Origin of the sequence: Pseudactinotalea sp. Z1732, assembly GCF_049724975.1 — a bacterium.
GTDB lineage: Bacteria > Actinomycetota > Actinomycetes > Actinomycetales > Beutenbergiaceae > CALKWS01.
Genome location: NZ_JBMPQC010000002.1, coordinates 571,852 through 683,299, shown reverse-complemented (window position 1 = coordinate 683,299; position 111,448 = coordinate 571,852). Strand labels below are relative to the sequence as shown.

At 67.7% G+C, this 111,448-nt stretch carries 115 protein-coding genes and 1 tRNA gene (2 of these 116 running past the window's edge); 51 read left to right on the top strand and 65 right to left on the bottom strand.

Features of this window, described 5'->3' with window-relative positions; genetic code table 11:
• From ACPL7H_RS06965 to ACPL7H_RS06950, 4 genes are all read left to right on the top strand, one after another.
• Positions 1 to 531, top strand: the 3' end of a protein-coding gene (locus tag ACPL7H_RS06965) for a phosphoglycerate kinase (RefSeq protein ID WP_424796288.1). 669 nt of this gene lie to the left of the window's left edge; 531 of the gene's 1,200 nt are visible here — the last part of the coding sequence; its start codon lies off the left edge, out of view; its stop codon occupies positions 529 to 531.
• A gap of 83 nt (positions 532 to 614) precedes the next feature.
• On the top strand, positions 615 to 1,412 hold the full coding sequence (tpiA, locus tag ACPL7H_RS06960; RefSeq protein WP_424796287.1) for a triose-phosphate isomerase: 798 nt from the start codon (positions 615 to 617) through the stop codon (positions 1,410 to 1,412).
• Positions 1,413 to 1,513: 101 nt separating this feature from the next.
• Positions 1,514 to 1,759: a preprotein translocase subunit SecG gene (gene secG, locus ACPL7H_RS06955; RefSeq protein WP_424796286.1), complete on the top strand. Its 246-nt coding sequence runs from the start codon at positions 1,514 to 1,516 to the stop codon at positions 1,757 to 1,759.
• A 10-nt stretch (positions 1,760 to 1,769) separates the two neighbouring features.
• The gene (locus ACPL7H_RS06950) at positions 1,770 to 2,117 is read left to right on the top strand and encodes an RNA polymerase-binding protein RbpA (protein ID WP_424796285.1); all 348 of its coding nucleotides are present in this window, start codon (positions 1,770 to 1,772) and stop codon (positions 2,115 to 2,117) included.
• An 82-nt stretch (positions 2,118 to 2,199) separates the two neighbouring features.
• Here the strand turns inward: ACPL7H_RS06950 and ACPL7H_RS06945 are convergent, their stop codons facing one another.
• From ACPL7H_RS06945 to tkt, 5 genes are read right to left on the bottom strand one after another with little or no spacing between them, the layout of a single operon-like run.
• Complete coding sequence (locus ACPL7H_RS06945) at positions 2,200 to 2,868, bottom strand: O-methyltransferase (protein ID WP_424796284.1); 669 nt, start codon at positions 2,866 to 2,868, stop codon at positions 2,200 to 2,202.
• Complete coding sequence (locus ACPL7H_RS06940) at positions 2,865 to 3,788, bottom strand: glucose-6-phosphate dehydrogenase assembly protein OpcA (RefSeq protein ID WP_424796283.1); 924 nt, start codon at positions 3,786 to 3,788, stop codon at positions 2,865 to 2,867. Before ACPL7H_RS06940 ends, ACPL7H_RS06945 begins: the two co-directional genes overlap by 4 nt.
• The gene (gene zwf / locus ACPL7H_RS06935; RefSeq protein ID WP_424796282.1) at positions 3,785 to 5,329 is read right to left on the bottom strand and encodes a glucose-6-phosphate dehydrogenase; all 1,545 of its coding nucleotides are present in this window, start codon (positions 5,327 to 5,329) and stop codon (positions 3,785 to 3,787) included. Before zwf ends, ACPL7H_RS06940 begins: the two co-directional genes overlap by 4 nt.
• Entirely contained in the window at positions 5,326 to 6,465 is a 1,140-nt protein-coding gene (tal, locus tag ACPL7H_RS06930; protein WP_424796281.1) for a transaldolase, read from the bottom strand. The genes zwf and tal overlap by 4 nt, the downstream gene beginning before the upstream one ends.
• Positions 6,466 to 6,481: 16 nt before the next feature.
• Entirely contained in the window at positions 6,482 to 8,593 is a 2,112-nt protein-coding gene (tkt, locus tag ACPL7H_RS06925; RefSeq protein ID WP_424796280.1) for a transketolase, read from the bottom strand.
• A 376-nt stretch (positions 8,594 to 8,969) separates the two neighbouring features.
• Between tkt and ACPL7H_RS06920 the strand changes: the two genes are divergently transcribed.
• Both ACPL7H_RS06920 and ACPL7H_RS06915 read left to right on the top strand, forming a co-directional pair.
• The gene (locus ACPL7H_RS06920; protein WP_424796279.1) at positions 8,970 to 9,959 is read left to right on the top strand and encodes a heme o synthase; all 990 of its coding nucleotides are present in this window, start codon (positions 8,970 to 8,972) and stop codon (positions 9,957 to 9,959) included.
• A 4-nt stretch (positions 9,960 to 9,963) separates the two neighbouring features.
• A complete protein-coding gene (locus ACPL7H_RS06915; protein WP_424796278.1) occupies positions 9,964 to 10,941 on the top strand; it encodes a site-specific tyrosine recombinase XerD in 978 nt (325 codons plus the stop codon).
• A 118-nt stretch (positions 10,942 to 11,059) separates the two neighbouring features.
• Here the strand turns inward: ACPL7H_RS06915 and ACPL7H_RS06910 are convergent, their stop codons facing one another.
• On the bottom strand, positions 11,060 to 12,277 hold the full coding sequence (locus ACPL7H_RS06910) for a GNAT family N-acetyltransferase (RefSeq protein ID WP_424796277.1): 1,218 nt from the start codon (positions 12,275 to 12,277) through the stop codon (positions 11,060 to 11,062).
• A gap of 96 nt (positions 12,278 to 12,373) precedes the next feature.
• Between ACPL7H_RS06910 and ACPL7H_RS06905 the strand changes: the two genes are divergently transcribed.
• The 8 genes from ACPL7H_RS06905 to der all read left to right on the top strand — a co-directional run bounded on the left by ACPL7H_RS06905 (position 12,374) and on the right by der (position 19,766).
• Positions 12,374 to 13,216: a ParA family protein gene (locus ACPL7H_RS06905; RefSeq protein WP_424785868.1), complete on the top strand. Its 843-nt coding sequence runs from the start codon at positions 12,374 to 12,376 to the stop codon at positions 13,214 to 13,216.
• Positions 13,200 to 14,132 (top strand): segregation and condensation protein A, encoded by a 933-nt coding sequence (locus ACPL7H_RS06900; RefSeq protein WP_424796276.1) that lies wholly within the window; start codon positions 13,200 to 13,202, stop codon positions 14,130 to 14,132. The genes ACPL7H_RS06905 and ACPL7H_RS06900 overlap by 17 nt, the downstream gene beginning before the upstream one ends.
• Positions 14,129 to 14,815 carry an SMC-Scp complex subunit ScpB gene (scpB, locus tag ACPL7H_RS06895; protein WP_424785870.1) on the top strand — a complete coding sequence of 229 codons (687 nt, stop codon included), beginning with the start codon at positions 14,129 to 14,131 and terminating at the stop codon, positions 14,813 to 14,815. Before ACPL7H_RS06900 ends, scpB begins: the two co-directional genes overlap by 4 nt.
• Positions 14,816 to 14,831: 16 nt before the next feature.
• On the top strand, positions 14,832 to 15,578 hold the full coding sequence (locus tag ACPL7H_RS06890) for a pseudouridine synthase (RefSeq protein ID WP_424796275.1): 747 nt from the start codon (positions 14,832 to 14,834) through the stop codon (positions 15,576 to 15,578).
• 36 nt (positions 15,579 to 15,614) lie between these two features.
• Positions 15,615 to 16,739: a prephenate dehydrogenase gene (locus ACPL7H_RS06885; protein WP_424796274.1), complete on the top strand. Its 1,125-nt coding sequence runs from the start codon at positions 15,615 to 15,617 to the stop codon at positions 16,737 to 16,739.
• Positions 16,736 to 17,440: a (d)CMP kinase gene (gene cmk, locus ACPL7H_RS06880; RefSeq protein ID WP_424796273.1), complete on the top strand. Its 705-nt coding sequence runs from the start codon at positions 16,736 to 16,738 to the stop codon at positions 17,438 to 17,440. The genes ACPL7H_RS06885 and cmk overlap by 4 nt, the downstream gene beginning before the upstream one ends.
• On the top strand, positions 17,437 to 18,183 hold the full coding sequence (locus ACPL7H_RS06875; protein ID WP_424796272.1) for a lysophospholipid acyltransferase family protein: 747 nt from the start codon (positions 17,437 to 17,439) through the stop codon (positions 18,181 to 18,183). Before cmk ends, ACPL7H_RS06875 begins: the two co-directional genes overlap by 4 nt.
• Before the next feature lie 83 nt (positions 18,184 to 18,266).
• A complete protein-coding gene (der, locus tag ACPL7H_RS06870; protein WP_424796340.1) occupies positions 18,267 to 19,766 on the top strand; it encodes a ribosome biogenesis GTPase Der in 1,500 nt (499 codons plus the stop codon).
• Positions 19,767 to 19,900: 134 nt separating this feature from the next.
• On the opposite strand, the gene ACPL7H_RS06865 is transcribed toward der, so the two are convergent.
• The 4 genes from ACPL7H_RS06865 to ACPL7H_RS06850 all read right to left on the bottom strand — a co-directional run bounded on the left by ACPL7H_RS06865 (position 19,901) and on the right by ACPL7H_RS06850 (position 23,353).
• Positions 19,901 to 20,209: a hypothetical protein gene (locus tag ACPL7H_RS06865; protein ID WP_424796271.1), complete on the bottom strand. Its 309-nt coding sequence runs from the start codon at positions 20,207 to 20,209 to the stop codon at positions 19,901 to 19,903.
• Complete coding sequence (locus tag ACPL7H_RS06860) at positions 20,209 to 21,309, bottom strand: Na/Pi cotransporter family protein (protein WP_424796270.1); 1,101 nt, start codon at positions 21,307 to 21,309, stop codon at positions 20,209 to 20,211. The genes ACPL7H_RS06865 and ACPL7H_RS06860 overlap by 1 nt, the downstream gene beginning before the upstream one ends.
• A 245-nt stretch (positions 21,310 to 21,554) precedes the next feature.
• Entirely contained in the window at positions 21,555 to 22,388 is an 834-nt protein-coding gene (locus ACPL7H_RS06855) for a lysostaphin resistance A-like protein (RefSeq protein WP_424796269.1), read from the bottom strand.
• A 53-nt stretch (positions 22,389 to 22,441) separates the two neighbouring features.
• Complete coding sequence (locus ACPL7H_RS06850; protein WP_424796268.1) at positions 22,442 to 23,353, bottom strand: oxygenase MpaB family protein; 912 nt, start codon at positions 23,351 to 23,353, stop codon at positions 22,442 to 22,444.
• 118 nt (positions 23,354 to 23,471) lie between these two features.
• On the opposite strand from ACPL7H_RS06850, the gene ACPL7H_RS06845 reads away from it, so the two are divergent.
• Positions 23,472 to 24,080: a C40 family peptidase gene (locus tag ACPL7H_RS06845; RefSeq protein ID WP_424796267.1), complete on the top strand. Its 609-nt coding sequence runs from the start codon at positions 23,472 to 23,474 to the stop codon at positions 24,078 to 24,080.
• A gap of 217 nt (positions 24,081 to 24,297) precedes the next feature.
• Positions 24,298 to 24,371 (top strand) — tRNA-Pro (locus ACPL7H_RS06840).
• 235 nt (positions 24,372 to 24,606) lie between these two features.
• Here ACPL7H_RS06840 and ACPL7H_RS06835 read toward each other — a convergent pair.
• From ACPL7H_RS06835 to ACPL7H_RS06785, 11 genes are read right to left on the bottom strand one after another with little or no spacing between them, the layout of a single operon-like run.
• Entirely contained in the window at positions 24,607 to 25,797 is a 1,191-nt protein-coding gene (locus ACPL7H_RS06835; protein ID WP_424796266.1) for a tyrosine-type recombinase/integrase, read from the bottom strand.
• Positions 25,790 to 26,005 (bottom strand): helix-turn-helix domain-containing protein, encoded by a 216-nt coding sequence (locus ACPL7H_RS06830; protein WP_329863790.1) that lies wholly within the window; start codon positions 26,003 to 26,005, stop codon positions 25,790 to 25,792. Before ACPL7H_RS06830 ends, ACPL7H_RS06835 begins: the two co-directional genes overlap by 8 nt.
• Positions 25,986 to 26,606, bottom strand: a complete 621-nt coding sequence (locus ACPL7H_RS06825; protein ID WP_424796265.1) for a hypothetical protein — start codon at positions 26,604 to 26,606, stop codon at positions 25,986 to 25,988. The genes ACPL7H_RS06830 and ACPL7H_RS06825 overlap by 20 nt, the downstream gene beginning before the upstream one ends.
• A gap of 14 nt (positions 26,607 to 26,620) precedes the next feature.
• Entirely contained in the window at positions 26,621 to 27,094 is a 474-nt protein-coding gene (locus tag ACPL7H_RS06820) for a single-stranded DNA-binding protein (RefSeq protein WP_329863786.1), read from the bottom strand.
• Between the two features lie 51 nt (positions 27,095 to 27,145).
• Positions 27,146 to 28,942: a type IV secretory system conjugative DNA transfer family protein gene (locus tag ACPL7H_RS06815; protein WP_424796264.1), complete on the bottom strand. Its 1,797-nt coding sequence runs from the start codon at positions 28,940 to 28,942 to the stop codon at positions 27,146 to 27,148.
• Positions 28,939 to 29,481, bottom strand: a complete 543-nt coding sequence (locus ACPL7H_RS06810; protein WP_329863782.1) for a hypothetical protein — start codon at positions 29,479 to 29,481, stop codon at positions 28,939 to 28,941. The genes ACPL7H_RS06815 and ACPL7H_RS06810 overlap by 4 nt, the downstream gene beginning before the upstream one ends.
• Entirely contained in the window at positions 29,481 to 31,028 is a 1,548-nt protein-coding gene (locus ACPL7H_RS06805; protein ID WP_424796263.1) for an ATP-binding protein, read from the bottom strand. The genes ACPL7H_RS06810 and ACPL7H_RS06805 overlap by 1 nt, the downstream gene beginning before the upstream one ends.
• Positions 31,025 to 32,194, bottom strand: coding sequence for a hypothetical protein (locus tag ACPL7H_RS06800; protein ID WP_424796262.1), 1,170 nt, complete (start codon positions 32,192 to 32,194; stop codon positions 31,025 to 31,027). The genes ACPL7H_RS06805 and ACPL7H_RS06800 overlap by 4 nt, the downstream gene beginning before the upstream one ends.
• A gap of 42 nt (positions 32,195 to 32,236) precedes the next feature.
• Complete coding sequence (locus ACPL7H_RS06795; RefSeq protein ID WP_424796261.1) at positions 32,237 to 33,694, bottom strand: SCO6880 family protein; 1,458 nt, start codon at positions 33,692 to 33,694, stop codon at positions 32,237 to 32,239.
• A 4-nt stretch (positions 33,695 to 33,698) separates the two neighbouring features.
• Positions 33,699 to 35,141, bottom strand: coding sequence for a conjugal transfer protein TrbL (locus ACPL7H_RS06790; RefSeq protein WP_424796260.1), 1,443 nt, complete (start codon positions 35,139 to 35,141; stop codon positions 33,699 to 33,701).
• A 40-nt stretch (positions 35,142 to 35,181) separates the two neighbouring features.
• On the bottom strand, positions 35,182 to 35,451 hold the full coding sequence (locus ACPL7H_RS06785) for a DUF6112 family protein (RefSeq protein ID WP_022883069.1): 270 nt from the start codon (positions 35,449 to 35,451) through the stop codon (positions 35,182 to 35,184).
• Positions 35,452 to 35,536: 85 nt separating this feature from the next.
• Here ACPL7H_RS06785 and ACPL7H_RS06780 point away from each other — a divergent pair, with 85 nt between their 5' ends.
• Complete coding sequence (locus tag ACPL7H_RS06780) at positions 35,537 to 35,932, top strand: NUDIX domain-containing protein (RefSeq protein ID WP_329863773.1); 396 nt, start codon at positions 35,537 to 35,539, stop codon at positions 35,930 to 35,932.
• 10 nt (positions 35,933 to 35,942) lie between these two features.
• Here ACPL7H_RS06780 and ACPL7H_RS06775 read toward each other — a convergent pair whose 3' ends face one another.
• The 16 genes from ACPL7H_RS06775 to ACPL7H_RS06700 all read right to left on the bottom strand — a co-directional run bounded on the left by ACPL7H_RS06775 (position 35,943) and on the right by ACPL7H_RS06700 (position 52,262).
• The gene (locus tag ACPL7H_RS06775) at positions 35,943 to 36,209 is read right to left on the bottom strand and encodes a DUF6112 family protein (RefSeq protein WP_329863771.1); all 267 of its coding nucleotides are present in this window, start codon (positions 36,207 to 36,209) and stop codon (positions 35,943 to 35,945) included.
• On the bottom strand, positions 36,209 to 37,381 hold the full coding sequence (locus ACPL7H_RS06770; protein ID WP_424796259.1) for a M23 family metallopeptidase: 1,173 nt from the start codon (positions 37,379 to 37,381) through the stop codon (positions 36,209 to 36,211). Before ACPL7H_RS06770 ends, ACPL7H_RS06775 begins: the two co-directional genes overlap by 1 nt.
• A 15-nt stretch (positions 37,382 to 37,396) precedes the next feature.
• Complete coding sequence (locus ACPL7H_RS06765) at positions 37,397 to 38,095, bottom strand: hypothetical protein (protein ID WP_329863768.1); 699 nt, start codon at positions 38,093 to 38,095, stop codon at positions 37,397 to 37,399.
• A 71-nt stretch (positions 38,096 to 38,166) separates the two neighbouring features.
• Positions 38,167 to 39,255, bottom strand: coding sequence for a ParB N-terminal domain-containing protein (locus ACPL7H_RS06760; RefSeq protein WP_329863766.1), 1,089 nt, complete (start codon positions 39,253 to 39,255; stop codon positions 38,167 to 38,169).
• On the bottom strand, positions 39,252 to 40,121 hold the full coding sequence (locus ACPL7H_RS06755; RefSeq protein WP_424796258.1) for a hypothetical protein: 870 nt from the start codon (positions 40,119 to 40,121) through the stop codon (positions 39,252 to 39,254). The genes ACPL7H_RS06760 and ACPL7H_RS06755 overlap by 4 nt, the downstream gene beginning before the upstream one ends.
• An 83-nt stretch (positions 40,122 to 40,204) precedes the next feature.
• Entirely contained in the window at positions 40,205 to 40,657 is a 453-nt protein-coding gene (locus ACPL7H_RS06750) for a hypothetical protein (RefSeq protein WP_329863762.1), read from the bottom strand.
• The gene (locus ACPL7H_RS06745) at positions 40,654 to 41,262 is read right to left on the bottom strand and encodes a DUF2637 domain-containing protein (protein WP_329863800.1); all 609 of its coding nucleotides are present in this window, start codon (positions 41,260 to 41,262) and stop codon (positions 40,654 to 40,656) included. Before ACPL7H_RS06745 ends, ACPL7H_RS06750 begins: the two co-directional genes overlap by 4 nt.
• A 35-nt stretch (positions 41,263 to 41,297) precedes the next feature.
• Positions 41,298 to 42,191, bottom strand: coding sequence for a bifunctional DNA primase/polymerase (locus ACPL7H_RS06740; protein WP_424796257.1), 894 nt, complete (start codon positions 42,189 to 42,191; stop codon positions 41,298 to 41,300).
• Positions 42,191 to 43,279, bottom strand: coding sequence for an ArdC-like ssDNA-binding domain-containing protein (locus ACPL7H_RS06735; RefSeq protein WP_424796339.1), 1,089 nt, complete (start codon positions 43,277 to 43,279; stop codon positions 42,191 to 42,193). The genes ACPL7H_RS06740 and ACPL7H_RS06735 overlap by 1 nt, the downstream gene beginning before the upstream one ends.
• Before the next feature lie 262 nt (positions 43,280 to 43,541).
• Positions 43,542 to 44,450 (bottom strand): helix-turn-helix transcriptional regulator, encoded by a 909-nt coding sequence (locus ACPL7H_RS06730; protein ID WP_424796256.1) that lies wholly within the window; start codon positions 44,448 to 44,450, stop codon positions 43,542 to 43,544.
• Positions 44,451 to 44,504: 54 nt separating this feature from the next.
• Positions 44,505 to 45,197 carry a response regulator transcription factor gene (locus ACPL7H_RS06725; protein WP_424796255.1) on the bottom strand — a complete coding sequence of 231 codons (693 nt, stop codon included), beginning with the start codon at positions 45,195 to 45,197 and terminating at the stop codon, positions 44,505 to 44,507.
• Complete coding sequence (locus ACPL7H_RS06720) at positions 45,194 to 47,704, bottom strand: ATP-binding protein (RefSeq protein ID WP_424796254.1); 2,511 nt, start codon at positions 47,702 to 47,704, stop codon at positions 45,194 to 45,196. The genes ACPL7H_RS06725 and ACPL7H_RS06720 overlap by 4 nt, the downstream gene beginning before the upstream one ends.
• Positions 47,705 to 47,706: 2 nt before the next feature.
• Positions 47,707 to 48,321 (bottom strand): potassium-transporting ATPase subunit KdpC, encoded by a 615-nt coding sequence (gene kdpC, locus ACPL7H_RS06715; protein ID WP_329864179.1) that lies wholly within the window; start codon positions 48,319 to 48,321, stop codon positions 47,707 to 47,709.
• 28 nt (positions 48,322 to 48,349) lie between these two features.
• Positions 48,350 to 50,506, bottom strand: a complete 2,157-nt coding sequence (kdpB, locus tag ACPL7H_RS06710; protein ID WP_424796253.1) for a potassium-transporting ATPase subunit KdpB — start codon at positions 50,504 to 50,506, stop codon at positions 48,350 to 48,352.
• A 2-nt stretch (positions 50,507 to 50,508) separates the two neighbouring features.
• The gene (gene kdpA, locus ACPL7H_RS06705; RefSeq protein WP_329864183.1) at positions 50,509 to 52,179 is read right to left on the bottom strand and encodes a potassium-transporting ATPase subunit KdpA; all 1,671 of its coding nucleotides are present in this window, start codon (positions 52,177 to 52,179) and stop codon (positions 50,509 to 50,511) included.
• Complete coding sequence (locus ACPL7H_RS06700; protein WP_424796338.1) at positions 52,179 to 52,262, bottom strand: potassium-transporting ATPase subunit F; 84 nt, start codon at positions 52,260 to 52,262, stop codon at positions 52,179 to 52,181. Before ACPL7H_RS06700 ends, kdpA begins: the two co-directional genes overlap by 1 nt.
• Before the next feature lie 376 nt (positions 52,263 to 52,638).
• On the opposite strand from ACPL7H_RS06700, the gene ACPL7H_RS06695 reads away from it, so the two are divergent.
• Entirely contained in the window at positions 52,639 to 53,199 is a 561-nt protein-coding gene (locus ACPL7H_RS06695) for a hypothetical protein (RefSeq protein ID WP_424796252.1), read from the top strand.
• A gap of 778 nt (positions 53,200 to 53,977) precedes the next feature.
• Entirely contained in the window at positions 53,978 to 54,331 is a 354-nt protein-coding gene (locus ACPL7H_RS06690) for a hypothetical protein (protein ID WP_329864301.1), read from the top strand.
• Between the two features lie 27 nt (positions 54,332 to 54,358).
• Here the strand turns inward: ACPL7H_RS06690 and ACPL7H_RS06685 are convergent, their stop codons facing one another.
• A complete protein-coding gene (locus ACPL7H_RS06685; RefSeq protein ID WP_424796251.1) occupies positions 54,359 to 54,904 on the bottom strand; it encodes a DUF6611 family protein in 546 nt (181 codons plus the stop codon).
• Between the two features lie 503 nt (positions 54,905 to 55,407).
• Positions 55,408 to 56,478, bottom strand: a complete 1,071-nt coding sequence (locus ACPL7H_RS06680; RefSeq protein ID WP_424796250.1) for a DNA cytosine methyltransferase — start codon at positions 56,476 to 56,478, stop codon at positions 55,408 to 55,410.
• A 225-nt stretch (positions 56,479 to 56,703) separates the two neighbouring features.
• Between ACPL7H_RS06680 and ACPL7H_RS06675 the strand changes: the two genes are divergently transcribed.
• Entirely contained in the window at positions 56,704 to 57,552 is an 849-nt protein-coding gene (locus ACPL7H_RS06675; protein ID WP_424796249.1) for a hypothetical protein, read from the top strand.
• A 184-nt stretch (positions 57,553 to 57,736) separates the two neighbouring features.
• On the opposite strand, the gene ACPL7H_RS06670 is transcribed toward ACPL7H_RS06675, so the two are convergent.
• On the bottom strand, positions 57,737 to 58,618 hold the full coding sequence (locus ACPL7H_RS06670; RefSeq protein ID WP_424796248.1) for a hypothetical protein: 882 nt from the start codon (positions 58,616 to 58,618) through the stop codon (positions 57,737 to 57,739).
• Positions 58,619 to 58,692: 74 nt separating this feature from the next.
• On the opposite strand from ACPL7H_RS06670, the gene mobF reads away from it, so the two are divergent.
• From mobF to ACPL7H_RS06650, 4 genes are all read left to right on the top strand, one after another.
• The gene (gene mobF / locus ACPL7H_RS06665; protein ID WP_424796247.1) at positions 58,693 to 62,241 is read left to right on the top strand and encodes a MobF family relaxase; all 3,549 of its coding nucleotides are present in this window, start codon (positions 58,693 to 58,695) and stop codon (positions 62,239 to 62,241) included.
• Between the two features lie 157 nt (positions 62,242 to 62,398).
• Positions 62,399 to 62,752 carry a sulfate permease gene (locus ACPL7H_RS06660; RefSeq protein WP_424796246.1) on the top strand — a complete coding sequence of 118 codons (354 nt, stop codon included), beginning with the start codon at positions 62,399 to 62,401 and terminating at the stop codon, positions 62,750 to 62,752.
• A gap of 173 nt (positions 62,753 to 62,925) precedes the next feature.
• The gene (locus tag ACPL7H_RS06655) at positions 62,926 to 64,485 is read left to right on the top strand and encodes a thymidylate synthase (RefSeq protein ID WP_424796245.1); all 1,560 of its coding nucleotides are present in this window, start codon (positions 62,926 to 62,928) and stop codon (positions 64,483 to 64,485) included.
• 94 nt (positions 64,486 to 64,579) lie between these two features.
• Positions 64,580 to 65,638: a nucleotide kinase domain-containing protein gene (locus ACPL7H_RS06650; RefSeq protein ID WP_424796244.1), complete on the top strand. Its 1,059-nt coding sequence runs from the start codon at positions 64,580 to 64,582 to the stop codon at positions 65,636 to 65,638.
• 16 nt (positions 65,639 to 65,654) lie between these two features.
• Here the strand turns inward: ACPL7H_RS06650 and ACPL7H_RS06645 are convergent, their stop codons facing one another.
• Both ACPL7H_RS06645 and ACPL7H_RS06640 read right to left on the bottom strand, forming a co-directional pair.
• Positions 65,655 to 66,281 (bottom strand): hypothetical protein, encoded by a 627-nt coding sequence (locus ACPL7H_RS06645; RefSeq protein WP_424796243.1) that lies wholly within the window; start codon positions 66,279 to 66,281, stop codon positions 65,655 to 65,657.
• 15 nt (positions 66,282 to 66,296) lie between these two features.
• Positions 66,297 to 66,764 (bottom strand): TIR domain-containing protein, encoded by a 468-nt coding sequence (locus ACPL7H_RS06640; protein WP_424796242.1) that lies wholly within the window; start codon positions 66,762 to 66,764, stop codon positions 66,297 to 66,299.
• Between the two features lie 82 nt (positions 66,765 to 66,846).
• Between ACPL7H_RS06640 and ACPL7H_RS06635 the strand changes: the two genes are divergently transcribed.
• Together ACPL7H_RS06635 and ACPL7H_RS06630 are read left to right on the top strand one after the other, a co-directional pair.
• The gene (locus ACPL7H_RS06635) at positions 66,847 to 68,067 is read left to right on the top strand and encodes a toll/interleukin-1 receptor domain-containing protein (protein WP_424796241.1); all 1,221 of its coding nucleotides are present in this window, start codon (positions 66,847 to 66,849) and stop codon (positions 68,065 to 68,067) included.
• Positions 68,064 to 68,912 carry a hypothetical protein gene (locus tag ACPL7H_RS06630; protein ID WP_424796240.1) on the top strand — a complete coding sequence of 283 codons (849 nt, stop codon included), beginning with the start codon at positions 68,064 to 68,066 and terminating at the stop codon, positions 68,910 to 68,912. Before ACPL7H_RS06635 ends, ACPL7H_RS06630 begins: the two co-directional genes overlap by 4 nt.
• Positions 68,913 to 68,942: 30 nt before the next feature.
• Here the strand turns inward: ACPL7H_RS06630 and ACPL7H_RS06625 are convergent, their stop codons facing one another.
• The gene (locus tag ACPL7H_RS06625; protein WP_424796239.1) at positions 68,943 to 70,025 is read right to left on the bottom strand and encodes a tyrosine-type recombinase/integrase; all 1,083 of its coding nucleotides are present in this window, start codon (positions 70,023 to 70,025) and stop codon (positions 68,943 to 68,945) included.
• Positions 70,026 to 70,322: 297 nt separating this feature from the next.
• On the opposite strand from ACPL7H_RS06625, the gene ACPL7H_RS06620 reads away from it, so the two are divergent.
• On the top strand, positions 70,323 to 70,751 hold the full coding sequence (locus tag ACPL7H_RS06620; protein WP_424796238.1) for a very short patch repair endonuclease: 429 nt from the start codon (positions 70,323 to 70,325) through the stop codon (positions 70,749 to 70,751).
• Here ACPL7H_RS06620 and ACPL7H_RS06615 read toward each other — a convergent pair.
• A complete protein-coding gene (locus tag ACPL7H_RS06615; RefSeq protein ID WP_424796237.1) occupies positions 70,741 to 71,919 on the bottom strand; it encodes a hypothetical protein in 1,179 nt (392 codons plus the stop codon). The genes ACPL7H_RS06620 and ACPL7H_RS06615 overlap by 11 nt on opposite strands.
• Positions 71,920 to 72,070: 151 nt before the next feature.
• Between ACPL7H_RS06615 and ACPL7H_RS06610 the strand changes: the two genes are divergently transcribed.
• From ACPL7H_RS06610 to ACPL7H_RS06590, 5 genes are all read left to right on the top strand, one after another.
• Positions 72,071 to 73,231, top strand: coding sequence for a DNA cytosine methyltransferase (locus ACPL7H_RS06610; protein WP_424796236.1), 1,161 nt, complete (start codon positions 72,071 to 72,073; stop codon positions 73,229 to 73,231).
• Between the two features lie 54 nt (positions 73,232 to 73,285).
• Entirely contained in the window at positions 73,286 to 73,489 is a 204-nt protein-coding gene (locus tag ACPL7H_RS06605; RefSeq protein WP_424796235.1) for a hypothetical protein, read from the top strand.
• The gene (locus ACPL7H_RS06600; protein ID WP_424796234.1) at positions 73,486 to 76,080 is read left to right on the top strand and encodes an AAA family ATPase; all 2,595 of its coding nucleotides are present in this window, start codon (positions 73,486 to 73,488) and stop codon (positions 76,078 to 76,080) included. The genes ACPL7H_RS06605 and ACPL7H_RS06600 overlap by 4 nt, the downstream gene beginning before the upstream one ends.
• A gap of 530 nt (positions 76,081 to 76,610) precedes the next feature.
• On the top strand, positions 76,611 to 77,075 hold the full coding sequence (locus ACPL7H_RS06595) for an OsmC family protein (RefSeq protein WP_424796233.1): 465 nt from the start codon (positions 76,611 to 76,613) through the stop codon (positions 77,073 to 77,075).
• A 10-nt stretch (positions 77,076 to 77,085) separates the two neighbouring features.
• Positions 77,086 to 77,745 (top strand): class I SAM-dependent methyltransferase, encoded by a 660-nt coding sequence (locus tag ACPL7H_RS06590; protein WP_424785881.1) that lies wholly within the window; start codon positions 77,086 to 77,088, stop codon positions 77,743 to 77,745.
• 23 nt (positions 77,746 to 77,768) lie between these two features.
• Here the strand turns inward: ACPL7H_RS06590 and ACPL7H_RS06585 are convergent, their stop codons facing one another.
• The 4 genes from ACPL7H_RS06585 to ACPL7H_RS06570 all read right to left on the bottom strand — a co-directional run bounded on the left by ACPL7H_RS06585 (position 77,769) and on the right by ACPL7H_RS06570 (position 80,572).
• On the bottom strand, positions 77,769 to 78,536 hold the full coding sequence (locus tag ACPL7H_RS06585) for an ABC transporter permease (protein WP_424796232.1): 768 nt from the start codon (positions 78,534 to 78,536) through the stop codon (positions 77,769 to 77,771).
• On the bottom strand, positions 78,533 to 79,477 hold the full coding sequence (locus tag ACPL7H_RS06580; RefSeq protein WP_424796231.1) for an ATP-binding cassette domain-containing protein: 945 nt from the start codon (positions 79,475 to 79,477) through the stop codon (positions 78,533 to 78,535). Before ACPL7H_RS06580 ends, ACPL7H_RS06585 begins: the two co-directional genes overlap by 4 nt.
• A gap of 82 nt (positions 79,478 to 79,559) precedes the next feature.
• Entirely contained in the window at positions 79,560 to 80,186 is a 627-nt protein-coding gene (locus ACPL7H_RS06575; RefSeq protein WP_424796230.1) for a zinc-binding dehydrogenase, read from the bottom strand.
• Complete coding sequence (locus tag ACPL7H_RS06570; RefSeq protein WP_424796337.1) at positions 80,078 to 80,572, bottom strand: alcohol dehydrogenase catalytic domain-containing protein; 495 nt, start codon at positions 80,570 to 80,572, stop codon at positions 80,078 to 80,080. The genes ACPL7H_RS06575 and ACPL7H_RS06570 overlap by 109 nt, the downstream gene beginning before the upstream one ends.
• Positions 80,573 to 80,797: 225 nt before the next feature.
• Between ACPL7H_RS06570 and ligD the strand changes: the two genes are divergently transcribed.
• Positions 80,798 to 81,685 (top strand): non-homologous end-joining DNA ligase, encoded by an 888-nt coding sequence (gene ligD / locus ACPL7H_RS06565; RefSeq protein WP_424796229.1) that lies wholly within the window; start codon positions 80,798 to 80,800, stop codon positions 81,683 to 81,685.
• A 4-nt stretch (positions 81,686 to 81,689) separates the two neighbouring features.
• Here the strand turns inward: ligD and ACPL7H_RS06560 are convergent, their stop codons facing one another.
• The 3 genes from ACPL7H_RS06560 to ACPL7H_RS06550 form a co-directional block, all read right to left on the bottom strand.
• Complete coding sequence (locus ACPL7H_RS06560) at positions 81,690 to 82,469, bottom strand: alpha/beta fold hydrolase (RefSeq protein ID WP_424796228.1); 780 nt, start codon at positions 82,467 to 82,469, stop codon at positions 81,690 to 81,692.
• A 148-nt stretch (positions 82,470 to 82,617) separates the two neighbouring features.
• Positions 82,618 to 83,088 (bottom strand): SRPBCC family protein, encoded by a 471-nt coding sequence (locus ACPL7H_RS06555; RefSeq protein WP_424785887.1) that lies wholly within the window; start codon positions 83,086 to 83,088, stop codon positions 82,618 to 82,620.
• Between the two features lie 63 nt (positions 83,089 to 83,151).
• A complete protein-coding gene (locus ACPL7H_RS06550; protein ID WP_424796227.1) occupies positions 83,152 to 83,532 on the bottom strand; it encodes a VOC family protein in 381 nt (126 codons plus the stop codon).
• Positions 83,533 to 83,624: 92 nt separating this feature from the next.
• Here ACPL7H_RS06550 and ACPL7H_RS06545 point away from each other — a divergent pair, with 92 nt between their 5' ends.
• The gene (locus ACPL7H_RS06545) at positions 83,625 to 84,287 is read left to right on the top strand and encodes a hypothetical protein (protein ID WP_424785889.1); all 663 of its coding nucleotides are present in this window, start codon (positions 83,625 to 83,627) and stop codon (positions 84,285 to 84,287) included.
• 20 nt (positions 84,288 to 84,307) lie between these two features.
• Entirely contained in the window at positions 84,308 to 84,715 is a 408-nt protein-coding gene (locus ACPL7H_RS06540) for a hypothetical protein (protein WP_424785890.1), read from the top strand.
• Positions 84,716 to 84,825: 110 nt separating this feature from the next.
• On the opposite strand, the gene ACPL7H_RS06535 is transcribed toward ACPL7H_RS06540, so the two are convergent.
• From ACPL7H_RS06535 to ACPL7H_RS06525, 3 genes are read right to left on the bottom strand one after another with little or no spacing between them, the layout of a single operon-like run.
• Entirely contained in the window at positions 84,826 to 85,788 is a 963-nt protein-coding gene (locus ACPL7H_RS06535; protein WP_424785891.1) for a glycine betaine ABC transporter substrate-binding protein, read from the bottom strand.
• Between the two features lie 31 nt (positions 85,789 to 85,819).
• Entirely contained in the window at positions 85,820 to 86,812 is a 993-nt protein-coding gene (locus ACPL7H_RS06530) for an ABC transporter permease (RefSeq protein WP_424796226.1), read from the bottom strand.
• Positions 86,809 to 88,059 (bottom strand): quaternary amine ABC transporter ATP-binding protein, encoded by a 1,251-nt coding sequence (locus tag ACPL7H_RS06525; protein ID WP_424796225.1) that lies wholly within the window; start codon positions 88,057 to 88,059, stop codon positions 86,809 to 86,811. Before ACPL7H_RS06525 ends, ACPL7H_RS06530 begins: the two co-directional genes overlap by 4 nt.
• 653 nt (positions 88,060 to 88,712) lie before the next feature.
• Between ACPL7H_RS06525 and ACPL7H_RS06520 the strand changes: the two genes are divergently transcribed.
• Positions 88,713 to 90,935: an NADP-dependent isocitrate dehydrogenase gene (locus ACPL7H_RS06520; RefSeq protein ID WP_424796224.1), complete on the top strand. Its 2,223-nt coding sequence runs from the start codon at positions 88,713 to 88,715 to the stop codon at positions 90,933 to 90,935.
• On the top strand, positions 90,932 to 91,558 hold the full coding sequence (locus ACPL7H_RS06515) for a biotin transporter BioY (RefSeq protein ID WP_424796223.1): 627 nt from the start codon (positions 90,932 to 90,934) through the stop codon (positions 91,556 to 91,558). The genes ACPL7H_RS06520 and ACPL7H_RS06515 overlap by 4 nt, the downstream gene beginning before the upstream one ends.
• A gap of 54 nt (positions 91,559 to 91,612) precedes the next feature.
• Here ACPL7H_RS06515 and ACPL7H_RS06510 read toward each other — a convergent pair whose 3' ends face one another.
• Entirely contained in the window at positions 91,613 to 92,395 is a 783-nt protein-coding gene (locus ACPL7H_RS06510; RefSeq protein ID WP_424796222.1) for a class I SAM-dependent DNA methyltransferase, read from the bottom strand.
• A gap of 161 nt (positions 92,396 to 92,556) precedes the next feature.
• Between ACPL7H_RS06510 and ACPL7H_RS06505 the strand changes: the two genes are divergently transcribed.
• The 3 genes from ACPL7H_RS06505 (at position 92,557) to ACPL7H_RS06495 (ending at position 95,181) form a co-directional block, all read left to right on the top strand.
• Positions 92,557 to 93,111: a CueP family metal-binding protein gene (locus tag ACPL7H_RS06505; protein WP_424796221.1), complete on the top strand. Its 555-nt coding sequence runs from the start codon at positions 92,557 to 92,559 to the stop codon at positions 93,109 to 93,111.
• Between the two features lie 80 nt (positions 93,112 to 93,191).
• On the top strand, positions 93,192 to 94,055 hold the full coding sequence (locus tag ACPL7H_RS06500; RefSeq protein ID WP_424796220.1) for a universal stress protein: 864 nt from the start codon (positions 93,192 to 93,194) through the stop codon (positions 94,053 to 94,055).
• Positions 94,056 to 94,119: 64 nt separating this feature from the next.
• Positions 94,120 to 95,181, top strand: a complete 1,062-nt coding sequence (locus tag ACPL7H_RS06495) for a dipeptidase (protein ID WP_424796219.1) — start codon at positions 94,120 to 94,122, stop codon at positions 95,179 to 95,181.
• Between the two features lie 4 nt (positions 95,182 to 95,185).
• Here the strand turns inward: ACPL7H_RS06495 and ACPL7H_RS06490 are convergent, their stop codons facing one another.
• The 4 genes from ACPL7H_RS06490 to ACPL7H_RS06475 are packed head-to-tail and all read right to left on the bottom strand — an operon-like array spanning position 95,186 to position 98,072.
• A complete protein-coding gene (locus tag ACPL7H_RS06490; protein ID WP_424796218.1) occupies positions 95,186 to 95,896 on the bottom strand; it encodes a type 1 glutamine amidotransferase in 711 nt (236 codons plus the stop codon).
• 43 nt (positions 95,897 to 95,939) lie between these two features.
• A complete protein-coding gene (locus ACPL7H_RS06485) occupies positions 95,940 to 96,542 on the bottom strand; it encodes a DNA-3-methyladenine glycosylase I (RefSeq protein WP_424796217.1) in 603 nt (200 codons plus the stop codon).
• Positions 96,535 to 97,155 (bottom strand): PRC-barrel domain-containing protein, encoded by a 621-nt coding sequence (locus tag ACPL7H_RS06480; RefSeq protein WP_424796216.1) that lies wholly within the window; start codon positions 97,153 to 97,155, stop codon positions 96,535 to 96,537. Before ACPL7H_RS06480 ends, ACPL7H_RS06485 begins: the two co-directional genes overlap by 8 nt.
• Positions 97,156 to 97,205: 50 nt before the next feature.
• Positions 97,206 to 98,072, bottom strand: coding sequence for an SDR family oxidoreductase (locus ACPL7H_RS06475; protein ID WP_424796215.1), 867 nt, complete (start codon positions 98,070 to 98,072; stop codon positions 97,206 to 97,208).
• A 180-nt stretch (positions 98,073 to 98,252) separates the two neighbouring features.
• Between ACPL7H_RS06475 and ACPL7H_RS06470 the strand changes: the two genes are divergently transcribed.
• On the top strand, positions 98,253 to 98,534 hold the full coding sequence (locus ACPL7H_RS06470) for a DUF7218 family protein (RefSeq protein WP_424790990.1): 282 nt from the start codon (positions 98,253 to 98,255) through the stop codon (positions 98,532 to 98,534).
• An 81-nt stretch (positions 98,535 to 98,615) separates the two neighbouring features.
• On the top strand, positions 98,616 to 99,527 hold the full coding sequence (locus tag ACPL7H_RS06465) for a hypothetical protein (RefSeq protein WP_424796214.1): 912 nt from the start codon (positions 98,616 to 98,618) through the stop codon (positions 99,525 to 99,527).
• A 22-nt stretch (positions 99,528 to 99,549) separates the two neighbouring features.
• Here ACPL7H_RS06465 and ACPL7H_RS06460 read toward each other — a convergent pair whose 3' ends face one another.
• The 6 genes from ACPL7H_RS06460 to ACPL7H_RS06435 are packed head-to-tail and all read right to left on the bottom strand — an operon-like array spanning position 99,550 to position 104,970.
• On the bottom strand, positions 99,550 to 100,950 hold the full coding sequence (locus tag ACPL7H_RS06460; protein WP_424796213.1) for a metallopeptidase TldD-related protein: 1,401 nt from the start codon (positions 100,948 to 100,950) through the stop codon (positions 99,550 to 99,552).
• 2 nt (positions 100,951 to 100,952) lie between these two features.
• Complete coding sequence (locus ACPL7H_RS06455; protein WP_424796212.1) at positions 100,953 to 102,473, bottom strand: TldD/PmbA family protein; 1,521 nt, start codon at positions 102,471 to 102,473, stop codon at positions 100,953 to 100,955.
• Between the two features lie 11 nt (positions 102,474 to 102,484).
• The gene (locus ACPL7H_RS06450; RefSeq protein WP_424796211.1) at positions 102,485 to 103,021 is read right to left on the bottom strand and encodes a GNAT family N-acetyltransferase; all 537 of its coding nucleotides are present in this window, start codon (positions 103,019 to 103,021) and stop codon (positions 102,485 to 102,487) included.
• Between the two features lie 11 nt (positions 103,022 to 103,032).
• Positions 103,033 to 103,332: a hypothetical protein gene (locus ACPL7H_RS06445; RefSeq protein ID WP_424796210.1), complete on the bottom strand. Its 300-nt coding sequence runs from the start codon at positions 103,330 to 103,332 to the stop codon at positions 103,033 to 103,035.
• Positions 103,333 to 103,355: 23 nt separating this feature from the next.
• On the bottom strand, positions 103,356 to 104,351 hold the full coding sequence (locus ACPL7H_RS06440) for an LLM class F420-dependent oxidoreductase (RefSeq protein WP_424796209.1): 996 nt from the start codon (positions 104,349 to 104,351) through the stop codon (positions 103,356 to 103,358).
• A 22-nt stretch (positions 104,352 to 104,373) separates the two neighbouring features.
• Complete coding sequence (locus tag ACPL7H_RS06435) at positions 104,374 to 104,970, bottom strand: DUF4126 domain-containing protein (protein WP_424796208.1); 597 nt, start codon at positions 104,968 to 104,970, stop codon at positions 104,374 to 104,376.
• A 256-nt stretch (positions 104,971 to 105,226) separates the two neighbouring features.
• On the opposite strand from ACPL7H_RS06435, the gene ACPL7H_RS06430 reads away from it, so the two are divergent.
• The 9 genes from ACPL7H_RS06430 to ACPL7H_RS06390 form a co-directional block, all read left to right on the top strand.
• On the top strand, positions 105,227 to 105,985 hold the full coding sequence (locus ACPL7H_RS06430) for a CDP-alcohol phosphatidyltransferase family protein (protein ID WP_424796207.1): 759 nt from the start codon (positions 105,227 to 105,229) through the stop codon (positions 105,983 to 105,985).
• A gap of 45 nt (positions 105,986 to 106,030) precedes the next feature.
• Entirely contained in the window at positions 106,031 to 106,834 is an 804-nt protein-coding gene (locus ACPL7H_RS06425; RefSeq protein ID WP_424796206.1) for a DUF881 domain-containing protein, read from the top strand.
• Between the two features lie 123 nt (positions 106,835 to 106,957).
• The gene (locus tag ACPL7H_RS06420) at positions 106,958 to 107,290 is read left to right on the top strand and encodes a small basic family protein (protein ID WP_424785912.1); all 333 of its coding nucleotides are present in this window, start codon (positions 106,958 to 106,960) and stop codon (positions 107,288 to 107,290) included.
• A 3-nt stretch (positions 107,291 to 107,293) separates the two neighbouring features.
• Positions 107,294 to 108,118: a DUF881 domain-containing protein gene (locus tag ACPL7H_RS06415; RefSeq protein ID WP_424796205.1), complete on the top strand. Its 825-nt coding sequence runs from the start codon at positions 107,294 to 107,296 to the stop codon at positions 108,116 to 108,118.
• 133 nt (positions 108,119 to 108,251) lie between these two features.
• A complete protein-coding gene (locus ACPL7H_RS06410) occupies positions 108,252 to 108,743 on the top strand; it encodes an FHA domain-containing protein (protein ID WP_424791001.1) in 492 nt (163 codons plus the stop codon).
• Complete coding sequence (locus tag ACPL7H_RS06405) at positions 108,740 to 109,507, top strand: MerR family transcriptional regulator (protein WP_424796204.1); 768 nt, start codon at positions 108,740 to 108,742, stop codon at positions 109,505 to 109,507. Before ACPL7H_RS06410 ends, ACPL7H_RS06405 begins: the two co-directional genes overlap by 4 nt.
• A gap of 77 nt (positions 109,508 to 109,584) precedes the next feature.
• Positions 109,585 to 110,103 carry a bifunctional nuclease family protein gene (locus tag ACPL7H_RS06400; RefSeq protein ID WP_424785916.1) on the top strand — a complete coding sequence of 173 codons (519 nt, stop codon included), beginning with the start codon at positions 109,585 to 109,587 and terminating at the stop codon, positions 110,101 to 110,103.
• Between the two features lie 198 nt (positions 110,104 to 110,301).
• The gene (locus ACPL7H_RS06395; protein ID WP_424785917.1) at positions 110,302 to 110,874 is read left to right on the top strand and encodes a MerR family transcriptional regulator; all 573 of its coding nucleotides are present in this window, start codon (positions 110,302 to 110,304) and stop codon (positions 110,872 to 110,874) included.
• 88 nt (positions 110,875 to 110,962) lie between these two features.
• Positions 110,963 to 111,448: the 5' portion of an L-threonylcarbamoyladenylate synthase gene (locus tag ACPL7H_RS06390; protein ID WP_424796203.1), read on the top strand. 135 nt of this gene lie beyond the right edge of the window; only the first 486 of its 621 coding nucleotides appear in the window; its start codon is at positions 110,963 to 110,965; its stop codon lies off the right edge, out of view.

Here is a 111,448-nt window from a genome sequence, read left to right as displayed (position 1 = left end):
ATGGTGTTCACGTTCCTCGCGGCGCAGGGGCACCAGGTGGGCAAGTCGCTCCTGGAGTCTGACCAGATCGATACCGTCAAGGGCTACCTGGCCACCGCGGCCGAGCGGGGCGTGCAGATCCTGCTACCCACCGACATCCTGGTGGGCCCGGAGTTCTCCGCCGACGCCGCCCCGACGGTGGTGGCGGCCGACGCCATCCCCGCCGACCAGATCGGGCTGGACATCGGTCCGGAGTCGTCGGCGGCCTTCGCCGAGGTCATCCGTGGGGCCCGCACGGTGGTGTGGAACGGCCCGATGGGGGTCTTCGAGTTCCCCGCCTTCGCCGGGGGGACCGAGGCGGTGGCGCAGGGCATGATCGATGCCACCGGCGCCGGGGCCTTCAGCATCGTCGGCGGTGGAGACTCCGCGGCCGCAGTGCGCCTGCTCGGCTTCGATGAGGCGGGCTTCGCGCACATCTCCACCGGGGGCGGGGCCTCCCTGGAGTTCCTGGAGGGCAGGACGCTGCCCGGGATCGACGTTCTGACCGACTGAGGTCCCGAGTTATCCGACGGCGCCGGTGGAGCCGGCGAGGTGCGCCACCGTCGACCGCGCCGCAGAGCCAAGAGAGGCAGAAGATGACGCAAGCACGCACCCCGCTGATGGCGGGCAACTGGAAGATGAACCTGGACCACCACGAGGCCACCCACCTGGTGCAGAAACTGGCCTGGACGCTCCGGGACGCCCAGCACGACTACGACTCGGTTGAGGTGGCGGTGTGTGCGCCCTTCACCGACCTGCGCTCGGTGCAGACCCTGATCGATGCGGACAAGCTCAGCATCAAGGTCGGCGCCCAGGACGTCTCCGCACACGAGCAGGGCGCCTACACGGGAGAGATCTCCGCCACGATGCTGGCCCGCCTGGGGGTCGACTACGTGATCGTGGGCCACTCCGAGCGGCGGCAGTACCACGCCGAGGACGACGCCCTGGTCAACGCCAAGGCCCGGGCCGCACTGAAGAACGGGCTGATCCCGATCATCTGCGTGGGCGAGGGTCTGCAGGTGCGACAGGAGGGCCGCCACGTACCCGTCACGCTGGCCCAGGTGGACGGTGCGCTCGAGGGGCTCTCCGCCGAGGCCGTCGCCCACAGTGTGATCGCCTATGAACCCGTGTGGGCGATCGGGACCGGTGAGGTGGCCACGCCCGAGGACGCCCAGGAAGTGTGCGGTGCGATCCGGGGCCGACTGGCCGAACTCCACGGCGAGCAGGTCGCCGCCTCGGTGCGCGTGCTCTACGGCGGATCGGTCAAGTCCGGAAACGTCGCCTCGATCATGGCTCACCCCGATGTCGACGGCGCCCTGGTGGGTGGGGCGAGCCTGGACGCGCAGGAGTTCGCGAACATCGCCCGATACCAGGCGCACCAGGTCGGACTGTAGCCGGCGGGTTTCCCTCCGCGGCCATTGATCGCGTAAACTCATGCCGGTGCCCTGCGGCCGGCGATCCCGGCTGCGCTGATTCAATAGATGAGGATTCGTACGTGGACGCATTGACCATCGTCCTCCAGGTGCTCCTGGTGCTGACCAGCGCGATGCTGATCCTGTCCATCCTGATGCACAAGGGCAAGGGTGGGGGCCTGTCGGACATGTTCGGCGGGGGCGTCTCCACATCGTTGGGATCCTCCGGGGTTGCCGAACGCAACCTGAACCGGATCACCATCGGGTGTGCCGTGATCTGGGGCACGGTCATCGTGCTGCTGGGTCTGGTCCAGAAGTTCACGATCTAGGAGTTGCTTCGTGGCAAGTGGTAGTGCGATCCGTGGGTCCCGAGTCGGCGCCGGACCGATGGGAGAGGCTGAGCGTGGCGACGCCGCGCCGCGTGTGCACGTCTCCTACTGGTGCGCGGCGGGCCACGAGACCCGTCCCAGTTTCGCCCAGGAGACGGGCATCGAGATCCCCGAGACCTGGGACTGCCCGCGGTGCGGGATGCCGGCCGGGCAGAACCAGAGCAGTCCGCCCGAGCCGCCCCGGAACGAGCCGTACAAGACGCACCTTGCGTACGTGAAGGAACGACGTTCCGACGACGACGGCGCGGCGCTGTTGGACGAGGCGCTGGAGGCCCTGCGCAAGCGTCGCGGTCGCTGACCATGGGCTGACGCCCGCCGGGTCACGTCACAGCCAGCGACCCGAGCCGCCCCGGGGCTGCCCTCAGAGCCGGATCTGCGCGTCAGAGGACGTAGGCGAGCAGGAACCCGTCGTAGCCCTTGGCGCCCACGGACTGCATCGCGGTGGCCTCCAGGGTGCCCTCGCGCACCGCTGCCCCGATCGCCTCCACCATGGTGCGGGTGCCCTGGACATCGGGCCGGTCACTTTCGGCGTCCGCCACAGCACCGGCGCGCACCACGTTGTCCACGACGATCACCGACCCCGGACGAGTGAGCCGCAGGGCCCAGTCCAGGTACGAGGGGTTGTTCTCCTTGTCCGCGTCGATGAACACCAGGTCGAACGGATCACCATCGACGAGGCTCGGCAGCGACTCGACCGCCGGGCCCTCGAGGATCTCCACCCGATCGCTCAATCCGGCGCGTTCGATATTCCCGCGGGCCACCGCTGCGTGTTCCGGGGAGTACTCCAGGGAAACCGTCACCCCGTCCTCGCCCGCGGCACGGGCCAGATGGATCGTGGAATAGCCGAACAGAGTCCCGACCTCCAGGACCCGGCGTGCCCCGGCGGTGCGGGCCAGCACGCTGAGGAACCCGCCGAGCAATTCGGAGACCTGGATCTGCGGCAGCGCGGCACCGTCGCGCATCGCCGCTGTCAGGATCGGGTCCGGGGGTCGCAGGTGGTCGGCGAAGTAGCCATCCACCTTGTACCACAACCGTTCGAGGGTGTTCATCGTACCTCCACGTGCTTCAGGCCCCGGCGCAGCGCCCGGCCGTAGGTGACATCGGGGTCCAGGTGCCGCAGATCCTCCATCAGGCAGTCCTCCAGCGGACGCTTGGCCATCGCTACCTGACGTTGCGGCTCGTGCTCGGTCGAGATGGTCACGGTCGCCGAGCCTTCGGGGCGGTGCAGCGAGATGGTGCCGGTCTCGCGGTGCAGGTCCACGCCGCTGATCACGCTCGAGTCCTCGTCGTGCACCACCAGTGCCGAGCACTCCAGGGCACTGGCGAACCATGCGGCCAGCAGGTGCAGGGAGGGCCGGCCGCTGTCACCGTGCACAGTGACACCGGTGATGGTGGCACCCGGGTCGCTCTCGACCACGCCGGCGCTCAGTCCCCGCCACAGCGTGGTACGGGCCCAGGACAGATCGGTGTCACCGGGGGAGTAGCCCTCCCGTAACTCGTGCAGACGCTGCACGCCGCGGGAGACCTCGCCGACGTCACTGATCCGGCGCTGGGCGATCCGGCCCAACGGGTCCTGCGCCAGGTTCGCGGGAGGCTCCTTGGGCCACCACGCAACGAGCGGGGCATCCGGCAGCAGCAGTGGGGTGACCAAGGTGTCCACAGTGTCCCGGGTGGTGCCGAGCGGGCGCAGGATCACCACTTCACTCGCCCCGGCGTCACCGCCCACCCGGATCTCGGCGTCCAGGCGAGCGGGATGATCCACGTCACCCGGGTCGATCACCACCACCCGGCAGGGGTGTTCCCTGCTGGCCCGGTTGGCTGCCTCCACCGCTGGCTCGACGTCGCCACCGGAGGAGACGATCACCAGGGTGAGGACGCGGCCCAGCGCACGAGCCCCGCCCTGCTCACGTAGTTCGACTAGTTTTGCGCCGACCTCGGCGCTGGTGGTGCCTTGCAGCGTGACGATCACGGCTGCCTCCAAGTACGTCCGTCACGGGCCAGCATCTTTTCGGCCGATTCCGGGCCCCAGCTCCCGGGCCGGTACGGATCCGGACTGCCGTTGGCCTCCCAGTACTCGATGATCGGATCCAGGATCTGCCAGGACAATTCCACCTCACGTTGACGGGGGAACAGCGGGGGGTCGCCGAGCATCACATCAAGCAGGAGTCGCTCGTAGGCCTCCGGGGAGGCCTCCGTGAAGGCGTGCCCGTACCCGAAGTCCATGGTGACGTCCCGAACCTCCATCGCGGTCCCGGGCACCTTGGAGCCGAACCGGAGCGTGACGCCCTCATCGGGCTGGACGCGGATCACGATGGCGTTCTGGCCCAGCACCTGGGTGTCGTTGAGGTCGAACGGCAGGTGCGGGGCACGCTTGAAGACCACCGCGATCTCGGTGACCCGGCGGCCCAGGCGCTTGCCGGTGCGCAGGTAGAACGGCACCCCGGCCCAGCGGCGGGTGTCGATGTCCAGCCGGATCGCGGCGTAGGTCTCGGTGGCCGAAGCCGGGTCGATGCCGTCCTCGGCCAGGTAGCCCTGTACCTGTCGACCACCCTGCCAACCGGCCGCGTACTGGCCGCGGGCGGTGTGCTTGCCGAGGTCCGCGGGCAGACGCACCGCTGAGAGGATCTTCTCCTTCTCCGCCCGTAGGGCGTCGGCGTCGAACGAGACCGGCTCCTCCATCGCAGTCAGGGCGAGGAGTTGGAGCAGGTGGTTCTGGATGACGTCCCGGGCGGCACCGATGTCGTCGTAGTAGCCCGCCCGGGTGCCGATACCGATGTCCTCGGCCATGGTGATCTGGACGTGGTCCACGTACGCCTCGTTCCAGACCGGCTCGAACATCATGTTCGCGAACCGCATCGCGAGCAGGTTCTGGACGGTCTCCTTGCCCAGGTAGTGGTCGATCCGGAAGACCGACTCGGCTGGGAACACCCGCTCCACGGCCTCGTTCAAACTGCGGGCGCTGCCCAGGTCGTGCCCGAAAGGCTTCTCGATGACAACCCGGCGCCAGGCGCCGTTGTCGTCCCGGGACAGACCCGAGGCGGCCAGCCGCTCACACACCACCGGGAACTGTGCCGGCGGGATGGAGAGGTAGAACGCATGGTTTCCACCGGTGCCGCGTTCGACGTCGAGTTCCTTGACGGTACGGGCCAGTCTCTCGAAGGCCTCCGGGTCGGTGAACTCACCCTGGACGAACCGGATGCCCTGCCGGAGTTGGCGCCACGCGTCTTCGTCGAACGGGGTCCGGGCGTGCTGGCGGACGGCCTCGTAGGCGATCTGCTCGAAGTCCTGCCGGTCCCAGTCGCGCCGTGCGAACCCGGTCAGGGCGAAGCCCGGGGGAAGCAGACCCCGGTTGGCCAAGTCATAGATCGCCGGGATCAACTTGCGTTTGGCCAAGTCACCGGTCACCCCGAAGAGCACCACTCCGCATGGTCCGGGGATGCGGGGTAGCCGCCGGTCCGCGGGGTCGCGCAGCGGGTTGGCACTGGCGCCCTCGGGACGGACCAGGCTCATGCGGACACACCGGGGGTGGACCCCTCGGTGGCCTCGCGCAGTCCGGTCTCGACCGTGGCCAGCAACTCGTCCCAACTGTCGATGAACGACTGGACGCCGGCGGTCTCCAGTTCGTCGAGGATCTGGTCGTAGTGCACCCCCAGGCGCTGCACCTCGTCGATCACGTGCTGGGCCTGCTCATACGTGCCCCGAACGGTGTCGGCGCCGGTGGCGGCGGAGTGGTCGGCGACGGCGGCCAGCGTTGCGGCCGGCATCGTGCTGACCACGTCGGTGGTGACGAGTTCGTCGACGTACATGGTGTCGGGGTAGGCGTCGTCCTTGGTCCCGGTGGAGGCCCACAGCAGGCGTTGGGGATGGGCACCGGCCGCGGCGAGTTCGGTGAAGACCGGGGAGGAGAAGACTTCCTCGAACACCTGGTAGGACAGCCGGGCCCCGGCGATCGCGCTGCGTCCGCGCAGGGACGCGGCCTGATCGGTACCGATCTCATCGAGGGCGGCATCGACCTTGGAGTCGATCCGGGACAGGAACACCGAGGCAACCGATCGGATCGTGGACAGGTCGAGCCCCGCCGCGTGTGCCCGCTCCAACCCGTCCAGGTAGGCCTGGGCCACGGCCCGGTAGCGGTCCAGGGAGAAGATCAGGGTCACGTTGACACTGATTCCGGCGCCGATCGCAGCGGTGATCGCCGGCAAGCCCTCGGGGGTGGCCGGGATCTTGATCATCACGTTAGGCCGGTCCACCGTCTCCCACAGCATCTGCGCGGCCTGCACGGTCCCGTCGGTGTCGTGCGCCAACCGGGGGTCGACCTCGATCGAGACCCGCCCGTCCTGGCCGCCGCTTCGGTCGTACACGTCGGCGAACAAGTCGCAGGCGGCGCGTACGTCGTCGGTGGTCAATGTCAGTACCGCCGCCTCGGCGTCGGACCCGGCCGCGGCGAGTTCGGCGAGTTGGGCGACATAGGCGGTCCCCTTGCTGACCGCGCCGGCGAAGATGGTGGGATTGGTGGTCACCCCCACCACGTTCCGGGTATCGATCAGATTGGCCAAACTGCCGTCGCGCAGCGCAGTGCGGGACAGGTCGTCGAGCCACACCGAAACGCCGGCGCGGCTGATCCGGGTCAGGGCGGAGTCGGTCATGGCAGTTCTCCTTCGCTCAGGCTGGCCCGCCGGCTGCGGCCAGGGACTCCTCGGCTGCGGCGACGGCGGCCTCGGCGGTAATGCCGAACTCGCGGTACAACGTCTTGTAGTCGGCGGACCCACCGAAGTGCTCCAGGGAGACCGCGCGCCCTGCCTCGCCGAGGTAACGGTGCCAGGACAGGGCGACACCAGCCTCGATGCTGACCCGGGCACGCACGGCGGCCGGGAGCACCTCTTCGCGGTAGGCGTCGTCCTGCTCCTCGAACCACTCCAGGCAGGGGGCCGAGATCACCCGCGTCGGCACACCCTTGGCCTCCAGCGCGGTCCGGGCCTCGACGGCCAGCTGCACCTCCGAGCCGGTGGCGATCAGGAGCAACTGCGGTTCCCCGGTAGAGGCTTCCTGCAGGATGTAGGCACCCTTGGACAGACCGTCGGCTTCAGCGAACCCGTCGGTGCCGCGAGGGAAGGTCGGCACACCCTGTCGGGTCAGGACCAGGCCAGCTGGTTGGTCACGCTCCAGGATCGTCCGCCATGCCCGGGCCGTCTCGTTGGCATCAGCCGGGCGCACCAGGGCCAGCCCCGGGATGGCCCGGACCGCGGCCAGGTGCTCCACCGGCTGGTGGGTGGGACCGTCCTCACCCAGTCCGATCGAGTCGTGGGTCCACACGAACGTGGAGGGAGCACCCATCAGGGCGGCGAGCCGCACGGCCGGACGCATGTAATCGCTGAAGGTGAAGAAGGTGCCGCCGTAGGGTCGGGTGAGCCCGTTCAGCGCGATCCCGTTCACGATCGCCGCCATCGCGTGCTCGCGGATTCCGAAGTGCAGGGTACGCCCGTAGGGGTTGCCCTCGAACTGCTCGGTGGAGCGGTGCGCCGGCAGGAACGACGGTTCACCCTTCATGGTGGTGTTGTTCGAACCGGCCAGGTCGGCCGAGCCGCCCCACAGTTCGGGCAGCGGGTCGGCCAGGGCGGCCAGCACGGCACCGGAGGCAGCGCGGGTGGCCACGTCCTTCCCGGCCTCGAAGACCGGGAGCTCATCGGCCCAGCCCGGCGGGAGTTCACGCCCGCGCAGGCGCTCGAGCAGCGCGGCGCGCTCGGGGTTGTCCTGCGCCCACTGGTCGAACCTGGTGTTCCAGTCCGCGTGTGCCTTGGCGCCCCGGTCCACCAGGCCCCGGGCATGGGTGAGCACCTCGGGGGCCACCTCGAAGTCGCGCTCCGGGTCGAATCCGAGCGCCTTCTTCAGCCCCGCGACCTCCTCGGTGCCCAGTTTGGCGCCGTGGGCGCCGTGGGTGTTCTGGGCCGTGGGTGCCGGCCAGGCGATGATCGTGGACAACCGGATGAAACTTGGCTGGTCGGTGATCTCCTTGGCCTGCTGCAGGGCAGCAGCCAGGGCGTCGACGTCCTCGCGGTACTCGGTGCCGTTGTTGGTCCAGTCCACGTGCTGGGTGTGCCAGCCGTAAGCGGCGTAGCGGGCCGTCACATCCTCGGTGAAGGCGATGTCGGTGTCGCCCTCGATGGAGATCTGGTTGTCGTCCCAGATCACCACCAGGTTGCCCAGTTCCTGGGTTCCGGCCAGGGCCGAGGCTTCGGCGCTGACGCCCTCCTGCAGGTCGCCGTCGGAGGCGATCACATAGACGTGGTGGTCGAACAGCGACTCACCGGGCGCGGCGTCGGGGTCGAGGAGACCGCGTACCCGGCGCTGGGCGTAGGCCATCCCCACCGAGGTGGCCAGCCCCTGTCCCAACGGACCGGTGGTGGTCTCCACACCGTCGGTGTGGCCGTACTCGGGGTGGCCGGGTGTCCTGGAGTTGAAGGTGCGCAGTGCCGCGAGGTCGGCAACCTCCAGGCCGAACCCGCCCAGGAACAACTGGATGTACTGGGTCAGGCTGGAGTGCCCGGCGGACAGCACGAACCGGTCCCGGCCGAGCCAGTGCGGATCGGCCGGGTCCGAAGCCATGGTGTTCTGGTACAGCAGGTACGCCAGGGGCGCGAGGCTGATCGCGGTGCCGGGGTGGCCGTTGCCGGCCTTCTCCACCGCGTCGGCGGCGAGCACGCGAGCGGTATCGACTGCGCGCAGATCAAGGTCGGTCCATCCGGTGGTGGTGGCCTTGGGGGCTTTGGCGTTCACGGGCTTCCCTTCGATGACCCCGCGGCGGGGCCGGTGGACGTGCAGTTCTGGGATGCTGGTGGGCTGCACCAGCCTGGTGCGCGGATCGCGCAGGGCTCGGAGTTGGTTCTGCTGGTGCGAGCCTACCGACTTCCCCCGCCCGCACACCTGGTGCGCCGGAGCGGGTGCGATGGGCCCACGCCAACGTATCTGATTCGAGGATAGCGCTTTCCGTCTCGGGGGAACAGCACCTTCCCACCTTGTGGACGTCGCGCAGTGGCACGGCCTGTGCGCGATCCAGGGCCGAGGGCCCCTAGACTGGCAGGCAGACGAGTGAGCACAGGTCTGGGTCCCCGGCAGGTCGGATTCGGTTGTGCTGCATGGAGATGGTGAGGTCGTGTCGCACACCGAGGCAACCAGTCCGGCGGTACCCGGGACGCCGCCCGCGTCCGCGGCGGTCGGTCCGAAGGCACCCGCACGGCGAGGCGCTGACCCCGAGCGGACCTGGAGATCCACCCTCAAGGCCTATGTCGCCCTGACCAAGCCGCGGATCATCGAACTGCTGCTGATCACCACGGTGCCGACGATGTTCCTGGCCCAGGGCGGCTTCCCGGGCTGGTGGCTGGTGGTGGTCACCCTGATCGGCGGTGCGGCCGCGGCCGGCTCGGCCAACGTGTTCAACATGATCTACGACCGCGACATCGACGCGGTGATGAATCGGACCAAGAACCGCCCGCTGGTCACCGGAGAGGTGACGGTGCGCCAGGCGATGGTCTTCGCCTTCGCTCTCGGCGTCTTCTCGGTGGCCTGGCTCGGGCTGGTGGTCAACTGGGTGGCCGCAGTGCTGTGCCTGGCTGCGATCGTGATGTACGCGGTGGGTTACACCATGCTGCTCAAGCGCCACACCACCCAGAACATCGTCTGGGGCGGCGCTGCCGGTTGTATGCCGGTGCTGATCGGGTGGTCGGCGGTGACCGGGTCCCTGTCCTGGGCGCCGGTGCTGCTGTTCGGCATCATCTTCTTCTGGACCCCGCCGCACTACTGGCCGCTGTCGATGAAGTTCAAGGCTGATTACGCCGCCGCGAACGTCCCGATGCTGCCGGTGGTCTCCGCCGACACCCGGGTGGCCCGGCAGATGATCGGTTACACCGTGGCGATGATCGCCTGCTCGCTGGCGTTGGTGCCGGTAGCGGGTATGGGCTGGTTGTACCTCGTGGCCGCTGCGGGCTCGGGGGGTTGGTTCCTGTGGTTGTGCCTGTCACTGTTCCGGCGGGCCCGCGATGGCGATGGCAGGAAGTTGCGCGCGATGAAGGTCTTCCACGCCTCGATCACGTACCTGACCGTGTTGTTCGTGGCGATTGCAGTCGATCCGTTCCTGCCCTTCTGAGCCGGTGGCCAGCCCAGCGAAGGCCGACCCGGCGCGGGCCGACGACGACGGCGCGGGCACCTTCACGGATGTGTTGCGCCAGTACCTGGCGCACCTGGGCATCGAGCGGGGCCTGTCCGAGCACACCCTGAGTGCCTACCGACGGGACCTGAGCCGCTACGCCCGGTTCCTGGCCGCCCTGCCGCGCACGGACCTGGAGCACGTGACCGAGACCGATGTCGGGGCGTTCGTGGAGGCGATTCGTTCCGGTGCCGACGGGGGGACCGCACTCTCGGCGTCCTCCGCTTCCCGCACGGTTGTCGCGGTGCGGGGATGGCACAAGTTCGAGGCGCTGGAGGGCCGCACCACGCATAATCCGGCCGCCAACGTCAAGCCTCCCGGAGCCACCAAGCGGTTGCCCAAGGCCATCCCGGTCGAGGTGATCGAGCAGGTGCTCGAGGGTGCCTCGGCTGCCCCGGGTGTGCTGGGACTGCGCGACCGGGCCTTACTGGAGGTCCTCTACGGCACCGGCGCGCGGATCAGCGAGACGGTGGGACTCAGCGTGGACGACGTGGTGCTGGACCGGTCCGCGGCCAGCGTGCGCCTGTTCGGCAAGGGCCGGCGCGAGCGGGTGGTGCCGATGGGTCGGTTCGCGGTGCAGGCACTGGAGGCCTATCTGGTGCGGGGGCGTCCGGTACTGGCCTCGAAGGGCAAGGGCAACGCTGCGTTGTTCCTGAACCAGCGGGGCAACCCGCTCAGCCGGCAGAGCGCCTGGGCGGTGCTGCAGCAGGCCGCGGAACGTGGCGGAGTGCAGGCGCACCTGTCCCCGCACACCATGCGCCACTCCTACGCCACCCACTTACTCGCCGGGGGAGCGGACGTGCGGGTGGTGCAGGAACTGCTCGGGCACGCCTCGGTCACCACCACCCAGATCTATACCCACCTGACCCGCGAGACGCTGCGCGAGGTCTACGCCGCCTCCCACCCCCGCGCGCTCGGGTGAGCCGGCCCGCCGGTGCCCGGCAGGCCCGCGCGGGCAGGTGTGTGCCGACGCATGCTCGCCCGACCGGGAGGCGTGACCGGGACCTGTGCCGCAGGCGCGTGCACCGGGCGGTGCCGGCTCAGAAGTCGTCACGAATGTGGACCGCCCACCCGCCGAGGGCCTGGTCGAGCACGGCATCGGTGGCCGCGTTCCCGCGACTGAGTCCACCGGCCATACGGATGTTCGCGCTCGACTGGACCCCGGACCACGCCAGCGCCAGCCCGCCGGGGGTGTACACCGGCGCGTCCGGAGGAGCATCCCCCACGGCGCCGATGCGCGAGCACGCCGGGGCGTCGTCGTCGGCCTCGCCCGGCGGGCGCAGCCGGTAGGTGCCGTCCATGCTGCCCAGGCCGTCCCCGGCGACGGCGAAGATGATCTCCCGGCGTACCGGGACCTCGCGCACCGAGAAGGCGGCCGCGACGTCGTCCACGCGCAGCATGTACGGGTTGACCGAGGTGGTGCGCCACTGCCGCGGCGGGAGGAACAACCGGGCCACGTCCGTCCCGGAGGTGCGCAACCTGATCCGCCCCACCACCGCGCTGAAGGAGCCCAGGGTCCGCCAGAGCGCCCGATAGGCCTCGGGGGCCAGGGCGAGGATCTCCACGACGTTCAGCACGGCGTCCGCACCGTCCCCGCTCCCGCGATCCCAGGAGGCGTAGCCCAGAACCTGGCCGTCCGGGCCCACGGCGAGGGTCACCCCGGTGAACTCCTCGGTGAGGTCCACCGCCGGGAAGCAGGGCCCGGTGCGGGTCAGCGGCCCGTTCTGCTTGCTCGCCCACTGGGTGTAGACCTCGAACACCGCGTCGAAGTCCGCGGCGGTGGCACGCCTGGTGCGCACCAGGGGGGTGCCGGGCCGCACCTCGGCCGCGACCGTGCTGGCGATCTCGACGGTGTCCTGACTCGCGATGAGCTCGAAACCGAACCTGCGGTAGATCCCGGGGGCGGAGGCGAACAGGGTTGAGATCACGTCACCCTCGCCGTGGGCGTGCTCCAGCATCTGCGCCAGCAGCGGGGCGAGCAGACCGCGGCCCCGGTACTCGGCCGCGACCGTGACCCCGGCGAGACCACAGGTGGGCACGAGCGCGCCACCGAAGTGGGACCGGTAGGCATGGCGCGCCGCCTTGGCTGCCAGGGTGGCACCGTCGAAGGTGCCCCACTCGGTGGCGCCCGGGGGAGGCCACGGACGGCGCTGGGCGTCCCCGTGCTGGGGGCCCACGGGAAACCCGAAGGCCTCCCGGCCCAGCGTGATCGCCTCGGTCTTGTCGGCAGCGCCGAGTTGCCTGATCTGAAAGGGCATTCCCGGAGCCTAGAGGACGTGGAAACGCCGCGTGTACCGGAGGGCTGCCCGGCGCGCATAGTTTGTCCTGACTGTTCCGGGCAGTAAGTTGGCGGCGTGAGCACCGACAACCCGGCGCAGACCGCGCGCGACTTTCCCGTCCCCGAGCCGCTGGGCGCGCACGGGCCGGCGCGGATCATCGCGATGTGCAACCAGAAGGGCGGGGTCGGCAAGACCACCACCACGATCAACCTCGGCGCGGCCCTGGCCGAGTACGGGCGTAAGGTGCTGCTGGTGGATCTGGACCCGCAGGGTGCCGCCTCGGCCGGGCTGGGCGTGAACGCGCTGGAGCTGGACCGGACGATCTACACCGAGTTGATGGCGCAACGACCCGACATCACGGCGGTGACCCATCCCACCTCGGTGGAGGGCCTGGACCTGGTGCCGGCCAACATCGACCTGTCCGCCGCCGAGGTGCAACTGGTCAACGAGGTGGCGCGTGAGCAGGCGCTGGCCCGGGTGCTGCGCCCGGCCACGGAGAACTATGACGTCATCCTGATCGACTGCCAGCCTTCCCTGGGGTTGCTCACCGTGAACGCCCTGACCGCCGCACACGGGGTGATCATCCCGCTGGAGACCGAATTCTTCGCCCTGCGCGGGGTGGCGTTGCTGGTGGAGACGATCGAGAAGGTCCGCGACCGGCTCAACCCGCGCCTGCACGTGGACGGCATCCTGGCCACCATGTACGACGCGCGGACCCTGCACTCCCGCGAGGTGCTGGCCCGGGTGCAGGAGGCCTTCGGGGAGCAGGTGTTCGAAACGGTCATCACCCGGACGGTGAAGTTCCCCGACGCCTCGGTGGCGACCGAACCGATCACCTCTTACGCCCCGAACCACGCCGGCGCCTACAACTACCGCAAACTCGCCCGCGAGCTGATCAACCGTGGCGACGTCGCCTGACGTCGGCGACCAGACGGGCGGCGCCGAGGAAGAGCCGGGCGACGCGGGCGACCAGTCCGCCGGGTCGGTGCAGTTGGCCTCCCGACCGGGCTTCGAGGTGCAGCTGGAGAACTTCTCCGGGCCCTTCGACCTCCTGCTCTCCCTGATCGCCAAGCACAAGATGGACGTCACCGAGGTGGCCCTGGCGGTGGTCACCGACGACTTCATCGCCCACCTGCGCGCCCAGAGCGAGTGGGACCTGTCCCAGGCCAGTGAGTTCCTGGTGATCGCCGCCACGCTGCTGGACCTGAAGGCCGCACGGCTGCTGCCGCGGGGCAGCGCTGATGAGGCCGAGGACCTGGAACTGCTCGAGGCCCGGGACCTGCTGTTCGCCCGGCTGCTGCAGTACCGGGCGTTCAAGGAGGTCGCCGCCCACCTCCAGCGCGAGTGGTACCGGCTGGGACGTTCCCACGCCCGAAGCGTGAGCCTGGAGCCCCGGTTCGCCGAGCTGCTGCCCGAACTGATCCTGCGAATCACACCTGAGCAGTTCGCGGCGCTGGCCGCGGCCACGTTGGCGCCCAAGGACGAACCGGCCGGGGTCGACCTGTCCCACCTGCACAACCCGGTGGTGAGCGTGCGAGAGCAGGCCGCGATGATCGTGCAGCGGCTGCGCCGCCAGCGCAGCGTGACCTTCCGCTCTCTCGCCCGGGACGCCTCGGCACTGAACGTGGTGGTCGCTCGCTTCCTGGCGCTGCTGGAGCTCTATCGTGAGGACGTGGTGGCCTTCGACCAGGCCGACGCGCTGTCCGAACTGACCATCAGGTGGACCGGCGGCGACGACGGCGACGTCGACGTGACCGATGACTATGACGATGTCGCCGCGCCCGCAGGTCCGGGCCGGCACGCCGATGCCGGTCATGCAACGGAGGAACGATGAACCAGGAGCACCCCGGCGATCCCGGTGCGGCTATGACCGACGACGACGCAACTCCCGCGGGCCACGACGGTTCCGCGCCGTCCGAAGCCGGCGGTGCGGACACCGAGGGGCCGTTGCCGGTGCTGGGTGAGCCCGGTGGATTGCACGGGGCGCTGGAGGCGATCCTGATGGTCACCGACGCCCCCGTCGCCACCGAGCACCTGGCCAGCGTGCTGAAGGTCCCCACCGAGCGGATCCGCACCGCCCTGGCCGACCTGGTCCGCGACTACGCCGAGGGCCCGCGCCCTCGCGGCTTCGAACTGCGCGAGGCGGGGGGAGGGTGGCGCGTGTACTCCGCGCCCGCATTCGCCGACGCCGTCGAGGCCTTCGTGCTCGAGGGCCAGACCGCCCGGCTCACGCAGGCTTCCCTGGAGACGCTGGCCGTGATCGCCTACCGCCAGCCGGTCTCGCGTGGCCGGATCGCCGCCATCCGCGGGGTGAACGTGGACTCGGTGGTGCGCACGTTGCTGACCCGTGGTCTGATCGAGGAGGCCGGGCAGGACGAGGAAGGTGGGGCGATGCGCTACCGCACCACGGCCTACTTCCTGGAACGACTGGGCTTGCGCACCATCGAGGATCTTCCGCCCCTGGCGCCCTATCTCCCGGACCTGGACTCCCTGGCAGATGTGGACGGACTGGGCTGATGGGAGCGCACGAACGATGAGCGAACAGGTGCACACCCCCTCGGGGGTACGGCTGCAGAAGGTGCTGGCCGGGGCGGGCCTGGGGTCCCGGCGCAAGTGCGAGGCGATCATCAGCGCCGGCCGGGTCAGCGTGGACGGGCAGGTGGTGCGCCAACTCGGGGTCCGAGTGGATCCGCGCACCGCGGTGATTCACGTGGACGGGCTGCGGGTGCAACTCGATGAGAAGGTCACCACCCTGGCCCTGAACAAGCCGCTGGGCGTGTACTCCACGATGGCGGACGAGCAGGGCCGCCCGGACCTGAGCACCTACGTGGCGGACCGGCCCGAGCGCCTCTTCCACGTCGGACGCCTGGACGCCGACACCGCCGGCCTGCTGCTGCTGACCAACGACGGCGAACTCGCCCACCGCCTGGCCCATCCCTCCTACGCGGTGCTCAAGACCTATGTGGCCCAGGTGCAGGGACAGGTCCCGCGCGGCCTGGGCCGCACCCTCAAGGCCGGGGTGGTCCTGGAGGACGGACCGGTCCACGTCGACGCCTTCACCGTGCTGGACAGTTCCCCGGAGGCCAGCCTGGTGGAGATCACCCTGCACGAGGGCCGCAACCACATCGTGCGCCGGCTGCTGGCGCAGGTGGGCTACCCGGTGACGCGACTGACGCGCACCCGGATGGGCCCGATCCGACTCGACCGGCTCAAACCGGGACGCACCCGCGTCATCGACGGACCCGAACTGGGCCGGCTGATGGCTGACGTCGGCCTCTGAGGCAGGGGTGGTGGGACCGGCTCGCGAATGCGAGGTATGGTGCGGGACGTGAATTCGCTGGCCTCGACCACCGGTCCGGTCCTGATCGTGGGCACCGGTCTCCTCGGCGCCAGCATCGGTCTCGGGCTGCGCAGCCTCGATGTGCCGGTGTGGCTGCAGGACGCCTCACCGACCGCTGTCGCCCTGGCGCGTGACGTCGGTGCCGGCCAGATCCGGGGACCCGAGCACACCGACCCCGCCCTGGTGATCATCGCCGCCCCGCCCGACGTCACCGCCGACCTGATCACTGCGGCGCTGCGGGAGTTCTCCGGGGCCGTGGTCACCGACGTGGCCAGCGTCAAGGGGGTCCTGCTGGAGGAGTTGCGCGAGGTCGAGGGGCTGGACCTGCGCCGGTACGTGGGCTCGCACCCGATGGCGGGCCGGGAGCGTTCCGGTGCGGCCGCCGCCACCTCTGAGTTGTTCGCCGGACGTCCCTGGGTGATCGCCGCCCACCCCGAGGTGGATCCTGCTGCGGTGCGCACGGTGCGGCACCTGGCCGCCGACCTGGACGCCAGCCCGGTGCACCTGGAGCCGGTTGAGCACGACGAGGCCGTGGCGCTGGTCTCCCACCTGCCCCAGATGATGGCGTCCCTGGTGGCCGGCCGGCTCGTGGGTGCCGCGCCGGAGGCACTGGCCCTGTCGGGTCAGGGCCTGCGCGACGTCACCCGGATCGCGGCCAGCGACGCACGCCTGTGGGCGGCGATCATCACCGGCAATGCTGCGGCGGTACACGACGGCCTGCGAGCGGTCCGGGCGGACCTGGACGAGGTGATCACCGCCCTGGAGCGGGCCGCCACCGAGGGACCCCTCGCGGAAGGTGCCGCGGGTGCGGTCTCGGCACTGATCGGTGCCGGTAACGAGGGCGCCGGGCGGATACCGGGCAAGCATGGCGGTGCTCGGCGCCACTATGTCGAGGTGACGGTGCTGGTTCCCGACGAACCCGGCGAGCTGGGCCGGCTGTTCACCGAGATCGGCCAGATCGGTGTGAACATCGAGGACTTCGCGATGGAACATTCCCCGAAACAGAAGGTAGGGATGGCGATCGTGTCGGTACTGCCCGATGCCGCCGGCCGGCTCGAGCGGGACCTGGGCGACCGGGGCTGGCGGGTGGTGGCGCCATGACCAGCCCATCCGGCCTGGTGGTGGCCATCGACGGCCCCTCCGGCACCGGCAAGTCCACCATCTCCAAGCGCGTCGCGGCCGACCTCGGCCTGGCCTACCTCGACACCGGGGCCATGTACCGGGCTCTGACCTGGTGGTGCCTGCACCAGGGCATCGACCTGACCGACACCGACGCGGTGGCCGCGCAGGCACGCGCCATGCCGCTCCGGATCGGCACCGACCCGGCCCGCCCGAGTTTCGCCGTCGGCGAACACGACGTGACCACCCGGATCCGCACCTCGGATATCTCCACCCGGGTCTCAGCCGTGGCCACGAACCTGGCGGTACGGGCCGAACTGCAAGAGCGTCAGCGTGCCGAGATCGCCGCCGAGGGCCGTCCCGGCGGGTTCAGCCAAGGCCGTGGCATCGTCGCCGAGGGCCGCGACATCACCACCGTGGTGGCCCCGCAGGCTCAGGTGCGGATCCTGCTGCTCGCCGATGAGCACGCGCGCCTGGCTCGGCGCAGCAACGAACTTCACGGACGTGTCGATGCCGAGGCGATCGAGGCGACCCGTGACCAGGTGCTGCGCCGTGACGCCGAGGACGGCACCGTGTCCAACTTCAGCACCGCCGCGCCGGGCGTGATCCCGGTGGACACCTCCCAGATGAGCCTGGATGAGGCGGTCGCGGCGGTCCGGGATCTGGTGGAGGCAACGCGATGAGTGACGCACGACCCGGCGACCCGAAGCCAAAACGGACGGCGAAGCCCGACCCGTCCAGCCCTGGGCAGGCGATCAAGCCTGAGCACATCCGCCGGTGGGGCCCGATCTGGTCGCGCCGCGTGGGCTGGGTGCTGGCGAAGGTGCTGTGGAACACCAAGGTGATCGGCGCCCACCACGTGCCCAGGACCGGCAGGGTCCTGATCGCGGCGAACCACACCGGCATCATCGACGGTCCGTTGCTGCACGGGGTGATCCCGCGCTCGTCGTTCATCATCATCAAGGAGGAGATCTTCAAGGTCTTCGTCATCGGCTTCCTGATGCGCTGGGCCGGTCAGATCCCGGTGGACCGCCGGAACGGCCGGGCGGCGCTGCTCACCGCGCTGACGATGCTGAACGAGGACCGCCTGGTCGGGGTCTTCCCCGAGGGCAGCCGCGGGAGTGGCGACGTCAAGTCGACCAAGGCCGGCATCGCATGGCTCGCGGTGCGCTCGGGCGCCCCGGTGGTGCCGGTGGCGATCCTGGGCACCCGGCCGCCGGGGGAGAAGGCCGGACACGTACCCGGCCCACGCGCCAAACTGCACGTGGTCTACGGGGCGCCGTTCGTGCCGGCCGATCCCGAGGCTGGCACCGGACGCGCGGCCGTGGCCGAGGCAATGACGGTGATCCAGGAGAAGATGAGCGAGCACGTGCGCCAGGCCTCGACCAGCACCGGGGTGCCGTTGCACTCGGCGACCGAGATCTGAAACCTCTGTCACAGCACCAGAGGGCGCGCACACCCGTGCTGGTGCGCGATGATGGCGGGGTGAATTCCACCGAGTACCCCGCCATGCCCGACGACGCCGCCGCCGCCTGGGAGCAGCAGCCGCCGGATCTGAGCGAATCACCCGAGCAGGCCCAGCGCGCCGAGGCGCTGCGTGCCGGACTGCAGGCCTACGACCTGGCCGACGCGGACCTGGCGCTGCTGTCCGGCGATGACACCGAGGGCACCGGCGAGGAACCGGAGGGTCCGCTGCCGGTGCTGGCGGTGATCGGGCGCCCGAACGTGGGCAAGTCGACCCTGGTGAACCGCATCCTGGGCCGGCGCGAGGCCGTGGTCCAGGACACCCCGGGGGTGACCCGGGACCGGGTGCTCTACCCGGCGGAGTGGGCCGGGCGGCGGTTCATGCTGGTGGACACCGGCGGCTGGGAGCATGACGCGAAGGGGTTGCCGGGTCGGGTGGCCGAACAGGCCGAGGCCGCGATCGAGGTCGCCGATGCGGTGATGTTCGTGGTCGATGCCACGGTGGGACCCACCAGCACCGACGAGCACGTGGTGCGGCTGCTGCGTCGTTCGGGCCGGCCCACGGTCCTGGTCGCGAACAAGGTGGACAGCCAGCGGGCCGAGGCCGACGCGGCGATGCTGTGGTCACTCGGGCTGGGCGAGCCCTACCCGGTTTCGGCGCTGCACGGGCGCGGCTCAGGTGACCTGCTGGACCGGGCCATGGAGCTGCTGCCGGCCACCTCCCAGGTTGCCGGGCGGGGTCTGGCCGAGGGACCGCGCCGGGTGGCCCTGATCGGACGCCCTAATGTGGGCAAGTCCTCTCTGCTGAACTCCCTGACCGGCACCGACCGGGTGGTGGTGGACGAGGTCGCCGGCACCACGCGGGACCCGGTGGACGAACTGGTCCGGCTGGGCGAGCGGGACTGGTGGTTCGTCGATACCGCGGGAATCCGGCGCCGCGTGCACCAGACCTACGGGGCGGACTTCTATGCCTCGCTACGCACCCAGGGAGCGCTGGAGAAGGCCGAGGTCGCGGTGGTGCTGATCGACGCCTCGGAGCGGCTGACCGAGCAGGACACCCGAGTGATCCAGCAGGCGATCGACGCCGGGCGAGCCCTGGTGATCGCGTTCAACAAGTGGGACCTGATGGATGAGGAACGCCGGGACCTGCTCGAGCGGGAGATCGAACTGGACCTGGTCCAGGTGCGTTGGGCGCCCCGGGTGAACATCTCCGCCCTGACCGGGTGGCACACGAACCGGTTGGTCCGGTCACTGGAGACCGCCCTGGAGTCCTGGGACACCCGGGTGCCGACCGGGAAGCTCAACGCGTTCCTGGGTGACCTGACCGCGGCCAACCCCCACCCGGTTCGCGGGGGCAAGCAGCCCCGGATCCTGTTCGCCACCCAGGCCGGCACCCGCCCACCCCGGTTCGTGGTGTTCGCCACCGGATTCCTGGACCCCGGCTACCGGCGATTCATCGAACGACGGCTACGGGAAACCTTCGGATTCACCGGAACCCCGATCGAGATCAGCGTGCGGGTGCGGGAGAAGCGCCGGCGCCGTTGAGGGTGTGAACCGGCCGGCCACCGCGCCATCGGGGGAGGGGGGCGCAGCAGCCGGCCCGTCCGCCTAGACAACCGGTCCCGGATGAGAGCTCGATGAGATGTGGATGAGGGCACCTCATCCACCACCCGGGGTGGTCAGGCCCGGGGCTGGTGCTGCCCGGGCTCCTGGGTTCCGGACTCGGGCTCGACGAGTTCGGCCATAGCGGCCGCGAAGAATGAGCGCACCTGGCCCCAGTGCACCTGGGCATTGGCCAGGTGCTCGGTGAGCCGATCGATCTCGGCGTGCTGGGCCGCGGTGAGTTCCTTCTCGGCGCGCACCTGCTGCCGTTGCGCCAACTCCTGGCGCAGCCGCTCCACGGTGCGCTCAGCCTCCGCAAGCAGTTCGTTCAGGCTCGCCTCATCACCGTTGCTGTGCCGGGGCTGCGGCAGCGGAGAAGGTGCCATCACCACACGGTAGCGGCGATCAGCGTGATCGGGACAATCACGAACATACCCAGCACCCAGGCGGCCACGTACACCTTGGACTTGACCGCCAGGCTCGCCAGCCATTGCGCGCCGAGCACCGGCAGTGGGCGCAGCAGTGGCAGGCCGAAGATCACCAGGGCGCAGAAGACGTTGTAGAGCAAGTGAACGTAAGCCGCCTGTAGCGCCGGCCCCGCCTCGGCCCCGGTGAAGGCGAACGCCGCGATCAGTGCGGTGAGGGTGGTACCGATGTTCGCCCCGATGGTGAAGGGGTAGATCTGCTTCAGGGAGAACGTTCCGGACCCGGCCAGCGGCACCGCGAGTGAGGTGGTGGTGGTGGAGGACTGGACCATCACGGTCATCAGGGTGCCCGAGGCTATCCCGCTCAACGGGCCGCGCCCGATCGCCGCATGCAGAATGCGCTGGGCCCGGCCCACCATCAGCACCTTGAGGAGTCTCCCGATCAGGTTGATCACGGCCAGGATGCCGAGTACACCCAGCACGATCAGGATGAGCCCGCCGGCCACGGCCGGCAGCGGGGAGACCAGGCCGGTCAGGAACGCCGAGCCGGGAGAGGTGATCGCTCGTACCACCTCGCCCACCGCGGTGAACACGGTGGCGACGACTCCGCCGTCGGATCCGGAGGTCTGCGCCGTCAGCCACGCCGAGGAACGTTGCAGTACCCCGAAGACCAGTTCCAGGGGCAGGAAGATGGCCACCGACAACAGGTTGTACATGTCGTGCACGGTGGCGGCCCCGAAGGCCCGGCGAAAGGTCTCCTTGTCCCGGGACATGCCCAGGCTCACCAGGGTGGAGGTCATCGTGGTGCCGATGTTCGCGCCGATCATGATCGGGATGGCGATCCCGATCGGGAGCCCGCCGGCCACCATGCCCACCGTGATCGAGGTGGTGGTGGAGGATGACTGGGTCAGCGCGGTGGCCAGCAGTCCGATCATCAGCCCGATGAACGGGTTGGAGGCGAACTGGAACAGTTGTCCTGCGCCGTCGCCGGCAGCCAGTTTGAACCCGGACCCGATCAGGGCCACCGCGGTGATCAGGACGTAGATCCCGATCGACACCATGACCCATTCCGCGGCCCGCAGCTTCTTCCCGTGGAAGGGGAGGAAATGCAAGGGACTGCGCAGGGGAGCAGCGGGTGCCTGCACTGCGCTTGCCGGGGGGAGACCGACCTGGGTGGTACTCACGCGGCCCTGGCCTGGGTGACTAGTACTCGCACACCAACACTTCAGCACTCGCAGGCGAGATTCAGACGACATCCAGGTAAACGCCAGATGAACGCGCTATGAGGTACCTCACATCGGCGCCCTCATTCCGGTTCGGGGCGGGACCAGTTCGCCTCGGTGCGGTGCAGCAGTGAGACCACCGTGGTGCCCAGCACGAAGGCGCTGATAATCGCGGCGATCATCAGGCCCGGTTCGTTGTCGGTGCCCACCCGCTGGCTCAGCACGGTCTGGGCTACCACCTGGAAGGCCAGATGGAAACCGACCGGCGTCCACACGCTGCCGGTCTGGGTCCGCAGCAGACCCAGCACCACGGCCATTGCCAGGAACATGATGCCGCGCTCGGCCAGTACCCCCCACCCTTCCGAGGCCACCCACAGGGCGGTCCCGAACACCGTGAACAACACCGCTTGGGCGATGGCCGCCAGCCACGGGGCCATCACGGTGGTGAGGTTGCGCTGCAGGTAACCGCGGAAGATCAACTCCTCCGGGAGCGCTTCGAAGAAGAACACCAGGACCACCAACAACACGGCCCAGGCCAGGATGTGCGCCACCGGCACGTGGGCCTGCAGGCTGAGCCACCCGGCGCCCAGGGCGATGCCAAGTCCCAGGGCACTGGGCACCAGAAAGGCGACCACGCCGATCAGGAACGGACGCCAGGCCCTCGCGGACACGCCCAGTCCTATCCCGGACCATGCACGCCGGTCCAGATAGCGACGGGCGAGGATGACCATCGGGATCGCCAAACCTGAGATCAGGGCGGCGTTGGCCAGGCGCACCGGGATGCTCAACTGCCCGCCATAGAGGTTGGCGGTGAGCCAGGACATCAGGGCCCAGATACCCACGCCGGTGGCGAGAACCAGTCCGATCCGTACGACGAGTGGGGCGCGGGTGGTGCCGATGGCGGCTTCAGTAGGCATCGCAGGCAGCCTGACAAGACTGGACAGGGTGCGTCCAGTGCCATTCGTCATGATTAGGCCTGGTGTGCACGGCTCCTGGAACCGGCGGCCGGGCCGGGTGGAAGCCGCTCGGGACGTTGCATGGGTTCGGCCGTGGTGAGCCAGCGGATCGCGGAGGTCATCGCGGTGCCGTTGAGGCGGTGCAGAGTTCGGTCCAGGAGCGGCCGGTCCGGGAGCCCCAGGGGTTCGCGGGCCCACCGCGGCAAGGTGGCCACCGCCGCTCGCACCAGGGCGCGGTAGCCGGGTCGAACCGCCACCGGCACCGGCACGGTGCGGATGAACGTCGCCACATCACGGGCAGCCGGGGTGCTCTGCAGTTCCGGCCGGAACTCCCGGAGCCCGTGCTGCAACTCGGCCCGCGTGGTGGGCACCTCCGATGACCCCAGGGCTAGGGCCACCCTCGCGGACTGGGAGACGTAGGTGTCGTAATCGGACTCGTCGAGGCTGCGACGGCCGAAGCGTTCGTGCGCGGTGAGAAAGGAGTCGATCTCGGCGATGTGCACCCAGGCCAGCAGGTGCGGGTCGTCGGCCTGGTACGGCCTGCCGTCGGGCGCCGTGCCGTTGACCCGCCGATGGACCGCGCGGACGATGTCGACCGCCTCCTTGGCGTGCTCGGCCGTGCCGAAGGTGGTGGTGGCGATGAAGGTAGCGGTGCGGGCCAGGCGTCCCCACACGTTCGTGCGGTAGTCGGAGAAGTCGTCGACAGCGGCCATGGCCAGTGGGTGCAGCGACTGCAGCAGGAGGGCGCGCACGCCGCCGATGTACATCGAGGCGTCCCCGTGCACGATCTGAATGGGTGAGCCTGCGCTGTACCAGCGCGGGCCGGCGGTGCCGTGGATGCGGTACCTGGCCTGGGCGCCGTCGGGCCCGGCCACCATGCCCAGCAGGGCCCGGCTCATCCGGTTGCGTACGGAAGTGATCGGCATCCTCTCAGTCTGCCGGTAACGAGGGAGGTGTTCCAGCTCGGGTGCGGGGCTGGTCCGGTGGCGCGGGTTGCTCTAGCATTGCCACACCCCGCACCGGCCCAGCGGGAAGAGGAACGCCATGGTCACCGTCCGGACCCAGCAGCCGGTTGGTGTTGCGGGCCGCCGGGCGGGCGGTGCATATCGCGACGGGGGTCGGCGCGGTGGCCCCGTACTGGCGCGCTGCCTGGTCGCGGCCGCGGCAACGGCTCTTGCCCTGATCGCCAGCGGTGCCAGTGCGGCGGCGCTCGATGGACCCTCACCCGGGCAGGAGGAGCCTACGCCCACGAGCCTCGGGGAGGGGCCGGCGTCCACGAGCATCGCGGAGGGGCCGGCCTCCTCGCATCCCGTCATCGACGTCGCCCGCCAGTACAACGGGGTGCCGTACGTGTGGGGCGGGGGTACTCCGGCCGGCTTCGATTGCTCCGGGTTCGTGCGGTATGTCTTCGTCCAGGTGGGCATCGACCTGCCCCGCACGGCGGACTTGCAGGCCGGTGCCGGCTACCGGATCCCGGCAGCGGAGGCCGTTGCCGGTGACCTGGTGTGGTGGCCGGGGCATATCGGGATCTACACCGGCGACGGTCATCACATCGCCGCTCGGAGCCCCGGAACGCTGGTGCACGAGAGCCCGATCTACATGGCCGACCCCACATTCATCCGGGTGTATGAAGAGGAGCTGCACGGGGGGTGAGCGAGCCCAATCGCTTGGGGTGGGTGAACTGATCATACCGGTCCGCGGCCGGGTAGGTGCCGATTCGGTCCATCCTGGGGGAGTGGGGTAGCATCGTCGCGTCCCAGTCGGCCGGAAGGCGATCGGCGCGGGGCAACGGGCTGTGGCGCAGCTTGGTAGCGCACTTGACTGGGGGTCAGGTGAGTTAGAGCGGCGGGACTGTCCGAAAACTAAACAACGGGATGTGGCGCAGCTTGGTAGCGCACTTGACTGGGGGTCAAGGGGTCGCAGGTTCAAATCCTGTCATCCCGACAAAAAGCCCTGGTGAGAGGCAACTTTCACCAGGGCTTCGTCGTTTCCGGGGGTGGTCACCGGCTGGTCCACTTGCTCGATCCACTCGAGCCGCCCGCTGCTGAAGTGGACCAATCCCGTTCGACCTCGATGCCCGTGGAGTGCACCAAAAGGTGCCCATCGAGTGGACCAGAATCCGCGCAGGGCGATGCTCCGGCCCCCTTCTGAAGGGGTCGGAGCGTGGGTCCAGCAATGGTCACAGGCGGGGTCCGGCGCGGCGGGTGGTGTCCCTTCTGGTGGGGGCTGCGGAGAGGAACTGGTTGGCCTGTCTGGCGGCTTCGGCGAGGTGCCGGTGGTCGGGATGCAGGTAGCCCTTGGTGGTCTCGATCGATTGGTGTCCGAGGATCTCCTGGAGCACGTGCAGCGCGATGCCGGCGTCGGCCATCCAGGTCGCTCCGGTGTGGCGGAGCCCGTGGCGGGTGAGGTTGTTGAAGCCGAGCTCCTTCACGAGGTCGTCCCAGTGGGTGGCGTCGCGGACGGTGGCGGTGGTGAGGACGCCGCCGCGCGGCCCGCGCAGGAGCGGAGTGTCGGGCTCCTTGCCGTCGGTGAGGCGTTCGAGGATGGGTTCGAGCGCGTCGAGCATCGGGACGGGGCGGTCTCTGCGGCCTTTGGTCTGTTTGATGACGAGGCCGCCTTTGCCGGGGTAGTGCTGGCGTCTGATCCACACGATGCGGTTGTCCCAGTCCACGTCCCCGGCCTGCAGTCCTGCGACTTCGGAGCCGCGGGCGGCGAGGAGGGCGGCGAGCATGACGTGATCGGAGTAGGACTGGTGGACCTTCCCGCACGCGGTGGCGAGCTTCTGCAATGTCGGAAGGTCTGGGAGGGCGTACTGGCGGAGTGCTCCGGTGGTGTGGGTGACGTGCTTGCCGAGGTTCCGGCGGGCGCGGTGCTTGGCGGGGTTGATGGAGATGACGTCGTCGCGGACGGCTTCGTCCAGGACGCGGACGAGTGGGGCGATGGAGTTCTTGATCGTGGAGGCGGAGTGCTCGGCTTCCCAGGCGTCGATGGTGCGGTCGATCATTCCGGCAGTGATCTTCGCGACGCGGATGTGGCCGAGCGCGGGCAAGACACGGAGCCGGAGCCCGGTGTCATAGAGCTCGGCGGTGGAGGTCGGGTCCAGGCCTCGTTGCCAACGGTCCCCAATCGAGGCGGCGTAGTCGGCCAGGGTCACGGTGGTGTCGTTGCCGGTCTCGGTCGCGGCGCGCATCTGCTCGAAGAACTCCTCGACCTCCTCGGCGGTGCGCACGTGGCTGACTCGGCCGACGCGTTTATGGGTTGCCGGATCGGTCCATCGGACACGGGCACGGAACCCGTCGACGCGGCGTTCGACGTCGGTGGTGAGCTTCACGCCGACCGGAGGCATACGGCGATTGCGGGGATCAGCCACGTGCCGCCTCCTGTTCGCGCACCCAAATGCGCACCGTGACGGGGTTGTAGCGGTAGACGCCGCCGACCTGCACGAACGGCGGGCCGACCTTTTCCCGACGCCACCGGGACAGTGTGGCTTGGGAGACGGTCAGGAACTCCGATGCCTCCTTGGGGCACCACAGCGGCTCGACCGTGCCGATGCCGCGGTCACTGGGCAGGCTCGTCATCGTCGGACACCTCGCCGGTTTCCGGGTCGGCGCCGAGGCTGGCGTAGAAGGCGTCCTCGGCGGCCTGGCGGTGGGCGACGTCGGCCTTGACGAACTCCCGGAAGTCCGCCGTCCGGTCAGGGATTACGATGTCCTCGATCGCCTCCGTGGGGGTCTCGCCGGGCCAGGCGGTCTGCCGGGTGGCGCGGTCGCGGTCCAAGCGGGTGCCGCAGGCGGCCACCCAGTCGCGAAGGCGCTGGCGGGCGTCGGCGAAGTCCCGGTGCCAGCCGTTGGGTGCTGACCCGTTCTCCTCCGGGTCGTAGGCGCACAGCCAGTGGAGGTGCAGGGCGCTGAGCTCCCAGACCAGCTCGGGGTGGCGGTGCCAGAACGGCGGGACCACGCTGGCGGGGAGCCCGTAGGTGTGGCGCAGCCAGGTCACCCACTTGTCGAGCTCGACCCACTCGCCGGCGGCCTCCTCGGCGGTGAGGAGGTTCCAGTTGACCGGATGCGGCGGCTCTGCGAGCAGTTCGGCGTCCCCCTCCGACGCCTCCGGGTCGGTGTCGTCGTGCAGCGGAGCGGGTTCGGGCTCGTCGGGCTCAGGGATGTCATCGACCTCGGCCATCAGCGTCTCCTCAGTCACAGCCCGACCGCCGATGCGGCGGACGGAGAGGGGCGACGCGGCCCCTCGCTGCGCACGGGCTCCCTGTCTGCGGCGGGCGCCGGCGCTTCTCGCTCGGCGGCAAGAGCGCTGCGCGGGCCGCGGTCGACGTCGTAGTTGGTGCGGGCGAGGTCGTGGCCGATCTTCTTGGCGACGAACTCCTCGCCCTGCACGGTCTGTCCGTCGCGCTCGTACTCGAACGGGTGCGTGTAGCCCTCGGCGACGAAGCTGTCGCCCTTGGCGAACCGCTCGTGCGCCCGCTCGGCGGTCGCCCGATACGCCACGAGGTCGTGGAACGTGGTCTCCAGCTCCGTGAAAGAGCCGTCGGGCTCTTTGCGGTAGTGCTCCTGCCCGACACGGGCGTAGAACCTTGCCTCGCCTTTGCCGGTGTGGCTGAGCTGGGGGTCCGAGGCGATGAATCCCGTGAACGACTCCTGCGTGTGAATCGTCATGACGATGGTCCCTTCCTGGCATCGGCGGCCCCCAGGGCGGGGCCGCTCTTGTCAGTCAGGTGCGTCAGGGCTCTCCTGCGGTCGCCGCCGCAGCCGTTCCTCGATCCCGGTGCGGTCGGCGCGGAGCCGGGTGGCGTCGGGCCGGTCGGTCCATGTCCGCATCCGGGTGACGATGGGCGGCGCGGAGCGCAGCAGCACGAGCGCGGTCCCGAACGGCAGGGTGCGGATCGCGTCGGGCGGCATGACCGGCACCCGCCGGATCGAGCGTTGCGCGGAGCGGGACCCGTGATCGCCGACCGTGGTGGAGTCGATCACCTCGTCCCGTTCGCCGGTGAGCGTGGTCAGGTCGTGGAGGTCTTTCGAGTTGGAGGCCCCGCCGAGGATGATCTTGACGATGCTGGCGTCCCAGATCGCGCCGGCCGCGTTCTCCGACCACTTCTCCCGCGCTTGGGCGAGCGACTGGAGCACCGGCATCGTCGTGATCCCGGTGCCGCCTCCCTCAGCCATCAGCGTCGGCAAGGACGGCAGGGGTGCGAGATTGCCGACCTCATCGAGCGCAAGTAGCAGCGGCGGGTCGAGGCGTGCACCGGGGCTGTGGGCGGCGATGCGGCGGGCGGCTTCCACGAGGTCTTCCACGAACGCCGCGACCAATGCTGCGGAGTTGTTCGCCCCGGCCCCGGTCGCCAGCAGGTAGAGGGTTCCTTTGGCTCGGAGGAATGCTTCGGGGTCGAAGTTCTCACCGGCTCGCGGCGAGACGGCATCGAGTACGCGAGGGTCGGCGAGGGCGGCGAGAGCGAGGGAGACGCCTTGCCAGATGGAGTCGCGGGTGCGGGGGTCGGAGTCGATCATCGCCTGTAACGACTCCGACCACCCGACAGCCGCGTTCTGGTTGGCGGTTAGGATCGCCACCGCATCCGCGGCAGCGGACGGGTCGAGGGTCCAGCGGAACAGCTCGCCGGGCGGTCGGTGATCGAGCGCGGCGGCGTGCAGGAGCGATTGGAGCGCGGTGCGGGTTTTGCCTTCCCAGAACCTGCCGCCTTCGACACCGCCGGCGGACAGGCCGGTGCCGGCGGCAAGGCCGGTGGCACGGATCATCGCGGTCAGCGGGTCCTCGCACCCCCGGATCGGCGACCAGCGCAGCCCCGCCGGGACACCCTCGGCGAGGTGCTGCGGGTCGAACACCGCAACCGGGCCGATGCGTTCACGGGCACGGAGGGTCGCGGTGAGGTTGTCCGGCCGGGTGCTGGTGGTGACGACCGCGCCGGGCGCGTCGAGGATGGCGTTGATGACGATGTGGGCGCCCTTCCCAGAGCGCGGCGGCCCGATGAGGAGGATGGAGTCCTCGACCGAGGCCCAGACGCTTTTGCCGCGTGAGGCGCCGATCCGGTAACCGATGTCCTCCGCGCAGGGCTTGTCGAGCGAGGGCCGCAGGTGCCCGCCCCGCCGCAGCAGCGCGGTCTCGGAGGCGGCTTTGGCGACTTCGCTGCGGGTGGCGATCCCGGCGATCCGGTACGGGTCGGCCTTGACCTGGCGGCCGTGGTCGCGCAGCAGCCGCCACACCCACCAACCCACCGCCCCGGCTCCCAGGATGAGGACGGCGGCGGTTGTCCAGTACGCGACGACGTTCAGCCCTGGCGCATCGAGAGCGCCCGCCGGGTCGCCAGGGTTCAGCAGCACGCCCAGGCCGGCTTCGACACCGCCGGCGGGTGGGGATGTGCCGGTGATCCAGGCGGCGACCGACCCGGCGCCGCGGAGGATGCCGGCCAGGAGCGCGGCGCCGATGAGGAGGGCAATGCCGAGGTTGCTGAGCTCGTCTCCGAGCGACCCGGCCGGGCGCGGAGTGCTCATTCGGGGTGCCCGATGGTGAGGGTGCCGGAGACGCGGCCGAGCAAGATGACCTCACGGGTCGGACTCGATGCTGCTTGTTCGGCGGTGAGCAGGGCACGCATGGTCCCGTCTGGGGCTGCGTCACCGTGGACAATGACGATGGCGACGGCGACATCCTCGCCAGGCACGAACCCCTCCCCGTGCAACGTGACCAGCTCCGGCATCGCTTGTCGTGCGGGCGATTCCTGGGCAAGGGCTGGTTGGGGGCGGCGGCGTGTGCTGGGGGTGATGATGTCGGTGAACACGGTCCCGTCCGCCTCACGCACCTCGACCCGCACTGGCGACCGGCGCTGGTCGGTGAGTTGATCGAGGACGCGGGCGAAGTCCTCCCGCCGCCACGCGGGTGCGAACGGCTCCGGCTCATACGGTGCCCCGTCGACGGTGACCGTCATCCTTCCGTCAGAGGCAATGTCCATGACGACGTGCGGCAACACCACAGGCACGGCGTCGTCTCGGTGTTCGGGTTCGCCGGTGGTGCGCTTGTAGCGGGGGCGGGTCATCAGGATTCCTGCCGATCGTTCGAGAATCCCGAAGAACCGTCGAGATTCGTGAACTCGCGGGAATCTGCGGTCATGCGGGTGGTGGTGTCGAATGCGGCGAGCTCGGCAGGGTGGAGCTGGTGCTGTACGACGAAGGAGCGGTCCTTGATCCGCCAGAGTCCTTGCCCGGTGCCGAGGCCGGGTAGGAGCTTCTGTTCGGTGCCGGTCAGGCCGAGGGCGGTGGCGGTGGAGCCGAGCTGATCGGCTTCCTGCCGGTAGACGATCCGGGTCTCCGCGTTCGCCAGCAGACTCGATGCGAGAGCCCTCATCGCGGAACCTTGATCGCCGACGTTGTCGAGGTCGGAGAGCTTGTGGAAGATGAGCATGTTCGCGATGCCGAAATGGCGGGCGAGCCGCCATTGCGCGTCCATCCGCCGCAAGAGGCTGGGGTAGGCCATCAGGCGCCACGCTTCGTCGTAGATCACCCACCGTTGCCCGCCGTTCGGGTCCGACAGCGCCGATTCCATCCACGCACTGGAGCAGGTCATCAGCACGGAGATGAGCGTGGAGTTCTCCGCGACACGGGACAGATCCAACGACACCATCGGCAGCGACGGATCGAACCTCACCGTGGAGGGACCGTCGAACAGTCCCTGGAGGTCACCGGCGACGAGGCGGCGCAGCGCGTGGCCGACCAGGCGGCCGTCCTCGGCAAGACGTCGGTCCTCATCATCGGCGGGGCTGGGGGCCAGGATACGGTCGACAACCATCGGCAGGATCGGCACCTCCGCCGACCGCACCGCATCCCGCAGGGCGAGGTCGATCGCGGTGTGCTCCAACGGCGACAGCACACGATCCAGCACCGTCTCCGCCAGCGCCCCGATGAGGTCGCGGCGGCGGGAGGCAACCTGCATCGCCCACTCCGCGTCGGAGACGGCGGAGGGCCGGTGTCCCTCGTCCAGCGGGTTGAGCCGGTTCGATAGCCCGTGGCCGAGAACGATCGCTTTCCCGCCGACCGCTTCGGCGACGGCGGTGTGCTCGCCCTTGGGGTCGCCGGGGACGTAGACGCGCCGCCCGAACGGGAGCGAGCGGGTGTAGAGGGACTTCGCCAGGGAGGACTTGCCGGAGCCGACAATCCCTGCGAGAACGACGTTGGGGGCGGTGATGAGGCCTTGCTGGTAGAGCACCCACGGGTCGTAGACGAACGACCCACCGGAGTAGAGGTCCTGGCCGACGAATACGCCCGCCGAGCCGAGGCCCCCTTCGGCGAGGAATGGATATTGCCCGGCGAGGGTCGCGGAGGTGTCCTGGTGCTTCGGAAGCCGCAACCGCCCCGGTGTCCGCAACGCGGCAGGACCGGACTCGCCGGCGGCCGGCAGGTACGTCGTTGCGCGCTTTTCTGCTTGCTCGGCTTCCCATCTGGCTTTCGCCTCCGCCTTCCGTGTGTCGCGGGCGGTGGTCTCTATCCGGGTAGCGGCCTGCTGGCGAGCTTTGCGGTTCCGTCGCCGCTCACCTTCCGGGCCGACCAGCACCGCCGTGTGCAGACGGCCCTCATCCTTTCCGGTCACAGCGCCAACCCCCGCCCGTGCGAGGCGGATGCGCCCGGCCGGCGGGCGAACCAATCCGTCGCCTCCGAACGCGCCGCCCGCACCGGCGCCCGTTCGACCGTCCGCCGTGCCGGAGCCGGAGTGGGCGCGGCCGTGTCGATGTTCAGTAGCGCTGGGTCCCGTACGGCGTCGTGGATGCGAAGCAGCGAGACGTGGCCGAGGAAGGGACTGTACGTGAGGGTGTAGACATCCCCGGTGGCGGTGCGGTCCAGGGCGCCGGTCGGGGGCTGGTCGTAGACGTACCCGTTCTCGAGCGCAGCCTGGGTCGTCTCCTCCCCGAAATCCCACTGCGCCAGATGCTCGATCGCCGCGTCCGTCCCGTCTCGTTCGATGATGTCCAGCACCGGGTCTGCTTCCTCGCCTTGGAGGAACACGACACTGACCCACCGCCTGCCGCCCTGCTTCTCGGGGAGGTCCGGGTCGCGGTCGATCAGCTCGATTAGGGTGTCGGGGTGCTGACGGGCGGCATCGGTCACCCAGTCCGGGAACGCCCCGTCGTTGTCGGTGCGCTGGCCGGGATGGTCGATCGCGAACTGGCGTGCGTCGCCTGCGGCGGAGAGGAACACCGCGAGCTCGCGCAGCGCCCGCTCGGGTGAGACGGGGGCGCCCGTGCCGGTGAACAGGTCCCGTCCCTCGATCGACTGCCCGGTGGCCGGGTTCTCGATGCGGTACGCGTACCGCTGATGCTCGCCCAATGGTTCGTCCGGCCACACCGTCAACCTCAGCTCACCCGCCTGCACCGTGGTGCGCGTCGCGCCGGTCGTGTCGAGGGGTTCGGGTGCGGGGTGCCAGGCGATTCGCCCGGACTGCGACATCGCCGCATCGACCCGGTCATGGACCGTGTCCAGCAGGGTGCCGGCCTGGTGCAGCTCATCCGCCGCCGCAAGCGCCGCCGTCGCCCCGGCGGGCTGGCTGCCCGCGTCGGTGTGCGCGCGGGACCGGGCCTCGATGTGGGCGGCGGCGAGCTGGTCGAGCACCTGCCGCAGCGACCGCACCCCGGCCAGCAGTTCCCCGAGCACCGGGTACGTCTCGGCGGGGTCGTCGAAGGTGCGGGTGGCGTGGGCGAGGCCGCGGAGCGCAGCGGATGCCTCCATCGCGTCCTCCACGGGGTTGTCGAAGGTCGGCATGATCGGGACTCCTCACAAGGGAACGGTTGATGGCGGGATGGGTCAGACCGGGCGGCACAGCGGTAACGCGGTCGCGGTGAACGCCTGGGCTTGCTGGCCGACGAGGCGGCGGGTCTCGCAGGAGGCTTGGATCGCGGCCTGCTCGACTGCGGCCACCGCGGCGTCGAGCTCGTCCACGGTCGGTGCGGAGACGGAGACGAGGCCGGAGACACGGAGGACGCCGTGCCCGGCGGTCAGGTCCGCCTCCTGTTGCAGCACGTCGTCGAGCTCCGCGCTGGAGGCGGCATCCTCGATCTGTCCGATCTTGCGGCGTTGGGCGGCGTCGGAGATGAGTTCGGTCTTCTTCTTCCGCAGGTCCCTCGCGGCCTGGTCGGCGCGTACCGGGGTGTAGTGCAGGGCGAGGGTGCGGAGGATGCCGTTGGACAGCACGAGCGAGGCAAAGAACCCTGGGTAGACCTGGGAGCGGGGCCATTCAGTGATCCACAACACCGCATGGAAGGCACTGTCGGATCGCAGGCGGTCCCAGGTCTCGGTGACCGCCACCGGCCCGGCGGTGGCAAGATCGCGGCCGAGGTCGCCGTGGCGTTCCAGGGCGGGGGCTGCCGCCGGGTCGTACGCTCCGCGGAGGATGACGGCGACCTCGCCAGGGGTGAGCCACCCGGTCGAGGTGAGCTCTGCCGCGCGGAGCGCCGTGCTCAGGGTGGTCATCTCCTGCCGCAGCACGGCCGCAGCGCCGCGTATGCCGCCGCCGGAGGTTCTGATCTGCCGGGCGCTGTTCTTCATGTCCAGGGCGAGGCTGATCGTGGTCGCGTGGCGTTCCCCGGCGGGGCCGGCACGGTCGATGAGCTCCTGGTAGGTGGTCGCGGCCCAGGAGCCGTCGTCGGTGCCGTGGGTGCGCCACCACTCCGCCAACCCCGTCCCCGAATCCGGCAACGTCCGCTCAGACACCTGAATCCGCGCGATCCGCCCGGACCGGCACGCGGCGGCGAGCACGCGGCCCCACCCTGCGACGCGGCGTTGCTGCTCGCCGGGGTCCAGGAGCACGAACGCCGGGTGGGAGACGCCGAGGATGACGGTGAGGGTCTGCGCGTGGGGGTCGTGGACCATCGCCGCCCCCGTCTCCGGGTCTTCCCATTCACGCAGCGGCGCCGCGTCCCCGGGCAGGGCGAGGGTGTCGGCCGGCCGGGGCTTGATGACGCGGCGCCGGTAGATGAGCTGGCCTAGGTAGGTGCGGGCGGCCCAGCGGGTCAGGATCGGCACCCACTCGATCAGCTTCCTGCCCCCTGCCGGGATCACGGCGAGGAGGGCGGCGCCAGCCCAGACCGGGGACGTCCAGGCCAGACCCATGCCACCGCTGGTGTAGAGGGAGGCGACGACGGTGAGGATCGCGATGCCGAGGACGATCAGTTGCGGCAACGACAAGCCCAACAGGATGCCCCGTCGGGTGAGGCGGGAGAACTGCACCGGCGATAACGGGTACTCGGTGTGCGTGGAGGCCATTGGCTCATTCCTTCCTGGACGGCTTCGAGGACGGAGGCGGCGGCGGGTCCGACCCCCGCGATGGCGACGAGGGCGCAGCGGGCGGCGTCGAAGGTGCCGGACGTGACGACGGTGTGCCTTGCGCGGGCGGGACCGGCGGCGGAGTGCTCTGCTCGGCCGCAGCCCCGGCATGGTTCTCCGCGGCACCGCCGACAGCGGCACCGGCCTTCGGTCCGGCGGTCGCGGCACCCTTGACCACCGCACCGCCGACGACCACCGCCGTACCGACAGGCCCCGCGGCCGCACCAGCACCCGCGCTGGCCCCCGCCCCCGCCCCCGCTCCGGCTCCGGCGCCTGCTCCGCCGGATGACGCGGCAGCGCCCCCGGCAGTTCCGGTCGCCCCGGCACCGCCCGATGCCGCCGGGCCACCCGCAGGCGGCGGCATCGGCCCACCCCCTCCGACGCTTCCGCCCCTGGGCTTGCCGCCGGTATCACTACCGCCGTCGAGGACCTTCTTCGCACTGTCACCCTTGGGTGCGGACGGCACCGGAACCGGGCGATTCAATGCGGACTTCGCCTCCTGCTCGCTGGACATGGCGTGGTACATATCGAACCCGACGAAGGACAGGAACTTGTAGGTGATGTACGGCGCGAACGCGGCGACGAACATCAGCACCACCCCGGCAATCGGGTCGCTGATAGAGGCGAGGCCCGCTTCGATGGGGGCGGAGACTTGCCCGATCGCGACGAGGAAGATCACGACGAGGACGAGCTTGGAGAAGATGAGGGCGATCACGAACGCCGCCCACTTGGCGAACCAGCCCTTGGTCGCATCCCATGTCGCCCCGGCCAGGGCGACGGGGCCAAACACGATCGCGACCAGCAGCAGCGCCTTGCGGATGAGGAGGCTGAACCAGACGATCGCGGCCGCACTGATGGCGAGCCCGGCGAGGAAGATGGTCAGGATCGCGCCGACACCGGGAGCAGCGATGTTGATCCCGGCAAGTCCCGTGGCGAGGAGCCCGATCTGGGTCCCCATTCCTTCCATCGTGTTGCCGGTGGCCTGCACGATCCCCACGCAGAGCTGATCGGTCACTTCCAGCAGCAGCGCGGTCAGGGTGATGACGAGGAACGACCCGAGGACGGACTTGGCAAGTCCCAGGGCGGCGCGGGACAGGGCGGTGGGGTCGCGATGGATGAGGCCGGTGATGAGTTGGAGGCAGAAGAACACGAGCATCACAAAGACCGCGACGCCGAACAGAACGTTGTAGACGCCGACATACTCAGGACTGGTGACGTCGACCAGGGTGGTGGTGTCGAACACGGTCCAGACCGCCTCGAACAACCAGGCAGCCGCGCCGGCCATCGCCTGGCCCAGCCAGTCGAACGGGGCCGCGATCAACGACGCCGTGCCCTCGCCCACGGCGTCGCACACGGCGGAGATGACCGGGACATCGCACACGCTCACCGCACCCACCCCCACGGGAGGCGCGTTGCCGGGGTGGTCATCAGACGGCCTGCCCGACGCCCCAGAAGAAGTTGATGAGCGTCACCGCGGCACCACAGATGATCGCCGCACCGCAGGACACGAGCACGCCGACTTTGCCGCGGCTGGCGAGGTGCGGGTTGGAGGAGTTCGCGCCGAACCCCCATACGATCGCCGAGATGATGAGGGCAAGGACCGAGAGGATCAGGCCGACGGTCATGACGGCGCCGACGATGATGCGTAGCTGCTCGATGCCGGGAAGACCAGAGCTGTTGGGGTCGATGTCGATCACGGGGATGCTCCTGACTGTTCGCGAGACGTGTTCTCGGCTGTCAGGTGCACCCCGCCACCCAGCGACAGGCGGATAGCCTGGGCTGGTGGAAATCGTTCTGGCCGCCAGCGCCGTCATCACCGACGACGCGGGACGTGTGCTGCTCGTGCTGCGTGGCACCGAGCCGGAGAAGGGCCGCTGGTCGATCCCCGGCGGCAGCGTCGAGCCCGGCGAAACCCTGGCTGAGGCGGCCGCGCGGGAGGCGTTCGAGGAGACTGGGCTGCGGGTGTCGGTGGGGCGTGAGCTGTGGTGCGTGACGATCCCGGCCGGCGAGGGGCGGGTGTTCGAGGTGCACGACTTCGCCGCCACCGTCACCGGCGGCGAGCTGGCATCGGGCGACGACGCGGACGATGCCCGCTGGGTCGCCGCCGCCGAGCTCGACCAGCTCCCGGTGACGGCGAACCTTGCCGACTATCTGCGCGGCGCCGGCATCCTCACCTGACTCCGGCTGGTCAGAGCTGTTCGCCGACGCCGAGGAGGAAGTTCGCCCAGGCCACGCCGGCGCCGGCGAGCGCGGCGGCGCCGACCGAGACGAGCAAGCCGGTGCGGGCCTTTGTCGCGGCCTGGTAGTTGCCGCTGGATGAGGCGACCGCCCACACGATCGCGCAGACGATGAGCATGAGCGCGGCGATGATGAGGACGAACATCAGCAGCGCCCCGACGATGGAGCGCAGCTCTGCGGCACCGCCGACGCCGCCGAAGTCGGGAAACACGTCCATCAGGCCCCACCGCCCGCGGTGCAGGTCGCGAGGGTGGTGTCCCCGCCGGTGACGCCTTCCGCATTGTGGTCGGCGAGCCAGGCGGTGGCGTCGACGGCGGGCTGCCCTTGCCCGCCGGGGTGGATTTCCAGGTGCAGGTGGGGTCCGGTGGAGCGGCCGGACGAGCCTACATCTCCGATGTGCTGGCCCGCGGTCACGGTCTGCCCTTCGGTGACGTGGATGCCGGTCTCCCACATATGCGCGTAGTACGACGCGACCCGCTCGCCCCGGACGGTGTGCTCGATGATGACCAGCCCGCCGAAGCCGCCGCTGTAGCCGGCGTGCACGACCACCCCGTCCGCGATGGCGAGGATCGGGGTGCCGTCCGCGGCGGCAAGGTCGGACCCTGCGTGGAAGGCGCGTTCCCCGGTGAACGGGTCGGTGCGCCACCCGAAGCTGTCGGTGTCCACCCACGTCCCTTCGGGAAGCGGGAACACGATGCGCGTCGTCTCCGGCACGATCGGCGCCCCGCCGCCTCCTCCGCCGGTGGGCGCAGGGCGGGTTAGGGCGGCGAGGATCGCCTCGGCCACCGGCTGGTAGTTCTGGTAGCGGTCCGGGTAGGCGGATACCTCGACGGCCTGGGCGGCTTCGCCGGGGTCCATCTGCTGCCAGCCGGGAATGTCCAGCAGCCCCCGCGGGGAGGGGTGGTTCGGGCCGGTCTCGCCGCCGTAGAACGCTCTGGCCTGATAGGTCGAGTCCATCAGCTCGGCGACGGTGCCCCACCCAGCGGCGGGACGCATCTGGAACAGGCCCAAGGAGTCGTGATCGGACCCGTTGCCATCGTTCGGGAAGTCGCCGGACTCCGGGTAAGTGCCGGTGTTGGCGAGCATCCGCAGCGTGGACTCCGTGAGGGCGGCCATGAGCGCGATCACCACGCCGGGACGGCCGACACCGCTGGTCTGCCCGCCGACCGTGATGATCGTCGCGGCGTGGGTGAGCTGGGTCCGGTTCAGCGTGACCGTCTGCCTGTTGCGCGTCGTCGCGGTCAGCGACTCCGGGATCGGCCCCACAGCGAGGGAGCCCGGTGCGCATGCGGTCATCGCAGGATTGACCACGGCCGCCACCCCGACAAGCACGACCGAGGGGGCGAAGAACAGCAGGGCGACCGCGAGAGCGGCGAGCTTCTTCCACACAACAACCACCTGCTCTCAACGGAGGGGGTTGTCGAGTTGGGACAGGCGCAGTAGCTCACAGGTCGTGCCGGTGATGCCGCGGCCTGTGACCGCCGGGGTGCAGACGATGAACACCGTGAACGACACCGGCCGGGACGCCTCCACAGGTTCGGTGTCCCAGGTGCCGTCCCGGTGCCGGGTGCCGTCAATGGTGTACGCGACGGTGCCTGCGGGAATCTGGCCTGGTGCGGCCTGCGCGACCGCGGTCTCCCACGCTTCCGGGATGACCGCGGTATCGACGATGAGCCATTGGCGGGTCTGGTACTGACGGAGCTGCCCCCACGCCTCCACACTCGGCAGATACGCCCGCACATCCCCCGCCAGCGCGGCAGCCTCCTCATCTGCGGCGACATCCGCAAGCATCTGCGCGTAGTCCATCGGGCCATCACCGGTAGTGGTGTCCCAGGTGAACAGCGCGCTGGCGACCGCGCGGGCGAACGCCTCCGGGCCGCCGACCTGCGGCACCGCCACCGGCCCCTCACCGGACGGCCCGGCCGGCGGGGCGGTCACGGTGGAACTCGGTGTGTCGGCGGGAGTGGAGTCGGTGCGGGGTGCGGGGCCGCGCAGCAGCCCGTAGATGCCGACACCGACCAGCAGGAGCAGCACGAGCCCGCCCGCGATCGTGGCGATCAGCAGACGACGACGGCCGCGATCAGCGAGGGTGGCGGGGTCCATGCGGGTCCTCCCAAGAGGCGACAGGTAGGTGGTCGCCGGGAAGGTGCACACACGCCCCCACGAAGCGGTGGTCAGGCGATGTGCTCGCTGCGTTCCTGCGCCCGGCGGGCAGCGCGGGCGGTATCGGCGAACGCGATCGTGCCGGTGACGGTCTGCTCGAACCGTGACCATTGCTCCTCGGTCAACGCCGGGCCAACCTCGTCCGGGTCATGGTGCAGCCACCATCCGGCCATGTCGTCCCAGATCGCGACGAACACGGTCAGCGGGAACGGCACCGGCTCACCCTGATCCTCGACCGCGGTCAGCGCGGGGCGCGGGGGTTTCCGGCCGGTCTTCTTCGCGGCCTTCACGCGGGCGAGCGCGGCCTGCGCCAACTCGTCCAGCTCCACCGCCCGCGCCTCACGCTCCGCCGCCCGCACCTGGACGGCCTCGGCGCGGGCCTGCTCGCGCACATCAGCGGGCAGGGTGGGGTCGGCGGCGACCTGGTCGAGCTCGGCGAGGGAGAGTTCGGCGTTGACGCGCAGGTGGGAGGGGTAGACGCCTCCGCCGGCCTTGATCCGCTCGACCTCCTCCGCCGCGCGAGTGCGCACGGACTCGGGCTGGGATTCGTCGGCGGCGAGGTGTTCGAGTCGGCCGATGCGCTCCAACGTGGTGTGCGAGTCGCGGCCGGTGACCATCTGCGCAGCCTGCACGGCGGCCTCACCGGGGGTGGTTTCCCACGGTGCCGTTAACTTAACGGGACCGTCTTCTCCGGCCTCGTCGGCGGCGTGGAAGCGGGTGGCCTCCTGGCGGCGTGCCGCGTCTTCGGCGAGCAGGGTCTTGAGTTCGCGGTAGAGGCCGGCGGCCTCGAACTGGGTCAGTGGCTTGTGCAGCAGGTTGTCGTCCTGCTCCGCGAGGAGCTGCCCGAGCCGGTCCGAGACACCACTGCGGACCCACACCTTGACGGTCTTCCACCCGAGCAGCTTGATCGCCGCCAGGCGGCGAGCACCGCAGATGAGGTGCCCGTCGAGGGTGATCGTGATCGGTTGCAGCAGGCCGTTGCGCCGGATCGACTCGACCATCGCGGTCAGGTCGCCGTAGTCCTGCCGGTGCCGGCGTCCGACACCGATGGAGTCCACAGCCCGCTCCAGCTCGATGTGCCCATCCTGCGGAGTGCTCACGGGTGATCAGCTCCGCTATCGGGGGCGGCAAGGCCCGCGGTCAGCACGAGGTCATTGTCACGCCATAGCGCTCGCAACGGCTCGCCGATCAGAAGCCGCACCACCAGGCCACGCCCGGCGTTGGTGTGTGCAAGGGAGGGGTCGGGGTTGCCGAGCACAACCCGCAGCAGCGTCGTCCAGGAGGTTCCGGGCAGGTCCAGGAGGGCGCGGGCTTGCCGGTCGCGGCGCAGGACCTCGAAGGCCGACGCTCGCGACACGGATTCGGCAAGCCGCCCGGTGATGTACTCCACCCCGGCCCGCGCGGTCTCCGGCGCCCAACCGACGCGGCTGAGGAACGCGATCGTGTCCTCCACCGCCGAGCCCACGTTCATCGTCCGCTCCAGCAGCAGCTCCTCGTCCTCGCCGAGCACGTCCTCCTCGTCGTCGGTGAAGGGGTCGACGTGGAACGCGGGGTGGTAGTCGGGCAGCGGGTTCTCCCGGTCGCTGAACCGCTCCGCGTCATGGAACACCGAATAGCGGGGCCGGCGCGCCTGGTGCACGGAGCACAGTAGGCCGTTGCCGCGCTCCTCACCGATGCAGGTCACCTGCACCGCACGGGTCACCACCGCCCACGGGTCATCCGCCCGACGAGTCGCAGCTCCCCGCATCGCCTCGAACGCCGCAGAGGCAGCCTCCCACGGGTCCAGGCCGTGCTTGCGAGCCAGGGCGGCGTACTTGTCGGCCGCGTGCCGCATCAGCGCGGCAGCCTCCGGGTCGTTCCGCCACGCGCCCTTGCCGGCCTCATGGAGTCTGTTGAGGAGCGCGCGTAGCGCCTCCGAGTCCTCGAACCAAGCCCGCTCCTGGTCGCGGGTGCTTGCCTTTGTCATTCCGGCACCTCCTGAACAGCAGGTGCGCACACGTCCCCCAGCCGTGGGGCTCGCCGGTGCATGAGGGACGCGCATGGCTCAGGTCACCCCAACCCGATCCCGGACCGTGACACCCACGAATGCCGCTCACCAGCCCCGCGGCCGAACGCGGTCACCGGCAACAACTTCCGTGCCCGCTCGCTCACAACCCGCACGCCCGAGCGCGCGATCGTGCGGGTGCCCCGGTATGTCTGACCGGGCGCGCGGCGGGTGCGGCGGGCGAGCTCGGCTTGGAAGTCGATGCCTTGCCCGGCGACCCTGCCCATCCGCGAGGCCAGCAGATCGGACGGGCGCACCCACACCACCCCCGACCTACGCTTCCCCGCCTCCGCCGCATCGGGCATCTTTTGCGTCGCCGCGGACGGGTCGCCGTGGCGAGCCAGTTCAGACACCTCCCCGTCACCGCTCGGATGTGCCTCGTCGGGCGCCTCGGATTCCTCCCGGCGGCTTGCGGGATGCTCTGCGAGCCGGGCGGTGCGTTGTTCGTCGTCGTTCATGTCGTTTCCTCCGTGTCGGGGCCGGTCAGGACGGGCCGGGCGAACCAGCGTCCGACCGTGGACGGGTGCACTCCGAGGTGGCGGGCGATCTGCTTGTTCGACCAGCCCTCCTCCTCCCGCAGCACCACCGCCACCTCACGACCCACCGGTGCGGGCCCCATCGGGATCGGTGACGCGGCAACCGTCGACGTCTCCTCGCCTGACTCGCGCGACGGCTCGGGCTCGGGTGCGGGGAGGGGGCGGGTGAGGATCACGGTGAGGTGGGTGATCGCCAGTAGCACCAGCGGCGGCACCGCCGCCACCGACGCGGCGAGCACACCGGGCACGTCGGCGTCGGCGGCGACGACGGCATGGATCGCGTTCGCGGTCACCGACACCACCGCACCGGCGGCCAGCAGCGCCCACGGATACCAGGCGGAACGTTGCCCCGCGAGCGCGACAACGGAGACCGTTGAGACGACGATGATGCCGTCCACGATGAATGGCCACGCCCACGCCTGCCCCGCATCCACCCCAGAGCGGCGGGCAAGATCAGCGAGAGCGGTGAACGAGAGCCAGAACGCGCCAGCGGCGATGAGCACCGTCCCGGCCACCGCGGTCGCCACTGCGACCCGGCCACCCCACGTTGTCGTCGCCGGGTTCACGAGAGCACCCGACTCTCGAGCCGCATCGTCTGGCGCGGCACTTCGCGCTGTATTGCCGGCGCGGAGGCGGGGTGGATGTGGGTGGCGCGGTAGGCGGAGCGAATCGTGGTCGTGACTTCCCGCGGCGACAACCCAGAGTGCTCGGCAGCCGGGGCGAGGGCGTCGACCATCTCAGGCAAGGACATGCCGGCTTCTGCGAGGCGGCAGGATGCCCAGAACAGGCCCCGGTTGCGTTCGCCTTCGCCGCGTTGCGCGACCCAGGCCGCCAGCCGGCTGGCATCCCTTGGAGCCGGTCCGGTGCGCCCGACGTGTCGTGGATCAGGGCGCGGGTCCAGGAAGTCCCGCAACGCTCCCGCGTCCACCGGGCACGGAAGCTCTTGCGAGCCGCCGACCAGCGCATACGAGACGCGCCGATCACCGGTGGCGATCACGGAGGGCGGGACAATGACATAGCCGCCGTCACCGCGGAAGTCGACTCGTGCCCGCGCGGCCTGCCACGAGGGCTGCGGACGGTCCGGATCGGCCGGATAGTAGGCGTGCATCCCACCCGAAGGAGTCCGCACCAACGCCACCCACCCCTCGACCAGGCCGGCACGGCGGGCGCGACCGAACGCACCGAACCCGTGCCCCTCTGCCTTCCGATCCACATCGACGACATCCATCCCAGACACGGCACCGGTCGGAACACCGATGTTCGCGGACGGCCACCGCCGCCACCACCCCGCAACCCGGCCGGCGTCAGTAGTCGCGTCGCGGAAACCGTGCTCGATCCGGGGCCGCTTACCGCCCGGCACGCACGGGAACACCGGTACCCCCGCCTCCGCGAACCGTGCCGCAGCAATCGCCGGCGGGAGGCCGGCGACCTGGGCGAACAACTCTGCCGGGCTCATCACAGACTCCTCACCGCGGCATCCGCCGAGCGAGATGCCCGCGACGGCTCCACCGGTGGCGGCGTAGTGCGTTCTGCTCGCGGGATGTGTTCGGCTCTGGCAGTGTCACGGGTGAGGCCGGGTGGGTCACCGGTACCGACCTGGGCCGTCGGGAGAGCGTCGAGGATCGCCCCGGCGATCTTGCGGACACGCTCCCCAGTGGCCTGCACTACCTCGGCCGGGTCCTTGTCCTTCACCGTGCCCGCCCAGCCGGAGACATAGGGGATCGTGTAGGCGGTGGTGTCCATGCCATGTGCGGCACCGATCATCAACGCCACCGACTCCGCCTCCACTTCACCTACGCCGCGATGCCTTGTCGCGTCCGGGTTATTGGGGCCGTGCAGCCTCACATGCGCGAGCTCGTGAACGAGAGTCTTCACCTGCGCGGCATCACCCATGTTCGTCCGCACCGCGACCGTCCGATTGGTGTAGTCGGTCAGGCCGTTCGCGCCACCGATCTCGCTCTCGTGCTCGACCCGCAACACCGCGAACCCCTCCGCCTCCACCAGGCCCGCCAGCCCGTCCCAGAGACCCGCGGGGGCATCGCCCTCCAGCAGGACCGGCGACGGACGCTCCGGGACCGGAGCGCCGGCAGTCTGGGAGACATCCCACACATAGGCGGACTTCCCGCCGACCATCCGGGAGCGCATCAACTCACCCGGCTTCGGCTTCTCGAATCGGCCCAGCCGCCGCCACGACGACACATCCTGCGGAGTCGAGGACGCAAAACTGCCCATCACCGGAGCGAAGATCATGTACCCCGGCTGGCCCTTCTCCACCTGCCTGCCGAGCGTCTGCCATTGCTTGTACCCTGCGATATACGACGGCTCCGCCGCTTGCACGCGCCCCTGCTCGAAGGCGTCGAGGTGCTGGGCGAAGATCATTAGCGTGTTGCGGAACGAGCGCGCCCGGAACCGGGCAGCGAACTCCAGAGCGCGCTTCCAGTCCTCACCGGAGACGAGCTGGTTGACCGCAGTCGACAGCCGCTCGTGGAGCTGTTCGAGCTTCGCGTCGCGTGTGGCCCGTCTCTCCTCGTCCGTCGCCATCATGAATCTCCTCCCGGCGGGGCCCACGGCGCGTGCCGGTGACCCTTGCGACCATGAGGTGCGCCGGGATCTTCATGAGAGTCAGCCGAGCTTCGGGAAATCCCGTCAACAAGGACGGCTCCACGGTGAGCCTTGCGTATGGGTCTACTCACTACCAGGTTCGAGTGGCCGCTGGACCCTCACGCCTTCTCTTGCAACGATCAGCCCCCCATTGCGCGACGAACAGCGCACGTTAGCGTCGATTCTGGGCGTCGCCGAGAAGTGATCAGCGATGCGCGACGCGATATTCCGATGGACTCATGCTGTATCTGGCTCGAAACCACCGCGCCGCGACACGTGGATCATTCCACCCGCAGCGCTGAGCAATCTCGCGAACGCCGAGTTCGGAATGAAGCAAAAACTGAGCGAACTTCTCGGTACGTATTTGGTTCAATGTACGCATGGGTGAATCCAGACCCCCACCGGAGAACAGGCGGCACAACTGAGAACGTGAGAGGTGCGCGCGACGCGCCAGATCCGCTAATGTCCATGGTTCTTGCGGTGCATCCGCCATCGCCCGTAGCAAGGACATGACACGGTCGGTGGCCGCGCCTGGAAGCGCTATTCTCTGCGCACCCAAGTCAGAGGGTTTGTAGTTGGCTAGGAGTGCGGGAAGCGTGAGCTCTGTGATCCTTGCCAGACCGGCGACGGTCCGGACGGCTGCCACTTCCACCGAGTGAGGCTGATGATCCCACAACCGTCCAACTTCTCGCCAGATGACGGAAGTCTCGTGGACTATGCCTTGACCTAGATCTAGTACTAGCGCTGAACCGTCCCAGTTTGACGGATGCGCTCCTGGCCGGACGCGCTCGATGTCGGGAAGCTGCCACGACATCTGGCTTCGAAGAAATCTCTCGCTCATTCGAACGATCAGGGTCGCAAGCGGGACATGTGGAGATAAGAGATACGTCTGGCGCTCGCCGAGCGCGATGGCCTGGCCTGCCCACACAGTGATCGTCTTTGATGAAGTTTGAATATATCCGCTGCCGCGTTTCACCAGGATGATCTTCGCAGTCTCTAGGGGGCCGAAGCGCGTCGGCGCATCGAAGAGCGCATCCCGCACTGAAACCCGCGCCATCGGATATCCGAGCGCACAAGAACTCTGCCCGCTGGCGCGGGCATCGACCGTTCTCATCTAGATGCTGCTCGCCAACCCCGGCGGCAACTGTGTGAGCCGTGCATGCACGGCTCAGCCTTCCACGTTGTCGAGGCGGTATCCCATGCCTGGTTCAGTAATGATGTGGTTCGGCTTGGAGGGGTCTGTTTCGATTTTCCTGCGGAGTTGTGAGACGTAGAGGCGAAGGTAGCCGGTGTCTTCCGCGTGCTCGGTGCCCCAAATACTGGTGAGGAGTGTTTGTCGCGTGACGAGCTTGCCGGTGTTTCGGATGAGGATCTCGATCACTTGCCATTCGGTGGGCGTGAGGCGGATTTGTCGTCGTCCGGCGGGTGACTCCTTGGTGACGCTTCGTGCAGCAAGGTCGATGGTGACGTTGCCGAGCCGGACAGACGGCAGCGCTTCTTCTTGAGGGACGCGGCGGGTGAGCGCGCGAATACGGGCGAGAAGTTCGTCCACGGAGAAAGGTTTGGTGACGTAGTCGTCGGCGCCTGCGTCGAGTGCTTCGACTTTGTCAGATGCTCCCGCACGGCCGGAGACGACGAGAATGGGTGCTTGAGACCAGCCCCGGATGCCCTGGATGACTTCGATGCCATTGAGTTGTGGCATGCCAAGGTCGAGAAGATAAACGTCGGGGTGCTCGTCGATGGCCGCTCTGACGGCTTGAGCGCCGTCTGTGGCGGTCACGATCTCGTACCCCTTTGCGCTCAGGGTGATGCGGAGCGCGCGAAGGATCTGGGGGTCGTCGTCGGCGATGAGGATCTTCAAGCCTGTTCCTCCTGTGACGGGGATGATGTCGTGAGGTGGATCGGGATGGAGATCACCATGGTCAGGCCGCCGCCGGGTGTGTCTTCGGGAGTGAGTGTGCCGTGCATGGCTTCGATGAATCCTCGGGAGAGGGCGAGGCCGAGGCCGAGGCCACTGGTGTTGTCAGTGTCTCCGAGCCGTTGGAAGGGCAGGAAGATGTCGTCGTGCCTGTCGGGTGTGACTCCTGGGCCGTGATCGATGATCCGGATCTCCAGCCGTTGGTCGAAGGTGCTGGTGGTGACAGTTACCGGCTGGTCCGGTGGCGAGTACCTGGTGGCGTTGGCGAGCAGATTGACGATGACGCGCTGCAACAGGACGGGGTCCGCTTCTGCGGTGCTGTTTTCGTGGCCGAGCGCGAGGCGGATGTCTGACGGGCCGAGTTTCAACTCGTCGAGAGCGGGCGCGATCGCCTCGGCGGGGTCGGTGGGCATTGTGGTGAGGGTGAGAGCGCCAGCCTGGAGGCGACTCACATCGAGGAGGTCGCTGACGAGCGCGGCAAGTGCGGTGAGGCTGTCGTCCGCGGTGTCCAGGAGTTCGCGCTTGTCTTCGGAGGAGAGCTTCTTTCCAGCCGCGCGGAGCCCACCGACCGCGGCGGATGCGGCGGCCAGGGGGCGCCGCAGGTCGTGACTCAATGCAGATAGGAGTGCGCCGCGGACGCGGTCGGAGGCGGCAATCGGCTCGATCTCCTCCGCGGTGGCGGTGAGTCTTTGATGTTCGAGAGCGGCGCTGATCTGGGCGGCGACGACGGTGAGGAGTCGACGTTCGGAGGCGGGAAGGTCGGCGCCGTGGAGTTCGAGACTGCCGCCTTCAGAGAGCAGGATGACGGTGTGATTGCCGTCGGCGACAGGTTCTCCGGCCGTGGCGATGACGCGGTCTGCGAGTGTGACGCGGACGCCGGGGAGGTGGAATGCCTCGCGGGTGCGGTCGACGAGTGCCTGGATTGCGTTGTCTCCGCGGAGCACACTTCCAGCGATGGTCTGGATGAGCTCGGATTCTGCGGCGGCGCGGCGGGCAGCTCGGGTGCGCCTGGCTGCCCGGTCGACGACGAAGCTCACCAACGCGGCGATGGTGACGTAGAGGAGGAGCGCCAAGGCGTGCAGAGGGTCGGCGATGGTGATGGTGTGGAACGGCTCAATGAAGAAGAAGTCGAGTGTGATGCCGGAAAGTACCGCGGCGAACAGGGCGGGCCAGATGCCGCCGACGAGTGCGACGACAACAACGAGGAGTTGGTAGCTGAGGACGTCGCTCGTGATCGACTCATCAGATCGGAGGGTGACGAGAAGGGCGGTGAGTGCGGGGCCGCCCAGGAACGCGAGCAGAAATCCGAGAAGACGGCGTTTGAGGGTGAGCGCGCCGCCGATAGGGGGCAGGGTGAATCGTCCGCCAGCAGCGAAGTGGGTGACGATGTGGACGTCGATGTCGCCTGATTCTCGAATAGTCGTGGCACCGATGCCGGGGCCGGTGAGAGCTGCGGCGAGTCGTCCGCGTCGGCTGACGCCGAGAACGAGTTGGGTGGCGTTGAGGGATCGCGCGAATTCGACCAGAGCGGCAGGGATGTCGGCGCCGACCACCTGGTGGTACGTCCCGCCGAGCTTCTCCACAAGGGCTCGTTGTTGTGCCAGAGCTACGGGGTTCCCTGCACGGAGGCCGTCTTGGCTGGTGACGTGCACGGCGATGAGCTCGCCGCCTGCGGATCGTGCGGCAACTCGTGCGCCTCGTCGGAGGAGAGTCTCTCCTTCGGGGCCACCTGTAAGTGCGACGACGACGCGTTCGCGGGCTTCCCATTTGCTATCGATGTCGTGTTCTTGACGGTAGCTCTTCAACGCTTGGTCGACTTCGTCTGCGAGCCATAACAGGGCGAGTTCGCGCAGTGCGGTGAGGTTCCCGAGTCGGAAGTAGTTGGACAATGCCGCGTCGATGCGCTCGGCAGGATAGACGAAGCCGCCGGTGAGGCGGTCACGCAGCGCTTGAGGGGCCAGATCGATGACTTCGATCTGGTCTGATTGGCGGAGGAAACTGTCGGGCACGGTCTCTCGTTGCGGAACACCGGTGATCTGCTCGACGACATCGTTGAGGGACTCGATGTGTTGGATATTGACCGTCGAGATGACGTCGATTCCGGCCTTTAAGAGCGCATCCACGTCCTCCCAGCGCTTCTCGTTCCGGGAGCCGGGAGCGTTCGTATGCGCGAGTTCGTCGACCAGCACGATTTCGGGGGCGCGTTGCAGGACTGTGTCGAGGTCCATCTCCTCCAGCTCGACGCCACGGTGAGCGATCATTGCCCGCGGGGTCGACGGGATACCGTCGGTCATGCGTGCCGTGGCTGCGCGGCCGTGTGTTTCGACGATCCCGATCACGACGTCGCGTCCTTCGCCCAGGAGCCGTCGGCCTTCTTCGAGCATGGTGTAGGTTTTGCCGACGCCGGGGGCGGCGCCGAGCAGCACGCGTAACCGCCCCCGTGTCGTCATGGTCAGTCCTCCAGCTCGTCCAGCGCCAGGTTCAGCTCCACCACGTTCACGACGCGGTCGCCGAGGTATCCCAGATCAGGTTCCTTTGTCCATTCAGCCACGAGTTCCTGAACTTGTCCCAGGGGCAGGCCGCGCGCGTCGGCGACGCGCTGGATCTGGATCGCCGCGTAGGCGGGACTAATGTGGGGATCGAGACCGGAACTGGAAGCGGTGACCGCGTCTGCGGGCACCTGATCCGGGTCGACACCGTTGAACGCTGCGATCTCGGCCTTGCGTTCGGTGATCGCGCCGATCAGTTCCTCGTTCTCGGGCCCCCAGTTCGTTCCCGAGGAGGAGGTGCCGTCGTAGCCGTCGCCGGCGGCCGAGGGTCGCGACTGGAAATACTCCGGCAGCGGATCGCCTTCCGCGTCTGTGAAGGACTGGCCGATGAGGGATGAACCAACGGCCTCGCCGTCACTGTTGCTGAGCGGTGATCCGTTCGCTTGAGAGGGGAAGGCAAGTTGTCCGATTCCGGTGATCAGAAGCGTGTAGCCGACCCCGAGGACGACGGTGAACATGAGCAGCGCACGTGTGGCGACCCACAGTGTCCGTCCGCTGCTGCGCGTGGCAGCATTCATGATGATTTCATTCCTTTGGTTGAGAGTGTCAGAAGCCGGGGATGAGGCGCACGAACAGGTCGATGAGCCAGATCCCGATAAAGGGGGCGATGATGCCGCCGAGCCCATAGATGGCGAGGTTGCGGCCGAGGATCTTCGATGCGTTCATCGGCCGGTATTTGACTCCGCGCAGCGCGAGGGGCACGAGGAACACGATCACGATCGCGTTGAAGATCACTGCGGACAGCACTGCAGATGCAGGTGAGTGCAGACCCATGATGTTCAACACCGCAAGGCCGGGGAACACACCCATGAAGATTGCGGGGATGATCGCGAAGTACTTCGCGATGTCGTTCGCGATCGAGAACGTGGTCAACGCGCCCCGGGTGATGAGCAGCTGCTTGCCGATGGCGACGATGTCGATGAGCTTGGTCGGGTCGGAGTCGAGATCGACCATGTTGCCGGCCTCTTTGGCTGCCGAGGTCCCCGTATTCATCGCGACACCGACGTCAGCCTGCGCGAGCGCGGGGGCGTCGTTGGTGCCGTCACCGGTCATCGCGACGAGGTTGCCGCCCTCCTGCTCCTTGCGGATAAAGGCGAGCTTCTGTTCCGGTGTCGCTTCGGCAAGGAAGTCGTCGACGCCGGCTTCCTTCGCGATCGCCGCCGCGGTCAACGGGTTGTCCCCGGTGACCATCACGGTCCGGATGCCCATTGCACGCAACTCGGCGAACCGCTCGGTCAGGCCCTCCTTGACGATGTCCTTGAGGTGGATCACGCCGAGGACTCGACGTTCGCCAGTCGCCGCTTTGACGGCGACAACGAGGGGGGTGCCGCCGGATCGGGAGATGTGTTCGACATGCTCATCGAGCTCTGCCAGTTCGCTGCTGGGAAGCCGCGTCCCGTCTTCTTCCAGCCACGCGGTGATCGCGGAACCGGCTCCCTTGCGGATCTGGGTGCCGTCGGGCACGTCGAGCCCGGACATCCGCGTTTGAGCGGTGAACGGGACGATCTCTCCGCGCGGTGCAGCACCCACGTCGACGCCCTCCGCGCGGGCAAGGTCAACGATCGACTTCCCTTCTGGAGTCGGGTCGGCGAGCGAAGACAGCGCGGCCGTTTCGATGAGTTCCTGCTCGCGGACACCGTCCAGGCGAACGAAGGCTGTCGCTCGACGGTTGCCGTAGGTGATGGTTCCTGTCTTATCCAGCAATAGCGTGGTCACGTCACCGGCAGCTTCCACCGCACGTCCAGACATGGCCAGCACATTGCGCTGAACGAGCCGGTCCATCCCCGCGATACCGATCGCGGACAGCAACGCGCCGATCGTCGTCGGAATGAGGCACACCAGAAGGGCGACGAGGACGGTGATGCTGGCGGGGCTCGCCGGATAGGACGCGATCGGGTTGAGCGTGAGCGCGACGACGACGAAGACGATCGACAACGACGCGAGCAGGATGTTCAGCGCGATCTCGTTCGGGGTGCGCTGACGGGCGGCGCCTTCGACGAGCGCGATCATCCGGTCTACGAACGTTTCGCCCGGCTTGGAAGTGATTCGCACGACGATACGGTCGGACAGCACGCGGGTACCGCCGGTGACGGCGGATCGGTCGCCACCGGACTCGCGAATAACGGGTGCGGATTCACCGGTGATGGCCGATTCGTCCACGCTTGCGATGCCCCACACGATGTCGCCATCGCCGGGGATCAGCTCACCAGCGGACACAACAACCGTGTCGCCCAATCGCAGGTCTGCCGAGGATAGGTCCTTTATGGCGGCTCGCTCGGCGGCTGGATCTGCACCAGGTTGGTAGTCGGCGACATGGTGTGCGGTGGTGCTGGTGCGGGTTTTGCGTAATGTGTCGGCCTGGGCCTTACCGCGACCTTCGGCGATCGACTCGGCGAGATTCGCGAACAGGACCGTGAGCCAGAGCCATACGGCGATGATCCAGGTGAACGACCAAGGAACACTCGTCCCGCCCGACTCGGCGGGTCCGCCCAGGAAAGGTTCGGCGACAGCGAGGAGGGTGGTGAGGGCGGCGCCCACCCACACGATAAACATCACGGGGTTTCGCCACTGCGCGCGCGGATTGAGCTTGCGGAGCGCTCCCGGGAGGGCGGTGCGGATCTGTGCCCAGGTGAGCGTCTTGCGTGGCGCGCGAGTGGTCGCGTGCGGCGCTTCGGCCAGAGGGGTTGGGGTAATGGTGGACATGTTTACAGCAGCCCTTCCGCCAGGGGACCCAGCGTGAGAACGGGGAAGAAAACGAGAGCAGTCACCAGAACCGCGGTACCGACGGTCAGACCGACGAACAACGGACGGTGTGTAGGCAAGGTTCCGGCCGTTGCGGGAACCTTGTCCTGTGCGGCGAGGGAACCGGCCAGCGCGAGGACGAGAGCGATCGGGATGAACCGGCCGAACAGCATCGCGACACCGATCGCGGCGGTCAGCCACGGGGTGCTGGCGGTCAACCCTGCGAATGCGGAGCCGTTGTTGTTCGCGCCCGATGCGAAGGCGTAGATCACCTCGGACAGGCCGTGCGAGCCGGTGTTCGTGAGCGATTCGTTCACGATGCTGTCTCGAAGGGCCGGGATGGCGAAGCTCAATGCGACACCACCGAGGACGAGGATCGGCATGACGAGGATGTACATGCTCGCAAGCTTCATCTCCCGCGGCCCGATCTTCTTCCCGAGGTATTCAGGGGTGCGGCCAACGAGCAGCCCCGCAACGAACACGGCGATCACCGCGATGATCAGCATCCCGTACAGGCCGGCTCCGACACCACCGGGAGCGATCTCGCCCAGCAGCATGTTGACCATCGGGATCATCCCGCCCAGCCCGGTGTACGAGTCGTGCATCGAGTTCACCGACCCGGTCGAGGTCAACGTGGTCGTCGCCGCATAGAGAACAGATTGCACGAGTCCGAATCGGGCTTCCTTCCCTTCCATCGCGGCCCCGGCCAGTTCCGGCGCAGTACCCTGTCCGGCGAACTCGAATGCTGCCAGCGCGCTCACCGAGACCAGATACAGGGTGCCCATCGCGGCGAGGATCGCGTATCCCTGACGATTGTCGCCAACCATCTTCCCGAACGTGCGCGGAAGCGAGAACGGGATCAGCAGGATCAGGAACGCCTGGAACAGGCTCGTCCACCCCGTCGGGTTCTCGAACGGATGCGAAGCGTTCGCGTTGTAGAAACCGCCACCGTTCGTGCCGAGCTCCTTGATGACCTCCTGAGAGGCAACGGGGCCACCCGGGATGGTCTGCGTTCCACCGGTGATGGTGGTCACATCGACGTAGCCGTTGAAGTTCTGCACGACGCCGCCCGCGATTAGTACGATCGCGCCGACGATCGAGATCGGCAGGAGGATGCGGAACGTGCCGCGGATGAGGTCGACCCAGAAGTTCCCGATCGTTCCCGATCTGCGGTACGCGAACCCGCGAACGAGCGCCACGGCGACAGCGATACCCGTCGCAGCGGAGACGAAGTTCTGTACGGCAAGGCCAGCGAACTGAACCGTGTAGGCGAGGTCCTCACCCGAATACGCCTGCCAGTTCGTGTTCGTCACGAAGGAGATCGCGGTGTTGAACGCAACACCCGGCTCGACGTTCTCGTTACCGAGGGAGTACGGCAGCCACTGCTGCGTGCGCTGCATCAAGAACAGCAGCAGAACGCCGACGATCGAGAAGTACAGGACAGAACGCAGATACGCCTGCCAGGACTGCTCCTGAGACGGATCGACCCCGATGACTTTGTAGATTCCCCGTTCGACTTTCCAGTCCTTCCGGGTCGTGAACACCCAAGCCATATAGTCGCCCACAGGCCGGTACAGCAACCCCAGGGCGAGGACGAGCGTGGCGACGCTCGCGATAAGCAAACCCCACTCCATCAGAAACGCTCCGGCTTCACGAGAGCGAACACGAGATAGAACACAGCCGCGACCCCGAGAGCAGCAGCAAGAAACTCGAACACGATCACAGCTTCTCCACCGCCTTCCCGACCAAGCCAACGACTACGAACAGGACGATCACGCCCAGCACGTAGACAATGTCAAGCACAACAAACTCCATTCGGAGAACAGCGACAGCAAGACCGCAGCCGCACGCCCAATTCCAAGCGCAACTCCCGATCAAACACCTCCTGACACCGCAAAAACGGGGCCCTAACGGAACCCATACAGGAAGGCACGGGAACCTAACGCTCCCCTTACACCAGGGCGTCCAGAAGCAGGGCCGTCACCGTTGTGTACCCGGGCCGGCGGCGGTGACCGTAAGGATTTGGGCGATCGCCGTATGGGTTCCGTTTACGCTCCTTCCGCACAACCCCCTACGCGTCCTAAGACGGAAGAGTGACCCTGACTGAGATACTCCCCACCCTCCGGCGAAGCCTTCCCACCCCGATAGCTCTTGCCGAGTGGCCCGCGCACACCGAAGCAACCACCGACGATGTCACTGTGAGTGGAATCTCGCTGCGCCAGTACGTCGACCTCTGCGGAACGCCGTGCGTGCTCACTGGCGACGATCCCATCCTGGACTCGCGTCACCCGGAGTTGACGGGAACCAGGACTGTGGTGGCCATGAAGATCACGGTCATCGTCGACACGCCGGAGCATCGCGCGATCGCGCTGACGGATTCCTGGGGCACTAACCTTGACGCCTGCTGGAGCGAGTGCCGTCTGATCGGGCGGGTATCCATCGCACGTCTGCAATCGTTCGAACTCATCCCGGGAGAGCTCGGCGCGCCGGCGTTGCCCTACCCGGTTGCTGCACTGCCGAGCGACCTCCATGCCGGTGACCTCCTCGCCGTCCCATCCCGCAGCTCGATCTCCCTCGCCCAGCTCCGCCCCAGCCACGCAACAGAGCTTCGAAGCAGCGGCACCGTCTCGGAGACTGGAGAAGAGCTTTCATGAGCCTCCTTCACAGCATCCTGAGTGCTCGCGCACTTCGCCACGCAGCGCAAGCGCGAGACATCCACCGCCGAGACAGGAGAGCCGTCGTCACTGCAGATGATGTGGTGGTCACCGGCCGGTCGTTGGCACAACTGGCGTCATCGCGTGGAACCCCCAGCGTGCTCGTCACGTCCGCCGTGGACATCAGACAGCGCGATACTCACTTCACATGGGTACTCACGCGCGTCACGGCCGTTTCCGGCGAACCACACGGACATCGCCGGGAGATCACCATCGACGCGAGCCTCCAGGAGATCGCCTCCGTGATCACGCAGACCCACATCGTGGGCGCCCGTCCACCGAAGAAGACGCGAACCGTCACTGTCACCGGCGCAGACCAGGTATCCATTGATGTTCGGATCCCAGCCGGCACGGAACCCGGGGCCGTGATCGCGTTCCGATGCGCGTCGACAGTCGCTTTGAGTCAAGTGCGACCGCACACCTCGACGGCCCGAACCGGAGATGTCGACGACACCACATGGGGCGCGCGGTGCATGAAATAACACGGCCCCCATGTGACAGGCACACGGAGGCCGACGCCAACACGGCTGAGAGTGCTCGATCGGTACCGACGATACTCGTCCGCGGCGACGAGCACCCTGCTCTGCACGACCTCATCGCGACCACCGGCACGCTCAATCACCCACCCGCATCGCAAGCGAACTTCGTACCCGAACGGATACGCGGTGTAGTCGGATGCATCCACCTCCCCACGGCGGACACGGCATCTCCAGCGAAGATGCGCAGCCGGCTCAAGGATGAGCGGAACCTCGCGCGCATCCTCGGCGAGCAGCTCCCCCGTCTGAGCCACCTGCTCTTCGTCCTCGACACGGGCGCACCCCAGCACACCCAACGCCTGGCCAGGCTGGCGTCATCTGCGATCACCCGCATCCACGCAGACATCGAGATGACCGCGGGCCGGTCAGTGTGCGTCACCGCGATCGTCCTCGATAGGACAGCAGACCCCACTGTGCTGCGAGATCGCATCTGCGAAAGACTCCGCGACAACCCAATCGAGGGAAGCTTCCTTCTGAAGTGGTCAGAGATCGTGCAAAGCTCGATCCGCGACGTCGTATCCGAAGCTCTCAGCTAAACGTATCCATGCGCGTGCTTCTTCGGCCTACTCGATCCGGGAAGCGTTCATCTCGGCTACTTCATCGTAGATCGCCTGCCATACGCGGTAGAAAGACGCCGATGACATCTCGCCACGGCGTAACGATCGCGATGCGCCCTCGAGCACCCGCGAAAAAAGCAACAGACCCTCTTCTCGTTCCGCGTCCCGCGCGTCAGGGTGAAAAGCAAAGCACGAGGACCAGAGCATGACGGAGCATCGGCGCACCGGAGCTGAACGAAGAGCGAGATAGCCGCCCACTGGGAGCAGGACACCTGCGATTAGCAACGCACTAGCCCCCAAGGGGGCGCCTACTCCTGCCAGCAGAAGCCCCACCACCAGGCCGCCGCCAGCGGCAATCGGCACGAAAAGACGACAAGCCTCCGCGAACCGTCGCGTTCGTTCGTCCGCATTCGGTGGATAAACCACCAGCCGCGAGTACGATGCACCGTACCGGCCGACCGCGTGCGACACATATCCCCAGCGAGGAACCTTGTCAACGGCCCTTGAGGTATGAAAGGGACGAGGAGGAGCGGAGGAATCTGCAGGAGTCACACGGTGATCGTCGCTGAGGCTTTCGCCGCGGTATAGCACTCCAAACGGAACTCATACAAGCCTCCCGCCTGATCGGCGGTTTTCCACACGCGCTGCTGACACCATTAGGTGTCTCTGTGGCGCTGATGGCAGTCGTCGATCAAGTCTCGCTTCACAGATCCGCGAGTCGGTCAATGGAGCACAACTCAGCCCACTTCTCGGCTACTTGAGAGGCAGTGTCGGAGGCTTGCGCGCGAAGCGCAACGAGCAACGCCGCAACGATGGCGGTAACGACGATCGCCACGACGAATCGCGAAACAACCCCACCGATTGCCGTGTGGGTCACTGCTGCGACGACAGGCCACCACGCGCTCCGAATGAGCCCGCAGTCGAGGCCCGCCCACCACCGCTCGGAACTTGTCGTTGTATGGTCCCAGACTGTGATCGTCGCCACCTACCGCCGACCCATCGTCGCGCCATTTCCGACCAAGGCATACATGCTGCTTTGACAATTCGCCCTGCTGTCATCCGATCAGCGCTCGGAGGGCAGCTTCGGCCTGCTTTGGCAAGACGCCATTACCTAACGCCGCAAGTTGCTGCGATTGCGTGAGCGCAAGCGCGGGGTCGGTCACCCAACCAGCGTCCAGGCCCATGATCCACTCCACAAACGCTGGGGCGGGGCGTGGTCCGGTTCTGTCGTTCAGTACTGTCGGCGCCGGCGCTACTCGTCCCATGATTCGTTCCCATCGGAAGATGGCTGGGCCGTATCGTCCCCACTGCCGAAAAACTCGGCGATCAGCGCGAAGGTTGCCTCCGACGACCGACGACTGCGCCTGGTCGCGAGGTCTATCACCTGATGGCTTAGGGCGATCGTGCCACGCCTGGCCTTCACCAGATCCAGAGTCTCCCCGCCCCTGGCGGAGTCGGAGGCGAGCGGCGTTCGGAACAGTACGGTTCGCGAGGATGAAGATGCGGAACCGGGGGTGTGGTGCGCCGATTGCGGACGCGGGTAGGCCGATCCATCTCGCATCATACCGGAGGTCGGCCAGGTCTCCGAGTACGGCGCCAAGTGCCCGTAGAGGTCGGGCTGGCTGGTCTCCCAGACCCCACGGGTCGGGCTCCACACCGCGAAGGGTTGCACCTGCGGGGGTTTCAGGTTCGGGGTTGCGTCGTCCATCGTCGTCTCCTTCCGGGGCCGGGCGGGACGCGGTTGCGGTAAGCAGGCCGCGTACGTTCTCGATGACGACCCACTCTGGTTGCAGCTTCTCGATCGCGGTCGCCATGTGTGCCCAGAGACCGGATCGGGTACCGGGGGCAAGGCCGGCCATCTTGCCAACCGTGGAGACGTCCTGACAAGGGAACCCGCCGCAGAGCACATCGACTGGCTCGACGGTCTGCCAGTCGATCGTGGTGATGTCGCCGAGGTTCGGAGCGTCGGGCCAATGGTGGGCGAAGACACGGGCAACAGGTTCGTTGATTTCGGAGAACCAGATCGTGCGGGCGTCGAAGACTTCCTCGACGGCGAGGTCGAGACCGCCATACCCGGAGAACAGTGACCCGACCCGCAGACGGTGATCGTTGTTCGGCTGGCGCATCAGGACTCCGACAGGTTCGTGATCCCTGGCCGTGGTCCACTCGCGAACTCGACACCAGGCTGGTCACCTGCCAGGTGCTCGCCCCCCATCGACCATCCTGAGCCGGTCGAACCGTCACCGCTCATGCAGGTCGTTCCGACCGCCCCTCGGAGTTACCACGCGTCTTGCAGGTCGCGGTAGAGCGGGTCGCGAAGGTGCGCGTGGGAACGGAGATATGGTGCGGCTATGACGAAGCGGCGACCCGGGCGGCAGCCTCCACCGCCCGAGAACAATGAGTGGCTTAGGCGTCTGGACCGCATCTCGGAAGCGGTCGATGCCTGGCGTAAGCGTGCAGAGAATCCGATGTCGCCCGAGCCTGGAAGCTCGCTCGCAGCTGACTCCGTCGACGGATTGAGTGTCGAGAACCCCGTCTGGTACTCGATGTGCATCTCCTCCGAGCACTTGGATTTCGCGATCGATGCCATGCGGGCAACAAGCACGATGTACCCGACGGCCTACATGACCGTTGCGCGGACCGCGTTCGTCGCGGCGGTGAACGCGGTGTGGGTCCTCGCACCGCCAACGCGGCAAGAACGTCGCGAGCGGGCGCTCAGGCTCCGCGCCGACGACCTTCGTGTTCAGGTCACATCCTGCCGCGATATGCAGATCCCGGAAGGCAAACCTGAGGAGGTTCGTACGGGCCTCCTGGAGCAACTGCGCGAGCGGCAAGCCAGCTTGCAGAAGGTCGCGACTGCGCTCGGCCTGCGAGAGGACGTCACGAAGATTCGGTTCCATCAGACCGGGGCGATCGACTGGGTCGCACAGCACATGCACGGCGTCGATGACGACCTGCTCATCGGTGCGACGCAGGCAATCTGGCGATCAGGCAGCGCGGCTGCCCACGCGCAATATCATTTCGGCGTCATGCGACTCGACCGAAATGAGGTCGTACGCGAGGAGTCGGGCGGTTCGATCGTGCGGCTACGCGGAGACCTCGACAACGATGTCGGCCCTGCTATCGCAGCGGCGACCATGACCCTGAGCGAAGCATTCCGGCTGTATGACCTCCGGCGCGTAACGCATACCCGTAGCTGAGCGGCTCGGCCACCGAAGGCGTGGAGGGTGATCGTGTTGACCAGCGACTTGGAGCCGGACGCGGCCGCGGGCGCAATACCTCGCGGATTGCCGCCGCAACTGGAGGCTCATTTGGCGCTACCCTCAGCCTGTGTCTGCAACCCGAACAGGTCCCTGAGGAGCTACGCGCGCAACCACCTCGATGTCAACGGGGTCTTCGCAGCCAAGATGGCGCTCGCCGTGCACCGACCGCCGAAGATCGTATCCCGCGGCTGCGCCTCCCAAGTGCCTCGAAGGAATCGTCGCTGAGCGTGAGCTTCTTCGGAACAACGCCCTTGATTGCTTCGAGCTTGCTTCCGACGGCCTCGATGTCCTTGCCAATACGCACGAGTGGATCGATAGGCAACTCGATGCGCTTCTCGACGTCGAGGTCGAGTACAAACGTTTCGTGGAACGGTTCTGGAGATGCCGTTCCGGTGTACTCGGCTTCGACTTCCCAGCGGCGCGGGATTCCCGACGCGTCGTCAAACAACTCAGGTACTTGACCCAGGAACCAGATGTATGTGTTGCCCGGATTGAGCGTACGAAAGCTCACGTTGCCGCTGAACGTCTCGTTGACCTCAGCGAAATGTGCGTTCATCATTCCAGGTTTGAAGAATTTCTCCAGGGAAGTGAACGGCGGGCTCACGCGCAACCGCACCTCGTGGGCCGGACTCACCCCGATGTTTCGTACGGCGATATGAAGCGTGCCCTCTGCCGGTGCACCGCGGTTCTTTCGAACGAAACGAGTGGGTTCCAGGGCGACCTGGACCCTCGGTCGGACGGCTTCGACGTTGACCTGGCGCGCCAGTTCGTTCGATGCGATCAGCGCCTTGTTCGACTGATCCACCTGACGAATCTGATACCAAGCGAACCCCAACGCAACCAGAGCTGACGCTCCGAATATGGCAGACCATTCTTCGGCGGTCGGCATGTTGGGGAACCGCCACCACGAGCCCCATATCGCGACGCTGGCAGAGAACAGCCCGAACGCAACCACTACAACAGCAGCAACCGACAAGACGATGCGTGCGGCCGGGTTCTTCACCTTCCCAACTTTATCGGCGGCGACCTGCGGCCACTGTGATGCTTACGTCAGTTGTACCGCGAACACCTACGTGTATGACCGTTTCGATGCGCGTGATGAGCGCCGGCGACGGCTACAAGTACCTGCTCCGCACCGTCGCCGCAGGCGACGGTGACCGCTCACTCTCGACCCCGCTGACGAGGTACTACGCCGAGGCGGGCAGCCCGCCGGGTCGCTGGCTCGGCGCGGGCGTCGCAGCGCTGGGCGGGGTGATCGTGGAAGGCGATCAGGTCTCCGAATCCCAACTCCAGCTTCTTGTCGGGATGGGCCGGCACCCTGTCACCGGCGACCCGCTCGGACTGGCGTATCCCGCGTACAAGACCGCGGCGGATCGCATCGAGGAGCGCGCCGCGGCGCTCGATCCCGGCCTCGGGCCGGCCTCGCGTGCCGAGGCGGGTGCGCAGATCGAAGCCGAAGAAGCGGGGCGGGGGACGCGGCGCGCGGTCGCTGGGTACGACTTCACGTTCTCAATCCCGAAGTCCGCATCAGTGCTGTGGGCAGTCGCGGACGCGGGCACGCAGGCGCTCATTGCCGAGGCGCATCATGCGGCGGTTGCGGAGGTGGTTGCGTTCATGGAGCGGGAGGTTGCAGCCACCCGCACCGGCGCAACCGCACGCGGTGGAGCCGTTGCACAGGTAGATGTCCGTGGCCTGATCGCCACGGCGTTTGACCACTACGACTCCCGGGCTGGAGATCCGCACCTGCACACTCATGTCGTCATCTCGAACAAGGTGCAGACCGTCCTGGACGGCAAGTGGCGCTCCCTCGACGGCCGGCCCATGCACGCCGCGACGGTCGCGCTCTCCGAGCTGCACGAGGCCGTGTTCGCCGACCACCTCACGAGGTCGTTTGGCGTCTTCTGGGAGTCCCGCGAGATGGGCCGGGACCGCAATCCGGCGTGGGCGGTGGCGGCCGTGCCGGAGGAGCTGGTGGCCGAGTTCTCCTCCCGATCCCGGCACATTGAGGCCGAGAAGAACCGGCTCATCGCCGAGTACGTCGACAAGCACGGCCGTCAGCCCTCGACTGCAACGATCATCAAGCTCCGCGCCCAAGCCACCCTCACCACCCGCCCAGAGAAGCAGGTCCGGTCGCTGGCTGACCTGACCGCCGAATGGCGGCACCGCGCCGGCCGTATCCTCGGCACGGATGCGACCTCATGGGCGCGGATAGTCGCAGCGAACGACGCACCGCTGCTGCTTCGCGCCGACGACATCCCCTTGGACGTGATCGCGTCCCATGGCCAGTCGGTCGTGGAGGTGGTGGGCGAGAAGCGCTCCACCTGGCGTCGGTGGAATCTCACCGCCGAGGCGGCCCGGCAGACGATGGGTTACCGGTTCGCCTCCACCGTGGATCGGGAAGCGGTCGTCGGACTGGTCGTGGATGCCGCCGAGGCCGCGTCGCTGCGGCTCACCCCGCCCGAGCTCGCGACGAGCCCGGTGGCGTTCCGCCGGCCGGATGGCACTTCGGTGTTCCGGCCGAAGCACTCGACGGTGTTCTCCTCCGAGCTCCTGCTGGCAGCCGAAGACCGCCTCCTCAAGCGCGCCCGCATGACGACCGGCCCGACCGTGCCACTTTCCACGGTGGAGCGGATCGCTACCAGGCCCGACCGGGAAGGGCGGGTGCTCGGCGACGATCAAGCCGCCGCGTTGGTGTCGGTCGCCGTGTCCGGCCGCGTTGTCGATGTCCTGGTCGGCCCGGCCGGAGCGGGCAAGACCACGGCGATGTCCGCGTCGCGGCGGGCATGGGAGGCCGAGCACGGACCCGGCAGCGTGGTCGGGCTTGCGCCGTCTGCGGTCGCCGCGCAGGTCCTCGCCGACGACCTCGGGATCGCGACGGAGAACACTGCGAAGTGGTGGGAGATCCATCAACGCACCGGCCAGTCGTTCCGCACGGGTCAGCTCGTGATCGTGGACGAAGCGTCCCTCGCCGGCACGCTGTCCCTGGACCGGATCACCGCGCTGGCGGCCGGGGCGGGGGCGAAGGTGCTGCTGGTCGGGGACTATGCGCAGCTCCAGTCCGTCGACGCCGGTGGCGCATTCTCTCTGCTGGTCCACGATCGGTACGATGCGCCCGAGTTGGCCGATATCCACAGGTTCACGAACTCGTGGGAGAAGACCGCCTCCCTCGGCCTTCGGCACGGGCGCACTGAGGTCATCGACACCTACCTCGACCACGACCGCATCCAGGGCGGGGAGACGGAGGCGATGATCGACGCCGCCTACACCGCATGGCGAGCCGACCGGCAAGCGGGCCGTGCGACGGTGCTGGTCACCGACTCCAACGAATCCGTCCTCGCGCTCAACCAACGCGCCCGTACGGACCTGATCCTCGACGGCACCGTCCACGGCACCCGCGAGGCCGAGTTGCACGATGGCACCCGCGCCGCAGCCGGGGACACGGTCATCACCCGCCGCAACGACCGCCGCCTGCGTGCCGGCCGGTCCTGGGTTCGCAACGGCGACCGGTGGACCGTCACCGACATCCGCAACGACGGCTCAGTCACCCTCCGCCGCGTCGAGCACAGACGGGGCGGATCGGTTGTGCTCCCGGCGGACTATGCGGCCGAGCACCTGGACCTCGGCTACGCGGTGACCTCCTACCGGGCACAGGGCATCACCGTGGACACCTCGCACGTCCTTGTCGACTCATCCATGACGAGGGAGAACCTGTACGTCGCGCTCACCCGCGGCCGAGACGCGAACCTCGCCTACGTCACCATCGACAAGCCCGACGACTCCCACCAGGGACCTCACCCCGGCGACAACACCGACGCCACCGCCAAGAGCGTGCTGTTCGGGGTGCTCCAGCACGTCGGCGCCGAGCTCTCCGCCCACGAGACCATCGCCGCCGAGCAGGACGCTTGGAGGAACATCGGTCAGCTCGCTGCGGAGTACGAGACGATCGCCGCCGCCGCCCAACGCGACAGGTGGGCGAACCTCGTGCGCGCATCCGGACTCACCGACGACGATGCGGGCGCCGCGATCAGCTCCCCAGCGTTCGGCGCATTGACTGCCGAGCTTCGCCGTGCCGAAGCCAACCACCACGACATCGAGGCCCTGCTGCCACGGCTCGTGCGGGCACGGGGCTTCTCCGATGTCGACGACATCGCCGCCGTCCTCCACTACCGCGTGACTCGCGCCACCGCCCGCCCCGCCGGCTCCGGCCGCGCCCGCAAGACGCCCCGGCTGATCGCCGGCCTCATCCCCGAAGCCACCGGCACCATGAGCGGCGAGCTCCGGCAGGCGCTCACCGAACGCCGCGACCTCATCGAGACCCGCGCCGACGCCCTTCTCGACGCCGCGCTCATCGAAGGCAAGGGGTGGGCGAAGGCGCTCGGCGCCCCGCCGAAGGACGCCAAGACCGCCGCGACCTGGCGCGGCCTGGCTCGTACGGTCGCCGCGTACCGCGACCGCTACGGCATCACCGATCCCACGCCGCTCGGCGCTCCCGCCGAGAACGACGCGCAGAAGATCGACGCGGCCCGCGCGAGCGCCGCCCTCGACCGCGCACGCGACCTCGCGCGAGGGCCGGGGGAGGAGCCGCAGCGGCGGCCCGGACAAGAGCCCGTGCGCCGCTCGCTATGACACGCATGCCCTTCCCGATGTCAGGGCCGCGTCGTACGATGGATGACGAGGCGGCCTCTATATTGGCGCTGTCGCTCCCCGCTACAGCATGACCAACCCGCAACAGCGGGCGGTCCTTTCAGGTTCTTGTCGCCGAACCCCTGAGAGGACTATGCCCATGTTCCGGCTCATCTGGGCGGCCGGCGTCCGCACCCACACCATCCTCAGCTACGCGCCCACCAACCTCCTGATCGCCGCGACCCGCACTCGCCGCGGCCTGCGCTGGGGCATCCCGGCCATGCTCGTTGCAGTGCCCTATGGGTTCGTCGCGAGCTGGTGCATCACCACCATTGATAGCGGCGGTTCGGGTTGGCTGAACCTGCTCGTTCTCCTCGCCACCTGGAACATGCTGAAGCTCATCGTCAATGGGCCGATCACCGCGCTGCTCCTGTTTCACACATGGACGTGCGAGATCGCCATTCGACGCCGAGCTCATCGGGCCAGGCCGCGATATGACGAGGTCTCGCGCTAACGCGCCGGCACGACCGACCCTGTCGTCGCATACTGACGCCCCCGCCGCCGAAGAACTGACGCGGCAGTCTCTATGCCACGACACGACCGGCACCGGACTTGTTCGATCACGGGATTCCTCGCGCCACGCGGGATACTCGATCTCAAGATCGAAGCGGCTCGGGGAGGGTATGCATGCTCTATCGCAATGCTGCGCGGGCCTTCATCGCTGAGCTTGCCGAGATTCGTTCGAGTGGGCAACCGGTGACGGTTCGCGGACTGCCGACTCACGAGCGTCTCGCACGTACTGTGACCTTGGCGCAGCCAACGGAACGTTTCATCACAGTACCGGGTCGTCGCAACGATGTGTTCGCGACCATCGCCGAGACGATGTGGGTGCTCGCTGGGCGCAATGACATGGAGTATCTAGCCCGCTACCTCGGCCGCGCGCTGCAGTTCTCGGATGACCAGGTGACATGGCGTGGTGGCTATGGGCCACGGTTGCGCGACTGGGGTGGAGTCGATCAAGTGGATGAGATCCGCAAGCTCCTCCGTTCGGACCCTGAGTCTCGCCGGGCGGTCGCCGTCCTGTTCGATCCGGCGCGCGACTTCGCGGATACGCTCGATGTGCCCTGCAACAACTGGCTGCACTTCCTCGTCAGGGATGGCAGCGTACACCTCAACGTGACCGTGCGTTCCAACGACATCCTGTGGGGATTCTCCGGCATCAACACGTTCGAGTGGAGTGTCCTGCACGAGATGATGGCCTTCTGGCTCGGTGCGCGACTCGGTCACGCGTCGTTCTTCATCTCATCCCTTCATCTCTACGACGAGCGGAATGAGCAAGCTGACCGTGCCCTCGCCGGGTTTGGTGGCGCCACCGGCTATGAGGAGGCGTGGGCGGGCGCTCAGTTCGGGACTCGGTGGGAGGACTTCGCGGGTGTGCTCGATCGCTGGTTCGACATCGAAGCTCGACTGGCGTCCGGGGAGAACTGTCACGTGGAGATCGCTGGCTTCTCCGACCCGTTACTGCGTCAGTTCCTTCAAGCGATCGCGATCAAGTGGGAGATCGCCGCAGGTGCTGACGACGCCCGGCAACGTGAACTCGTCGACGAGCTCGGCCACAGCGACATCGCCTTCGCGCTCCACGAGCAACTGTTTCGAGACTCCGCCCAGCTACTGTCCCAGTCCGTCTCCACGGTGGATTGGGTCGACCTGCGCGAGTCGGTCATCGCCTTGCATCGGTCGAAGGACGCCGCCTACGGCAACTCGTGGAAGAAGCGCGGGGAGCTGATCAGCATCGCCGCCAACCTCGCCCGCAAGATCGATCGCATCGATCAGGTGGCAGGTGGTGCGGCAGCGGGGAGAGAGGCACTTCTGGACACTGTGGTCGATCTCCTCGTGTATGCAGTCAAATATGAGACCTTCCTCGCGGACCAGTCGACCGACGTCGCCGAGCAACTCTTCACGAATGGCGGTGAGCGGTTCAGCGACGGCCCGGATGGTTTCGAGGAACTCATGAAGGCGCGTGACGTCGTCGGCGAGGTCGGGACCGTTCATGCCGAGGCCGCAGAGGCCTCGACGGTGTTCGACGAGTTGAATGCTTTCCTCCAGCTCCACCCGCAGGGCGAGTGGATGGAGAAGCTCGCATTGGCAGAGCGCCTGACGGCGACCGCGTTACGCCTCGTGCTTGCGGTCGCGCTGTCCGACCCGGATGGAGTCGACACGCTACGCCGCGACGCGGGACGATCATGACGGCGGTTCTGGCGGGCTGCGACGCGTCCGGCGAGAGATGATGGAGCGAACCAGTGGCCGACGGGTCGGACTTGCATCTCGCCACGAGAAGCGGATGACCATAGGCAGCACAAAACGGAGACAGGCACAGTTTATGCGAGCACCAACTCCCCGGGACGGGGTCTACGACCTCTACTGGAAGTTCGCCGCTGAGCGACAGCACGTGTTTGAGGCGCGAGTCGCTGGAGCCCCGGGGCCGTGGACGCAGGACCGGATTCTTCAGGAGTACAAGTTCTGCAACGTCTATCGGGCTGCTGACCGTGTCAGCCAGTACCTCATCCGTGACGTCGCTTACCGCGATGACGACTCAAGCCCTGCCGATCGTCTGTTCCAGATCGTCGCGTTCCGAAACTTCAGCAATGTCAGTACGTGGGAGACCGTCGTCGAGATACTTGGGCGGTCGCCTCGGATTGCAGATCTGGAGACCGGTGTGTTCGAAGCCGCGCTCACCGAGGCGAAGGACCGCAACGGCGGCCTCTACACGGGGGCGTTCATCCTCTGCGCCACGGACGCTTACGGTCGCAAGACCAAGCATCTGAACCATGTGGAGCTGTTCCGGGACATGTTCGTGCGGTCGCGCCTTGGCGAGCGGATTCTTGAGGCCAAGTCGCTGGAAGAGGTCTATGACCTGCTCCACACTTTCCCCTTGATGGGGGATTTCATGTCTTACCAGATGGCGATTGACCTGAACTACTCGGAGCACGTGAACTTCTCCGAGAACGACTTCACGAAGCCTGGTCCGGGCGCGCTACGTGGCATCAAGAAGGTATTCTCCGACCTCGGTGGTCTCACGCCGCAAGAGGTGATCATGTGGATGGTCGACAACCAGGAGGCTGAGTTCGCCCGCCTGGAACTTGACTTCAGCGGTCTCTGGGGTCGGCCGATCCAGGCGATCGACGCTCAGAATCTCTTCTGCGAGACGGACAAATACTGCCGTGAGGCGGTTCCGGAGCTTGCTAGCGCGAGAAGCCGGATCAAATCGCGCTACGTCTCCACGCCGGAGCCGATGACGCTCTTCTTCCCTCCCAAGTGGGGGATCAACAGTCACCTGCCTCAGAACGAGGTGCTGGGAGGTGAGTTCGCGCGTGCGCGCGTCCTCGAGCCCATGTTCTAGTTGAGCGCGCTGACGTTCACGCGGCTGCTGCTGGCTGCCGGCGACGTGGCCAGTCGTGCGGGCGTCCTTGCACCCCCGGCTCGAGCGATCGCACCCATTCGATGATCGCTGCGACGTGCTCGTTGGTGAAGTTGCTTCGGTATGCAGGTCCCGAGTGCACGAGGTCGAAGCCATAGTCGTTGCGCAGTGATTCGGGGATGACTGGGCCGTCTCCGCCGAAGTACACGAACTCGTCTCCGAGCATCACCCGCTCGCTCTTCGTGTCGCGCAGCATGTGGCGCGCCTCTAGAGAACCGTCGTCCTTACTGTGGCGGGAGTTCTCCTGGATCCATTCATCGGCCAGATCGCGGTGGTAGATGTTGTCGCCGAAGTGCTGCATGCGGCTGCCCCGAAGGTTCGGCCGTTTCTCAGCGAAGCGTTCATCGTCCCAATACGCCTGGAAGCTCACGATCTCTGAGACGCGCATGGCGTAGACGAGGTTGCCTGCTTTGCCGTTCGGTCGGGAGCCCGTGCCGACTATCCAGTCGTCGACCTGGGCGACCCGGCGGATGTCCTGCTTGCAGGTGGCAAGAGAGCAGACCCCGTGAAAGGGGTTTGGCGCGAACCCGACGTCGTAGCGCACGATGTAGCTGAACACCTTCACGCTCGACCTCCTTATTCAGCAGGCAGCCCGCGGAATCGACTGCACAGGCGCGGGAGCACCACTGGGTTCTGTCCAGTTGTCCTTGCCGTCAAGAGCGTCGATGATCGCCTGGGCATCCCAGTTGACGATCGCGTTCGCGTAGTCTTCGAGCGGCTCGGGCATGTCGTCGTGCGTGGTGCCGGGTGCCCAGACCCCGACGATCCGCTTGTCGGGGAACTTGCGGGCGTACTCGATCTCCCAGTCGACCCACTCGTGGCTCTTCGTGTCGGGGGAGATGATGACGATGATCTTGCCCGCCCATCGGATCTGGTCGGCCAGGATCTGTCTGATGTAGTCGGGGCTCTTCGCGTTGTTCGGGGTCTCGCTCGTGATCGACGAGTCCCGGATCTCGGCTCCGCTGCCGGAGAGCATCTTCTTGAGATCTCCGACCAGCGCGTCGTCCTCGTGACGGTGGCTGATGAAGATGTTGTGCTGGTCGCTCATGTCGGGCTCCTCCCTTCCAGGGATAGTCTACTTTTGACCACCGACATCGCCCCGATGAGGCGGCGTTTCGAGAGGAGAGCGCGTGCCGATCCCGCCGATCCTCGACGTGTTCGTCGTCTGGCACCCCGACGACGCGATCGGCGCCGAGCGATTCGCGGAACTCCATGAGCACTTCCATAGCCCGGCATTCTCGGGCCTGGCTGGCGGTGCCGTCGAGGTGTATGCGCGCAGCGATCCCTGGGAGGACGGAGCTCCGCCACGGCCCTTGGGCATTGCGACGCCGCTCGGCGAGGGACTCCCGGCCGCACAGTTCAACGCGATCGTGCCGATCATCGACACGAATTTGCTCCGTGCAGCGGCCGAGGCGGTCAATCCATGGAACAAGTATCTTCGCGAGATTGTCGAACTGAACCTGAGGGATGGCGTAGGCGTCTACCCTGTCGTGGCGGAAGGCCTGCAATGGGGTACCAGCATCGTCAATCAGATCCTCGGCGGCATCCAGACCCTGCCAGCTGACGTGAACACGGATAGCGGCTTGTTCGGGCGCGAGCTGGCGCAGGCGATCACCCAGCAGATCCAGCAGGAGGCGAACCTCCCCGCACGGCTGACGGTGTTCGTGAGTCACACGAAACACCGTTCTTCCGAGGAAGCTTCGCGTTCCGGCCCCGCGATGTTCGAGCGTGTACGTGACCACATCCAGCAGTCTCACCTGTCGGCGTTCTTCGACGCGCAAGACATCCAACCTGGTGGCGACTGGGAGAGGACGCTTGAGGACGCCGCTGGCAGCAGCGCGCTGCTGATGATCCGCACCGACGTGTACGCCGCACGAGAATGGACCCAACGTGAGGTCCACGCCGCAAAGCACAGCGGCATGCCGGTCGTCTGCATGTACGCGCTCACTGCCGGGGAGGAGCGGGGCTCCTTCCTGATGGACCACGTCCCCTCGGTAGTCTGTGACCTCGCCGATCCCGCTCCCGGGGTTGCTCTTGCCCTCAACAGGCTCGTCGACGAGACGCTCAAGAACACTCTTTGGCAAGCGCAGACGTCCTATCTCTCGGAGGACGGGTTCGATTGGCTTCCTGCGCAATCGCCTGAGCCGACCACACTCGCCCCCTGGCTCGCTTCACATCAAGAGACGCAGCCAGATGACAAGCACCTCTGGGTCATTCACCCCGATCCGCCCCTCGGGCCCGCGGAACGAGAGGTGCTGCTGCAGTTGTGCGCGGTGGCAGGCTACGACGTCGACGTCGACATCTTGACGCCCCGGACGTTCGCTGCGCGCGGTGGAGCACTCAAGAAATGAGCGAACCCACCCTCATCTCGCGAGACGCTCTCTCGGGCCAGAAAGTCACCTTGTCAGTCTCTGAGAGCGCCGATCTCTCACGTCTTGGTCTCACTGAGCAACACTGCCGACTGGTCGTCGCCGAAGTAGGCAGAGCGATCATGCTCGCGGGAGGAACCGTCGTATACGGCGGTCACCTCAATCCCGGTGGCTACACCGAGATCCTGATCGAAGAGGCCCAACGTTTCAGCAGCGGAAGATCCGCGCTTGAGATCACGCTCGCCGAATCTGAGTACCGGAAGCTCACGGCAGACGAGCTGATCGCGGCAGACAGGAATCTCGGTGACATCGGCAGACTGACGTTGGTTTCCGAGTCGCGTAAGACGGTGCCGATCTCGCGTGCCCTGGACGGCTCTTGGACCCAAGACGCCGGCAACGCGTTGACCGCGATGCGCGAGCATGTCGCGAGCGAAACGACAGCCCGTCTGATTGTTGGGGGGCGCCTCGCGGGCTACGTCGGCGCGGAACCGGGCGTGATCGAAGAGGCCCGTCTGACGATTCAGTCCGGACGCCTGCTCCTCGTCGCCGGAGGGTACGGTGGCGCAGCAGCGGCAGTCGCGCAGCGTCTATATCCGCAGTCTTTCGATGGCTGGGCACCCGGCGCGTACCCGGCTCATGCTCAGGACGCACAGGTCGCAGTCGCGCTGGATGCGCTGCATGACGCGTACGCCAGTGCCGCCTCCGGCCCTCACCTTGACGAAGAGCTCTCGCGGCTCCTCACAATCAGCCACAGGCCAGCCGACATCGCGCGCGCGACCGTGCGCCTTCTCTCAGCGGCGGCGAACTCAGCTGACGGCTCGACGTGAGTAGCAAGAGCATCCCCTGAGCGCACCGGGTCAGGTTCCCTGGCGCCGTTGTATGTCCTTCGCGAATGCCTCGTCCAAGTGCACGGCAGTGACCGGATCGACCATCTCGTTTCGACGAATGTAGTGACGCAGCGTCGTCCTCGGATCAGTGTGACCAAGCAGCGCTGCCGCGAGCTCGACACTCGCGCGATCATTGATCGCAGTGGCCGCCGTACGGCGGAACATGTGCGACGTCACACCCTCGATGCCGGCCAGATCGAGGACATGACGAAGCTGCCGACGCACGTTGTTGGTCGTCAGAGGTGTGCCGTTCCGGCTGGAGAACACGAGATCGTCCTCATTCATACGACAGCGATGCGCCAGGCGAGTCCGAAGCGCCTCGGCCGCGAAGGACGGCAGGGCGACCACACGGCGGGAGCGCGCCGTCTTCGGGTGATCTTGACGACTGGTCGCCACCCCACGCTGGCTGACGACTGTCCCAGCGATCCTCACCGTGGCCGGCGCCGAAGTCAGGTCGATGTCGCGCCGCCGCAACGCCAGGACTTCCCCGATGCGAGCGGAGGTGCCGAGCATCACCTCGATGACTGCCCCGAGTTGTCCGTCCGGTCGAGGCCCGGTCTCGTTCAGACCCGTCTCCCAGTAGCGCACCGCAGCACGCACAGCATCAACCTCTGCCGGAGTCAGCGCCGATGGTGGGATGCGCTCGCGGTGGAGCCTTCCAACATGATCCATCGGGTTGCGCGGGAGGATCTCGTGCCGCACGGTAAGGCCCAGTGCGAGGCGGAGCGCAACGCGCGCCCTGTTTCGCTTGCTGGGACTTTCGCGGGCAAGGCTCTTTAGAAACCGGTCGCAGCGGGCCACGCCTACCTCGCGCAATGTCAGGTGCTCGAAAGCGGGCAGCACCAGAGTCCGCATGTTCCGCTCGTAGAGCTGCTGAGTCGTCAACGACAGACGGTCTTCCAGCTCCATGTCCTCAAGCCAGTAGTCCACCAAAGCCGGGAAGCCGCTGTCCGGCGTGATGTCGGCGGCGCCGGGCTGGAACAGTGACCGCTGTGACAGTTTCGACTTCAGCGCGCGCTCCGCTGCGGCCTTCGTGTCTGCTGTGGCTGACACCTGCCGAGACGCACCGTCCCAGTCGCGATAGCGCGTGCTGGCCGTGACCCGGCCCGACGCCACGCGAAAGACTCGGATCTTCCCGAACGTGCCGATCGGCGTGCGCGGCCTACCCAAGTGGCCAACCCTTGCCCGACCTCGTCCGACGCTGGCTACTGGCGACTGGTTGCGGAGACACGGCCTTCAACTTTAGCGGCCTCCTCATCTGGCGGCGACCGAGCGACTCGTCCTTCCCCGGGGCGTCGTAATCGGCCCCGACGGAGTGAACCATTCACGACGAGTCCGTAACCTCGAAGCATGTACACGCCGTGGGCTTCCAGTGCTGCCGCTCGGAAGACCATGCAGGGCAACCGAAGCCGGGACACGCAGGCGGAGCTGGCGGTGCGCCGCCTGGTGCACGCCACGGGACTGCGATACCGGGTCAACGCGCGACCGGAGCGCGACCTGCGCAGGACGGCAGATCTGTTGTTCACTCGCGCCCGTGTCGCCGTGCTCATCGATGGCTGCTACTGGCACGGCTGTCCCGAGCACTTCAAGATGCCGTCGACGAACCGCGACTACTGGGAGGGCAAGATCGGCCGGAACCGGCTCCGCGACATCGAGACCACCGCGTTGCTTGAGGGGCGCGGTTGGAGGGTTCTGCGGTTCTGGGAACACGAAGCCCCCACCTCTATCGCCGCGAGCATCGTGGATGTCGTGCGCGATCGACGAGAGGTCACTCACTGAGAGCGGACAGGCTCTCAGCCCAGTCGTCGGTGATCGTCTGGATCGGCGCGAGCCTGTCGGGAAAATCCTTGTGCCGCGACATGCGTGAGGTGAGCCCGTAACGGAACTCCCACCGTCCGGTCGGCGAGAAGAGGCAGGCGGCGACGACGTCGAACCCGTCGACGGGGTAGAAGCGCGACGCGGGATCGCCCTTGGAGGCGCGGGTCTTCTGCACCTCGACCTTGAAGCTGCCGCTGGCGGAGGTCTTGGGGCTCGCGTTCTTGCACTCGACCCTCATCAGCCTTCCGTCCGCGAGGATCACGTTGAAGTCGTGCATCGCGTCCACGTCGAGCCGCTCGACCGCGGAGATGTCGGGCGAGCTCTCGAGCAGGTGTTCCAGGTGGTACTCGGCGACCCCGCCGCGCACGGCGACAGAGAGCCGGTTGCGTCCGCCGATGATGTCGAGGATCTGCTCGCTGGTGAGCGCGAACTGCTCCTCCAGCACGTGCCGGCGCGGCAGCTCATCGACCGCCGTCTCATCGGCAAGCGCTACGGCAGCCGAGTACCGCAGCGGCGGGTCCAGACGCAGGGAGGTCGCTCGTCGTTCGAGACGCGCGTAGTCGATGAGGCGGTCGGGAGTGAACGCGACGACCGTCTCCAGATTCGTGGGTGAGCGGGGCTCCGAGCGTTTGGTGCCGGTGCGGTTGATCTTCTCCCAGACGTGCCACCCGGATGCTTTGGCCTGCATGATCTCGGCGTCTTTGGCGTAGAAGGAGATGCCCATTGGCAGCGGGTCCCAGAGGTTGGCGTCCAGGCCGAGGATGACGCCGTCGGCGAGGTCGACGCCGAGGATCATCGTCACGTCCACGCCGGCGACGTCGCGTCCAAGGGGGTGCTCTCTCTTCCAGGACTCCTCAGCGCCGTAGCGGAGCTGGCCGCGGACCTCGTCGTCAGGGCGGTTCTTGATCGAGTTTCGGGTGACGCGGAAGGGGTAGACGAGCATCCCGATCCGCTCGTCGGAGCTCAGCTGCACCCCGAGGTAGACCGGCGCGCGGTGCGGGTCGCTCGCGTACAGCACGCGGCCGCCGGAGGCACGCACGGCGTCGAGGAGGAACGCGTGCAGGTCGCTGCGTCCCTGGACACGGTAGACCTCGCCGAAGGCTCGCCCGGCGAGCGGCTCTTCCTCCACAGGACCCCTTCCGGATTGCGTTGTCCACCGATGTCCTTGGTCACGTTGGGCATGTCGGTGGCTGTTGGCAGACTCGTCTCGACGATACTGGTCAGACACGCACTGCCCGCAGAGGCCGGGCCGTGCGTGCACGTATAGAAAGAGGTGGCCGATGGGCGAGCAACTCCCGGTGGTGAGCCTGTTCTCCGGAGCAGGAGGACTCGACCTCGCCGTCGAACGTGCCGACGCCGAGCCCCTCGATGCCGGCGACCCCGGCAGCGGCCTCCTTCGTGTGTCGGTCGCGACGGACTACAACGAGCCCGCGTTGCAGACGTTGAAGGCGAACTTCGACGGTGCCGCGACCCTCACCGGCGACATCCGACAGGTCTCCACCGAGCAGATCCTCGCCACCGCAGGGCTGCGGGCCAAAGAGCCTGTGCTGGTCGTCGGCGGCCCGCCGTGCACTCCGTTCAGCAAGTCGGGGTTCTGGCTGGAGCAGAAGCGCGAGAGCCGCGACCCGAACGCCTCGCTGCTGGACGAGTATGTCCGTGTTGTCCGCGAGTCCCGCCCCGAGGCGTTCATCCTGGAGAACGTGCAAGGCCTGACGTACAAGACCCACAAGGCGCAGTTCGATCGGCTCCTCAAGGGACTCGGCGAGCTCGGCTACAACCCGCAGTGGAAAGTGCTGCTCGCCGCCGATTACGGCGTCCCTCAGCTGCGCCGTCGCGTGTTCGTCGTCGGACGCCGCGACGGGGAGAAGTTCGAGTTCCCCGAGCCCACCCACTCCGGCTGGAGCGAGCACACCCGCACCGTCGACGCGAACAAGATCCCCCACGTCACCTCCTCCCAGGCGTTCGCCGGACTGCCCCGACTGGTCCGTGCGGCCGAGGACGAGATCGTCGATGGCAACTACGGAGAACTTGCCGCGGAAATCCCGCCCGGTCAGAACTACCTTTGGCACACCGAACGCTACGGCGGCCGCAACCACTTCGAATGGCGCAGTCGCTACTGGACCTTCCTGCTCCGCCTCGACCCCAACCGGCCATCCACCACGCTCCAGGCGCAGCCCGGACCGTGGGTCGGCCCGTTCCACTGGGAGAACATCCGCACAGCCTCTGGCGAAGAACGAGCACGACGCCTCCGCGTCAACGAAATGCTGCGCCTGATGTCCTTCCCGGACGACTTCAAGATCGACGGCACTCGAGTCGACGTTCAACGCCAGCTCGGCAACGCCGTCCCGCTCGAACTTGGCAAATCCGTAGTTCGCGCGCTCATGGATCAGCTCGGTTATCTAGGGCGAGAAGGCACAGCTCGAATAGCCGCGTTCGGCTGAGCCGTCTGCTGAACGTCTATTTCTTGGCCCGGTGACGCAAGGAGGAGCATCGCGGTGAGCGCCCTGGTTCCCAATCTTCCAGAGCTGATCGCCCGGCTGGGTGACGGCAACGACGCCCGCGCTGTCGCTGAAGCGTTCGATGCGGAGACAGTCGAGGCAGCACGCACTTCCCTGCAGCGGATCACCGAAGCTTGGGAGGGGCGTACCGCGGAGGCGGACACCGAAGTGATTGCAAGCCGAGGTGAGACGCCTCGATGAGGATCAGCTACATCGAGATCTGTGGCTTTCGCTCCTACGGACCGCAGCCACAACGAGTTGAGTTGAACACCCCGATCACGGTGATCCACGCCGACAACAGCCAAGGGAAGACGAGTCTCGCTGAGGCCTTCGAATTCCTTTACACCGGCAGCACATCCCGACGTCAACTCGGTGGTGGAAGCCCAGGCGAGTTCGAGGGCGCCCTACGCAACGCTCATCTTCCGGCATCTGCTGAGGTATACATCGAGGCTGAGATATGTCTCCAGGATGGCAGCCGCAAGATCCTCCGCCGCCAGTTGATCGACGACTACCAGGGGGCGGCCGACTGCGTCAGCGTCCTGTCGTTGGATGGGATTGACATCGGCTCAGTTACCGAAGCCGGAATGCAGCTGTCCGACCCACCGCTTGCGGCTCCCGTTCTACTTGAACATGCCCTGAGATACGCCGTTTCGGCGAAGCCGGGCGAGCGGAGCGACTATTTCAAGGCGGTGCTTGAGGTCGCGGACCTCGATCTGCTGCGCTCAGAACTCGCAGCTCTGATCAGTGAACGAGAGGCGCAGCCTAGGGAACTTTTGGTAGCAAGGCTGGAGGGTCTGCGTTCACATCCTCAAATCGGCCCGCTTGTGGCGTCCACCTCACCGTGGACCGCGGCTCAGCTCTCCACGTCGCTCGTCTCTGCGCTAAACACTCTCGTACCTCCTGCCGAGAATGAGCCGCAGCCCGCACGCGAGCTGTCGACCGCAGTTGCACGAGTGACGAACGAGCTCACTGCGCGCACGAACACACTGCTACCACTCACCCAACTCCGCCCGTCGACCGCTGCTATGCCTTCACAACGCATGCGACTTTTCGATGCACAGTCGCCGACGCCTGGCGGTCGCTCATCAGCGACCGAGCAATCATTTGCCGCGGAACTTGATAGCTATAACGACGCCGTGTCGAGAGTGGACGCCTCAGTAGCAAAGGTTCTGCCGCTATTCCATGCGGTTCTTGGCGTTGACGGTCTTCCTCAACATCCGGGCGATGGTCCAGTAGACTGCCCGGTCTGCCAGACGCCTGCATCACTGACTGCCGAGAGGGTAGAAGTGATCCGGCACCAGCTGGCAGATCAAGAGGGCCTGACTGGCGCGAGTACCAAACTTCGTGCTGCGATCACGCAGCTTTCGAATGAGCTCGAAGCCGCTGGGAGCTGGGCAAGCGCGAGCATTCCGGCAGCTGCCGGATGGACAGCTGACGGTCGGGCGGCCCACGAGTCTGCTGTCGCTGAACTTTTAGGAGAAACAGACTCCTTCGTCGCCGTCGCGCAGCTTGCGCAAACCCTGAAAGCCAGCGCACAAACGGTTCAGGGACATGTCGACGACTCTCTGGCGGCGATCGAGCACATCCGAGAGCAGGTGAGCAGAAACACCGCAACAACCAGGGCGGATTTCGAGGCTCTAATGAGTGCCGAGGAAGAGCTTCGACAAGCGTTGACCACTCACAAGTCTCTCTTGTCACAGGCAGCGGCCGATGTGGAACCTGTCATCAGCGTGCTGGAGCCCGTGCTCGCCGCAAGGAGCAACACGACCGGATGGACCGAACTGCTTGAGCTCGCCCGAGCTGAGGATGCGCTGCTGGAAGCGCTCGAACGCCAGCGCCTCAGGGATGCAGCGACGAGTCGGCTGAAGAGCGCGCAGCGAAAGATCACGAGCGCAGCTAAAGAGGTCGTTGACCAGAAGCTAGAACTCATGGCCGCCGAGATTCGTAAGTGGTGGTCATTGATGCGGCCCGACGAGCTAACTGCTTTTGATCGCTTGGCTCGACGCGGGGCTGGCAGCCGCTACCTGGATCTGACGGCTTCGCTGGTTCCTGAAGCTGATGCGTCGGGCGTGGTGCGTAACGCATTGGCGGTCTTGAGCAACAGCCAGCTGAACGCGCTCGGGCTGGCGACATTCCTCGCCCGGTGCCGTCAGCTTGGGAGCGCGATGATCTTCCTTGACGATCCGGTGCCCGGAAGCGATCGGGAACACAGATACACGTTCGCGGACAAGGTGACCTCGGAGCTGCTTTCGAGCGGGGTGCAACTCGTAGTCACGACCCATGATGCGGAACTCGCGAGAACCCTTCAGTCCCTCTACCAGCATCTGGGCACTGGCGAGTATTCGGCTACGCTCATCGACCCACGGCAAGGTACCACTGTGCTCCGTACGGGGGACGACTTCGAACGACTCATGTTGAACGCGCAAGGACAGATGAGTTCGCCACTCCACGAGAATCGCCGCTCGGCCGGAAACAGTCTACGAATCGCCACGGAGCGCTTGGCAAAACACATACTCATCGCGGCGCGGCAATCCGACGATGACACCCAAGCTTCATTGGCTGACTACGAGGGGAAAAACCTGCGTGATCTGCGTCCCTTGGTGGTAGCACGCTGCAAGGCACCGAACGAGCCCGGTCAATGGCAGACCCTCGCGCGAATCCTCAACGACTCCGATCACGACACTGACCCTCCTCAGCCCGCCGACTTGAAGACGTGCTACGACATGCTCAGAGACATCAAACGACGACACGGCGTCAGTACCTCGTCGTCGGCAGTGGCTCAAGCAGCATAGGCACCGCCGTCGGGCGGACCTTTCCGGCACCTGGCGAGGTGGACCAATGAGGTGACCAACAGCCCGCAAACTCTGCAAAATGTGATGCGCAGAGCGTGCCCCTGAAAAGCAAAACCCCAGGTCAGGTGGGCTACGAGCGCTGATCCTGGCACCTGGGGGTCAAGGGGTCGTGGGTTCAAATCCCGCCAGCCCGACGCAGGGGGGCCTCTGACCAGCATGAACGTTGGTCAGAGGCCTTCGTCATGCTCACCTCAGGCGTCATCGCCGTCGTCATGCCCGCACTCGCTGCACAGTTGCTGCTCATGCGATGGCCGTAGGCGTTGGGTCTGCGTGACGAACACGTCGATCGGGGCCTCGTGCGCCGGCCACTACACTCAGTCCACGCCAATCGCCGGGACTGCTGGCCGATACTGGGGAGTCCGCGAATCCCCGAGACAGCGGTGCAGGCCGGATATCTACCGGATCCTCCGAGGAGCCGTGGACTCATCCGGCCGGCCCGGCAAGCCCACGACTCGGACCAGGGAGTAGCAGTGACCGATCACAGCCAGTCAATCGAGCCCGATGAGCGCGGCGGCGCGCCCGGCCATCGCAGCGTCGAATTGCAACGCACCTCCCTGGGTCATTACGAGGTGCGCAACGCCCGAGGTGGTGTGATCAGCCTCGGGGACGGGACCGGCACGGACTTCACACCGGTTGAGGTGCTGCTGGCCGCGATCGCCGGGTGCTCCAGCGTCGATGTGGATCACATGACCAGCCGCCGCGCCGAGCCCGAGGAGTTTACCGTCCGGTGCAGCGGCACGAAGATCTCCGACGACGACGGCAACCACCTGCAGGACGTCGAGGTCACCTTCCACCTGCGCTTCCCGGCCGGTGCCGAGGGCGATGCCGCGCGGGCCCGGATCGCGCCCGCTATCAAGGCCAGCCATGACCGGGAGTGCACGGTGTCGCGGACCGTGGAGCTGCCCACACCCGTCACGATGCGTACCGCCGACTGAGCCGGCCGGTATGACCGATCAGGCGGGCAGCGAGGGGTCCACGCGGACCGCCTACGACACGGTCGCCGCCGACTATGCGCGGGCGATCCAGGACACGAACCAGGAGCACCCGCTCGATGTGGCGATGATCGCCGTCTTCCTGGCCGAGGTGGGCGCCGGGCCGATCCTGGACGCGGGCGCCGGCGCCGGCCGGCTCACCGGCTATGCTTCCGCACGCGGAGCCGACATCCGCGGGATGGACCTGTCCCCGGGCATGATCGCCCAGGCCAGGAGCACCTACCCCGACCTGCGCTTCGAGACCGGATCACTGTTGGACCTGCCCTACCCGGCCGGCAGTTTCGACGGCGTGCTGCTCTGGTACTCGGTGATCCACCTGGGTGATGACGAGCTGGGGCGGGCCCTGAGCGAGGTGGCCCGCGTGACCCGTCCCGGTGGCTACCTACTCCTGGCCAGCCAGGCCGGCTCCGGCGAGGTGGACCTGCGCCCGGTCTACGCCCGCATGGGGCATCAGGTGTCCTTGACCCGGCACCGGCGCACCGCGGAGGTGTTGGCGGCAGCGCTGGCCCGGGTCGGGGCGAGGGAACTGGCGCGACTGGTGCGCCGGGGCAGCCCCACTCACGAACGGGACGACCAAGCCGTGATTCTCGCCCGATTCGGGCCACCTGAATAGTCGCCGCCCGCCTGCTCTGCTGTTCACAGTTCCGTCCGCTTCAGCGCCAGGGATGCCACGCCGAGGCTGATGACGGTGAGCACGGCGGTGCTGATGAGCGGGCCTATCGTCATGAGTATCCCGTCGGACAGGACCGGCCCGGCTATGCGTGCCAGACTCCAAGGCAGTATTTCGAAGGCGCGGGGCGCGGTAGCGACGAGGAGGTCGGTGCCGAATATGCCGGCCAGCGGCAGCGCGACCACCAGGGCGCGCGACCAGGTCAGCGCACTGAGCATGAGCACCACGGCGAGGTGGAAGACCGCGAGGCAGCCGATGAGTGCGACGGCACCGAGCCACTGGTCCAGCGGCCACAGCGCTCCGTCGGCAAGGGAGAGTTGGGCCAGCACGCCGAGCCATGGCACGAGGACGATCACGACGAACAGGGCGAGGGCGTGGCCGAGGAACTTCGCCGCAAGCAATGCGCTACGAGCCAGCGGTTTGGACAGCATCCACTCCAGCACGCCGCTGCGCCGTTCATCGAGCAGGATGCCCTGGGCGGTGACGACCACGCCGATGGAGGCCAGAATGCCTGCCATGCCAGCGAATTGGACCGCACTCTCGGTGGGGGTCATGTCGCTCGCGCCAGCGGCGACGTCGAGCCGGGGCAGGACCCAGAGCACCAACACGAGCAGCGCGTTGGTCAGAGCGGACCACACGAGGGCCTGCGTCCACCACCGCCGGGTGTTCCACCAGGAACCTGATTCCCGACGGAACTGGTTGGTCAGCCCGGACAAGGTCGATGGCGATCTCATCGAACGTCTCCCTCCACGACGTTGATGAACACGTCCTCGAGTTCGGACCTGCGGCGACCGAACTCGACCACCCGGACCTCGTCGTGGCTCAGGACCAGCCGCAGCAGTTGAGCCTGGGCGACCTCCTCGTCACTCACCCGGACCGTGAGGGAGACTCGGTCGTCGCCGGGGACCTCGCGGATCTCGGTTACCCAGGGCTGAGTCCGCATGCTGGTCACGGCGGGACCGACATCCCCGGTCAACGTCAGGACGAAGGTGTCGGCCTCGTCGAGGAGATCGACCATTGAGGACTGGAGGACACGGCGTCCGTTCCGCAGGATTGCGACCTCGTCGCTGATCTGCTGGACGTCGTCGAGGATGTGGGTGGAGTAGAAGACGGTCGTTGTCTCCTTCAGTCGGCGCATGACGTCCAGGACATCGCGTCGGCCCAGCGGGTCCAGCGCCGCGGCGGGCTCGTCGAGAATGAGAAGCCTGGGGCGGTGGATCTGGGCCTGCGCAATCCCCAGTCGTTGCCGTTGGCCACCGGAGAGTTCACCGGAGCGGGCGTCAGTCTTCGCGGTCAGACCGACCAGGTCCAGTGTCTCAGTGATGTCGTCCTCGACGCGGGCGTCGGGGTCGAGGGGGTAGAACCCACGAGCGTAGCGCAGCACCTGCCGGGCTGTGAGGTCCTCATGAAACCGTGGCTGCTGGGCGAGGTAGCCGACCTGCCTGCGCACCTGCATGCTCGCGCTGACGATGTCGGAGCCGAGTACCTGCGCCGTGCCACCCGAGGGCGCGGCCAAGCCCAGGAGCAACCGCATCAGGGTGGTCTTGCCCGCCCCGTTCGGACCGAGAAACCCGAACAGAGACCGCTCGGGGACCACCAGATCGAGCCCATCGAGAGCGATGACCCCACCGTAGTGCTTGGTGAGGCCCTGGCAGGAGATCGCCGGTGCTCCCATGACTTCACGCTATCGACGGTCAGAACGGCAGGCCAGGGTCCTTGGTCCCGAGGCTGTCCGAACGCCGGCTCGGGCGTCGGCGCTAATGAACCAGCACGGCCTTGACCGCTTCACCCGCGTTGGTCGCGGCGATCGCCTGCTCCAACTCGGCGAACGGGTACGTCGTGACCAACTTCTCGAGCGGGAAGCGTCCCTGCCGCCGCAGTTCGAGCAACTGGGGGATGAACACACGCGGCACCGAGTTGCCCTCGACAATCCCTTGTACCCGCCGGCCCAACTGCATCACGGGCAATAGGTCCAGTGTCATTCCCGGTGCGGCTCCGACGATGCCGAGGTTGCCGCCCCAGGCCAGACCATCCACCAGTCGGGTCAGTACCGGCGCCACACCGGTGGTGTCGAACGCATGGGTGGCTCCTCCGCCGGTCAGGTCGTGGATCTGTTCGACCTGGTCCTCCTCGTTGCCGTCGATCACGTGTGTCGCGCCGAGGTCGCGGGCCAGTGCCAATCGCTCGGGAATGATGTCGACCGCGATGATGGTGCCCACACCGGCCGCGGCGGCAGCGAGCAACCCGCTCAGCCCCACGGCGCCAGTCCCGGAGATCACGAGGGAGTCGGTGGGCCCGGGCCGCAGCACGTTGAGGATCGCACCGGCGCCGGTCTGCACGCCGCAACCCAAGGGTCCCAGGAGGTACTCGTCGTCGGGCGCCACCCACTCGGGCACCTTGGCCAGGTCGCGCTCGCTGACGAGCGCATGCGTACCGAAGGAGGACTGACCGAAGAAGCTCGACCCGACCGGCTGCCCGTCCGCTGTGGCCTTGTAGGACCGTCGGCGCGGGCCAGGGCGAAGTTGATGTCGTTGAACTGCACGCAATTGAACGGGCGGCCCGTCAGGCAGGTCCGGCAACGTCCGCACGATGCGTAGGAGGCCATCACCCGGTCGCCCTCGGCGAAGTCGGTCACGCCCGCACCGACCGCCTCGACCACGCCGATGCCCTCGTGCCCGTAGACCGCCGCCGGAAACTCCGCCTGATGGAACACATCGCGGGCGAACAGGTCCGTATGGCATAAACCGGTGGAGTGGTAGCGGACCAGCACCTCGTCCGGACGGGGATCACCGAGTTCGATCCCGTCGGCCAACTGGAAGGTGCCGCGCGGCTCGCGGAGCACGTGCGCGCTGATCGGGGTGGTCACGACTGCCTCCTTACGGCTGGTTCCCACACCGTAGGGCAGAACCGGGGCCCCAGCGAGAGCACGGGCCGGCGGCGCATCCTGCCGTCGCCCAAGTTGCCGCGCCGGTCCGTGGCGCGCACGCTGGCGGGCATGAGTGTGACCATCGCCGGGGTGGACGTCAGCAAACCGCAGAAGGTGCTGTTCCCGGCAACGGAGACCCCGGAGGTGACGAAGGAGGACCTGGCCCGCTACTACGCCGGTATCGCCACCATCATGCTGCCGCACGTGCGGGGCCGTCCGATCAGCATGCAGCGATTCCCCGATCGGATCGAAGGGCCCTCGTTCTACGAGAAGCGGGTGCCCCGACACTTCCCGGACTTCGTTGCCACCGTGCAGGTGCGGACCGCGGACGGTCCGCAACGTCAGGTGATGATCGAGGACGAGGCCACCTTGGTCTATCTGGCCCAGCAGGCGTGCCTCACCCCGCACACATGGTTGAGCACGGCTGCGGACCTGGATCATCCGGACCAACTGATCTTCGACCTTGACCCCACCGTTCCCGGGCTCGGGGCGGTGCGGCGAGCCACCGTGATGGTGGGGGAGGTGCTGGACGACCTGGGGCTGCGCACCTTCCTCAAGACCACCGGCTCGCGCGGGTACCACGTGGTAGTACCGCTGCGGCCCGAGGCGGACTTCGGGACCGTACGTGCCTTCGCCCGCACGGTCGCGGAGGTCCTGGTGCGCCGCGCTCCGGACCTGCTCACCCTGCAGTCGCGGAAGAAGAAGAGGGGCGATCGGGTGCTGGTGGACGTGCAGCGCAACGGCTACGGGCAGACGGCGGTGCCCCCGTACGCGGTCCGGGCCCGGCCCGGTGCCCCGGTGGCGGTGCCGATCAGGTGGGACGAACTCTCCCGGATCGAGCCGGCTGGGCACACGATCCGCACGATCAATCGGCGCCTGGCCCAGGTACAGGACCCGTGGCAGGTGTTCTCGGAGCACCGCCAGGATCTGACCCGCGCCCGTGAACGCCAGGCGTGATCGATCAGTCGGCGCCCGCTGACGCCAGCAGATCACCGCGCAACCAGACACTGCGCAGCGATTCCGCGAGCCGGCTCGGCTCTTGACGATGTGGCGGGTCGAAGTGGTGCCGCTGGTGAAAGACCTCGAGCGTGAAGTCACGGAATACGCCTCCGAGCCGTTCTGCGATCTCGCCGTACTGGTCGGGGTTGCTCAAGCCGCCGAGCGCGAAGTAGACAGGACGGTCGAACCGCCTCAAGGCATTGCGGTCCAGAGCGTAAGTCTTGAAGGTGCGCACGAGGGCCCGGATCCCAGCGGGCCTTCGGGACATCCACACCGGCGGTGGCGCTGATCGCGGCTCAGGCAGCCGAACCTCGGACCGCACCTGTAACCGCGTGAAGGCCGCCACGAAATCCTGGTGCGAAAGTTGAGCCAGCGCGTCGTACTCGGACCACAACCGCTCGTGCCTCGGGCTCCAGTCCCAGTGGCCGCCCCACGCCGGTTCGAGCAGACTCAAGGTCAACAGGCGCGACGGCTCCGATGCCGCACACGCCAGGGCTGCGGCGCCACCGCCGGAGTAGCCCACCAGGTGAAAGCGAGTCCACCCGCGAGCCCCGGTTTCACGCAGAACCCCGTCGACCTCCGTGTCCAGGGAGTAGTCCGCCGGCGGGGAGGCCCCGCGATAGACCTCGAGGTCCTTGACTATCGCCTCGACGTCATCGCCCAACAGGTCAACGAGTCCGGAGTAGGCCAGCGGCGCGGGAAGTACGGCTCCGGGCAGGAAGACAACCTTCGATGCGCTCACTGTTCGCCTCCGATCGGAGAATTGATCGAATCCGTACCGGCGTGCGGAGCGCCGGCGAGAACACCATTCCTCAACGGGTTCGGGACCACGCCTTCCCACTCTTCTGCGACCGCGAGATAACCCTGTCTTGGGGTCGTGAACAAACTCCCTAGAGCGTGGGAGTCCGCTCGAAGGAGGCTTTCAGGGCGTCGACTGTGATGGTTCGTTCCTTGACTGCGAAGCGCCGCCAGATGGGCGTGCCGAGGCGCCACAGCCCGTAGGAGATCAACTTGCCGCGATGGCGGACCCGTGTCTCGTTGTCACCGGCGGGTTCCAGTCGGTAACTCGGCCAGCCTTCGAACTTCAGCGTGCCCGACTTCGACGTCTCCCACCAGTGAAAGATGACCGTGTGGGGCGCCGTCATCTCGACGATCTCCCCGGGCATGGTGCCCTGAGTCGTTTCATCGACGAAGGTCGTTCCGACGCCGGGCTCGCCGGGAGAAGTCTGCCGAGTGTGCTTCAGCATGCTTCCGGTGTCCGCCATCCAGTCGTTGTGCCCCTCGATGTCGACCAGGCGTGCGAACACCTGCTCGATCGGCGCCCATATCGTGCGCTTGAGCTCGAACTCGATCGGCTTCACACGATCAAGCATCCTCCTCGGGCCGACGAACCACAAGGCTTTCGACGTCGCCGTCGGCACGGATCAGGCTGCGTCGGACCGCTTCACCCAGCACAGGCAGAACGGGTGCCCGGCCGGGTCGGCGTAGACGCGGAAGCCCTCGCCGGGGGCTTCGTCGTCGACGGCTTTGAGCAGTACGGCCCCGAGCGCGAGTACCTCCTCGTGCGCCTCCTCGATGTCCGCGACCCACAGGTCCAGATGGATCTGTTGCGGGTTCCCGTCGGGCCACTGCGGCGGCACGTGCTCAGGGGCCAACTGCACCGCCACCTTGGCGCTGCCGTCCACGAGCACGGTGTGCCAGTCGTCCTCAAAGTCCACGGTCCCGCCGAGCACGCCGGCCCAGAACCGACTCTCGGAGTTCAGGTCGGCGGCGTCGAACACCACCACCTGATGAGTGATCTCCATGGTTGCCTCCACGCGCCCATACCGCTGCCCGGTCCGGAGCGCCGGGACTGATGTGCACATGATAGCCAGCACAGCCCCTACGATCAGTGCCGATGAGCAAGGAGAAGCCGGGCAACGGCAGGCCGCTCAAGGCCTTCCACTGGTGGCAGGGTCTGTGGCGGAGCGTCTTCGCCATCGAGCACGACGACGCTCACTGGCACGTCGAGGTCGACTTCCTGGACTGGGACGGACGCGTCGCGCTCTACCGCGACCGACGCCAGGACCGCACCCAGAGGTTGCCGGCCCGGTTCGGCCTCGATGACGGATCCAGGATCGAGGTGCGCACGAGCACCTATGGCATCCGGCGGGCCCACCTGGTCAGCCCCGAAGGGAGGGAGCAGCAGCTCGTCCCGGTTCCCGGCAGCGCCGAACGGTGGCGCGCGGACCTGGAGCGGCGACGGCCGGGGCTGAGCACCACGATCAGCGTGACCTCCTTCGTGGTGCTACTCGCGGTGATCGTGCTGCAGGTGCCCCAGGGGCTGGAGTGGCTGGCCGATCTCAGCGACGAGGTTGCCCCCGAACTCCCCGAGAACCTCTCCGGTCTGGTCGGGGTCCTGGGGCAGTTCAGTTTCACCTCCCCCTGGAATCTCGGATCGGTGCTGAACACGAGCATCACCGTGGCCGGCCTGCTGGCGCTGCTCGAGCGAGCCCTGCGACTGCGTTACTCCTGGTGGCTCGATGGTCTCGAGGGCATGGACGGGGCCTGGAGCGGGTGACCCCCACCTAGACTGCCCCCATGAGCTTTCTCAAGCGATTGTTTGGCCGGGACTACGAAGTCTCCAGCCCGACCCAGGCGGCCGGTTCGGCGCAGCCCGGTCAGGTCGACACGACGGCCAAACCAGGCCCCGACGATGCGGTGCAGGCGGCCGAACCTGCCCGGTTCGTCGTCGAGCAGACCTTCACCCAGACCGGCCGGGGGACGATGGCCGTGGGCAAGCTCGCCAGCGGCTACCTGACTGAAGGGGATCACGTGCGGGTGCTGCGCGGTGGTGAGTCCTACGACTCCGGCACCGTGCAGCGGCTGGAGGTCGGCCGACGTCGGGTGGAGCGGATGCCCCCGGGAACCAACGGTGGAGTGCTGGTGGAGGGGATGGCGCAGCCGATCGCGTCGGGGGATGAGATCCACCCCGGTCCCAGCAACTGACCCTGACCCAGCCGTAGCCGGGCGTACCGTCGCTGCACGTGCTCGGCCGGAGAGACAACGTGGGGCCCGGCCGGACGGCCGGGCCCCACGTTCGTCAGGAACGCTGGTCCTTAGTTGAAGACCGAGTCCACGATGTCCTGGTTGTTCTCGATCCACTCGCGCGCGCCGGCGGCCGGGTCGCCCTCGTGCACGTTCACGATCAGATCCTCGAGTTCACCGAACTGGTCGTTGTCCAGGACGGGGAAGTTGCCCATCGCCTCGGCGACTTCCGGGAACTCACTGGAGAACTCGGAGTTGGCGATGAAGTTCAGGGACTCAGGCTCACCGAGCGCCTGCTCGGGGTCCTCCAGGTCCTTCACCGGGTACTCGGCGTTGGCCCAGAAGGGGTGCCACAAGGTCACCACGACATCCTCCTCGGCGTCGATGGCGCTGCTCAACTCGGTGAGCATCGCCGCGGTGGAGGACTCGACCAGGGTGAAGTTCTCATCCAGCCCGTAGGTCGGGAACACCGAGTTGGCGGTGACGCCCATGTGTCCGGCGCCCGCCTCGATTCCGATGACCTGGCCGTCGAACATGTCCGGGTTCTCGGCCAGTTCCGGGATCGAGTCGATCTCGGTGTACTCCGGGACGGCGAGCGTCAGGACCGCACCCTCGTAGTAGTGGCCCAGGTCCTCCAGGTCATCGCCGTAGGTGTCCATGTACTCGGCGTGCGTGACCTCCGGCCATGCGGAGGGGTAGACGTGGTAGTCGCCGCCGGCCACGGCGGTGTACAGCGGCCCGGCCTGGCCGATCTCTTCGATCTGCACCTCATAGCCCTGGTCCTGCAGCATCTCCTGCCACAGGTAGCCCATGCTCAGGCCGTCGGTCCAGTCGGGCAGGATGCCCAGGATGACCGGACCCTCGGCGCCGGCGGCGCCGTTCTCGTCGCCGTTCTCCTCGGTATCTGCGCCGTTGTCGGTCGCAGCGCCGTCATCGTCGGTGTCGGTGTCGCCGTTGCAGGCAGCCAGTAGCAGTGCGCTCGCAGCGGTCACGGCGAGCAGGCTCCGGGTACGTCGTGGGGAGGTGGTCCTCATCTGGTTTCCTTCCATGTCGGGGCCGCCGCGCTCAGCGGGACCCATTGTCGGCTCTCGTTTCGGATTCATGCAGTTGTGGACTGGTGATCGCGGTCCCCACCGGGCCGATGGTGGACACACGTCCGGCGCGTAGTAGTTTCTTGAGTCGCGCGGCTCTCGGTGTTCCGGGTTTGCGTCCGCCGACAGCGGCGGTCACCCGGTCGAGGTAGATGGCAAGGACGACGACGGACAGACCTGCTTCGAAACCCAGCCCGATGTCGATGGTGCTGATCGCACGGGTGACCTCGGCGCCCAGGCCCCCGGCACCGACCAGTCCCGCGATCACCGCCATCGACAGGGCCAGCATGATCACCTGGTTGACCCCAGCCATGATGGTGGGCATCGCCAGTGGCAATTGGATCCGCGCGAGGATCTGCGAACCGGTGCTGCCGAAAGCCTGCCCGGCCTCGACGACTTCGGCGTCCACTTGCCGGATGCCCAGTTCGGTCAGGCGCACCCCCGGAGGAAGCGCGAAGATCACTGTGGCGATCACCCCGGGGACGACCCCGACGCTGAAGAGGGTGATGACCGGCACCAGCCAGACGAAGGCGGGCATCGTCTGCATCAGGTCCATCACCGGGCGCACGATCTGGGAGACCCGGTCCGATTTGGCCGCCGCGATGCCGATCGGTATGGCCAGCAGCAGGGCCACCAACGTGGCGATGATGACCATGGCCAGGGTGAGCATCGCGCCTTGCCACTGCTCGACACTGATCACGAACAGCCACATGCCCAGCGACAGCAGCGCGAGCTTCCAGTCCCGCAGCAACCAGGCGACGGCGGAGAACAGGACAGCCAGCAGCAGGGCATCGGGGGTGTTCAGCAGGCCGGCCAGGTTGGTGGTCGCCCAACTGATAACGCTCTGAATTCCGTCGAAGACCACGCTCAGGTTGTCCTGGATCCACCGGAACCCCGCCTCGATCCACTCCCCGATGTCCAACCGTGGGATTCCAGTGCCATCGGTCTCATCCGCATAGAGGTTCATGAGGGCCGCCCCGCTCCCGCGCTCGCCGGGCCTGCAACCGGACCGGTTTTCAGGTTCTCGGTCATCTCAGGGTCCTCCGGATCGGCCAAGGCGTTGAGCAACGTCACCCTGGGGATCACGCCGACCAGCCTCTCGTCGCGGTCCAGCACGGCCAGCGCCACCTTGGCTTGCGCTGCTGTCGCGATGAACTCCGCGAGGGTGTCGTCGGTGTGCACCTGGTGCGCCTGGCGGAGCACGCCCTCGAGGCTGTTCGCTCCGGAGCGCACTGCCTGCGCGACGTCCGTCTCATAGACGACCCCACGCAGCCGTCGGCTTCGGTCCACCACCATCAGCGCGGACATCTGGTGCTCGCGCAGCAACTTGTGTGCGGTGCGCGGACCTGACTCCGCTCCGATCACCGCCACCGGTGGTTCCATGATCGCCCCGGCGGTGAGCACCCGGGTGCGGTCGACGTCCTGGATGAACTGGGCCACATAACTGTTCGCGGGGTCGTTGAGGATCTGCTCGGAGGTGCCGATCTGCTCGATCCGGCCGTCACGCATCATCGCGATCCGGTCGCCCAGCCGCATCGCCTCGTTCAGATCATGGGTGATGAACAGGATCGTCTTTCCCAGGGTGTGCTGCAGGTCGATCAACTGATCCTGCATCTCCCTGCGGATCAACGGGTCCAGCGCGGAGAATGCTTCATCCATCAGCATGACGTCGGTGCCGGAGGCCAGCGCCCGGGCCAGGCCCACTCGCTGCCGCATCCCGCCGGAGAGTTCATCGGGATAGGACCCGCCCCAGCCGTCCAGCCCGACCATGCGCAGCGCCTCCTCGGCGGCCCGTTGCCGGTCGGCGCGGTTGGCTCCGCGCACTTCCAGGGCTTGCGCGGCGTTCTCCCCGACAGTTCGGTGGGGGAGCAGCGCGAAGTGCTGGAAGACCATGGACACCTTCTGCCGGCGCATCTCCCGTAGCGCACGGCCTCGCAAGCCGGTGATGTTGTCACCAGCGACGATCATGTCGCCGGCGGTGGGCTCGAGCAGTCCGTTGACCATCCGGATCAGCGTGGACTTGCCCGAACCGGACAAGCCCATCACGACGAAGATCTCCCCGTCGTTGGCGTCGAAGGACGCGTCGATGACGGCAGCGGTCAGACCACGCTCGCGCAACTCCTCCCGGCTTGCACCGGACTGGAGCCACCCCACGCCCCGCTCCGGCCGACGCCCGAAGATCTTGTACACGCCATGGGCTTCGATCACTGGCACCTGAGAATGTCTCCAGTTCTCGGCGGGGGTGTCCCGCCGTCGGGATGCGGCACAGGGTGCGGTCCAGGGTTGGTGGCGAGGATGACTCCGCAGGACGTGACGCAGGCGCACACCCGAGCGGAGCGACATATCCGAAGCCCGCCCGATCACCATCCACTGGCAAACAACGCATGTCAGTCTGGCATAGAAGATCCCGGCGGGCACATGCCAGGATCCGCTGGATGCTGTTCCGGAAGGGGAGGCAGCGCCAGCGCACGCGGGAACCGGCCAGCGCCGGCGCACGCGTCGAACTCCGGCGAGGACCCGTGCCTGCCCACGTCAACGGGCCCCGGGGGCCCGGCCCAACCCGCACGATCCCGCGGTCTATGCGGCACGCTGGGGTTTCGGTGGGGCGTGGCTCGGTACCCGTACGACCCCTGTCCGGCTCCACCGGGGACACCCGCGCACCCCGCCCGGCCCTCTCCGCACCACGTGGCCAAGGTCACGCCCGATCGTTACGCTTCCGTGACGATGTGGGCGTCGTCCGTACTGCCGGCTCACCCGGGCCGGTGGGCGGGCGCGGCCGGTCAGGACTGCGCACCGGGCGCGACCGGGGCGGAAGGCGATATCTTGATATCGAACAACCGCTGTCGACCCGGACGGAAGTGCACCCTGTGGCTACTCCCACGATTATCTATACCCAGACCGATGAGGCGCCGGCACTGGCGACCTACTCACTCCTGCCGGTAATCGAGGCGTTCGCCGCCAGCGCGGGCGTGCAGGTGCAGACCCGGGACATCTCGCTCGCGGGCCGCATCATCGCCGCATTCGCTGACGTGCTCCCGCCGGAGCAGCGCACCGAGGACGCGCTGGCCGAACTCGGTCAACTGGCCGAGACTCCAGAGGCCAACATCATCAAGCTGCCGAACATCTCCGCCTCGGTGCCCCAGCTCAAGGCCGGCATCGCCGAGTTGCGTGCCCAGGGGTTCGACCTACCGCCCTACCCCGACAACCCCGCCACCGACGACGAGCGGGACGCGCGCGCACGGTACGACAGCGTGATGGGCAGTGCGGTGAACCCGGTCCTGCGGCAGGGCAACTCGGACCGGCGGGCACCGGCGTCGGTGAAGAACTACGCCAAGGCGCACCCGCACCGGATGGGGGAGTGGTCCAGTGATTCCGGGACCACCGTGGCCACCATGGCCGCGGACGACTTCCGCAACAATGAGAAGTCCGTGGTGGTGACCGAGGCAGACACCCTACGCATCGAGCACGTCGACGCCGACGGCACGGTCACCGTGCTGCGCGAGCAGGTGCCGGTCGAAGCAGGGGAAGTCGTCGATGCCACCGTGATGCGGGCCGATGCCCTACAGGCCTTCCTCAAGGCACAGGTGCAGGCCGCCAAGGATGCCGACGTGCTGTTCTCGGTGCATCTGAAAGCGACCATGATGAAGGTCTCCGACCCGATCATCTTCGGGCACGCGGTCCGGGCCTTCTTCCCGGAGACGTTCGCCACGTACGGCCAGGTGCTCGCCGAGGCCGGGCTGAGCCCCAACGACGGTCTGGGATCGATCCTGTCGGGCGTGGACGACCTGCCCGCCGGGCAGGAGATCCGCGACTCCTTCACCGCCGAACTCCAGCGGGGTCCGCGCCTGTTCCAGGTGGATTCGGACCGCGGGATCTCCAACCTGCACGTGCCCAGCGACGTGATCATCGACGCCTCGCTGCCGGCCCTGATCCGCAACGGCGGGCGCGCCTGGGGTCCGGACGGGGAGGAGGCCGACACGCTGGTGGTGATCCCGGACTCCAGCTACGCCGGGGTCTACCAGGCCACGATCGATGACAGCCGCACCCATGGCGCACTGGACCCGGCCACCATCGGTTCGGTGCCGAACGTGGGCTTGATGGCCAAGGCTGCCGAGGAGTACGGCAGCCATGACAAGACCTTCGAGATCGCCACCGACGGGGTGGTCCGCCTGGTCACCTCGGCCGGAGCGGTGCTCACCGAGCACACCGTGACCGCCGGCGACATCTGGCGCTCCTGCCAGACCAAGGACGTGGCCATCCGGGACTGGGTCAAACTGGCCGTGAACCGATCCCGGGCCAGCGGCACCCCCGCGGTGTTCTGGCTCGACGCAGACCGGGCACACGATGCCAGGCTGATCGAGAAGGTGAACACCTATCTGGCCGAGCACGACACCGACGGGCTGGACCTGCACATCATGGACCCGGTCGCTGCCACCCTCTTCACCCTGGAGCGGATGCGTGCCGGAGCGGACACCATCTCGGTGACCGGCAATGTACTGCGCGACTACTTGACCGACCTGTTCCCGATCCTGGAACTGGGTACCAGCGCCAAGATGCTCTCGGTGGTCCCGCTGATCAACGGCGGGGGTCTGTTCGAGACCGGTGCCGGAGGATCGGCGCCCAAGCACGTCCAGCAACTACAGAAGGAGAACTACCTGCGCTGGGACAGCCTGGGTGAGTTCCTGGCCCTGTCGGTCAGTTTCGAGCACCTGGCACAGTCCCAGGGCAACGCCCGGGCCCAGGTGCTCGCGGACACCCTGGACCGGGCTACCGGGACCTTCCTGGAGGAGAACAAGTCCCCGACCCGCCGGTTGGGCGGCATCGACAACCGTGGCAGCCACTTCTACCTGGCGCTGTTCTGGGCGGAGGAACTGGCCGCCCAGTCCGACGACGCGGCTCTGGCCGAGGTGTTCGGACCGGTGGCCGCGACCCTGCGTGCGCAGGAGGAGACGATCGTGGCAGAACTCCTCGACGTACAGGGCCAGGAGGTGGACCTGGGCGGGTACTACCGCCCCGACCCGGCCAAGGCCGACGCGGTGATGCGACCCTCGGCGACGTTCAACGCGGCGCTGGCGTCGCTGCGCCGATGAGCGCGGCGATCCCCGCGCCGGGCTGGGGGGTGGCCCGTCCGGTCCTTGCCGATGCGCTGATCCGCTCCCGCAGCACCGCGGCGCAGGTGGGGCTGGTCATCGCCGGTGCCGCGCTGGTGGCCGTGCTCGCCCAGGTCGCGGTGCCGCTGTGGCCGGTACCGGTGACGGGGCAGACCCTCGGGGTGCTTGTGGTCGGGGCGAGCCTTGGCGCGCGTCGGGCGGCTGCGGCGATGACGACCTATCTGCTGGCCGGGGTGGCCGGGTTGCCGGTGTTCGCCGGTGCGATGGGGGGACCGGCGAGCGTGGCAGGTCCCTCCTTCGGCTTCATCATCGGGTTCATCCCGGCCGCGGCCTTCATCGGCTGGCTGGCCCAAAGGCACTGGGACCGGCGTCCCCTGCTGGCGCTGGCCGGGTTCGCCGGTGCCAGCCTCATCCCGTTCATCATCGGGGTGCCCTACCTCGGGGTGGTCCTGTCGATGCTCGGGATGCCCCATGACGTCGGGACGTTGATGTCCGTCGGTGTGGTCCCGTTCCTCGTCGGTGGAATCATCAAGTGGATCCTGGCCGCCATGATCATGCCGCTGGCACACCGCGCCGCCGGCGCCCTCGACGCAGAACGCTGAGCCCACGCCGACCCGAGCCGGGCCACCAACCGCTCGGTGGTGGCCCGGCATGGGTCAGACCCGCTCGGCCACGGCCAGTTCCGTCGTCGGGCTCTCCGACAGCACCCGGGTGAGCACCCGTTCCAACGGGTACAGCAGCGCACCTGTGGCCCATCCGGTGGGTGGGGTCAGGGTGAGCACACGCAGGAGCCCGCCCCACGCCTTACGCCACCACCAGGGCGCATCGACCTGGGCGTTCATCAGCACCAGACTCGGCGTGCGACGCTCCAGGCGGAGGCCATTGCGCGCCAGTTCGCGGGTGATCCACTGCCGCGACCGGTTCACCTGGTGCTCGGAGCGGTCCGGTGCCCGGTTGAGGAAGTTCTCGGTGAAGATGAACCGTCCGCCCGGACGCAGCAGCGCCGCGACACTGGCCAGGGCGCTGCGGTACAACTCGTCGTCGGTGATGTGGAAGAGCACGTCCATGCAGGAGATCACATCAAAACTGCCCGGCTCGAACGGGCCCGGTCCGGCGGTCACGTCGAACTCCTCGATCCGCAGCGTCCCGAAACGTTCGCGCAGCCGGGTCACCGCAGCCGGGGTCAGGTCCGATCCGGTGACGTGCCCGGCACCGGCGGCCTGCCACCAGTCCAGGTACAGACCGGTACCCGATCCGACGTCGAGCACCCGGGTCCGTGAGTCGACACCGAGGGCTGCGACCTCCCGGGCGAAGACGTGTCGGCGGATGCGATACATCCAGGTGTTGAACGGGCGGCCCAGGGCCTGGTAGCCCACGCCGGAACTCGTCCAGTCCTGAGCGAGTCGCTCGTTCCAGAATTCATCATGGCGTTCGGTCATCGTGGTCCATCATGGGCGCGAATGTGGCAGTTGCGCACCTCGGGCGGCGGGGACGGGCCGCCCTGCGTTCGTGGGTCACGGCGGACCGGGACAGCCCGTGGAGCCGGTCGCCGGGCCCTTGGTCCTAGTTCCAGGGCTGGTGCGGTCGTTACCGTTTCCCCATGAGACGAGCCCTGATCGCCCTTACTGCTGCCCTGGGACTGGTCCTGGTCGGATGCTCGGCCGACCAGGAGGACCCGGCACAGCAGTTGCTGGCCCCGCACGGTCTGGATGGCATGCAGACCACTGACCTGATCGACCACATGGACCGCCTCGGGGGTCCGGACCGCCCCAGTGACCTGCTCGCCTCGGTGCGGGCCGACACCCTGCTGATCAGCGACGGCACGACGGAGCAGGAGTTGCCGATCGAAGGTGAAGAGTTCTACCTTTCCTTCGCCCCGTACCTCAACCAGACCCACGACTGCTTCTACCACTCCCTGACCACCTGCCAGGCGGAGTTGCCGAACACGGCGATGGACGTGATGATCACCGGTGCCGATGGCGAGGTCTACGTGGACGAGGAGATGACCACCTTCGACAACGGGTTCATGGGCGTCTGGTTGCCCAAGGATGTCGAGGCCACACTCGAGGTCTCCGTCGACGGGCTCAGCGCCACCCAGGACATCAGCACCGATGTCCAAGCGCCGACCTGCCTGACCACAATACGGTTGGGTTGAGACCGCAGGACCTTCGGACCTGGTTTCCGGTGCTGTGCCGCGGTCCGATAGAGGTATCCGACCACTGAAGGAGTTTCCCCGTGAACACCATCAAACCGATCGTGGTCGCCACCGACGGCTCCGCCCACGCCGAGGAAGCGATCAGCTGGGCGGCCCGCGAGGCGGACCGGATGGGCGCCGAACTGCGGATCGTCACCGTCCAGGAACCCTGGGGTGACCCCTACGGCATCACCCCGGAGTTGCGTGCCGCGCACAAGGAGATGGCCACGGAGATCCTGCAGACCGGCGCCGAGATCGCCCGGGAGGCCTTCAGCGAACTGGAGATCTCCACCCAGCACTTCACCGGTGAGGTGGTGGAGACCCTGGCCAAGGAGTCCGCCGGCTCGTACGCACTGGTGACCGGCAGCCGGGGCCGGGGCGGGTTCTCCGGCCTGGTGCTCGGTTCCAGCAGTATGCGGCTGACCGCACGCGCTCAGGCGCCGGTGATCGTGATTCCCGGGCCCAGCGAAACCAGTTACGACCAGGTCGTGGTGGGCATCGATGGTTCGGCCACGTCCAGGGAGGCGCTGGCGTTCGCCTTCGGCGAGGCGCAGCGACGGGAGGCCCGGCTCACGGCGGTGCGGGTGATGCCCGACCCGAACTGGTACGGGCCCGCCGGTGGCTACGGGGAGTACATGATGCACGCCACCCGCGCCACTGAGGGCATGATCCGCGAGGAACTGGCACCGTTCCGCGACGAATACCCGGACGTGGAGGTCGACGGCAAAGCCCTGATGGGACACCCGGCCGGGGCGCTACGGCTGGCCGCGCAGCGAGCCGACCTACTCGTGGTGGGCAACCGGGGCCGTGGCGTGACACGCTCGGTGCTCCTGGGCTCGGTGAGCCACGGTGTGTTGCATCACGCTCCCTGCCCGGTTGCGGTGGTGGGCAAACCCCGTACCTGAAGGCCCTACCCGGGCATCGCCTACGTCGACCTGTTCGCCACCGGATCCGTGCCAGGGTGGGACCATGACGGCACCACCCATCCCGATCATCGACGGACACAACGACCTGCCCTGGAAATGCCGTGCCGCCCGGGGCGGCAGCGTGGCCGGGTTGGACACCCACCAGGACGAGATGCAGACCGATCTGCCCCGGCTGCACCGCGGAGCAGTGGCGGGGCAGTTCTGGTCGGCGTGGTTGCCGCCGGAGTTCAGCGGTGCTGCCGCGGTGCAGGCCACCCTGGAGCAGATCGACCTGATCCACCGAATGGTGGCGGCCTACCCCCAGGACCTGCACCTGGCACGCACCGCCGCGGACGTGCAGGCGCTGCTCCACACCGACCGGATCGCCAGCCTCATCGGGATCGAGGGTGGCCACCAGATCGCCGACTCCCTGCCTGCGCTTCGCCAGTACGCGCGTCTGGGGGTGCGGTACATGACACTCACCTGGAACCACAACACCACCTGGGCGGACTCGGCGACGGACACTCCCGAACACGGCGGGCTCGCCGCGAGGGGCCACGAGGTCGTCGCCGAGATGAACAGGATCGGGATGGTCGTGGACCTGTCCCACGTGGCGCCCAGCACCATGCGGCAGGCGCTGGAGCGCACAGCAGCCCCGGTGCTGTTCACCCACTCCTCTTGCGCCGCGCTCAACCCGCACCCGCGGAACGTGCCCGATGAGGTGATCGCGGCCCTACCCGGGAACGGGGGAGTCCAGATGGTCACGTTCGTGCCGTCATTCCTCTCCGCGGCCTACTGGGACTGGCGACGCAGCGAGCAGGGCGGACCGGCGCCGCAGGTGGGCGTGGCCACCGTGGCCGACCACATCGAGCACGTCCGCGAGGTCGCCGGCATCGACCACGTAGGCCTGGGCGGGGACTACGACGGCGCCGGAACGATGCCCGCGGGCCTGCAGGACGTCGCCGGCTATCCCAACCTGATGGACGAACTGCGCAGCCGCGGTTGGTCCGAGGAGGAGTTGGGTAAACTCGGCCACCAGAACGTGCTTCGGGTGCTGGCCGATAACGATGGCGCCTACCGGGCGTTTTGCGGCGACCTACCCGCGGATCCGGCACCCGAACGCTGAACCATCAGGTTGCGGCGTGCTGGTGCACCACGGTGGCGAACGCCTCGGCGATCTGGCGGCAGGCGCGCTCACTCTCGGGTTCCACCGATTGCGCGAGACGGATGAGTTCGTCGTGGTCGAACCCGTCGGCCCGGACTTTCGCCGGGTCCCAGCGGGCCACATTGGCGGAACTGGCCTCGGGGTGGAACTGCAGGCCCCATGCCACGTCGCCGAGGCGGAACGCCTGGTTCGGGCAGTCCTCGGAGTAGGCCAGATGCACCGACCCCGGAGGTAGCTCGGTGATCGCGTCCCGGTGATTCTCGATCGCGTAGAAACTCGCCGGCAACCGGCCGAGCAGACCGTCCTCGGCTGCCGCCGGAGTCAATCGGATGCGCGTAGCGCCCCGCTCGATCACACCGTGATCGGAGCGCACCCGCCCACCGCCGACGTGGGCGAGCAATTGCCCGCCCAGGCAGATCCCCAGGATGGGCACGTGCTCATCCAGAGCCCGGGCCACCAGGGTGCGCTCCTCGGCGAGCCAGGGTGCGGCGGCGTCGTCGTCGGGCATGAGCCCACCCCCGAGCATGATCAGCCCGTTGATGCCCTTCAGGTCACCGGGCAGTCCGTCTTCTCCGGGACGCACCTCCACCTCGAGGCCGGCAGCCCTGAGCCAGGCGGGGTACCGGCCGGGACCGGATTCAGGATGGTTTCGGATCGCGAGTACGTAGGAAGACATCGCCAGCCATCCTGGCAAACCCCGGCGGCGATCTCCAGCGCCGTCAGGCGGGCCAGACTCCGGAGGAGCCCCTGCGATGGGAGCCCACGAGGTGGGTGTCGACCATCCCGACCGCCTCCATCAGGGCGAACATCGTGGTGGGCCCCACGAAAGTGAACCCGCGGCTGCGCAGCGCCTTGGCCAGCGCCTCCGACTCAACCGACCGGGTGGGTACTTCGGACATCCGTCGTGGGCGCGGGGTGGTCGCAGGCTGGAAGGACCAGACGAAGTCGGCCAGCCCGCCCTCGGCGCGAAGGTCGATGGTGGCGCGGGCGTTGGTGACCGCGGCCAGGATCTTCGCCCGGTTGCGCACGATCCGCGCATCCGCGAGCAGCCGGTCCACGTCGGCACCGGTGTAGGCGGCCACGACGTCGGGGGCGAAGCCGCCGAACGCGTCCCGGAAACCCGGCCGTTTACGCAGGATCACTGCCCAGGACAGGCCGGACTGGAAGGTCTCGAGGGTGAGGCGCTCGTACATGCCACGCTCATCACGCACCGGCATGCCCCACTCATTGTCGTAGTAGTGGCGTAGCAACTCACTCCGTGCCGCCCACGCGGGACGTGCGAGCCCATCGGATGCCACGTGCAGATCGGGAGCCTCAGGCACGGTCGTCGGTGGTCCCCGGCTCCGCCTCCGGGGTCTGGCTGTGGGGGTGGGCCGGATCCTGCCCTTCCGGCGCCCCGGCGCCCGGGTCCGGACCCTCCGTGTCCGGGGTGACCGCCTGCTCCACCGGTGCCGGTTCCGGATCGACGGCCACGGGCGGTTCACCGCCGTTCCGGTCGAGCCCGTCATCCGCCGGGAGGTCGGGTTCACGGTCCGAGAGTGGACCCGCCTCGTCGCCCACCGGCGGATCTGCCGGCTCGGCCGGCACGGGACCGTCGATCGTTGGGTCTGAGGCTCGGGGACGGCTCACCCGGAAGTAGCGGAAGAGTTCGTCCTGCTCGGCGTCACTGATGTGTCCGTCGGAGTCGAACCGGGGGGCGTCCATGATGTAGTCCCTGGTGTAGCGGACCTTGATGGCCTCCGGTTCCACCCTGGCACCCTGGAACGGGATGAACACCTCTCGCAGACCGAAGAGCCCGGTCTTGGCGGTGATCCAGGTGGCCTGCTGAGTCTGATCGTCCAGGTAGATGTGCCCGACCGGCCCCATGGTCTGCCCGTCATCGGACACCACCGTCAGGTCATACAGCGCATCCAGTTGTTCGCGGGTCAGTTCCATCGTGTTGAGCACCCTCCTTCGGTCCTGGCTCCGCTTGGCATTCTGCCGTGTCAGAACACTCCGCGTCCGCCGGTCACGCCCAGGACCGTCCCGGAGACGTAACTTGCCTCATCCGAGGCAAGGTAAACGAAGGCGGTCGCCACCTCCACAGGTTGACCGGCCCGGCCCAGGGGAGTGTCCGATCCGAACCCGTCCACCTTCTCCGGTGGCATCGTGCTGGGGATCAGCGGTGTCCAGATCGGTCCGGGTGCGACGGCGTTCACGCGGATGCCCCGCGGGCCCAGTTCACCGGCCAGGTTCACCGCCAGGTTGTTCAGGGCCGCCTTGGAAGCGGCGTAGTCCAGCAACGGTTCGGACGGTTCGAAGGCCTGGATCGAGGTGGTGATGATGATGCTGGCGCCTGCGTCCAGGTGGTCGTCGAGGGCCTTGATCAGCCAGAACGTGGAGAACACGTTGGTGGCGAAGGTGCGCTCGATCTGCTCCGGGGGGAAGTCGGCCAGGGATCCGGCCGCCATCTGGTAGGCAGCGTTCGCCACCACCACGTCAACGCCACCCAGCGCCCGGACAGCGTCCCGGGCCACCTCGAGGTTGGCCTGCTCGGTGCGCAGGTCAGCGGGTAGCAGATGACAGGAACGACCGGTGCTCTCCACCTCCTGCCGGGTCTCTTCGGCGTCCTCGGCCTCCTCGGGCAGATAGGAGATGGCCACCTCGGCCCCCTCCTTGGCGAAGGCGATCGCGGTGGCACGGCCGATACCGGAGTCCCCTCCGGTGATCAGGGCACGCTTGCCCACCAGCCGGTCCCGGCCCGTGTAACTGGCTTCGCCGTGATCGGGCACCGGATCCAGGGCCGCTGTCCGGCCGGGCCAGTCCTGGTGCTGCTGGGGCAAGTCGGTCAGTGCGTTCTCATCGGTAACCATGTCGACAATGGTCGCCGGTTCGGTGCCGGTGCGCATCCGCACCCGCCGCCACCGCTGCACCCGGCGGCCTGGCGCCGGATATCCGGGATGCAGATCGGTTCCATGAGTGACACGATCGAGGTGCTGATGCGAGAGGTGCGGCGTGCTGATCGTGACGCGTCATCCCGGAAGGAGATCACGATGGCAAAGCAAGGCGGTAGCGAGGACCCCGGCCCGAGCGTGAAGGATCCGGAATTGTACGAGCGGCTGCGTGAGGAGGGCGAGTCCAAGCAGAAGTCGGCGCGGATCGCCAACGCCGCAGCCAACACCTCCCGGTCCGATGTGGGCGAGTCAGGTGGCTCCTCGCCTGCCTATGAGGAGTGGACCGTGGACGAGCTCAACGACCGTGCGGCCGAACTCGACATCGACGGGCGGTCCAAGATGAGCAAGGATGAGTTGATCGAGGCCCTGCGCAACTCCTGATCGAGGCGCTGCGCGACACCTGATCCCTCACCCGCCGGCCGCCGCTGGGACGATCGCGTACCCCGGCTGTACCGTGAGCCCATGACTGAAGCTGCGCGATCAAGCGTCTCCACCACCCCCGAAGTCGCCGGCCTGAACCTCGGGACCGGACCGGTCCCGCAATCGGGGCCGGACTGGGAACACCGGATCCGACAGGGCGTGCTCAGCCTCATCGACGACGAGGACGGCGACGGCGACGCAGCCCGCCTCTGGGAGCAGGTGCGGGTACAGGTGGTGCCGGCCGGGACCGACCTGGGGGACGTCCGTGTCGACCTGACCGGAATGCGCCTGGAGGAGCATCACCGCTCGCTGAGGCTCGACAGTGCGGACTTGACCGAGGTGCCTCCCGTCGCCTCCGCCGAGCCAGTCACGGTGCACCACCTCGAGGTGCTCGCCCAGCCGATCCATGTGGAGGGCATCCCGGTGACGGCCCACGTCGAGGTGGAGGACATCCCCGCCGGTGTGGCCTACGACGGCCGTGAGAACCTGTGGGCGTTGATGGACCCCGGCGCCGCGACCGCCCAGTCGCGCGGTCACGGACAGGTCTCGGTTCCGATCAAGGAAGCCGTCGAACGCGCCAAGGATCTCGTGGCGGCGGAACTGGCGAACTCGGGGCTGACCCTGACCTCCCTCCAGGTGGAGGTCAAGACACCCTCCGCGCGCCGTCTCCACCTGGACGTGACCGCCCGAGTCCGCAAGGGCCTGCTCTCGGCATCGGCACAGATCCGGCTCGAGGCCGAGGTCGATTCCGGGATGGTCGCCCGGATCGGGGAGATCCAGGCGCGTTCGGGCAACCCCCTGGTCTCGCTCGTGCTCGTGGTGGTGCGCAAGAAATTGGCCCGGTACACCGACACCACGATCGACCTGAACGACCGGATGCCCCCGGGTCTGCGCCTGGTGGACCTGAGGATGGACGCCGGGAAGGAGTTCACCGCGCAGGTGCGGTTCGCCTGAGGGTCGTGTCCGGCCCGGCGGGCTACTGGGCCTGAGAGACCGAGGACATGTTGAAGTCACCGATCCGCAACGCCGGGGTGGCCGTGCGCGGGAAGTAGTCGCCCCACTCGCGGGAGAAACTGGCCTGGGTGGCCGAGGCCGTGTCGAAGCGGCTCAGTAGATCCACCGGGGACTCGTTGAAGCGGAAGTTGTTCACCGCACCGACCACTTCACCGCCCTCCACCAGGTACACCCCGTCCCGGGTCAGACCCGTCAGCAGCAGGTTCTGAGGATCCACCTCACGGATGTACCACAGGCACGTCACCAGCAGGCCCCGGTCCATCCCAGCGACCAGGTCCTGGGTGGTCCCGGAGCCACCCTCGACGTCCAGCACCAGGTTGGAGATCGCGGGGGTCACCTCCTGACCGGTCAGCCCGGCAGAGTGCCGGGTCTGCAGGAGAGAGGTGAGCCTGCCGTCGGCGATCCAGTCGGTGCTGCGTAGCGGCAGGGCATTGTCGAACACGCTGGACACGTTGGAGGACGCCGCTGCCTGCACGAAGGGGGCGCACTCCAGACCGGGGTAGGTCGGGTCGGAGTACAGCCGCACCTGCGGCGCGACGATCTGTTCCCCGATGCGGGTGCCTCCGCCACGCTTGGAGAAGACCGACTGCCCCTCGTGAGCCACTCGCGCACCGGCGGACCAGTAGGCGTAGATCAGCAGGTCGGCGACCGCGGTGGGCGGCAGGACGGTCTGGTACCGCTCGGCGGGCAGGGAGACAGTCCGCTCGGACCACTCCAGGCGCTGGATCAGGTCCATTTCCAGCACGGCCGGGTCAACATCGGTGAACTGCCGCGTCGCGCCGCCCACCCACGCCGAGGAGGTCAACGCCTCGTTCTTCCCGGTGATGCCGTAGTGCCCACTGGGCTGGGTGTGCCGAAGCCGCACGCCCGTGGAGGAGGCGAGGTAGGTGGTGACCACCTCGTGGTCGACGAACCCGTAGAGAACCTGCCGACGGTCCCGGGCGCGGGTGAAGATCTCACCCAACTCGGCTGCGAAGTCCCGGTAGACCTCGATGGAGGTCTGCTCGGCAGGATCGTCCCAGGGCTCGCTCGGAGCCGTGGCTTCGGCGGCGGTGAGCAACTCGGTAGCGTCCTGGGCCGGGTCGGCAACCTCGGCAGCGGCATCGGCGGCCGTGACCAGCGACTCGACCTGCTCGAGTGTGGCGGCCGTGCCGGTGATGGCTCCGGTGGCGACGCCATCGGAGGTGCCGCGGAAGGAGATCACGGTAACCTGCACGTCGCGCATGGCCCCGTTCGTGGTCAGGGTGTTGTTCGCCCAGCGCAGGTTCGCACTGGAACCGACACGGGCCAGGGCGATGGTGTGCTCGGCCGAGGATCCGGCCAGGGCATGCTCGATGAGTTGCTGGGGCGTGGCGGTACGCATGCTCACTTGCCTGCCTCTGCTGTGGTGTTGAGGATCCGGACGCTGCGGAACAGTGCCGAGGGGCACCCGTGGGAGACGGAGGCGACCTGACCCGGTTGCGCCTTGCCGCAGTTGAAGGCGCCTCCGAGGACGTAGGTCTGGGGGCCGCCGACAGCCTCCATCGAGCCCCAGAAATCGGTGGTGGTGGCCTGGTACGCGGCATCGCGCACCTGCGGCCCCAGTTCGCCGTCGATGATCTGGTGGAAGCGCTGGCCGGTGAACTGGAAGTTGAAGCGCTGCATATCGATCGACCACGACTTGTCACCGACGATGTACAGCCCCCGCTCGACCTGGGAGATCAAGCCGTCGGTGTCCGGCCCGGACGACGCCGGCTGGAGGGAGACGTTGGCCATCCGCTGGATCGGGATGTGGCCGGGGGAGTCGGCGTAGGCGCAACCGTTGGAGCGTCCGTCGTTGAGCTCGGGATGGGCCGCACCCATCGAGCGGTCGAGCTGGTAACCCACCAGGACTCCGTCGGAAATGATGTCCCAGGACTGGGTGGCCACGCCCTCGTCGTCGTACCCGATCGAGGCCAGGCCGTGCTCGGTGGTGCGGTCGCCGGTGACGTTCATCGCCGAGGAGCCGTACTGCAGGGTGCCGAGTTGATCCAGGGTGGCGAAGGAGGTCCCGGCGTAGTTGGCCTCATAGCCCAGGGCCCGGTCCAGTTCGGTGGCGTGCCCGATCGATTCGTGGATGGTCAGCCATAGGTTGGACGGGTCGATGACGAGGTCGTAGTCTCCGGCCTGCACACTGGGAGCGGTGAGTTTCTCGGCGAGCAGTTCCGGGGTCCGGGCCAATTCGGTGTCCCAGTCGTAGCCGGCCTCAGCCACGTACTCCCAGCCGCGCCCGGCTGGTGGGGCGATGGAGCGCATCGAGTCGAAAACTCCGGTGCGTTCATCGGCGCCCATCGCCTCGAACTCCGGGTGCATGCGGATGCGCTGCTGGGTGGTGACGGTGCCGGCGAGGTCGGCGTAGAACTTGTTCTCCTGGACCGCAAGCAACGATGCGGTGGCATGGTCGACAGCGCCGGACCGGAGCAGTTGCCGGGTCCAGTCGATGAGGACCTCGGACTTGTCCGCTGTGGCCACCCCGAAGGGGTTCACCCGGTAGGAACTGGACCACGTGACGTCCCGGTAAACGGGTTCGGGGGCCAGTTGCACCGGGTCGGCCGTCATCGGAGCAGCCACGGTCGCCACCTGTACCGCCTGCTCGGCCAGACGCACGGCCTCGGCGACGGTGAGGACCACTCCGGCGGCGAAGCCCCACGCACCGCGGTACACCACCCGCACCGCCAGACCCAGGTCCTCGGTATCCGTGGCTGTCTGCAACCGGCCATCGCGGACCACGAGGTACTGGTTTCGGATGCGCTCCAACCGGAAGTCCGCGTGGGTGGCACCAAGGTCCTTGGCCCGTTGCAGGGCGGCGTCGGCCAGGGCCCGGGCGGGTAGGTCGGTAAAGGTGGCGTCGATGCCGTGATCGCTCATGGTTCCCGAACCTATCGGAATCCGGCGTCGGAACCGTCAAGGACCTTCTGCAGGCGCATCACCGGCCTCCACTGCCGGTCCGGGCCGAACTCGGTGATGCCGTGCTCGTGGTAGCCGTGGCCGGTGTAGTAGGCACGCAGGACCGCGTTACCGGCCACGCAGTCCAGCCGGGCCAGCCTGCGCCCGCAGGCGAGCGTGAAGCGCTCGAACCAGCACAGCACCGCGGCGCCCAGGCCCTGGCCCGCGTGGTCGCGATGGACCATCAGTGCGTGCAGGTAGCCCGCAGTTCCGTCGTTACCCAGGTCAGACCCCCAGGCGTGGGGGTCCGCGTTGAGCACCCGGGCGGTAGCGATGACACCGGCAGCACCACCGGATCCGGAGAGGTCCCGGAGTACGAACCACTGGCCACCGGAGGCCTGGTCGGCGATCACCGCGGGGTCGACCTCACCGGGCCGCCACTGCTGGATCCCCCTGCTGATCTGCCACCTGGCGAGGTGGTCGCGCAGGGCCACGATGCCCCCGGCGTCGGCGGCCGTGGCCATCGCCATGTCGATCCGGCTCAGTTCTGCTCCGCCTCCTCCGGCCCGGCGTCCTCGGTGGGATAATCCGGGGGACGATAACCCGGATCGGCGATCTCGGGGCTGGGAGAGGTGATCGAACCGTCCTGGGGCCGTGGGCTGGGCGGATAGGCCGGCATCCTGCCCGGTCGCTCCGGGACCGGATCGGACGCGCCCGGAGCACGCACGTCGCCGTCCGGCCCGGTTGGGGCCGCCCGGCCGGCATCGGCGATCTCCTCCTCAGGGCGCGGCGGGAGGTCATCCCCGGGATCTGGTGGGTGAGATTGGTCCGGGCGGGTCATGTCGCTCCCTTTGGGGTGGCCGGTCAGGACAGCAGCGCGGGCGCCACCTGCTCTTCGAACAGTTCGATGCTGGAGGTGTCGTAGGCGGCGTCGCCGAAATAGAAGATTCCGTACCCCACGCCCGCGTCCCGCATCGCGCCGAGACGTTCGGCAACCTGCTCCGGGGTACCCACGCCGAGCGCGGCCTCGGAGGTGTAGGCCCCCAGCGCCTCCGTGGTTCTGTCCCGGCCCAGGTGCGGGAGCAGGCGATCACGCAGGGCGGCGATCTTCGCCTCGACCTCGGCCTGGTCGCGTCCCAGGAGCACGTTGTAACTGGCGGATCGGGTGATCGCCTCGAAGTCGGTACCCTCGTTGCGGCAGTGCTCCGCCAGGATCGCGCTCTTGTGCGCGAAGCCCTCGGGCGTGCCATCGAAGTTGGTGTAGTCCGCGAACTTCGCGGCGATCCGCAGCGTCACCTTCTCCCCGCCGCCGGCGATCCACAACGGCGGACCGCCGGACTGCAGTGGCTGCGGCTGCACGATCGCGCCGTCGACCTGGTAGTGCTTGCCGTCCAAGGTGGCCTGTCCCTCACGCCAGGCCTGCCGCATGATCTGCACACCCTCGTCGAGCATCGCGAGCCGGATGCCCGCTCGTGGGAAGCCGTACCCGTAGGCCCGCCACTCGTGCTCGTACCAGCCCCCACCAATACCCATCTGAGCGCGCCCACCGGAGATGATGTCGACGGTGGCGGCGACCTTCGCGAGGTAGGCCGGGTTCCGGTAGCCCATGCAACTGCACATCTGCCCGAGCTTGACCTTGCTGGTGCTGGCGGCCAGGGCGGCCATCAGGGTCCACGCCTCGTGGGTGGCTTCCTGGCTCGGTACCGGAGTGGTGTGGAAGTGGTCGTAGACCCAGACCGAGTCCCACGGACCCGCGTCGGCACGGGCAGCCAGGCCGTTGATCACCTCCCAGTGCCGGGAGGGATCGATGCCGACGAGGTCGAAGCGCCAGCCTTGCGGGAGGAAGTAACCGATCTGCATAGGAACAGGTTACGGGTAACGCTCACGCGTCGGCAGCCCGCAGTGCGCGTGCGTGCCGGCGACGCATCATCCAGAGGCCCATCACCGCGGCGCTGACCAGGAAGACCAGGACGAGCACCGGGAGCAGGATCGCGATGATCGTCATCGAAACCGCCGAGATGTCCTCCACCGTGGACACCACCGGTGCGCCAACGCCCGCGGTGGACAGATTGACCACCGAACGCAGCGTCGCCTTGGCCACGTGCACGGCCAGCGCCAGCGTCAGGCCGATGAGGAACGGCAGCAGAGCGCCCTCGCTGAAGACCTGACCGGGTTCGGTGTTGCCGGTGGTCAGGGAACTGGACCCGGCGGTGAAGGCGACCCCGCCGGCGACAGGTCGGATCAGGGTCTGGATCAGGTCGTTGATGTGGTCCAGCGCGGGGATCTTGTCGGCGAAGACCTCCAGCACCAGGAGAACCCCGAGCACGAGCAGCACCCACCCATTGCCCAGCCAGGCCCACTGCGCGGGCAACTCCACGATGCCGGTGTAGCGACCGAGCAGGCCCAGGGCCAGCAGCGGGATGTAGGCAGAGAGTCCCGCGGACATTGCCAACCCGAGCCCGGTGAGGATCTCGATCACGGCTGCTCCGACCCCTTTCCGCACCATCCCGGGAAACTCCGAAGCGGCGTCGTCGGGTTGGTGTGAGCACCAGAGTAGGACGCTGCCGGGAGCTCCGGGTGATCTCGGTCGGGTGAGTCCAGGGCAGGAGACGACGGCGGTGGGCCGCCGCTGCCTGGAAGGGTCGCGGCGGCGGTGGGAACCTGTGCGGAGCGGAGCGGGTCGGGAGTGTGCCGGCTGCACCCACTCCCGACTCCCCACTGGGTAGTCTGAGCGGGTGAGACAGCGAGCAGACCCCCCGGCCGGCTCTGCTCCGGGCGCCCCCGGGGCCGGCCGGCCCGGGGCTGCCCGCGACGGGGAGTTCGGTGCCCGAGGTGGGGACACCGAACTCACGGCGCCGGGGGCGGGGGCCACCGATGCGGCGAGTGACCGGATTCTGACCGTACCCAACGTGATCTCGGCATTGCGATTGCTGATGGTGCCGGTAGTGGCGGTGCTCATCCTCAGCGAGCAGTACCTGGCTGCGGTGGTGGTTCTGGCGCTGGCGGGAATCAGCGACTGGGTGGACGGGGTGATCGCACGCGCACTGGACCAGACCTCCCGGCTGGGCCGGTTGCTCGATCCTGCCGCGGATCGACTCTTCATCGCGGTGGTGATCATCGGCCTGGCGGTCCAACAGGTGGTGCCCTGGTGGCTGCTGGTGGCGGTGTTCGCCCGCGACCTGGTGGTGGGGCTGTGCGTGCCCTTCCTGGTCGCACGCGGTTTCCCCGGATTCCCGGTGCACGACATCGGCAAGGCCGGCACCTTCGCGCTCATGTACGCCTTCCCGGTGCTGTTGCTGACCCAGGTGGACCAACTCACCGGGCACCTGGCGGCCGATATCGCCTGGGCATTCGGCTGGGCGTCGGCGCTGTGGGGGGTCTACCTGTACTGGTGCGCCGGCTTGGCCTATCTGAACCAGTTCCGTGCCATCGTGGTCTCGGATGCGCGCGCGTCCACGCACCAGCGCGGTCCGCGGTCAACACCAGGGCCGTAGGCAATGGCACAGCAGCAGAGCCGGCATCGCCGCAAGGATGCCTCGATGACCTTGCTGACCGCGGTGATGGAGAAGCCGCTGGACCCCGGGTACGCCGCCGTGGCGCGGGCCCGGGCGGCCGGGATCGACACACCGACGACGTTGCGGCGGCGTCTGGTGGTTCTGGTACTCGCCGTGCTGATCGGGATGGGGACCGTGGTGGCGACCCAGGCGCTACGCGCGCCGCAGCCGGCCGCGAGCAGCGCGCGAACCCTGATCGTGGAGCAGATCCGAGAACGCAGCGCGACCGGGGAGGATCTCCGGACCGGGAACTCCGAGTTGCGCGATGAGATCGCCGAACTGCAAAGCCAGGCGTTGGGGGATGAGGACGAGGCCTTCCTGGCCCGCACCGCCGAGTTGGAGGCCGTGGTCGGAACGGTGGCGGTGCAGGGGCCGGGCCTGGTGATCACCCTGGAGGATTCGGTGCGGGCGGCGGCGGACGAACCGGGTTCCGAAGATGAACGCGTGCAGGATTTCGACCTGCAGGTCGTGGCCAACGGGCTTTGGGCCTCCGGAGCCGAGGCGGTGGCGGTGAACGGGCACCGGCTGACGAGCATGACCGCGATCCGTTCGGCCGGCGCGGCGATCCTGGTGGACCTGCAACCGCTGGTCTCGCCCTACCGGATCGAGGCGATCGGGGATCCCGAATCGATGCGGACCGCGTTCGCTCGATCCAGCGCCCAGTCGCATCTGACCGCGTTGTCCGCGGCGTTCTCGATTCCTAGTTCGCTCACCCAGGAGGAGCGCCTGCGTCTACCGGGGGCCGGGTACTCCTCCCTGCGGCACGCAGAGGTGGTGGACGAGGCCTGAGATCAGCATCGATGGCCCAGCAGACCGGTAGCCTGACGTGCGAGACTTGGCCCAGTGCGGAGCGCTTCAGGCCCGCAGCGAGCCCGGGAGCGCAGGTAGAAGCCGGTCGGAGGGAGGGATGCCATGGTCGCGGTGATCGGCCTGATCCTCGGCATTCTCCTCGGGCTGCTCCTGCAGCCCAGTGTGCCCTCCGAACTCCAGCCGTACCTACCGATCGCGGTAGTGGCGGCACTGGACGCGCTCCTGGGTGCGCTGCGGGCCCGGCTGGAGGACGTCTTCGACGACCGGGTGTTCATCACCTCCTTCCTGTTCAACGTGCTCATCGCCGCGTTCCTCGTCTTCCTCGGCGACCAGCTCGGTGTGGGTTCGCAGTTGTCCACCGCCGTGGTGGTGGTGTTGGGGATCCGGATCTTCTCCAATGCGGCCGCCATCCGTCGCCACGTCTTCAAGGCCTGAGCCATGCGTAGGAATGCGGACGATGCGATGCCCGGCAGCGATGCGTACCGGGACGCAGGCGCCACCGACCTGCCCGAGGCAGACCGCTCGGGCGGCGATGAGCCCCCCGTGGCAGAGCAGCCGCGCACCGGCCGGACCGACCCGCAACGCAGACGAAAGCCCGTTGCGCTTCGGTCCCAGCTCCTGATCGCACTGATGTGCGCGCTGCTCGGGTTCGGCATCGTGGTACAGGTGCGCCAGACCCAGGGCGATGAGTTCGCGGCCCTGCGGCAGGACGACCTGGTCCGGTTACTCGATGAGGTGACCCAGCGGAACGAGGATCTGACCGCAGAACGTGAGCAACTGCTGCGCGACCGCAGCACCCTGCGCAGCGGGTCGGATACCCAGCGCCTGGCTGAGGAGTACCAGGTAGTGCACGGGGTGCTCGCCGGGACGGAGCCGGTGGAGGGCCCCGGGGTCGTGGTGACGGTGGGTGGTGCCCACGACGTAAGCGCGCAAACGATGGTGCACATGCTCGAAGAACTGCGCAACGCCGGAGCCGAGGCCGTAGAGGTCTCCGGGCAGCGCCTCATCGCCTCCTCCGCGTTCGTGGACTCCGAGGAGGGGGTACTCGCGGACGGCCGGGCCCTCGGCGAGCAGATGGAGTGGCGTGCGATCGGGGACCCCCAGACGATTTCGGTCGCGCTGAACATTCCTGGCGGTGCGCTGGCCGGATTCCGCAACGTGGGGGCGGTCGTGGAGGTCGAGCAGCGCGACCTGGTCCAGATCACCGCGATCCGGGAGGTCGACGCGCCCCGCTACGCGGTCCCTGTGGAGGCGGAGGACTGAGTTCGAGGCGCCCGGTACCGGTTGGCTGAACCGGCGCCGGGTCCTGACAAGACGTTCCCCTGGTCGGCTCATGGGGCCTAGAGTGGGGACGACCGGCACCCTCGGGTGGATCGAGGTCATAGGAGGAGTTGCGATGAGCACGGGTCAGGACGATCCAGGGGCCCAGGACGGCCCTTCGGCGGTGCACACGACCGCGCATCTGGGCAAGGTCACGCCCGGGGAGCCCGAGGAGCGTGCTTACGGCCCGATCGACACTGACGCCCGTGCAGCCGTGGAGGCACTGCCCCCGGAATCCGCACTGCTGATCGTCCAGCACGGACCCAACGCAGGCGCCCGGTTCCTGTTGGACGCCGACCGGGCCACCGCCGGCCGTGACACTAGGGCCGACATCTTCCTCGATGATGTGACCGTCTCGCGCAAGCACTGCGAGTTCCTGAAGGAGAGCGGCAACTTCGTGGTCCGCGACGTGGGCAGTCTGAACGGCACCTACGTGAACCGGACCAGGGTAGACGAAGGCGTGCTGCAGATGGGCGATGAGGTCCAGATCGGGAAGTACCGCCTGACCTTCCACCCCTCACCGAACCGCTCCACCGGAGCCGACGACGCAGGTGAGCCGGGCAGGTGAGTTCCAACACCGCCCGGGCGCAGGAGCAGACCGGGGACGGGGACGGCGAGTCATGGCCGCCCGGGGTGTCCCGGGTGCCCACGATGTCCATCGGGTCGGCACTGGGCATCCTGCAACGGGAGTTCCCTGCGGCCAGTGTCTCCAAGATCCGCTTCCTTGAGGAGCAGGGGCTCGTCTCGCCGCGTCGCACCCCGTCGGGCTACCGCAGTTACAGCCAATCGGACGTGGAGCGCCTGCGATTCGTGCTGGCCGCCCAGCGTGACTCCTTCCTGCCGCTGAAAGTGATCCGGGACCGGTTGGCCGAACTCGATGCCGGTCTGGCGGCAGTGTCACCTCCCGGGGCCCGGGTGGTGACTGAGGACGGCGACCTGGTGGTGGCCGCGGGTCGGGCTCGCTACACGACCGCTCAACTGGCAGAAGCGAGCGGGCGGACCGAGGCCGATATCGAGGCGCTGGTCAACGCCGGAGTCCTGGTGGCCGACGCCGGAGGGAAGTTCCCCGGTGCACTGGTGCCGGTAGCCAAGTTCGCCGGTGAACTGGCAGAGCAGGGCATCGACGAACGCCACCTGCGTGCGATCCGCATCGCGGCGGAGCGTCAGGTGGACCTGATCGAACAGGTGATCGCACCGGTACGCTCGGTGCGCAGCGGTCCATCCTCGGCGGGGGCACGCGCCCGGGCTGAGTCGATGGCGGCGGACCTGGCCGAAACTCTGGCCCAGGTGCACACCGCGATACTGCGGGCAGGGGCGGACCGGCTGACCTGATCCTCACAACTGGATCACGGTGGCCGGTTGGGCTGTCCACTTCGCACGCGGCGGCGTAGTTTGGAGGTGTGCGAAAGATGGGCGTCACCGGAGTCCGGGTGCGTATGCAGGCACCCGAGCAGGACGTGCTCGTGCTTCTGGGGGAGGCCGAGGGCGAGCGCTCCCTGCCGATCGTGATCGGGCCCCATGAGGGCGTGGCGATCGCCACCGCCCACGCCGGGATGCAGCCGCCCCGGCCCGGCCCCCACGATCTGATGGTCAGTGTGCTGAAGTCCTGTGGTGTGGCACTGACCCAGGTGAACATCGTCGAACTGCGCGCAGGCACCTTCATCGCCGAACTGGTGCTCTCCAACGGCGCGCGGGTGGACTCCCGGGCCTCCGACGCCATTGCGCTGGCTCTGCGGGCTCAGGTGGATGTGTGGTGCGCGGAGGACGTGCTCGATGAGGCAGCGGTGGTGCTGGAGACCGACGCGGACGGCAATATGCGGGTGAGCGAGCCAGTCGGTATCGACGAAGCAGAGGCCGAGGTGGCACATTTTCGTGAGTTCCTCGATTCGGTGGCGGCGGAAGACTTCGCCGACCCTCGCGAGGAGTAGCGATAAATCTCAACCTCAGGTTGAGGGTAAGACACGCCGTCGCGACACGCCGAACCGCACGAAGGGCGCATGTCGTTGACCTGTCCCGCCGTGGGCAATAGCGTTCATGACATCCGGGCGTGGTGATGGGCAGATCACGACGCCGGGGCGTAGAGTGTTCACAAGCGAACGTGAGGACGGACGATGGGTGGCAGCGGCATGGATGCACAGGCGGACGCCGCCGAGAACACCCTGCAACGCACGCAGGGGATGTTGTTCGGGGACACCCTCCCGGACCTGGACGCCGACACCGGCTACCGGGGCCCCACGGCCTGTCGCGCCGCAGGCATCACCTATCGGCAACTGGACTACTGGGCCCGAACCGGGCTGGTGGAGCCGAGCATCCGTCCCGGCAGCGGATCCGGAACGCAGCGGCTGTACAGTTTCCGCGACATCCTGGTGCTGAAGGTGGTCAAGCGCCTCCTCGACACCGGGGTGTCCTTGCAGCAGATCCGCTCGGCGGTCAATCACCTGCACGAGCGCGGTGTCGAGGATCTCGCACAGATCACCCTGATGAGCGATGGTGCCAGCGTGTACGAGTGCACCTCCGCCGATGAGGTCTTCGACCTGGTCCAGGGCGGCCAGGGAGTGTTCGGTATCGCTGTGGGCAGGGTGTGGCGCGAGGTTGAGGGCAGCCTGGCCGAGTTCCCGACCGAGCGGGCCAGCGATGAACCGGCGGATATCCGCGGCGATGAACTCGCGCGACGGCGCGCGGCTCGTCGCACCGGCTGACGCAGCCGATTCGACCCGCCTGCGGCTCACCCGCCGGGAACCCTGCGCGGAGGTGGGTGAGGCTCGAGCCATCTGGTTAGGGTGAACCATGGCGCGCTACTTCGATCTACACCCGGTCAACCCGCAAGCCCGCTCGATCCGTCAGGTGGTGGAGATCCTGCGTGCGGGGGGCCTGATCGCCTACCCGACCGATTCCGGGTATGCCCTGGGAGCGGCCCTGGGGAACCAGGAGGCGAAGGACCGCATCGTGGCCTTGCGACAACTCGACCACCGCCACCACTTCACGCTGGTGTGCCGCAACTTCGCCCAACTCGGGCAGTTCGTGCACGTGGAGAACGCCGTGTTCCGGGCCGTGAAGGCTACGACTCCCGGTCAGTACACGTTCATCCTGCCCGCCACCAAGGAGGTGCCGCGCCGGTTGCTGCAGCCCAAACGCAAGACGGTGGGCGTGCGGATCCCGGACCACACGGTGGTCCAGGCGCTGCTGGAGGAGTTGGGCGAGCCACTCCTGTCCTCCACGCTACTGCTGCCTGGGGAGTCCGAACCTCTCACCGAGGGGTGGCAGATCAAGGAG

What these genes read in the sequence shown, in the direction of transcription:
- tpiA (WP_424796287.1), top strand. Translation starts at nt 615, where the DNA reads ATGACGCAAGCACGCACCCCGCTGATGGCGGGCAACTGGAAGATGAAC.
- ACPL7H_RS06945 (WP_424796284.1), bottom strand. Translation starts at nt 2,868, where the DNA reads ATGAACACCCTCGAACGGTTGTGGTACAAGGTGGATGGCTACTTCGCC.
- zwf (WP_424796282.1), bottom strand. Translation starts at nt 5,329, where the DNA reads ATGAGCCTGGTCCGTCCCGAGGGCGCCAGTGCCAACCCGCTGCGCGAC.
- tal (WP_424796281.1), bottom strand. Translation starts at nt 6,465, where the DNA reads ATGACCGACTCCGCCCTGACCCGGATCAGCCGCGCCGGCGTTTCGGTG.
- ACPL7H_RS06910 (WP_424796277.1), bottom strand. Translation starts at nt 12,277, where the DNA reads ATGCCCTTTCAGATCAGGCAACTCGGCGCTGCCGACAAGACCGAGGCG.
- scpB (WP_424785870.1), top strand. Translation starts at nt 14,129, where the DNA reads ATGAACCAGGAGCACCCCGGCGATCCCGGTGCGGCTATGACCGACGAC.
- ACPL7H_RS06890 (WP_424796275.1), top strand. Translation starts at nt 14,832, where the DNA reads ATGAGCGAACAGGTGCACACCCCCTCGGGGGTACGGCTGCAGAAGGTG.
- ACPL7H_RS06885 (WP_424796274.1), top strand. Translation starts at nt 15,615, where the DNA reads ATGGTGCGGGACGTGAATTCGCTGGCCTCGACCACCGGTCCGGTCCTG.
- cmk (WP_424796273.1), top strand. Translation starts at nt 16,736, where the DNA reads ATGACCAGCCCATCCGGCCTGGTGGTGGCCATCGACGGCCCCTCCGGC.
- ACPL7H_RS06875 (WP_424796272.1), top strand. Translation starts at nt 17,437, where the DNA reads ATGAGTGACGCACGACCCGGCGACCCGAAGCCAAAACGGACGGCGAAG.
- der (WP_424796340.1), top strand. Translation starts at nt 18,267, where the DNA reads ATGCCCGACGACGCCGCCGCCGCCTGGGAGCAGCAGCCGCCGGATCTG.
- ACPL7H_RS06865 (WP_424796271.1), bottom strand. Translation starts at nt 20,209, where the DNA reads ATGGCACCTTCTCCGCTGCCGCAGCCCCGGCACAGCAACGGTGATGAG.
- ACPL7H_RS06860 (WP_424796270.1), bottom strand. Translation starts at nt 21,309, where the DNA reads ATGGTGTCGATCGGGATCTACGTCCTGATCACCGCGGTGGCCCTGATC.
- ACPL7H_RS06855 (WP_424796269.1), bottom strand. Translation starts at nt 22,388, where the DNA reads ATGCCTACTGAAGCCGCCATCGGCACCACCCGCGCCCCACTCGTCGTA.
- ACPL7H_RS06850 (WP_424796268.1), bottom strand. Translation starts at nt 23,353, where the DNA reads ATGCCGATCACTTCCGTACGCAACCGGATGAGCCGGGCCCTGCTGGGC.
- ACPL7H_RS06845 (WP_424796267.1), top strand. Translation starts at nt 23,472, where the DNA reads ATGGTCACCGTCCGGACCCAGCAGCCGGTTGGTGTTGCGGGCCGCCGG.
- ACPL7H_RS06830 (WP_329863790.1), bottom strand. Translation starts at nt 26,005, where the DNA reads ATGACGAGCCTGCCCAGTGACCGCGGCATCGGCACGGTCGAGCCGCTG.
- ACPL7H_RS06825 (WP_424796265.1), bottom strand. Translation starts at nt 26,606, where the DNA reads ATGGCCGAGGTCGATGACATCCCTGAGCCCGACGAGCCCGAACCCGCT.
- ACPL7H_RS06820 (WP_329863786.1), bottom strand. Translation starts at nt 27,094, where the DNA reads ATGACGATTCACACGCAGGAGTCGTTCACGGGATTCATCGCCTCGGAC.
- ACPL7H_RS06815 (WP_424796264.1), bottom strand. Translation starts at nt 28,942, where the DNA reads ATGAGCACTCCGCGCCCGGCCGGGTCGCTCGGAGACGAGCTCAGCAAC.
- ACPL7H_RS06810 (WP_329863782.1), bottom strand. Translation starts at nt 29,481, where the DNA reads ATGACCCGCCCCCGCTACAAGCGCACCACCGGCGAACCCGAACACCGA.
- ACPL7H_RS06800 (WP_424796262.1), bottom strand. Translation starts at nt 32,194, where the DNA reads ATGCCGACCTTCGACAACCCCGTGGAGGACGCGATGGAGGCATCCGCT.
- ACPL7H_RS06795 (WP_424796261.1), bottom strand. Translation starts at nt 33,694, where the DNA reads ATGGCCTCCACGCACACCGAGTACCCGTTATCGCCGGTGCAGTTCTCC.
- ACPL7H_RS06775 (WP_329863771.1), bottom strand. Translation starts at nt 36,209, where the DNA reads ATGGACGTGTTTCCCGACTTCGGCGGCGTCGGCGGTGCCGCAGAGCTG.
- ACPL7H_RS06765 (WP_329863768.1), bottom strand. Translation starts at nt 38,095, where the DNA reads ATGGACCCCGCCACCCTCGCTGATCGCGGCCGTCGTCGTCTGCTGATC.
- ACPL7H_RS06755 (WP_424796258.1), bottom strand. Translation starts at nt 40,121, where the DNA reads ATGACAAAGGCAAGCACCCGCGACCAGGAGCGGGCTTGGTTCGAGGAC.
- ACPL7H_RS06750 (WP_329863762.1), bottom strand. Translation starts at nt 40,657, where the DNA reads ATGAACGACGACGAACAACGCACCGCCCGGCTCGCAGAGCATCCCGCA.
- ACPL7H_RS06740 (WP_424796257.1), bottom strand. Translation starts at nt 42,191, where the DNA reads ATGAGCCCGGCAGAGTTGTTCGCCCAGGTCGCCGGCCTCCCGCCGGCG.
- ACPL7H_RS06735 (WP_424796339.1), bottom strand. Translation starts at nt 43,279, where the DNA reads ATGATGGCGACGGACGAGGAGAGACGGGCCACACGCGACGCGAAGCTC.
- ACPL7H_RS06730 (WP_424796256.1), bottom strand. Translation starts at nt 44,450, where the DNA reads ATGAGAACGGTCGATGCCCGCGCCAGCGGGCAGAGTTCTTGTGCGCTC.
- ACPL7H_RS06720 (WP_424796254.1), bottom strand. Translation starts at nt 47,704, where the DNA reads ATGACGACACGGGGGCGGTTACGCGTGCTGCTCGGCGCCGCCCCCGGC.
- kdpC (WP_329864179.1), bottom strand. Translation starts at nt 48,321, where the DNA reads ATGAATGCTGCCACGCGCAGCAGCGGACGGACACTGTGGGTCGCCACA.
- kdpB (WP_424796253.1), bottom strand. Translation starts at nt 50,506, where the DNA reads ATGTCCACCATTACCCCAACCCCTCTGGCCGAAGCGCCGCACGCGACC.
- kdpA (WP_329864183.1), bottom strand. Translation starts at nt 52,179, where the DNA reads ATGGAGTGGGGTTTGCTTATCGCGAGCGTCGCCACGCTCGTCCTCGCC.
- ACPL7H_RS06690 (WP_329864301.1), top strand. Translation starts at nt 53,978, where the DNA reads ATGCGCAGCCGGCTCAAGGATGAGCGGAACCTCGCGCGCATCCTCGGC.
- ACPL7H_RS06680 (WP_424796250.1), bottom strand. Translation starts at nt 56,478, where the DNA reads ATGCGCCAGCCGAACAACGATCACCGTCTGCGGGTCGGGTCACTGTTC.
- ACPL7H_RS06675 (WP_424796249.1), top strand. Translation starts at nt 56,704, where the DNA reads ATGACGAAGCGGCGACCCGGGCGGCAGCCTCCACCGCCCGAGAACAAT.
- mobF (WP_424796247.1), top strand. Translation starts at nt 58,693, where the DNA reads ATGACCGTTTCGATGCGCGTGATGAGCGCCGGCGACGGCTACAAGTAC.
- ACPL7H_RS06660 (WP_424796246.1), top strand. Translation starts at nt 62,399, where the DNA reads ATGTTCCGGCTCATCTGGGCGGCCGGCGTCCGCACCCACACCATCCTC.
- ACPL7H_RS06655 (WP_424796245.1), top strand. Translation starts at nt 62,926, where the DNA reads ATGCTCTATCGCAATGCTGCGCGGGCCTTCATCGCTGAGCTTGCCGAG.
- ACPL7H_RS06650 (WP_424796244.1), top strand. Translation starts at nt 64,580, where the DNA reads ATGACCATAGGCAGCACAAAACGGAGACAGGCACAGTTTATGCGAGCA.
- ACPL7H_RS06640 (WP_424796242.1), bottom strand. Translation starts at nt 66,764, where the DNA reads ATGAGCGACCAGCACAACATCTTCATCAGCCACCGTCACGAGGACGAC.
- ACPL7H_RS06630 (WP_424796240.1), top strand. Translation starts at nt 68,064, where the DNA reads ATGAGCGAACCCACCCTCATCTCGCGAGACGCTCTCTCGGGCCAGAAA.
- ACPL7H_RS06620 (WP_424796238.1), top strand. Translation starts at nt 70,323, where the DNA reads ATGTACACGCCGTGGGCTTCCAGTGCTGCCGCTCGGAAGACCATGCAG.
- ACPL7H_RS06610 (WP_424796236.1), top strand. Translation starts at nt 72,071, where the DNA reads ATGGGCGAGCAACTCCCGGTGGTGAGCCTGTTCTCCGGAGCAGGAGGA.
- ACPL7H_RS06600 (WP_424796234.1), top strand. Translation starts at nt 73,486, where the DNA reads ATGAGGATCAGCTACATCGAGATCTGTGGCTTTCGCTCCTACGGACCG.
- ACPL7H_RS06590 (WP_424785881.1), top strand. Translation starts at nt 77,086, where the DNA reads ATGACCGATCAGGCGGGCAGCGAGGGGTCCACGCGGACCGCCTACGAC.
- ACPL7H_RS06585 (WP_424796232.1), bottom strand. Translation starts at nt 78,536, where the DNA reads ATGAGATCGCCATCGACCTTGTCCGGGCTGACCAACCAGTTCCGTCGG.
- ACPL7H_RS06580 (WP_424796231.1), bottom strand. Translation starts at nt 79,477, where the DNA reads ATGGGAGCACCGGCGATCTCCTGCCAGGGCCTCACCAAGCACTACGGT.
- ligD (WP_424796229.1), top strand. Translation starts at nt 80,798, where the DNA reads ATGAGTGTGACCATCGCCGGGGTGGACGTCAGCAAACCGCAGAAGGTG.
- ACPL7H_RS06550 (WP_424796227.1), bottom strand. Translation starts at nt 83,532, where the DNA reads ATGGAGATCACTCATCAGGTGGTGGTGTTCGACGCCGCCGACCTGAAC.
- ACPL7H_RS06545 (WP_424785889.1), top strand. Translation starts at nt 83,625, where the DNA reads ATGAGCAAGGAGAAGCCGGGCAACGGCAGGCCGCTCAAGGCCTTCCAC.
- ACPL7H_RS06540 (WP_424785890.1), top strand. Translation starts at nt 84,308, where the DNA reads ATGAGCTTTCTCAAGCGATTGTTTGGCCGGGACTACGAAGTCTCCAGC.
- ACPL7H_RS06535 (WP_424785891.1), bottom strand. Translation starts at nt 85,788, where the DNA reads ATGAGGACCACCTCCCCACGACGTACCCGGAGCCTGCTCGCCGTGACC.
- ACPL7H_RS06530 (WP_424796226.1), bottom strand. Translation starts at nt 86,812, where the DNA reads ATGAACCTCTATGCGGATGAGACCGATGGCACTGGAATCCCACGGTTG.
- ACPL7H_RS06515 (WP_424796223.1), top strand. Translation starts at nt 90,932, where the DNA reads ATGAGCGCGGCGATCCCCGCGCCGGGCTGGGGGGTGGCCCGTCCGGTC.
- ACPL7H_RS06510 (WP_424796222.1), bottom strand. Translation starts at nt 92,395, where the DNA reads ATGACCGAACGCCATGATGAATTCTGGAACGAGCGACTCGCTCAGGAC.
- ACPL7H_RS06505 (WP_424796221.1), top strand. Translation starts at nt 92,557, where the DNA reads ATGAGACGAGCCCTGATCGCCCTTACTGCTGCCCTGGGACTGGTCCTG.
- ACPL7H_RS06495 (WP_424796219.1), top strand. Translation starts at nt 94,120, where the DNA reads ATGACGGCACCACCCATCCCGATCATCGACGGACACAACGACCTGCCC.
- ACPL7H_RS06490 (WP_424796218.1), bottom strand. Translation starts at nt 95,896, where the DNA reads ATGTCTTCCTACGTACTCGCGATCCGAAACCATCCTGAATCCGGTCCC.
- ACPL7H_RS06480 (WP_424796216.1), bottom strand. Translation starts at nt 97,155, where the DNA reads ATGGAACTGACCCGCGAACAACTGGATGCGCTGTATGACCTGACGGTG.
- ACPL7H_RS06475 (WP_424796215.1), bottom strand. Translation starts at nt 98,072, where the DNA reads ATGGTTACCGATGAGAACGCACTGACCGACTTGCCCCAGCAGCACCAG.
- ACPL7H_RS06470 (WP_424790990.1), top strand. Translation starts at nt 98,253, where the DNA reads ATGGCAAAGCAAGGCGGTAGCGAGGACCCCGGCCCGAGCGTGAAGGAT.
- ACPL7H_RS06465 (WP_424796214.1), top strand. Translation starts at nt 98,616, where the DNA reads ATGACTGAAGCTGCGCGATCAAGCGTCTCCACCACCCCCGAAGTCGCC.
- ACPL7H_RS06460 (WP_424796213.1), bottom strand. Translation starts at nt 100,950, where the DNA reads ATGCGTACCGCCACGCCCCAGCAACTCATCGAGCATGCCCTGGCCGGA.
- ACPL7H_RS06455 (WP_424796212.1), bottom strand. Translation starts at nt 102,473, where the DNA reads ATGAGCGATCACGGCATCGACGCCACCTTTACCGACCTACCCGCCCGG.
- ACPL7H_RS06450 (WP_424796211.1), bottom strand. Translation starts at nt 103,021, where the DNA reads ATGGCGATGGCCACGGCCGCCGACGCCGGGGGCATCGTGGCCCTGCGC.
- ACPL7H_RS06445 (WP_424796210.1), bottom strand. Translation starts at nt 103,332, where the DNA reads ATGACCCGCCCGGACCAATCTCACCCACCAGATCCCGGGGATGACCTC.
- ACPL7H_RS06440 (WP_424796209.1), bottom strand. Translation starts at nt 104,351, where the DNA reads ATGCAGATCGGTTACTTCCTCCCGCAAGGCTGGCGCTTCGACCTCGTC.
- ACPL7H_RS06425 (WP_424796206.1), top strand. Translation starts at nt 106,031, where the DNA reads ATGACCTTGCTGACCGCGGTGATGGAGAAGCCGCTGGACCCCGGGTAC.
- ACPL7H_RS06420 (WP_424785912.1), top strand. Translation starts at nt 106,958, where the DNA reads ATGGTCGCGGTGATCGGCCTGATCCTCGGCATTCTCCTCGGGCTGCTC.
- ACPL7H_RS06415 (WP_424796205.1), top strand. Translation starts at nt 107,294, where the DNA reads ATGCGTAGGAATGCGGACGATGCGATGCCCGGCAGCGATGCGTACCGG.
- ACPL7H_RS06410 (WP_424791001.1), top strand. Translation starts at nt 108,252, where the DNA reads ATGAGCACGGGTCAGGACGATCCAGGGGCCCAGGACGGCCCTTCGGCG.
- ACPL7H_RS06400 (WP_424785916.1), top strand. Translation starts at nt 109,585, where the DNA reads ATGGGCGTCACCGGAGTCCGGGTGCGTATGCAGGCACCCGAGCAGGAC.
- ACPL7H_RS06395 (WP_424785917.1), top strand. Translation starts at nt 110,302, where the DNA reads ATGGATGCACAGGCGGACGCCGCCGAGAACACCCTGCAACGCACGCAG.